The sequence below is a fragment of the Roseateles sp. GW823-FHT07B05 genome, assembly GCF_058794515.1.
The window spans coordinates 508,640-623,711 of the sequence record NZ_JBXAGX010000002.1 but is presented as its reverse complement, the minus strand read 5'-3'; the positions used below and the strand labels follow the sequence as shown (position 1 = coordinate 623,711).

The window sequence follows — 115,072 nt, the reverse complement described above, 5'->3', positions numbered from 1 at the left end:
CCAAGCTGAAGAGCTTCTCCGGCATGGCGGGCTCGCTGGCGCTGGCGCTGCTGGTCATCCCGGTCGTCATCCGCACGACCGAGAACATGCTGGCGCTGGTGCCCAACGCGCTGCGCGAAGCCGCCTACGCACTGGGCACGCCGAAGTGGAAGGTCATCCTGTCCATCACGCTGAAGGCGGCCCGCGCCGGCGTCATCACCGGCATCCTGCTGGCGCTGGCCCGCGTGTCCGGCGAGACCGCACCGCTGCTGTTCACCGCGCTGTCCAACCAGTTCTGGACCAGTGACCTCGGCGCCCCGATGGCCAGCCTGCCGGTCACCATCTTCAAGTTCGCGATGAGCCCCTACGAGAACTGGCAGAAGCTGGCCTGGGCCGGCGTCTTCCTGATCACCGTGGGTGTGCTGCTGCTGAACATCCTCGCCCGCGTGCTCTTCAAGAACAAACATTAAGGAATCAACCATGGACGCCAAGATCGAAACGCCCGTGGGGGAGCGCGCCAAGCTGTCGGTGCGCAACCTGAACTTCTTCTACGGCGGCTTCCACGCGCTGAAGAACATCAACCTGGACATTCCCGAGAAGAAGGTCACCGCCTTCATCGGCCCGTCGGGCTGCGGCAAGTCCACGCTGCTGCGCACGCTGAACCGCATGTTCGAGCTCTACCCCGAGCAGCGCGCCGAAGGCGAGATCCTGCTGGACGGCGAGAACATCCTGCAGAGCAAGGACGACGTCTCGCTGATCCGCGCCAAGGTCGGCATGGTCTTCCAGAAGCCCACGCCGTTCCCCATGTCCATCTACGACAACATCGCGTTCGGCGTGAAGCTGTTCGAGACGCTGCCGCGCGTGGAGATGGACGAGCGCGTCGAGTGGGCGCTGAAGAAGGCGGCGCTCTGGACCGAAGTGAAGGACAAGCTCAACCAGAGCGGCGCCGGCCTCTCCGGCGGCCAGCAGCAGCGCCTGTGCATCGCCCGCGGCATCGCCATCAAGCCTGAAGTCCTGCTGCTGGACGAACCCTGCTCGGCGCTGGACCCGATCTCCACCGGCAAGATCGAGGAGCTCATCCACGAGCTCAAGAGCGACTACACCGTCGCCATCGTGACGCACAACATGCAGCAGGCCGCGCGCTGCTCCGACTACACGGCCTACATGTACCTGGGTGACCTGATCGAGTTCGGCCCGACGGCCGAGCTGTTCATGAAGCCCAAGCGCAAGGACACCGAGGACTACATCACCGGCCGCTTCGGCTGATACGGGAGCCAAGAATGGTCGACAAACATCTCTCCACCCAGTTCGACGCCGAGCTCAGCGGCATCTCCACCCGCGTGCTCGAAATGGGCGGCCTCGTCGAGGCCCAGGTCGCGCAGGCCGTGCAGGCGCTGGGCGATTTCAGCGCCGAATCCGCCGACGAAGTGCTGTCCCGCGAAGGCCGCGTGAACTCGATGGAAATCGAGATCGATCGCGATCTCTCCACCATCATTGCCCGCCGCCAGCCCACGGCCCGCGACCTGCGCCTGCTGATCGCGATCAGCAAGAGCATCGCCAACCTCGAGCGCGTCGGCGACGAAGCCGCACGCATCGCCCGCACGGTGCAGCGCCTGGTGTCGGGCGGCGTCTCCAGCCGCCTGCGCGTGCCGATGTCCGACCTGGCCTACGAGGCCGAGCTGGCCACAGCCCAGCTGCGCAAGGCGCTGGACGCCTTTGCCCGCCTGGACGTTGAGCGCGCGCTGGACGTGCTCAAGCACGACGACGAGATCGACAAGGAGTTCGACGGTCTGCTGCGCAAGCTCATCACCTACATGATGGAAGACCCGCGCACCATCTCGTCGTCCATCGACCTGGTGTTCGTCGCCAAGGCCATCGAGCGCGTGGGCGACCACGCCAAGAACCTGGCCGAAGTCGTCATCTACGTCGTCAAGGGCCAGGACGTCCGTCACAACACGCCCGAGGCTGTTGAGACCATGGTCCGTTGAAGGGAGCGAACGAATGAGTCGAATCCTTGTGGTGGAAGACGAATCGGCGATTGCCGAGCTGATCTCCATCAACCTGCGCCACGCTGGCTTCGAGGTCACCATCGCCGGCAGCGCCACGCAGGCGCAGTACGAGGTGGACCGTGTGCTGCCCGACCTCGTCGTGCTGGACTGGATGCTGCCCGGCCAGTCGGGCGTGGCACTGGCCCGCCAGTGGCGCGGCGCCGCCCGCACCAAGGAGCTGCCCGTCATCATGCTGACGGCGCGCGCCGAGGAGGGCGACAAGATCGCCGGCCTGGACGCTGGTGCCGACGACTACGTCACCAAGCCGTTCTCCACCAACGAACTGCTGGCCCGCATCCGCGCCGTGCTGCGCCGCAAGGCGCCCGAGGCGCTGGACAGCGCGGTCGAGGTGGGCCCGCTGCTGCTGGACCCGGGCACGCGCCGCGTCAGCCGCGACGGCACCGAGGTCAAGCTGGGCCCGACCGAGTTCCGCCTGCTGCATTTCCTCATGACGCACCCCGAGCGTGTGCACAGCCGCTCGCAGCTGCTGGACCGCGTCTGGGGCGACCACGTCTTCATCGAGGAGCGCACCATCGACGTCCACGTCAAGCGGCTGCGCGAGGCGCTGGAGCGCGTGCAGTGCGCCCGCATGATCGAGACCGTGCGCGGCGCGGGCTACCGACTCACCCAGCAGAGCAGCGCGCTGTCCGCTTGAGCTTCACCCGCCGTACATGACCTGGTTGTTGCCGCGATTGTTGATGGCCCTGGTGGCCGCGCTGCTGGGTTTCGCCATCGGCGTCGCGGTCCGCAAGGCCACCGGCGTCGACAGCCTGGGCCTGGGCGTTGGCGTCGTCAGCGGCGTCGTGCTGATGATGCTGGTGGACGCCGTCCGCGGCCACCGGCTGCTGAGCTGGCTGCGCGGCAACCAGTTCGAGAACGCACCGCGCGACACGGGGCTGTGGGGCGAGGTGGGCTACCGCATCGAGCGCGCCGTGCGCGACCGCGACCGCGCCGTCACGCGCGGGCAGCTGGAGCTGGAGCAGTTCCTGTCCGCCATCGAGGCCTCGCCCAACGGCGTGCTGATGCTGGACGCACAGGAGCAGATCGTCTGGTGCAACCGCGTCGCGGCCGACCATTTCTCGCTGGACCCGCAGCGTGACCTGCGCCAGCGCATCACCAACCTCGTGCGCGCGCCGGCCTTCGTCGCCCACCTGCAGGCCGGCCGCTATGCCGAGCCGTTGGTGCTGGGCAACGGCCGCGGCCCCGGCACGCTGTCCATCGTCGTGCGCGAGTACGGCGAGGGCATGCGGCTGGTGCTGTCGCTGGACATCACCGAGCGGTTGCGCAACGAGGCCATGCGGCGCGACTTCGTCGCCAACGTGTCGCACGAGATCCGCACGCCGCTGACCGTGCTGTCCGGCTTCATCGAGACCATGCATTCGCTGCCGCTCACCCCGGTGGAGCGCGAGCGCGTGCTGGTGCTGATGACGCAGCAGACCCAGCGCATGCAGACGCTGGTGGCCGACCTGCTGGCGCTGTCGCAGCTGGAAGGCAGCCCGCGGCCGGCGCCCGACCGCTGGGTGGGCCTGGACGGCCTGCTGCAACGCATCGCGGCCGATGCCGAGGCGCTGTCCGCCGGCCGGCATGGCCTGCGCCTCAAGCCGGCGACGAACGTCGAACTGGCGGGTATCGAGAGCGAACTGCTCAGCGCCATCGCCAACCTCGTCACCAACGCCGTGCGCTACACGCCCGACGGCGGCGAGGTGGAGGTGACTTGGCGGCTGCTGGAAGACGCCAGCGGCGAGCTGGCCGTCGTCGACACGGGCCCGGGCATCGCGCGCGAGCACATTCCGCGCCTGACCGAGCGCTTCTACCGCGTGGACGGCAGCCGCTCGCGCGAGACCGGCGGCACCGGGCTGGGGCTGTCCATCGTCAAGCACGTCATGCAGCGCCATGGCGGCGAGCTGATGGTGCAGAGCGAGGTCGGCAAGGGCTCGCGCTTCCGCCTGGTCTTCCCGGCGGCGCGCGTGCGCCAGGCCAGCGATTCCGCGCTGGGCGACGAGGCGGCGTTCAACGCCGCACTGTCAGAGCACTGACCGCAGCGCTGCGCCTCACTCGCGCCGCAGGCCCGAATCAATCGCGCTTCAGCAGCACCAGCCCCGCGCTGCCGCTGCGGTCCGTCGGGCGCTTCACCTGCGCCACGGCCAACCAGCCCTGGGGCACGGCCTGGCCGGCGGCGATGACAGCATGGCTGCAGGCCGTGCGTGCCAGCGAGGCGCGCCCCTCCACCCGCCAGCCGCCGTGCCATTCCAGCGCGGCCAGCGTCGGCAGGCCCTGGCCCGGTGCGGCCAGGCAGGTGGCGTCGGCCGGCATGCGGGCCTTCAGCCGCGCCACCAGCGGCGCCAGGCTGCGGGCGTAGTCCAGCGGCGGCAGCAGCAGGCTCATCACCAGCAGCCAACCCAGCGCGACGCCGCCGGCCGGCAGCGCCAGGCTCTTCCACAGCGCGTGGCGGTGGCGGGCCGTGCGCCAGCGCACCAGCGCCAGCCAGGCGACCGTGGCCGCCAGCGCGAACAGCAACGCCAGCACGCTGAAGCGCGGCTCGAAGCCCTCGGCCAGCCGGCGCAGGTTGGCCAGCGGCCGGGCCGGCCAGCCGGTGTGCATGGACAGGTAGTACAGCCAGAAGAACAGCGCCGCCGCGCTGAAGAAGAACACCGAGAACCAGTCCACCGCAGCCGCGAAGCCGCGGCTCAGCGTCGGCAGCGCGAACGCTGCCAGGATGGCCAGCGACGGCAGCGCCAGCAGCAGCGCGCGCTCGGAGCCGTTCATCGTGATGCAGGCCAGCAGCGGCACCAGCAGCGCGATGGCCGGCACCGTGATGTGACGGCGCAGGCCGTGGCGGCGCCAGCGCCACAGCGTCCACAGCGCCAGCGGCCCGGCCGGCCAGCAGAACCAGGCCAGCAGGCTGAGCAGCGACGCGACGTCGGTGTCCGGCCGCATGCGCCAGGCCCAGCCGTTGAACGCCCAGGCGGCCAGCACGGTCAGCGTCAGCGCGGCCAGCAGCCACACGCGCTGGCGCTTGGCCTCTTCGTAGCTGGAGCGGTGGTTCAGCAGCAGCCCCAGCAGGCCCAGGGCGCAGGCCACCGTCGGCGCGTCGCTGGCGGCCAGCACGGGCAGTGCGGTCAGCACAGCCACGCGAGACTGCCAGCGGCGGAACGGCGCCGCCGCCAGCCCGTAGAGATAGACCGATACCGCCAGCAACTGCAGCAGCTCCGGCGACGTCTCGTGTCCCAGTTGCAGCAGGCCCAGCGACGCCATCAGCGCCAGCAGCGCGCCGTCGGCCAGCGCGCGGGCGTAGTCCACCGCCTGCGCCTCGCCGCCGAAGGCGAACGCCACCGGCTGGGCCGCGTCGGTGCGCGCCAGGTGGAAGCAGGCGTACCAGACCGCGACGAACACGCCCGCCAGCACCAGCGCGTAGGGCAGCCGGGCGGCCGTGGGCGCGTCCAGGAAGGGCAGGGCCTTGATTGCCAGCGCACCCAGCCAGTAGGGCAGCGGGCCCCCCTCGGCGGGAATGCCCGCGATGGCCGGCTGCCACCAGGGGGCATGGCCCTGCGCGATGCTGGCCATGAAGCCGAACGCCGTCAGGTCCGCATTGCGCCACGGCTCGCGGCCGAAGATGCCGGGCAGCAGGTAGGCCGCGCACAGCAGCATCAGCGCCAGCCGCGGCAGGCGCTCGACGCCGCGCTCGGCAACGATGGCGGGGGTGGGAAGGTTCACTCGTGCAGCTTCAATCGGATCGGCCGGCGGCATGATGCCGCAGAAATGACAAAGGGCAGCCAAAGCTGCCCTTGCGTCCTGAAGCGGTGCAGGCACCGCGTCGACGGATTACTTCTTGAGGTGCGCGAACTTGTTGCGGAACTTCTCGACGCGGCCGCCCAGGCTGTCCACGCTCTTCTGCGTGCCCGTGTAGAAGGGGTGCGTTTCGCTGGTGGTTTCCAGCTTCACCAGCGGCATGGTCTTGCCGTCGAGTTCGATGGTTTCCTTGGTCTGGACGGTCGAGCGCGTCACGAACTGGAAGCCATTGGACAGGTCGACGAAGACGACGTCGCGGTAGTTGGGGTGAATGCCTTCTTTCATGGGAACCTCTTGGCTTAGGTCGGGAGCCACGTCGACCGACATCGGTGGACGCACTTTCCGGGGTGTCAGGGCGGAAAACCGGCGATTGTAGCCGGCTTCCCTGCAGTTTGGCTAGTTTCGGCTGGAAGGTCAGCCGCCGCGCCGCATCATGTCGAAGAAGTCCAGGTTGTTCTTCGACGCCTTCATCTTGTCGAGGATGAACTCCATCGCCTCGATCTCGTCCATGTTGTAGAGCAGCTTGCGCAGGATCCAGCTCTTTTGCAGGATTTCCGGCTTCAGCAGCAGCTCTTCACGGCGCGTGCCGGACTTGTTGATCAGGATGGACGGGTAGACGCGCTTCTCGGCCATGCGGCGATCCAGATGGATTTCGCAGTTGCCGGTGCCCTTGAACTCTTCGTAGATCACCTCGTCCATCTTGGAGCCGGTGTCGATGAGCGCCGTGCCGATGATGGTCAGCGAGCCGCCTTCCTCGATGTTGCGCGCGGCGCCGAAGAAGCGCTTGGGGCGCTGCAGCGCGTTGGCGTCCACACCACCGGTCAGCACCTTGCCGGAGCTGGGCAGCACGTTGTTGTACGCGCGGGCCAGGCGGGTGATCGAGTCCAGCAGGATGACCACGTCCTTCTTCAGCTCCACCAGGCGCTTGGCGCGCTCGATGACCATTTCCGCGACCTGCACATGGCGGGCGGCGGGCTCGTCGAAGGTGGAGCTGATGACCTCGCCGCGCACGGTGCGCAGCATTTCGGTCACTTCCTCGGGGCGCTCGTCGACGAGCAGCACGATGAGGTGGCAGTCCGGGTGGTTGGCGACCATCGCGTGCGCGATGCTCTTCATCATCTCGGTCTTGCCGGTCTTGGGCTGGGCGACGATCAGCGCGCGCTGGCCTTTGCCGATGGGAGACGTCAGGTCGATGATGCGACCGGTGATGTTCTCCTCGCCCTTGTAGCCTTCACGCTCGAGCTTGAACTGCTCCTTGGGGAACAAGGGCGTCAGGTTCTCGAACATGATCTTGTTCTTGCTCTCCTCGGGCGTCTGGCCGTTCACGCGGTCGACCTTCACGAGCGCGAAGTAGCGCTCGCCGTCCTTGGGCACGCGCACCTCGCCTTCCACCAGGTCACCGGTGTGCAGGTTGAAGCGGCGGATCTGGCTGGGCGACAGGTAGATGTCGTCGGTCGACGCCATGTAGCTGGCCTCGATGGAGCGCAGGAAGCCGAAGCCGTCCGGCAGCACCTCGAGGACGCCATCGCCGAAGACCTGCTCGCCAGCCTTGGCGCGCTTCTTCATGATGGCGAACATCAGCTCCTGCTTGCGCAGGCGGGTGACGTTGTCGATCTCCAGCTCCTCGCCCATCTTGATGAGGGCGGAGACGTGAAGCGCTTTCAGTTCGGAAAGATGCATGGGTGGATACCCGTCAGGGGCCGCAGCGCCAGCCCAGGCGCAACGGCGATTCCACGGCTGCCCCAGGAAAGGACCGGAAGGGCCAACGCTCAAACAGCGAGCGAAGCGGATTCAGGAGTGGGGGAGGGGGAGCCGAGGCCACGCTGGCTGGACTCCTGTTCAGAGCCCGGGGCGTGTTGGCTTTGGCTGCTGCGGCGTGGCGCCGTGGGCGCCGGGAACACCGCAGCAGTTGGCGCGATTATAGGTTCGCGTCGAGGAAGGCGGTCAACTGGGCCTTGGACAAGGCACCGACCTTGGTGGCGGCGAGCTGGCCGTCCTTGAACAGCATCAGCGTCGGGATGCCGCGGATGCCGAACTTGGCCGGCACTTCACGGTTCTCGTCCACGTTCATCTTGGCGACCTGCAGCTTGTCGCCGTAGCCGCTGGCGACCTCGTCCAGGATGGGCGCGATCATCTTGCAGGGGCCGCACCATTCGGCCCAGTAGTCCACCAGCACCGGCTTGCCGGACTGGATGACGTCGGCGTCGAACGACGCGTCGGAAACATGCTTGATCAATTCGCTGCTCATGGGAGGGTTCCTTGGCCTCAAAGGGGTGACGGTCGCCGCGTTGCGCCGTCCGAATAGGCAAAAATGATTATGACATCGCCACTTTTGCCCAGACGGTCAGCGGGGTGACCGCAGCAGTGGCGGACTTGAGGGCAGGAGGGCTCATTGCAAGCCATGAATCTGGGTCTGGTGCCCGGGGAAGACATTGCCGGTTTCTGGCGCCGGGTGGCCGCCAGCTGCGCCGACTGGCTGGACGCGCAGCGCGTGCCGCTGCGCGACGCCGTGCTGCTGCTGCCGTTTGCGCAGCAGATCGGGCCCGCGCGGCGTGCGTTCGCGGCGCGCGGCGGCTGGGCGCCGCTGATCACGACCACCAACAGCCTGGCCTCGTCGCTGGGCCCCAGCCGGCTGGCCGCGCCGGGACAGATCAGCCAGGACGCCGCCATCGACGCCTTCACTGCCGAGGAGCTGCTGGTCGAGCAGAGCTGGGCGCAGGCGCTGCGCGCGCGTGACGAGAAGGCGTACGTGGCCGCCCGCGCGCGGCTCGTCGAGACGGCCCATGCGCTGGCCCGGGGCGTGGCGCAGCGGCCGCCCGAAGCGCGCGCCGGCTTTTTCGACACCGCGCGCGAGCGGCTGCAGCTGCAGGCCGGCGGCCCGGGCGACCTGGAGCGGGCGCTGGGCCTCGTCGCCGTGGCGTGGGTGGAGGCCGATGACCGCCGGCCCGCCACCGATGCGCTGTTCCTGCGGCACCCCGGCGCCTGGCTGGTGCTGCAGGTGGGCGGGCCCGACCCGCTGGCGCAGGCGCTGCTGAGCCAGGGGCAGCCCTCGCTGTGCCTGCAGGCCGACGTGGACCTGGACACCGCCTCGGCGACCGGCGTGGACCTGCGCCTGGCTGCCAGTGCCGACTTCGAGACGCTGGCCGAACAGGCCGCCACGGCTGTGCTGCAGCACCTCAACGCCGGCCGCGCGCCGGTGGCGCTGCTGGCGCAGGACCGCGTTGTCGTGCGCCGCGTGCGCACGCTGCTGATGCGCCAGCGCGTGCCGGTGCAGGACGAGACCGGCTGGACGTTGGCGACGACGCCGGCCGCCGCGGCGCTGATGGCGCTGCTGCGCGCGATGCTGGCCCAGCCGACGCTGGACGACTGGTTGGCCTGGCTGAAGTCGCCGCTGGGCGCCGTCTGGGACGTCGCCGCGCTGCGCGAGCTGGAGGCGCTGTGCCGCCGCAAGGGCTGGCGCTCCACCGGCCCGCTGGACGCGCTGGGCCTGCCGCTGTGGCGCGAAGCCCGCGAGGCCGCGGCGCCGCTGGCCGGCGGCGCGCGCAAGCTGGGCGGCTGGCTGGCCGACCTGGGCCGCGTGCTGCGCCGCCTGGGGCCGCTGACGGGCGTGGAGGGCGGCGAGGAGCTGCTGAACGCGCTGTGGATCAGCCGCAACCCCTGGGAGGGCAGCGCGCACGAGCAGGTCATCGGCGCGACGAAGCTGCGGCCCGACGAGTTCCTCGCCTGGGTGGACGCGACGCTGGAAGGCGCGCAGTTCAGCCCGCAGGAGGACGCGCAGGCAGCGGTCAGCATCACGCCGATGGCGCGCGCGCTGCTGCGGCCCTTCGGCGCCGCCGTGCTGCCCGGCGTGGACGCGGCGACGCTGGCTGCCTCGCCACCGCGCAACGGCGTGCTGTCGGATGCCGACGCGCAGGCGCTGGGCCTGCCGCACCTGGCCGCGCAGCGCGAGGCGCAGGCCTGGGCGTTCGCGCAGCTGCTGCGGCTGCCGGCCGTCACGCTGCTGCGCTGCAGCCATGCCGGTGCCGAGCCGCTGCCGCCCAGCCCGCTGCTGGAGCGTCTGGAGGCGGCCTGGGGCCACGCGCTGCCGGCCTGGCAGGACGAGCGCGCGGCGGCCGCGCTGGCCCACACGCCGGCGTCGCGCCGTGCTGCCGTCCCGGCCTGCCTGCCGGCCGCGTTGAGCGCCAGCAGCATCGAGGCGCTGCGCAACTGCCCCTACCAGTTCTTCAGCCGCAGCCTGCTGGGCCTGCGCGAGCCCGACGAGCTGGAGGTGGAACTGGACAAGCGCGACTACGGCACCTGGCTGCACGACGTGCTGAAGCGCTTTCACGACCACCGCAGCGGCGACGATCTGGCTGATTTGCGCGCCGCGGCCGACATCGAGGGCGAGCGCCTGGACGCGGCCGACTTCCTGCCCTACCGCGCCGCCTTCGAGCGTGTGCTGCCGCGCTACGTCAGCTGGCTGTCTGAGACCGAGGGCGCGGGCCAGCGCTTCGAGGCCGGCGAAGTGGACAAGCGCTGCCAGCCCTTCGACGGCCCGCTGGCCGGGCTGACGCTGCAGGGCCGCCTCGACCGTATCGACACGACGCCGGCAGGCACGCTGCTGCTGGACTACAAGACCGGCAAGGCCGCGGAGCTGCGGGACAAGCTGAAGGCGCCGCTGGAAGACACGCAGCTGGCCGTCTACGCGCTGCTGATGGGCGCCGACCCGGCGCTGCAGGCCGCCTACCTGGCGCTGGACGAGCCCGACGCGCTGAAGCTGGTGCCGCACGAGGCCGTCAGCGACACGGCGCTGGTGCTGCGCGATGGCCTGCAGGCCGACCTGGCCGCGGTGCTGGGCGGTGCCGCGCTGCCGGCACTGGGCGAGGGCCGCGTCTGCGACTACTGCGAAGCCCGCGGCCTGTGCCGCAAGGATGACTGGGCATGACGGTGCCCCTCGCCCATCCTCGCGTCGCTGAACGCGAGCGAGTCTGGTCTGGGACCGCGTTGCGGCTTGCGCCGCAACGCTTCGGCAGGCACAAGGCGTCCACCGGACGCCTTGTGTCCGGCCTCAGCCCCCGCGGGGACGGCGATGCTTGCGGCATTGAGCCGCAAGCACATCGCCAGGACGGGCCGGCTTGGGAGCGGCCCGGCGCTCGGCCCGTGAATGCGAAGCCGGATGAACAACTGATATGAGCACCTTCGCCTACTACGCCGACGGCCGGCTGATCCCCCGCGAGCGTTTCTATGCCATCGCCTGCGACCCGGCGCGCAGCAGCATCGTCGAAGCCTGCGCCGGTGCCGGCAAGACGTGGATGCTGGTGTCGCGCATCCTGCGTGCGCTGCTGGCCGGCGCAGAGCCGCAGCAGATCGTCGCCATCACGTTCACGCGCAAGGCCGCTGGCGAGATGCGCGAGCGGCTGTCCGAATGGCTGGCCGGCTTTGCGGCCGCCGACGAGGCAACGCAGCGCCAGGCGCTGATCGACCGCGGCCTTGATGCCGCCGAGTCCGCGCGACTGCGGCCGCGGCTGGCCCAGCTGCACGGCGAGCTGCTGCGCGGCGGTCGCGGCGTGGAGGTGCGCACCTTCCACGGCTGGTTCTCGCAGCTGCTGCGCGCGGCGCCGATGAGCCTGCTGGCCGAGCTGGGCATCTCGCCGGAGCTGCAGCTCATCGAGGACGAGGCCGAGCTGATGCCGCCGCTGTGGCGGCGCTTCCATGGCGTCGTGCTGAGCGACGCGGAGCTGCTGGCCGACTTCCAGGCGCTGACGCTGGCGCGCGGCCGGCACAACCTGCGCGAGTGGTTGCTGGCCGCTTTTTCCAAGCGCGTGGAACTGGGGCTGGCCGATGCGACCGGCGTGCTGGAAGCCAGCCTGCTGCCGCCCCGGCACGACCCGGCCGAGCGCTTCGAACTGCTGGCGCCGTCGCTGGTGACCGTGGCCCGCGAGCTGGGGCAGGGCGGCGCCAAGGCCCAGACGGCCGCGGCGGCACTGGTGGACGCGGGCAGCTTCGACGAGGTCTGGGCCGCGCTGTTCACCGCGGCCGGCACGCCGCGCAAGCTGGACAAGGCCAGCGATGCGCTGCCGTCGCTGCGCGCCGCGCTCGTCGAGCTCGAAAGCCTGCGCGCCGACTTCGACCAACTGGCCGCTGCCGAGCAGCATGCCCGCATGACGCGGCTGGCCCGTGTGCTGGTGGCGGAGTTCGACGCGCTCAAGCGCGGCCGCGGCCTCGTCGACATGAACGACCTGGAGCGCGGCGCGCTGGCGCTGCTGGCCCGGCCAGAGCTGGCCGGGTGGGTGCAGCAGCGGCTGGATGCGCAGGTGCGCCATCTGCTCATCGACGAGTTTCAGGACACCAGCCCGCTGCAGTGGCAGGCGCTGCACGGCTGGCTGCAGGCCTATGCCGGCGCGGGCGGCGGCGCGCAGATCAGCGTCTTCATCGTCGGCGACCCCAAGCAGAGCATCTACCGCTTCCGCCGTGCCGAGCCGCGCGTGTTCATCGCCGCGCGCGAGTTCGTGCTGGGCGGCCTGGGCGGTGTCAGCCTGGCCTGCGACCACACGCGGCGCAACGCGCCCGAGGTGCTGGCCGCGGTGAATGGTGCGCTGGACGGCGTGCTGGACGGCTTTCGCCCGCACACCACCGAGGGCGCGCCGGGCACGGACGCGCTGGCGGGCCTGTGGCTGCTGGACGGCCCGCCCGGCGAGAAGGCCGAGCGCGAGACCGACCCGCTGGCCTGGCGCCCCAGCCTGACCGAGCCGCGCCACGAGCCCGAGTTCGAACGCCGTGCCGCCGAGGCGCGGCGCGTGGCCGCGTGCATCGCCGGCCTGCTGGCGGCGCGGCCCGACCTGGGGCCGGAGGACATCTTCGTGCTGGCGCGCAAGCGCGAGCCGCTGCGTCAGCTCAGCGTCGCGCTGACGACGGCCGGCATCCCGCATGCCGCGCCGGAGGAAACGCCGCTGGCCGACGCGCCGGCCGTGCGCGACCTGCTGGCGCTGCTGGACGTGCTGGCGTCGCCCGGCCACGACCATTCGCTGGCCCAGGCGCTGGCCAGCCCGCTCTTCGGCATCGTCGACGACGAGCTGCTGCGCATCGCCCGCGCGGCCGGCCGCGTCGCCTATCTGGACGCGCCCGCGGCCGAACAGCCGCAGCCCTGGTGGGCAGCGGTGCAGACGCTGGCCGACCCCAGCCCGGCACTGGCCCGCGCCTGTGGCCTGCTGGCCGGCTGGCGCGAGGCCGCCGCGCTCAGCACGCCGCACGAGCTGCTGGACCGCATCGTCCACGAGGGCGAGCTGCTGCCGCGCGTGCTGGCCGCCAGCCCGCCCACCGAGGCGGCGGCCCGCGTGCAGAGCGTGCAGGCGCTGCTGCGCGCCGCGCTGGACCTGGACGGTGGCCGCTACGCGCAGCTCTACGGCTTCGTGCGCGCGCTGCGCAGCCGGCCGCTGACCTGGGCCGCAACCGCGGGCGGGGTGGGCGTGCAGTTGCTGACCATCCACGGCGCCAAGGGGCTGGAGGCCGAGGTCGTGCTGCTGCTGGACACCGATGCCGCGCCGCCGAAGGCCGAGACCTACGGCCTGTTGCTGGACTGGCCGGTGGACCAGCCGGCGCCGCAGCAGGCGGCCTTCTTCGGCTCCGAGGCCAAGCCGCCGCCGTCGCTGGCCGGGCTGGTCGCGCAGGAGCAGGCCGCCCGCGAGCGCGAGGAGTTCAACGCGCTCTACGTGGCGCTGACGCGGGCGCGCCGCACGCTGATCGTCAGCCGCACGCCGGCCAAGCGGCCGCAGGCCAGCTGGTGGGCGCGCCTCTCGCCGCTGGGCCAGCCCTGGCCTCTGCCGCTGCAGGACGAGGCCGCGGGCGAGGCGCCGGCGCTGCGCTGGTGGCCGCTGCCGGCCTGGCAGGGCCAGCGCGTGCCGCTGCAGGAACGTGCGGCCGACAACGCCCGCGCGGCGCAGGTGGGCGAGGCGCTGCACCGCGCGCTGGAGTGGGTCAGCCAGCCGGGGCAGACGCAGCCGCTGGCCGTGCTGCTGGCCGGCAGCAGCCAGGCCTTCGGGCTGGACGCGGCCGGGCGCAAGCAGCTGGAGGCCGCGGTGCGCGCCATCCTCGCCAGCGCCGAGGCCGGGCCGTTCTTCGACCCGGCCGAGCTGCTGTGGGCCGGCAACGAGGTGGCTGTCACGCTGCCGGGCGGGGAAGGGCGCATCGACCGCCTCGTGCAGCGCCGCGATGGCTGCTGGTGGGTGCTGGACTACAAGCTGGGCCTGACGCCCGAGGCCCAGCAGGCCTATCACGAGCAGCTGCGCGGCTACGTGGCGGCGGTGCAGGCACTGCAGCCCGGAGAGCCCGTGAAGGCTGCTTTGATCAGCGGCGAGGGGCGGGTCATTTCTGTCAGCTAGAATCATGGGCTTGATCGGGGCGTAGCGCAGCCTGGTAGCGCATCTGCTTTGGGAGCAGAGGGTCGCGAGTTCGAATCCCGCCGCCCCGACCAAACCTTTTCAACAACCCGCCGCTGGCCTTGTGCCACCGGCGGGTTTGTCTTTTTAGAAGCCCCGCATCCACGGGGCCTCGCTCCTGGGGCATCCCCCAAAGTCCGACCGAACGGTCGGCCATGACAATCCGCCGCATTGCTGCAACCCCCGGCAAGGCCACGAGCCGCGCCCGAGATCCCATGGCACTCCAACACCTGACCGACGAGCAGATCGCCACCTGGACCCGCGCCCAAAAGGACGAGTGGTGGTTCAAGAACATCTTCCGCGGCGACATGGCCCAGCTGACGCTGCGCTCGGGCTTCACCGGCTTCCTGCTGGGCGGCATCCTGTCGGCCACGGGGCTGTACATCGGCGCCAAGACCGGCATCGCCATCGGCGTGGGCCTGACCTCGGTGATCCTCGCGTTCGCGCTGTTCCGTGCGCTGCATGCCAGCGGCTTCGCGCAGGACTACACCATCCTCGAGAACAACTGCACCCAGTCCATCGCGACGGCGGCGGGCTACGTCATCACGCCGCTGTTCTCCAGCTTGGCGGCCTACATGCTGGTCACCGGCGTCATCCCGGCGTGGTGGCAGCTGATGATCTGGATCTTCGTCGTTGCCCTCATAGGCGTGCTGCTGGCCTTTCCGCTGAAGCGCCGCTTCATCAACGAAGACCAGGCGCCGTTCCCTGAAGGCCGCGCCTGCGGCGTGGTGCTGGACTCGCTGTACCACGGCGCCGGTGACGAAGGCATCTTCAAGGCCAAGCTGCTTGGCGTCGTGGGCGGCTTCACGGCCATCTACCAGGCGCTGGTCAGCGATGGCTGGATGAAGCTCATCCAGTTCAAGATCCTGATGCTGGACAAGTGGGCCGGCCTGAAGGAACCCTGGCACCTGCATGAGCGGCTGGACCAGTACTACTACGCCTGGGCCGGCAAGACCACGGCGCTCATCCCCACCATCCTCGGCACCGACATCCGCCAGCTGGGCCTGCGCTTCACGCTGGACGCTGCCATGCTGGGCGTCGGCGGCCTGATGGGCATCGCCGTGGCGACGAGCTGCTTCCTGGGTGCCTTCATCAACTTCGTCGTGCTGGCGCCGCTGATGATCCAGGCGGGCGACATCGCGCCGCGCCTCGGTGCCAACGGCGTGCTGGTGCCGCTGAACCGCGCCGAGATCGTCAACCAGTGGTCGCTGTGGTGGGGCGTGACGATGATGGTCGTCGGCGCGCTGGTGGGCCTGCTGGCCAAGCCCGAGATCTTCAAGAGCGCCTTCAAGCGCAAGGCGCCGGCCGCCCAGGGTGGCGGCAGCGACCTGCTGAAGGACATCGAGGTGCCGCTGTGGATCAGCTATATCGGCGTGCCGGTGTTCAGCGTGCTGGGCAGCTATGTGACGCACGTGTTCTTCGACGTGCCGTTCTGGCTGGCGCTGGTGTCGCTGCCGCTGATCTTCGTGCTGACCATCATCTGCACGAACTCCATGGCGCTGACGTCCTGGACGCCTACCGGCTCGCTGTCCAAGATCACGCAGTTCACGATGGGCGCCATCGACCGCAGCAACCCCGGCTCCAACCTGCTGCCGGCCGGCATGACCAGCGAGATCGCGTCCAACGCGGCCAACCTGCTGTCGGACATCAAGCCCGGCTACATGCTGGGCGGCAAGCCGCGCCACCAGGCCGTCGGCCACATCATCGGCAACCTGGCCGGCGTGCTGTTCTGCGTGCCGCTGTTCTTCCTGCTGTTCCTGACGCCCGACGCCAACGGCGTGCGCAGCGTCTCGACGCTGGTGTCCGACCAGTTCGCGATGCCCGCCGCGCTGCAGTGGAAGGGCGTGGCCGACATCATCGCCAAGGGCCTGAAGGGCCTGCCGACGTCGGCGCTGATCTCCATGGGCGTGGCCGCGCTGGCCGCTGTCGCGATGGAAGTGGCGCGCATCAAGACCAAGGGCCGCTTCCAGCTGTCCGCCGTGGCCACGGGCCTGGGCGTCGTGCTGCCGCCGGAATCGGTGCTGGCCATGTTCATCGGCGCCGTCGTGTTCTTCCTGATGGGCCGCAAGCACAAGACCAAGGGCACCCAGGGCTGGCGTGTCTGGGTCGACGGCATGGAGCCCATCTGCGCCGGCCTGATCTCCGGCGCCGCACTGATGGGCATCGGCAACGCGATCATCAACGTGCTGATCTGATAATCACGTGTTCTGTCTGTCCGTAGCTCAACTGGATAGAGCAGCTGCCTTCTAAGCAGCAGGTCGGGGGTTCGAGTCCCTCCGGACAGGCCACCCCATCCCAGGCGCCCGGGTTCTCGCGAACCCGGGCGTTTTTCATTCGTTACAAGTTTCCGGCGCTGCTGTGTAAACCGGCCGCTCTGCGGTAGCGTTGGCGGTGTTCCATCCCCCAGCGAGGCCGCCGTGAAGCCCATCGTCCGTGCCCTGATCGTGACTGCCCTGGTGGCGGGCCAAGGCCTTGCCAGCGCCGGCCCGCGTTACTACGACCGCTATGACCACCATCACCACCACCACCGTGGTTCGTCCGCTGGTGCCGTGGTGCTGGGCCTGGCGCTGGCCGTGCCGCTGATCGCGCTGGCCAGCCGCGCGGACCGCGCGCCGGACGTCGTCTACGCGCCGCCTCCGCCCCCGCCGCCGGTGCAGACGGTCTATGTGCCGGCCCCCGTCGTCAGCGTGGCGCCCAGCCGGCCGGCGCCGGTCATCTACCCGCGCAACGGCCAGGGCGCCGAGCAGCTGGAGATGGACCACCGCGACTGCAACCGCTGGGCGACGACGCAGCAGGCCGCCATGGCCGACGGCAGCGTGTTCAACCGGGCCGTCGAGGCCTGCATGGACGGCCGCGGCTACACGTTGCGCTGAGCTTCTTCACGCCCGGCGTCAACGCCTGCGCCGCCCGCCGGCCCGGGCGTTTTTCGTGGGCGCTCAGGCGTTCAGCCCGCGCCCGACGAGGCGCAGCGTCTGCCGGAACTCGTCTTTCAGCCGGTACAGCTGGGCCGGCCGGTGCGGGCCTTCGGCGCGCTTGGCCCCCGGCACCGGTTCGAGGATGGCGAGCTCGTCCATCTTGCGGCGAAAGCTCACCGGGTTGATGGCCTCGCCCAGCAGCGTCTCGTAGATGCCGTGCAGCTGCGGCAGCGTGAACGGCTCGGGGCACAGGTGCACGGGCAGCGACGAGTACTGGCTCTTGTTGCGCACGCGTTCGGCGGCCGCCGCGACGATGCGGCCGTGGTCGAACGGCAGCTGCGGCAGGCGGTCCACCGGCAGCCAGTGCTGGCCGGGCAGGGCGGGCTCGGGCGCCGGTACCAGCGCCATGTAGGCCACCGACACGCTCCAGCCACGCGGGTCGCGGGCCGGGCCGCTGAAGCTGGCCAGCTGCTCCAGGTAGGGGCTCTGCAGCCCGGCCTTGTTCAGCAGCACGCGCTGCGCGGCGTCCTCGCAGTCCTGGTCTTCGCTGGCGTGCACGTAGCCGCCCGGCAGCGCCAGCGCACCGGCGAAGGGCTCGCGGTCGCGCTTGAGCAGCATCACCTGCAGCTGCCCGGCGCGCAGCGTCAGCAGCACGATGTCCACCGTGCAGATCAGCCGGTGGTCGGGCAGGGAGTTCGTTGAATCGTTCACCGAAGCGAGGATAAGCGGTCGGCTGGCTGGTAGATCCTTCACAACCACTTAGTTGCATTGTTAATTTAAGTCGGGTTATCATGGCGCCACACCACGACAGGACCTGCACATGACGACACATCTGCTGTTGATCGACCCGCAGAACGACTTCTGCGATCTGCCCGAGGACTGGCTGCCGCGCTCGCCGGTGAACGGTGAGCTGCTGCGCCCCGCGCTGCCGGTGGCCGGCGCTCACGCCGACCTGCAGCGCGCCGCGCAACTGGTGCAGCGGCTGGGTGGCGGCCTGGACGCCATCACCGTGACGCTGGACTCCCACCACCGCATCGACATCGCCCACCCCGGTTTCTGGGTGGCCGCCGCCACGGGCCGCGCGCCGGGGCCGTTCACGCCCATCACGGCCGCGCAGGTGCGGGCCGGCGACTACCGGCCGCGCGACGCCGCCGTGCTGGGCCGCGTGCTGGCCTACCTGGACGCGCTGGAGGCCACCGGCCGCTACACGCTGATGGTCTGGCCCGTGCACTGCCAGATGGGCAGCTGGGGCCACGGCGTGCATGCCGGCCTGCAGGCCGCGCTGGATGCCTGGGCCGACAGCGCCGGTCGTTCGGTGGAGATCGTCACCAAGGGCGAGAACCCCTGGACCGAGCACTACAGCGCGCTGCAGGCCGAGGTGCCCGACCCGGCCGACGATGGCACGGCGCTGAACCGTGCGCTGCTGGCGGCGCTGGACCGCTTCGACCGCGTGCTCATCGCCGGCGAGGCCGGCAGCCACTGCGTGCGCGCCACGGTGGAGCACCTGGCCGCCCACCTGCCGTCCCGGCAGCTCGACAAGCTGGTGCTGCTGACCGACTGCATCAGCCCCGTGGCAGGCTTCGAGGCCCAGCAGGCCGAATTCCTGGCAGCCATGCGCGCCGCCGGCCTGCAGCTGGCCCTCAGCACGGAGATTTGAGGAACCGCATGAACACCCCCGTCATCACCAGCCTGCTGGATACCGACCTCTACAAGTTCACGATGTGGCAGACGCTGCTGCATCGCCACCCGCAGACGCAGAGCGAGTACCGCTTCGTCTGCCGCAACCGGCCCGGCTACCCGCTGGCCGAGCTGAAGGCCGACGTCGAGCGTGAGCTGGACGCGCTGTGCGCCCTGAGCTTCCGCGAGGACGAGCTGGCCTACATGCAGGGCCTGCGCTTCATCAAGAGCGACTTCGTCGACTTCCTGCGCATCTTCCGCTTCCAGCGCGCGTTCATCGACGTGAGCACCGACGGCGAGCAGCTGCACATCGTCGCCCGCGGGCCGCAGGTGCACGTGATGGGCTTCGAGATCCCGGTGCTGGCCATCGTCAACGAGCTGTACTTCCGCCGCCTGGACACGCCCGAGGTGAGGGCGGAAGGCCAGCGCCGGCTCAGCGCCAAGATCGCCGCGCTGCAGGCCTTCGCCGCCGAGCCGCGCCCGCAGCGCCACCCGTTCGACCTGTTCGACTTCGGCCTGCGCCGCCGCTTCTCGGGCCCCTGGCAGCGCGAGGTGGTGCGGCAGCTGCGCGATGCGCTGCCCCAGCACTTCAAGGGCAGCTCCAACGTGCTGCTGGCCAAGGAGCTGGGCCTGGTGCCCATCGGCACGATGGCCCACGAGTACCTGCAGACCTACCAGGCGCTGGGCACCGTGCGGCTGCGCGACCACCAGAAGGCCGCGCTGGAAGACTGGGTGCAGGAGTACCGCGGCGACCTGGGCACGGCGCTGACCGACGTGGTGGGCATGGACGCCTTCCTGGCCGACTTCGACCTCTACTTCGCCAAGCTGTTCGACGGCCTGCGCCACGACAGCGGCGACCCGGTCGTGTGGGGCGAGAAGGCGCTGGCCCACTACGCCAAGCTGCGCATCGACACCCACACCAAGCGCCTCGTGTTCAGCGACGGTCTCACCGTCACGAAGGCCATCGAGCTGTACCGCCACTTCGCCGACCGCGTGCAGCTGGGCTTCGGCATCGGCACCCACCTCAGCAACGATCTGGGCCTCACGCCGCTGAACATCGTCATGAAGCTCACGCATGCCAACGGCCAGCCCGTGGCCAAGCTCAGCGACAGCCCCGGCAAGACGCTGTGCGAGGACGAGACCTTCCTGGCCTATCTGCGCCAGGTCTTCGGCATCAAGTCATGATCAAGCTCACCCTCGCCCAGCTGAACCTCACCGTCGGTGACGTGGCGGGCAATGTGCAGCGCATGGTGGCTGCCGCGCGGCAGGCGGCCTGGGCGGGTTCGCAGCTGGTCGTCTTCCCCGAACTGGCCGTCAGCGGCTACTACCCCGGCGACCTGCTGGACGAACCGGCCTTCCTGCGCCAGGTCGAGGCCGGCCTGCAGTCGCTGCGCCAGGCTTCGCGCGAGCTGCCCGACCTGACCTGGGTGTTCGGCGCGCCGCTGCTGCGCGACGGCCCGGGCAAGCCGCTGGAGAACGGCCTGCTGGTGCTGCAACGCGGCGAGTTGCTGCTGCGCTATGCCAAGCAGCTGCTGCCCACCTACAACATCTTCGACGAGCGCCGCCACTTCGAGCCCGGGCCCGACGTCGCCAAGGTGCTGCGCGTCGGATCGGCCCAGGTGGGCCTGCTGATCTGCGAGGACGGTTGGAACGACGACGGTGCCGACTACGGCGTGAACCCTTTCGAGCGCCTGCGCGACGCCGCGCCCGACCTCGTCGTCAGCATCAACGCCAGCCCCAGCCACATCGGCAAACGCGAGCAGCGCCACCAGGTGTTCACGGCGGCGGCCCGGCGCAACGGCCTGCCCATCCTCTACGTCAACCATGTCGGCGGGCATGACCAGCTCGTCTACGACGGCGCCAGCTTTGCCGTCGAGCCCGAGGCCGGCGTCGTCTTCGAGGCCGAGCGCTTCGTCGAGTCCGTCCGCACACTGGGCTTCGAGGACGGCCGCTTCGTCGAGCTGGACGGCCACCGTCCCGCGCGGCCCGACCCGGTGGGGATGAGCGCGATGGCTTTCTACCGTGCGCAGATCGTGCTGGGCCTGCGCGACTACGCGCGCCGCTGCGGCTTCACGCAGGCCGTCGTCGGCTGCTCCGGCGGCATCGACAGCGCGCTGACGCTGGCGCTGGCCGCCGAGGCGCTGGGCGCGGACAACGTCGTCGGCATCACGATGCCGTCCAGCTTCTCGTCTGCCGGCTCGGTGACGGACTCCGAGGCGCTGTGCCGCAACCTCGGCATCCCGCTGCTGAACCATCCCATCCACGGTGCCGTCGATGCGCTGAAGGCGCAGTTCGCCGACAGCATCGGCACGCCGATGCAGGGCCTGACGCTGGAGAACCTGCAGGCCCGCGTGCGCGGCACCATCCTGATGGCGTATTCCAACGCGCACGGCCACCTGCTGCTGACCACCGGCAACAAGAGCGAGGTGTCGGTGGGCTACTGCACGCTGTACGGCGACACCAACGGCGGCCTGGGACTGATCGGCGATCTCTACAAGACCGAGGTCTTCGCGCTGAGCCGCCACCTCAATGACGTGGCAGGGCGCGAGCTGATCCCGCAGGCCATCATCGAGAAAGAGCCGTCCGCCGAACTGGCGCCGGGCCAGCGCGACAGCGACAGCCTGCCGCCATACCCCGTGCTGGACGACCTGCTCAAGCTGCTCGTCGAGGGCCACCGCCTGGCCGCCGGCGAACGCGAGCCCGCCGAGGCCCGCCTGGCCGCGCTGCGCGAGACGGCCGAGGGCCGCGCGCTCATCGAGCGCGTCGCCCGCCTGATCCAGCGCAGCGAATACAAACGCCGCCAGGCGCCGCCGTTGATCCGCCTGCGCGCCCGAGCCTTCGGCCAGGGGCGGCAGATGCCGATCGCGGCGGTCTATCCGGGAGCTTTGTCATGACCTCAACCGCCGTCCTCATCGGCCGTTTCCAGCCCGTCCACAACGGTCACGTCGCGCTGCTGCGCGCGGCGCTGGCCGAGGCGCCGCGCGTCATCGTGCTGCTGGGTTCGGCCCACCAGGCGCGCTCGCCGCGCCATCCGTTCAGCTGGACGGAGCGCGCCGAGATGCTGCGCCTGGCGCTCACCGACGCCGAGCGCGAGCGCGTGGAGATCGTGCCGCTGCGCGACCTCTACGACGAGGCCCGCTGGGTGCAGGCCGTGCGCGACGCCGTGCAGCAGCGCGTGGGCAACGGCGACGTCACGCTGGTGGGCCACTTCAAGGACGCCACCAGCGACTACCTGCGCCGCTTCTCGCCGTGGAAGCTGCTCAGCCTGCCGCGCCAGCACCGAGTGGACGCGACCCGCCTGCGCGCGGCGCTGTTCGAGGCCGCGCCGGACGACCTGGACGGCGTGCTGGCCAGCTGGGTGGACCAGGTGCCGCCGGGCACGCGCAGCTTCATGCAGGCCTGGGCACGGTTGCCGTACCTCACCGCGCTGCGGCGCGAGTGGGCCATGTTGAAGGCCTATCGCCAGGCCTGGGCGGCGGCGCCCTACGCGCCGGTGTTCGTGACCGTAGACCTGGTGCTTCAGTGCGCCGGCCATGTGCTGCTGATCCAGCGCGCCAAGGACCCCGGCCAGGGCCTGTGGGCGCTGCCGGGCGGCTTCGTCGAGCCGCGCGACACGCTGCACCAGTCGGCCGTGCGCGAGCTGGAGGAGGAGACCGGCCTGCGCCTGCTGCCCGACGTGCTGCAGCGGGCGTTGCGCGGCGTGGCCGTGTTCGACCACCCCGACCGCAGCCAGCGTGGCCGCACCATCACGCATGCCCATCACTTCGACCTGGGCGACCGTGAACTGCCCGAGGTGCAGGGCGCCGACGACGCGGCCCTGGCGCGCTGGGTGCCGGTGGGCGAGCTGGCGGCGATGGAGTCGCAGTTCTACGACGACCACTTCCACATGCTGGACCGATTTCTCGGCCTGCTCGGAGCGAGCGGCGGCGGGGCGGCTTAGCCGTAGGCGAGCCGGGCCAGCATGGTGGCCTCGGCCGCGCGGCCCCAGGCCAGCGGGTACAGGCTGCGTGCCGTGGCCATCAGCTCCGGCTGGCCGCCCCAGCGCGCGATCTGATCGCGCACGTCGGCGAGGTCGATGCTCATCAGCACCGCGGGCGCGTTGACGCGCGGGTTGTGGCGCTCCACGGTGCGTGGCACCAGGCCGAGGCAGCGCCGGTAGAAACCGACATGACGCGGGTTCACCTCGATGATGAGCCGGTGGCAGCCGGCGCGCCGGTGGGCATGTAAATAGCCCAGGTGGAAGATCTGCGCCAGCACGCGCTTGGCCTCGTGGGAGTGCTTGTCCACGGCCAGGCCGCCGAACTCGCAGAGTTTGAGGCCTTCGGCACGCCACTCGTCCAGCTCCGCGCCGAACAGCAGGTCGGCATGCAGCCCACCCGCACCGTCGAAGCGCACAGACAGCGTGCCGACGACGCGGCCCTCGGTGCGCGCGGTGCAGACGATGTCGCCGTCCTGATCGCGGCAGCTGTAGCGCTCCGGGCCGATGTTCAGCCCGCGGTCGCCGTAGCGGCGCTCGACCAGGCCCAGCGCCTCGCCGTCCAGCCCGCCGAAGCCGCTGTCCAGTTGCAGCGTCGCCTCCCCGTGGGGGTGCTGCTGCGGGCAGTGACGTGCTTCACGGGACGGGACCATCAACGACTTTCCTTCTGGCGCAAGGCTTGGGCGAGCCGAAGTCTAGGGACGCGAGGCGGGTCATGGTGGCGATCTCACAGACCGATACACCGCATGCAAATTGGTCATGACATTTCGCACAGGCACGCCCGGCGATGCACGCGATCCCATGCGGCCACACGCGGCCTTGTCCTACGCACTGCGCCGCAGCGTGGCGTTAGGCTGAGCCTGCCTGCTTCTCCCTCCCTGAGCAGGCGCCCGCCGGTCAAGCGCGGGTATTGTTGCCCCGGCCTCGTGCCGGGGTTCTTTTTTTGCGGCTGCGCGCTTGGCGTCCCCCGGGCACGACGGCCTGTCGTCCTACGGCGGCGCCGCGGCGGCCGCGCTACATTGGCAGCGGGCCACGGCCCCCTGCTGTTCCTCCCTGAGCAGGCGTCTCGTCGTGACAGCGGCAGACGGTTTCAACCCCGGTCCGGTGGGCCGGGGTTTCTTTTGTCAGCCCGCCGCCCACGCGCCCGGCGCCAGGCCGGTCCAGCGCTTGAAGGAGCGGCGGAAGTTGGCGCCGTCGAAATAGCCCAGTGCCTGCGCCACCGTGTCGCGGCCCTGGCCGCGCGGGCCCAGCAGGTAGACGGCGACATGCGCGCGCAGCCGGTCCACCTCGGCCTGGTAGTGCGTGCCGTGGCGGGCCAGCCGGCGCTTGAAGGTGGCCGGGCTCTGGCCGTAGCCGGCGGCCAGCACCTCCAGGCTGGGCGGCTGGGCCGGGTCGCGCAGCAGGCGGTCGGCCACGTCCGCCAGCAGGCCGCGGCGCAGCGCCTGCGGGTCGGCCTGGCGGGCCAGCGCGGCGGCGGCCAGGCCCGGCGCGGCGGGCCTGGCCTGTTGCGCGTCGGCCAGCGGCAGGCGCATCGCGTCCACCTGGCAGCCGAAGTGCAGCGCCGTGCCCAGGTGCACGGCGTGCTGGGCGCGGTCGCGCGGCGCGGTGCGGTCGAAGCTGAAGCGCCACGGCAGCCGCCGCCCGGCGCGCCATGCGCACAGGCTGGTGACGGCGCTCATGTGCAGGTCCACGACGAAGCCGCGCAGCCCCGGCGGCAGGCCGCAGGCGTCGGTCCAGACGAGGATGAGTTCCTGCTCGTCCACCAGCAGCCGCGGCGTCAGCAGCGGCGTGAGCCGGCCGGCATAACGGGTGAGGCCCTGCAGCATGTCGACGAGGCTGCCGGCCTGCAGCAGCGCCTGGCTGGCCAGGCCGTAGTGGCCGGGCAGCAGCAGCTGGCCCAGCGCGAAGGCGCTGTCGGCGCCGGCGTCACGCAGCGGCGTCAGCAGCGCCAGCAGTTCGCGCGGCGAGATCAGCGGCTGCGCCGGCCAGGCCAGCGGCACGCCGCGGTGGTGTGCGAACTCGGCCAGCAGCGCGGCATGGTCGGTGGCCGGCAGGCAGGCGGTGTCGAGCTCGTAGGGCGGCAGGCCGGCCGCCTCGGCGGGCCGCAGCATCGCGAGCTGGGCGGGCAGCGTCATAGCGCTTGCAGCAGGTCCAGCAGCAGTTGCTCGGGCGGCTGCGTGTCGGTGGTGGCGCGCAGCGCGGCCTGCACCGGCAGGCGTTGGCGCCGGCCGTCGGGGCCGTTGAAGCTCAGCGCGGCCAGCGCGGCCGTCAGCTCGCCAGCCAGGCGCTCGCCGTCGGCGGTGCTGCAGCCCGGCAGCAGCACGACGAAGCGGTCGCCGGCGTAGCGGCACAGCAGGTCGGCGGGGCGCAGGTTCAGCAGCAGCGTCAGGCTGGCGGCTTCCAGCGCATGGTCGGCGCCGCGCAGCCCCTGTTCGCGGGCCAGCTCGCCGAAGCCGTCGAAGCCCAGCATCAGCACGCAGCCGGGCCGGTCCAGCGCACGTTCGAGCTCGATCTGCTGGGCCATGTAGCCGGCATCGGCCAGTTGCGTGACGCGGTCCACGGCGCGGTGGTCGCGCAGGAAGCGCTCGCGCTGCGCGAGCTGCCGGCCCAGCACGCGTTGCTCCTGGCGCCAGTGGTGCAGGCCCACGGTCAGCAGCAGCATGCCCACGGGTGTCAGGCCTTCCAGCGCGTTGTCCCACAGCATGGCCTTGGGCAGGCGCCAGACCTCGTCCAGCGCGTCCACCCACTCGCCCACCAGCATGGCCGCCAGGCCCAGCACCAGCCAGGTCGTCACGCGGCCGGCGGGGCGGCTGCCGCGCACGTACACCAGCCACACGCCCACCATCAGCGCCATGCCGCCTTCGCTGACGACGTCGGTCCAGTGCCACTGCGCCACCGGCTTGAGCTCGCCCAGCGTCGCGAAGGCCAGCGTGAGGCCGGCCAGCAGCAGCACCAGCAGCGGGTAGAACAGTTCGCGGGCCAGCAGGCGCAGGGGCTGGCCGGTGAGCGGGGCGGGCAGGGCGAGGCGGGTCATGCGGCCATCGTATGAACGGCGTGTGACAGCGTTGGGAAGCGGCAGCGGGGGAGTCGGATCGGCTCACCGCGGGGGCCGCCGCTGCGCCAACCGGCTTTTGTGACGGTGGATTCAAACGCGCGCCATGGCGGCTCGCGAGCATCGCGGCCATTCCCAATCAGGCCTCCGCCATGCATCACAAGCACCTTCCCCGCCCCAGCCTGCTGGCCCTGTCGCTGGGCCTGGCCTTCTCGGCCCAGGCGCAAACGCAGACGACAGCGCCGCAGCAGCTGGACACCATCGTCGTCACCGGCCAGCGCGCCAGCCTGCAGTCCGCGCTGGACAAGCAGCGCGCCGCGCAGGGCGTGCTCAGCGTCGTGCATGCCGACGGCATCGGCCAACTGCCCGACGACAACGCCGCCGAGGCGCTGGCCCGGCTGCCGGGCGTGACCGTGGAGCGCGACCAGGGCGAGGGCCGCTTCGTGCGCGTGCGCGGCCTGGGGTCGGACTACAACACCGTCAGCATCAACGGCGCCACCGTGCCCGCCTCCGAGGCCGGCCGCCGCGCGCCGGGGCTGGACGTGGTGCCGGCCGGGCTGATCCGCTCGCTCGAAGTGAACAAGACGCTGACGCCCGACGTCGACGCCAGCAGCCTGGGCGGCAGCGTGCGCGTCAACACGCTGACGGCCTTCGACGTGAAAGGCCGGCTGCTCAGCGCGGAGCTGGGCGCCAACCACGACACCAACCTGGGCCGCACCCGCCCGCGCGCCGGCCTGACGTTTGCCGACCGCTTTGCCGACGGCACGCTGGGCTTGGCGGTGGCGCTGTCCAGCGACCAGCGCCGCTTCGCCAGCGACAACGTCGAGACCGGCGGCGCGTGGGACGCGGGCAAGCTCGAATCGTTCGAGCTGCGCCGCTACACGATCCTGCGTTCGCGCGTCGGCGCTGCGGCCAGCCTGGACTGGCGGCCCGCGGCCGGCCGGCAGCTCTACCTGCGCGGCTTCAGCAGCCGCTTCACGGACGAGGAGACGCGCCAGTCGATGAAGGTGGCGTTCTCGGCGCCGCAGGCGGCCGGCAGCACGGGCGGCGGCACGGTGTCGCGCGGGCTCAAGGACCGCCGCGAGGTGGCCCGCACCCACTCGCTGGCGCTGGGCGGCGAGCTGGATGTGGCCGGCTGGCAGGCCAGCGCCGAGACCGGCGTGGGCCGCGCCGGGGAGAGCACGCCCAACGCGCTGGCCTCCGCGGCCTTCGACGCGAAGTTCACGGGCCTGGGCTTCACCGACGGCGAGCGTCCCGTGCTGCAAGGCCCGGCCACGCTGCAGGACGCCACGCTCTACAAGCTCAACAACTTCAAGATCGGCGACAGCGAGGCGCGCGACCGCGTCGAGCACCTGAAGCTGGACGTGAAGCGCGGCGTCGAGCTGGGCGGCGGAGACGAACTGGAATTCAAGCTGGGCGCCAAGGCCACACGCCGCCACAAGGACAACCAGCAGGAAACCTGGAAGCTCAAGGGCAAGACGATTGGCACGCCGACGTTCTCGGCCATCTCCGGCAACGACGCGGTGGACTACCCGTGGAGCGCCATCGGCCCGGCCGGCGACGCCGGCAAGGCGCGCGCGCTGTGGCAGGGCGTGGACCTGGCTGGCTCGCGCGACGCGGCCGACTCGGTCACCGGCGACTTCGACATGAAGGAAGACGTCGACGCCGCCTACGCCCAGGCCACCTGGGAGCGCGGCGGCCTGCAGCTGCTGGGCGGCGTGCGCGTGGAGCGCATCGGCTTCCACGCCCGCGGCATGGCGCTGAAGGACGGCGCGCCGTCGCCCGTGGCCGTGGACACGCGCAGCACGCACTGGCTGCCGGCGCTGCTGCTGCGCCAGGACCTGGGCGGCCAGCTGCTGGCGCGCGCCGCGTTCACGAACTCGCTGGTGCGGCCCAGCTTCGAGCAGCTGTCGCCCGGCATGGTGGTGGACGGCGACGAGGCCGAGCTGGGCAACCCGCGCCTGAAGCCGCTGCGCTCGCGCAACGTCGATGTCGGCATCGAGCAGGGCCTGGGTCGCGACGGCACGCTGTCGGCCTATGTCTTCGCCAAGCGCATCCGCGACTTCGCGTTCCAGACCGACCTGGCCGGCAGCGCCGGCTGGGAGAGCTTCGGCCAGGTCAACACCTTTGCCAACGGCAGCAGCGCGAAGCTTCACGGCATGGAGCTGGCCTACGCGCAGGCGCTGCGCAGCCTGCCGGCACCGTTCAACGGCCTCATCGTCGGCGCCAACGCCACGTTCGTGAGCTCGAAGGCCCGCATCGGCGGTTACGACGGCGGCGTGTGGAAGAGCCGCGAGATCAGCCTGCCCAGCCAGTCGGACCGCAGCGTCAACCTCAGCCTGGGTTGGGAGGGCCACGGCGTCAACACGCGGCTGGCGCTGAACCAGCAGTCGTCCTACCTGATCGAGGTGGGCAGCGTGTTCGACCCCGCCCGTGACCTGCGCGTGGACGGCCAGAAGCGGCTGGACTTCTCGTTCAAATACGCCGTCAGCCAGCAGCTGGAGATCGCCGTCGACGCCGCCAACCTTACCAACCAGGCTTACTACGTCTACCAGGCCACGCCGGCACAGAACGCGCAGTACGAGCGGTACGGCCGCAGCGTCAAGCTCGGCCTGAAGTGGAGCCTGAACTGATGCGCGGCCTGTTGCTGACCCTGGCCCTCGCGGCCGCCGCCGCCGGCGCGCATGCCGGGCGCTTTGCGCTGGCCAAGACGGCGCTGGAGCTGCACGACGACGCCGGCCGCACGCTGGCGCGGCACGCCCTCCGCGCCAAGCACATGGACCAGCGCGCGGACGATGGCGTGTTTGCCGTGCTTCAGGACGCCGACAGCGGCCAGATCCAGCTGTGGCGCGCCGACGGTGGCAAGCTCGCGCGCACGGCCGCCTGGCCCGCACCGGCGGTGGACGTCGCGCAGCTGTGCCTCTACCGCGACCCGCAAGGGCTGCTGCAGCTGTTTCTGCTCGGCAAGGAAGGGTTGTCGGAGCAATGGCTGATCCACGCCGACAAGGCCTTGCCGGTGCAGCGCCTGGCCACGCCGCTGGACCCCAGCGCCTGCCGCGCGCGCGACACCGAGGGCCTGCTGTACGTGGCCGAGCCGGACGTGGGGCTGTGGGCGCTGTCCGCCAACGCCGAGCGCGTGGGCCGCCAGCTGCTGCTGGCCGATGCCGCCTCGGGCAGCAGGGCGCTGACGGCTCGGCTGGACGCCTGGCTGGCGGAGCACCCGGCGGCTGCGCCGGCAGCACGGCCCGCCGTCGTGTTGCCGACCGGCCAGACGCAGCCGGTGCGCGAAGCCGGAGACGCGGCCGACGACCCGGCCATCTGGGTGCACCCGGGGCAGGGCGCGCGCAGCCTCATCCTGGCCACCGACAAGAAGCGCGGCCTGGCCGTCTACGGCCTGGACGGCCGCGAGCGCCAGTTCCTGCCCGTGGGCCGCATCAACAACGTGGACCTGCGGCAAGGCCTGATCTACGGCGGGCGCAAGCTGGACCTCGTCGTGGCCACGCAGCGCGACGAGGCCGGGCTGGTGCTGTTCGCCGTCTCGCCGGCCGGCCAGGTCAGCGAGCTGGCGCGGCTGAAGACGACGCTGGACGACATCTACGGCCTCTGCGTGGGCCGCAACGCCGACGGCGGGCTGGACGTCTTCCCCAACGACAAGGACGGCCGCGTGCAGCAGCTGCGCCTGCGGCTGGTCGGCAAGGCCTGGCGTGTCGACGCGGTGGACGAGTTCCGCCTGGCCAGCCAGCCCGAGGGCTGCGTCGTCGATGAGGCGAACCGGGCGCTGTTCGTCGGCGAGGAGAAGCGCGGCATCTGGCGCCGCGACCTGGCCACGCCGGGCAGCGCGCCGCAGCTGGTCATCGAGGCCAGCCCGGGTCTGACGCCCGACGTCGAAGGCCTGGCCATCCACCCGGGCCGCGGCTGGCTGGTGGTGTCGTCGCAGGGCAGCGATTCCTACGCCGTCTACGACATCAAGCCGCCGTTCGCGCAGCGCGGCACGTTTGCCATCGGCACCAACGCGGCGCTGGGCATCGACGGCGTGTCGGAGACCGACGGGCTGGACCTGACGCCGGCCAACATGGGCGGGCCGTACGCGCAGGGCGTGCTCGTCGTGCAGGACGGCCACAAGCGCCTGCCGCACGGGCCGCAGAACTTCAAGCTGGTGCCGTGGAGCGCCGTGGAGAAGGTGGTGCCGGCCCGCTGACCGGCGGCGCGGCCCGGCACCGCGGGTGAGGAACCCGCCCGGTCGGGCCGCCGCCGCGGTGCAGGCTTCTAAGATGCCCGCATGACCCGCTTGCTGTCCACCAACGTCCTGCCCCTGCTGATCTGCGCCGCGCTGGGCGCCTGCGCCTCGCCCCACTGGGTCAACCCCAAGACCCCGAGTGCCGACCTCCAGGCCGATCTGGCCGCCTGCGAGAAGGACGTGATGCGCACGGCGCGTCTGGAGCAGCGCATGGCGCTGCCCGGTGGCTGCGCCGGCGCGCACTGCGCGGCCCTGGAGGAGCAACAGCGCCTGCAGGCCACAGCCGGCGCCGTGGCGGCGCAGAAGCGCTGCATGGCGCAGCGCGGCTGGCGCCAGGACTGAACGCTGGCAGCCCGGCGCCGACCCTGCTAGTCTGCCGCCCGCCACTGATGGCGGAACGGGAGCAGCGGGCATGGCGGAGTTGACGGTCAACGGCAAGCGGTTGCAGTACGAGGCGGAGGCCGACACGCCACTGCTGTGGGTGCTGCGTGAGCAGCTCAGCCTCACGGGCACCAAGTACGGCTGCGGCGTCGCGCAGTGCGGCGCCTGCACGGTGCACATCGACGGTGAGGCCATGCGCAGCTGCGTGATGCCCGCGTCGGCGCTGACGCCGGCGCAGAAGATCACCACCATCGAGGGCCTGTCCCCCAACGCCAGCCACCCGCTGCAGAAGGCCTGGGACGCGCTGGACGTGCCCCAGTGCGGCTTCTGCCAGAGCGGCATGCTGATGGCCGCGGCGGCGCTGCTGAAGGCCAAGCCCAAGCCGACCGACGCCGACATCGACGCGGCCATGACCAACATCTGCCGCTGCGGCACCTACAACCGTGTGCGCGCGGCCATCCACCTGGCGGCCGGCCAGGTGCAGCGCAAGCAGATCCCCATCGTCATCGAAGGAGGCCAGGCATGAGCGCCGTTCTGTCACGCCGGGCCTTTTTGCATACGACCAGCGCCGCGGCCGGCGGCCTGATGGTGGGCTTCCATGTGCCAGGTCTTGCCGAGGGCGACGCACCCGCCGAGTTGAACGCCTGGGTGCAGGTGCTGCCGGACGAGACCACCGTCATCCGCATCGCCCGCTCGGAGATGGGGCAGGGCACGCTGACCGGCCTGGCCCAGCTCGTCGCCGAGGAGCTGGAGTGCGACTGGGCCAAGGTGAAGACCGAGTACCCCACGCCGGGCCAGAACCTCGCGCGCAACCGCGCCTGGGGCAGCATGAGCACCGGCGGCAGCCGCGGCGTGCGTGAGTCGCACGAGTACGTGCGCAAGGGCGGCGCGCTGGCGCGTGCGCTGCTGATCCAGGCGGCGGCCAACCAGTGGAACGTGTCGGTCGTGGAATGCAAGACGGCGTCCGGCTGGGTGCTGCATGCCGGCAAGAAGCTCAGCTACGGCTCGCTGGCCGCCGAGGCCGCCAAGCTGGCCGCGCCGGCCGACATCCAGCTCAAGCCCGCCAAGGACTGGACGCTGGCCGGCAAGCCGGTCAAGCGGCTGGACACGCGGGCCAAGCTCGACGGCTCGCAGGTCTACGGCATGGACCTGCAGCTGCCAGGCATGCTGAACGCGGCCATCAAGGACTGCCCGGTGTTCGGCGGCAAGCTCAAGAGCTTCGATGCCGCGGCCATCGAGGGTCGGCCGGGCGTGAAGAAGGTCGTCAAGGTCGGCGATTCGGCCGTGGCCGTCGTGGCCGACACCTGGTGGCGGGCGAAGACGGCGCTGGAGGCGCTGCCCATCGTCTGGGACGAGGGCGCCAACGTGTCGCAGAACAGCGCCGACACCGCCGCCACGCTGAAGGCCGGGCTGGACGCGGACACTGCCGCCGTCGGCAGCAGCCAGGGCGACGTGAAGGGCGCGCTGGCCGGCGCGGCGCGCAGGGTCGAGGCCGTCTACAGCTACCCGCACCAGAACCACGCGACGATGGAGGTGATGAACGCGACGGCCAAGTGGACACCCGAGCGCTGCGAGGTCTGGACGCCGACGCAGAACGGCGAGGCCGCGCTGGCCGCGGCGTCCGAGGCGTCCGGCCTTCCGCCGGCGGCCTGCGAGGTCTACAAGCTGCACCTGGGCGGCGGCTTCGGCCGGCGCGGCGCGGTGCATGACTGGGTGCGCCAGGCCGTGGCCATCGCGAAGGAGCTGCCCGGCACGCCGGTCAAGCTGATCTGGAGCCGCGAGGAGGACATGACGCACGGCCGCTACCACCCCGTCACACAGTGCAAGCTGACGGCGGGGCTGGACGAGGCCGGCAAGCTCACCGCGCTGCACATGCGCATCTCGGGTCAGAGCATCGTCGCGGGCATCTTTCCGCAGAACATCCGCGATGGCAAAGACCCGGCCGTGTTCCAGGGCCTGAACGCCGGCGGCGCCGAGGGCGCGCTGGGCTATGCGGTGCCGCACCTGCTCATCGACCACGCGATGCGCAACCCGACGGTGCCGCCGGGCTTCTGGCGCGGCGTGAACCTGAACCAGAACGCGGTCTACCTGGAGTGCTTCATCGACGAGGTGGCCCACGCCGCCAAGCGCGACCCGCTGGCGTTGCGCCGCGAGCTGCTGGCCGGCTCGCCCAAACACCTGGCCGTGCTGAACGCAGTGGCAGCTAAGGCCGGCTGGGGCAAGCCCCGCGCGAAGGGGCGGCACCTGGGCCTGGCGCAGATCATGGGCTTCGGCAGCTATGTCGCGGCCTGCGCCGAGGTGTCGGTGAGCAAAAAGGGCGAGCTCAAGATCCACCGCATCGTTGCCGCCACCGACCCCGGCCATGCCGTCAACCCGCAGCAGATCGCCGCGCAGGTGGAGGGCAGCTTCGTCTACGGGCTGTCGGCCGCGCTGTTCGGCGAGATCACGGTGAAGGACGGCCGCGTCGAGCAGCAGAACTTCAACACCTACCCGGTGCTGAAGATGGAGCACATGCCGGCGGTCGAGACCCTCGTCATGCCGTCCGGCGGCTTCTGGGGCGGCGTGGGCGAGCCCACCATCGCGGTGGCGGCGCCGGCCGTGCTGAACGCGATCTTCGCGGCGACGGGCAAGCGCATCCGCGACCTGCCGCTGAGCAAGCACAGCCTCGTGTGATGTGTTGGCCCCTCGCCCAGCCTGACCTCGCTGAACGCGGGTCTGTCCGGTCGATCCCCCGAGGGGATGGCGATGCTTGCCGGCTCGACCGGCAAGCACATCGCCAGACGGGCCGGCTTGGGGCGGCCCGGCGCTCGGCCCGCGCTTCAAAGACTCACGGCCGGTGATGAGGGCGTTCCTGCTTGCCTGTCTGATGGTGGCGTGCTCCCGCGCTGAGTCGGGGGACATCGAGCGCGGCCGTGCGCTGGTGGCCGACCGCACGCAGAGCCTGTGCCTGCTGTGCCATGCGCTGACCGCCGCCGGCGACCCCAACCACGGCAACCTGGCGCCGCCGCTGGATGCGGCCGCCGCGCGGTTGTCTGCGCCGGCGCTGCGGGAGCGCATCGCCGACATGCGCCGCTTCAACCCGGCCACCGTGATGCCGCCGTTCCGCTCGACCGACGGCCTGCGCGACGTGGCGCCCGCCTGGGCCGGCCGGCCGGCGCTGACCGAGCAGCAGCTGGACGACCTCGTGGCCTACCTGGGCACGCTGTCGAAATGAAGCGGCGCGAGTTCACGCTCGCCGCGGCTGCGTTCGCGCTGCTGCCCACCGCGCAGGCCAGCGATGACGCGATGCGCGCCGCCATCCGTGCCTGGGCCGGGCGAGACCCCGCGTCCGGCGCGCTGCAGATCGACATCGCCGCGCTGGTGGAGAACGGCAACGCGGTGCCGGTGCGCGTCGCCGCGGCCGAGCCGGTGGTGGGGCTGGCGCTGTTCACGCCGCTGAACCCGGAGCCCGATGTCGTGCACGTCGCGTTTGGCGCGGCCGCCGTGGCAGCCGTGAGGCCCGAGTTCAGCACCCGCATGCGGCTGGCGCGCAGCCAGCGCATCGTGGCCGTGGCCAAGGCGGCGGACGGCCGCTGCTGGCAGGCGGGCGTGGACGTCGTCGTCACGCTCGCGGCCTGCGTGGATCCCTGATCATGAAGCCCCCACGCTCGCTTCGCTCACGCCCCCCCGAGGGGGTGCCAGCGCCCTTGGGGCGGCCCGGCGGCCGCTGATGGCGACCCGCGCCGTCATCACGCTGCCGCCCGCCATCAAGGCCGGCGAGCCCTTCGAGGTGCGCGCCACGGTGGCCCACGCGATGGAGACCGGCTACCGCACCGGCGACGACGGCGCGCGCCTGCCGCGCGATCTCGTGCGCCGCTTCGAGTGCCGGCTGGACGGCGAACTCGTCGTCGGCGTGGACCTGTTCGCCGCCGTGTCGGCCAACCCCTACCTCGCGTTCTGGATGCAGGCGACCAAGGCCGGCGAGCTGAGCTTCGTCTGGCGCGGCGACCAGGGCTTCGAGCACCGCGAGGTGCGCCCGCTGACGCTGGCATGAAGCGCGCCTGGCTGCTGCTGCTCGTGGCGTGCATGGCGCACGCCGACGACCGCCGCTCGGGGCGCGACACGATGAGCTCCGCGCTGCGTGCGCTGCAGGCCGACGACGCGCAGCACCCCGCCCAGCTGGCGGTGGCGCTGGGCCGCGAGCTGTGGGGGCAGGGCGCGCGTTCCTGCGCCAGCTGCCACGGCGAGCCGCAGACGCTGCGCGGCGCCGCCACGCGCTACCCGGCGTTCGACGAGGGCCTGCTGGACCTGCCCGGCCGCATCCAACGCTGCCGCGTGCGCCACCAGCAGCAGCCCGCGTGGGCGCCCGAGGCCGAGCCGCTGCTGGCGCTGACGGCGCTGGTGTCGCAGCAGTCACGCGGCCTGCCGCTGGCGCCGCCCCGCGGCCCCGAGCTGGACCGCGCCGCCGCGCAGGGCCAGCGCCTGTACTCGACGCGCATCGGTGCGCTGAACCTGTCCTGCACGCAATGCCACGACGAGCGCGCCGGGCTGCGGCTGGGCGGCAGCCTGATCCCGCAGGGGCATGTCGACGACTACCCGGTCTTCCGGCTGGAGTGGCAGTCGCTCGGCAGCCTGCAGCGCCGCCTGCGCGGCTGCTTCAGCGGCGTGCGGGCCCAGGTGCCGGCGTGGGACGGCGAGGCGCTGATGGCGCTGCAGGTCTACCTGTCGCGCCGCTCCGCCGGGCTGGTGATGCAGCCGCCGGGCGTCAGGCCCTAAGCTCGGGGCCGACAAGACCTGGGAGGGCCTATGCGACTGCGCGGATGCTGGTGGTTGGTCGTGGCTTTGCTGGCGGCGCTGCCCGCGCGGGCCGACGAGCGTGGCGACGAGGCCGAGCTGACCTTGAACCAGCGCAAGCTCGTGACGCTGCGCGCCACGCTGAAGGGCGAGTCGCCCGCCGAGCGCGTGGAGGCGGCGCGCGAGGCGCTGTCGGCCGCGCTGGCGGCGTCCGGACCGGACCGCGTCGAGCGCCAGGCGCTGCCCGGCGACGTGCCCGCCGTGCGGCTGCAGGCGAATGGCATCACGGTGCTGCACCTGGTGCCAGACGACCTGGGCGGCACGCAGGCCGGCTCGCTGCTGGACGTCGCAGCGCTGGACGCCGAGCGCCGCTTGAAGCAGGCGCTGGCCGAGGCCCGCGAGGCGCGCGACCCCAAGGCCTGGGCCGTGGGCCTGGTGTTCGCGCTGCTGGCCACGGGGCTGGCGCTGGGCCTGCTGTGGGCGCTGGCGGCGCTGCGGCGGCGGCTGTTGCGCCACGCGGTGCGGCAGCTGGGCGCGGGCGACGCGCGCGCGGTGCGGCCGTGGTGGCAGGTGTCCGGCGAGCATGCCATCGCGCTGCTGCGCGGCCTGGCCGGGCTGGCGGGCTGGGTGGTGGCGCTGGTGGTGCTGGACGTGTGGGCCAGCGTGGTGCTGCGCCAGTTCGCGGCCACGCGGGTCTGGGGCGAGCGCGCGGGCGACTGGCTGGTCTCGCAGCTGCTGGCGCTGGGCGGTGCGGCGCTGGGCGCGGTGCCGGGGCTGCTGACTGCGGTGCTGATCTTCCTGGCCGCGCGTGGCGTGCTGCGACTGGTGCAGGGCGTGCTGGAGCGCGTGCAGCGCGGCGAGCTGAGCATCGCCGGCCTGGACGCCGACACCGTCGGGCCCACGCAGCGCCTGGCCGCGCTGGTGGTGTGGCTGTTCGCGCTCGCCATGGCCTACCCCTACCTGCCCGGCGCCAGCACCGAGGCGTTCAAGGGCGTCACGGTGCTGGCCGGGTTGATGGTGTCGCTGGGGGCCTCCGGCGTGGTGGGGCAGCTGATGGCCGGGCTGTCGCTGATGTACTCGCGGGCGTTGCGCGTGGGCGAGTACGTGCGCATCGGCGACGTGGAGGGCACCGTGACGGCGCTGGGCATGTTCGCCACGCAGCTGCATACCGGGCTGGGGGAGCAGGTCAGCCTGCCCAACGCGGTGGTGTTCGGCCAGCCGGTGCGCAACTTCTCGCGGCTGGCACCGGACGGACAGTTCGTGCTGAGCACGGCCGTCACCATCGGCTACGCCACGCCGTGGCGCCAGGTGCACGCGCTGCTGATGCAGGCGGCGCAGCGCACGCCCGGCGTGCTGCAGCAGCCCGCGCCGTACGTGGTGCAGACGGCGCTGAGCGACTTCTACGTGGAGTACCGGCTGTGCGCGCAGGCCAGCCGCACGGCGCCGCAGCGCCGCGCCGAGGCCATGAGCCAGCTGCACGCCAACATCCAGGATGTGTTCAACGAGAACGGCGTGCAGATCATGTCACCGCACTACCGGGCCGACCCCGCGCAGCCCCAGGTCGTGCCCGAGGGCCCGTGGTTCGCGCCCGGGTCCGGGCCGCTCGAGCCGCCGCGCTGACGCGGCCAAGTCAAGGGGAATAGACCTGTCACCTGCATCGGTTTCTTCCGATTGAGGACGCCCGCGCCCGCGTCCCTAACACGCAGGATGACCGCCCCGAGAGCCCCTTCCTAGGATGGCTCCGCCCTGGCGTCGATCAGGGCAGGAGACAGGTGTGAACCAGCCCCGGCGAGGCCTTTGATGGCTCACTACGCAGCGATCCGCGCCGTGGGCGAGAGCGTGCTGGCGCTGATGCGCGAGGCCTGCCCGGCGGCGGACCTGCAGCTCGGCGCGTCCCCCGCCTTCCAGCTCGCGTCGCTGGGCAGCCTGACCGACGGCCAGACGCCGCCGGCCGAAGGCTTCTACCTCGTGCTGTGGCGCGTGGGCATCGGCGGCTCGCCGCGCAACCTGCCGCCGCGGCGGGCGCGCGACGGGCGGCTGTACAAGCCCTCGCTGCCGGTGGACCTGTACTTCCTGATGCTGCCGGTGGCCGGCGCGGCCGACAAGCAGACGCAGATGCTGGGCTGGGCGCTGGCCTTCCTGCACCAGCTGCCCACGCTCAGCGGCGAGGTCATCAACCGCTACACCCAGGGCAGCCCGGCCGTCTTCCAGCCCGAGGAAACGGTGGAGCTGATCGCCGACCCGCTGTCGATGGCGGACTACCTGTCGCTGTGGGACCGCGTGAAGAGCGGCTTCCAGGCCGGCATGACCTATGTGGCCCGCATGGTGCTGCTGGACATCGACCAGCCCGAGCCCACCGGCGCGCCCGTCACCGAGCGGCGCTTCGGCGTCGGCACGCCCGGAGGGCTGGCCTGATGGTGGCGACGCTGCTGGCCCCGCCGCGCGACGAGCTGGTGCTGCCCGCCGGCGACGGGCTGCTGTTCGTCGACACGGCCACCGGCGAGGTCGTCACCGGCGGCCTGCGCTGCCGCCTGGTGCAGCGCCGCGACGGCCGGCTGCTGGGCCTGGCGCGCAGCACACCCGGTGGCGCCCACCACTGGCCCGACCTGGCCGACCGCTGGCGCACCGCGCCGGCCGCCCCGGTGCAGGCGGATGTCGTCGTGAGCGACGAGCTGCAGCGCTTCCTGCCGCTGAGCCTGCCCTGGCCGCTGCCGGGCGCGCCGGCGGGGCAGGTCGTGGCTGGCACTCTGTTGCAGGGGCGGCGGTTGCTGCGCGTGAACCTGCTGTCCGCGCCGGGCCGGCCCGCGCCGCCCGGGCTGGCCAGCGTGTACGGGCTGCTGGCTTGGCAGCTGGACGGCGCGCCGGCCGCCTGGGCGCGCGTGAGCTGCCTCACCGGCGACGGCCGCGTCGTCGACGGCGCCACCGATGCCGACGGCCGGCTGGCACTGCACCTGCCACGCCCGCGGCCCGACCGCCCCGGCTCGCCGCCCGGCCCGGCCGCGCAGCTGCGCGTGTTTGCCGACCGCGCGCTGGCCGCCGCGTCCGCCGCGCTGGCTGCGCCCGACGTGCTGGCCTTCGCGGCCCAGCCCGAGGTGAGTGCGCTGGCCGACGTGGGCGCCGCGGCGGCCTACGCGCCCCCTGCGTTCATCACCGGCGAGCCGCTGATCCTCGCCTCCCTCGGCCTGCCCCCCGCCCAGCGCGAACTGCGGCTGGTGCCGATCTAAGCCCCGTCCCACGAAGGAGACCGTCATGCCCGAATATCTTGCGCCCGGTGTGTTCGTCGAGGAGGTGTCCTTCCGATCGAAATCCATCGAAGGCGTCAGCACCACGACGACGGGCTTCATCGGCCCCTGCCGCTACGGCCCGGTGACGGAGGAGCCCGACATCCTCACCAGCCTGACGGAGTTCGAGCGCCGCCATGGCGACGGCAACCTGCTGGGCTTCGGCAACGACGGCACCACCACCGCCACCAACTACCTGTGGCAGGCCGCGCGCAGCTTCTTCGAGGAGGGCGGCAAGCGGCTGTACGTGAGCCGCGTGTTCCGCCCGCGCAGCGGTGCCTACCCCACCGACCTGGCCGCCACCTTCGGCGCCGCGCCGTATGCCGACGGCCACGGCCGGTTGCTCGTGGGCACGAGCGACCAGTTCCGCATCGTCGCCCGCTACCCCGGCGCCTTCGGCAACCTGCAGGTGCGCTTCACCGTGAAGCTGGGCGCCAACGTGCTGGGCGCCTTGCCCGACCCCGGCGGCGGCCCCACGCTGACACCCACGCTGGCCAACCTGGCCGACGGTGATGTCGTCTGGATCTCCACCGCCGCCGCTGCGCTGAGCGCGCCGGCCGGCGGGCCCAACCCGCCGGCGGCGGTGCGCGCCATCGCGGACCTGCCGCTGTACGTGGCGCGCCGCAGCGTAGCGGGTGTCTGGACCTTCACCGCCGGCGTGGCGCCGGCCGGTGTGCCGGGCGGCACGACGACGTTCTCGCTGGCCGACTTCGCGCTGACGCTGACGCCCGGCACCGGTGACGCCATCCGGCCTGTCGGACTGAGCCTGGAGGTGCTGACGCCCGACGGCCGGTCGCTGGGCGCCTGGAGCGGCCTGCCGCTGGAGCCGGCGCACAAGACCGCCGGCGTGCCCGACGGGCTGTTCGACCTCTTCAGCGTCAGCGGCCCAGGCAGCGCGGGCCTGCCCATCGTGCTGCTCAACGGCAGCGCGCCGGCCACCAACCTCATTGACAACGGCAGCGACCTGCTGAAGGCGCTGGACGCGTTGAGCACCGGGCTGGACCTGAAGATCACGCAGATCGAATGGGACGACGCCGCGCAGACCGAGCTGGCCGCGCTGCGCAAGAAGTTCGAGCGCGGCCTGACTGCCACCGCCTGGCTGGCGGGCGGCAACGACGGCCTGCTGCCCGGCCGCACCGAGTACGAGGGCCGCGCCGACCCGACGCAGGACTACACCACCGGCTTCAAGCAGTTCGAGTCGCTGGAGGACATCTCCATCGTCGCGGCCCCGGGCTCCACCTGGCGCGCCAGCACGCGGCCCGATGACGTGGCGGCCATCACCAATCTGCTGATCGCGCACGCCGAGAAGATGCGCTACCGCATCGCCGTGCTGGACTCGCACGAGGGCCAGAAGATCGCCGACGTGCGCAAGCTCAAGGCCAAGCTGGACAGCAAGTACGCCGCGCTCTACTACCCCTGGGTGACGGTGTTCGACCCGGTCACCCGCCAGCCGCTGAACCTGCCGCCGTCGGGCTTCGTCGCCGGCATCTACGCGCGCAACGACACCGAGCGCGCCGTCTACAAGGCGCCGGCCAACGAGGTGGTGCGCGGCGCCATCGGCTTCGAGACGCCCATCAACACGGCGCAGCAGGAGGTGCTCAACCCCGAGGGCATCAATGCCTTCCGCTTCTTCGAAGGGCGCGGCAACCGGCTCTGGGGCGCGCGCACCATCAGCTCCGACTCCGAGTGGAAGTACGTCAACCTGCGGCGCTACTTCGCCTACCTGGAGCGCTCCATCGACAAGGGCACGCAGTGGGCCGTGTTCGAGCCCAACGGCGAGGCGCTGTGGGCCAACGTGCGCGCCACCGTGCGCGACTTCCTCGTCAACGAGTGGGCCAACGGCGCGCTGCTGGGCGACAAGCCCGAGAAGGCCTTCTTCGTGCGCTGCGACCGCTCCACGATGACGCAGAACGACCTCGACAACGGGCGCCTCGTGTGCCTGGTGGGCGTGGCGCCGCTGCGGCCCGCCGAGTTCGTCATCTTCCGCATTGGCCAGTGGACGGCCGACCAAAAGTCCTGAGCTAGGAGACCACCATGGCCGTCGTTCGTGATCGCCCCTACGTCCAGTTCAACTTCCACGTCAACCTCGGCGACGGGGTGACCAACACGCCCCAGGCCGGCTTCCAGGAGATCAGCGGCATCGGCATGGAAGTCACCATCACCGAGTACCGCCCGGGCAACTACGCGTTCAACAACGTCATCAAGACGGCGGGCCTGAACAAGGCCACCGACGTGACGATGAAGCGCGGCGTCATCGGCTCGCTGGACCTCTACAAATGGCTGGACGACGTGCGCAATGGCGCCAACTCCGGCCTGCGCACCGTCACCGTCGAGCTCAAGAGCGAGGACCGCACGCAGACCGTGCAGACCTGGCGGCTCATCAACGCCCGCATCATGAAGCACGTGTCCGGCCCCTTCAACGCGAAGGGCACGGACGTGGCGATGGAAGAGTTGACGCTGTCCTACGAACGCCTCGAGATGGAATGAGGTGAGGCATGGCCGTTGGCGTTCGCATCGTCGATGACACCCCGCCCGGCGGCGACGGCATGCCGGTGATGGACGTGCCGGTGTTCGTCGGCTTCGCGGCGCGCGGGCCGCTGCACCGGCCCGTGGCGCTGGACAGCGCAACGGCCTACGGCGCGGTGTTCGGCGGCGAGGTGGACCTGGTGCAGGCGGGCGACGAGGCGACCGAGCGCCTGGTGGCCCACCTGCCGGCGGCCGTGGCTGCGTTCTTCGCGGGCGGCGGCCGGCGCTGCCACGTCATCCGCGTTGCGGCGGCATCGGCGTCCGCGGTGGAGTTCACCGTGCCGGGCCTGCGGCTGGCGCGCCGTGCCGGCGCCCAGTGGCAGCTGACCGACGTGATGCTGCGCGCCGACAGCCCCGGCACTTGGGCGGACCGCCTCGCGCTGTCGGCCCGCGTGCGCAGCCAGGCGCTGCACGAGGGCGACCCGCTGCGGCCCGGTGACCTGCTGCGCGCGCAGCGGCCCGACGACCCGGGCGTGGTCGCGTGGCGGCGCGTGTCGGCGGCGGCGCTGCTGCAACCGTCGATGGCGCAGCAATGGCTGGTGCCCGAGCTGCCACCCGGCCGCGAGCCGCTGGCGCGGGACGAGCCCATCGCCCCCGCCAGCTGGCTCATCGAGCGGGTGCAGCTGGACCTCGCCTTGCGCGAGCCCGGCCAGCCCACGCAGACGCTGGACAGCTGCGGCCTGGCGCCTGGCGCCGCGCAGTTGCCGTGGTGGCGGCTCGATGTCGATGCGCGCTACGACGCCGGCCTGGACCTGGGCGGCTGGCCGCTCGCCGGTGTGGCCGCCGGCCCGCCGGCCGGCAGCTGGATGCTGCTGCCGCTGGGCCTGGGCGGCGACTTCACGCACTGGGCGCCGGCCCGCCCGGACGGCCGCGACGCCATCGCCCGCCTGGGGCTGGACGCATTCGGCCCGCAGCTCTTCGTCGACCCGGCCTGGACGCCCGGGCTGCGCGGCCGCGCGCTGCTGGACTGGGCAGATGAGGTGCGCTTCTTCGGCAGCCAGCCGCGGCGGCTGAAGGGCCTGCACGGCGCGCTGGGCCGCGACGACGCCTGCGCCGACGAGGCCAGCTGGGTGCTGGTGCCTGATGCCGTCCACCCCGGCTGGCGGCGTACCGGCCTGCCGCCGGTGCGCGATGTGCTCGTCACGACGACGCCCGACCCGGCCTGCAGCTACCCACCCACGACGTTCGACGACTGCGCGCCGCCGCCGCCCGTGCCACCGCAGCCACCGCGCTTCTCGTTCAACCTGGCCACGGCCACGCTGCCCGCCGTGCTGGCCGCCGACGAGGCCTTCCACCTGCGGCTGCGTGCGGATGGCGAGGATCACGGCGCCGTGCAGCTGCTGGAGGTGCAGCGCGCCGGCCAGCCGGACTTCTCGGATGCGATCCGCCTCGTGCAGGCCGCGCCGGCGCAGGACGTCGAGCTGCGCCTGGCGGCGGGCACCTGGTGGCTGCGGGCCCGCGCGCACCGCGACGGCCTGACGGGCTGCTGGAGCGAGGCCGTGGAACTGGACGTGCAGGCAACGGCCTGGCGCGCCCGTCAGGGCACGCCCGCCGACCCGGCCGTGGACGCCGCGACACCCGTCAACACGGCGCTGCTGGCGCTGTGCGCCGCGTCGCGCGAGCACTTCGCGCTGCTGGCCGTGCCGCAGCGCTGGGGGCAGCCGGCCATCGCCGCCCATGTCGATGCGCTGCGCCGCGAGGCGGCCCTGGTGGACACCACCCAGTCCGCCAGCGCCGCCAGCTTCGCGGCCATTCACCACCCCTGGCTGCTGCAGCGCGACGCCGATGACCGCCTGCGCAGCCACCCGCCCGGAGGCGCGCTGATGGGCCTGCTGGCCCGGCGCAGCCGCCAGCATGGCGCCTGGGGCGCGCCGGGGGCCGACCCGCTGCCGGCCGCGCTGGCGCTGTCGGGCGAAATGCAGGGCGCCGAGGTGCTGGAAGCGCTGGGGCTGAACCCGCTGGCGCTGCGTGCCGACGGCATTGCCGCCGTGCGCAGCCAGACGCTGTCGCTGGACGCCGACTGGAGCGCTCTCGGCGTGCGCCGCCTCTTCATCCTGCTGCGCCGGCTGTGCCGCCGCGAGGGCCAGCGCTTCGTCTTCGAGCCCAACGACCTGACGCTGCGCCGCGGCCTGGAGCGCAGTTTCGACGCGCTGCTGCACCGCCTGATGCAGCGCGGCGCGTTCCGCGGCGTGGACGCCAAGTCGTCCTACCTGCTGAAGACGGCGGCCGGCGCCGACGCCGCGCGTGAGATCGAGCGCGGCGAATGCAGCCTGCTGATCCAGGTGGCGCCATCGCGGCCGCTGCGCTTCCTGACGCTGCACCTGCGCCGCAGCGGCGAACAACTCGTCATTGAGGAACGCTGATGCCGGAGCAGCAATGGCAACCCTTCCCGGCGCTGAACTTCGTCGTCGAGATCCTGCCCGACGGCGACAGCAAGCCGCTGGCCAACGCCGCGTTCTCCGACTGCGACGGGCTGGAGGTCAGCCAGGAGGTCAAGACGCTGAAGGAGGGCGGCAACCCCAACCGCGTGCACCGGCTGGCCGGGCCCGTGCAGTTCGGCCAGCTGACGCTCAAGCGCGGCGTCACGCGCGGTACCGACCTCTGGAAATGGTTCGACCGCAGCCTGGCCAACCCCGCGCTGCGCGCCGGCATCACGATCAGCGTGCTGCGCGCGGACAAGAGCGAGTGGGGCCGCTTCGTGCTGTCCCGCTGCCTGCCCATCAAGTTGAAGGCGCCGACGCTGAGCGCCAAGGACGGCAACGTGGCGGTTGAAGAAATCCAGGTTGCTTACGAAGCCTTCCGTTGGGAGGACAAGTCCGATGCCTGAACTCGAAATCCAGCACGCCAAGCTCATCGAGCTGAAGGACGACCTCAGTGACGTGATGCCGGGCGGCAAGTCGCTGACGGTGCAGTTCAACCCCGAGTCGCTGAAGCTGTCCTATGCCAACCAGGTCAAGGAGCAGCCGAACTCGTCCGGCGGGGGAGGAGGCGGCAACCAGAGCCAGGGCAGCGCCGCGCGCCAGTTTGTCGGCACCGGCACCACCAAGCTGGCGGTGCAGCTGTGGTTCGACGTGGCCGCGGCCACCAGCGCGCCCTTCATCGTCGACGACGTGCGCCGCATCACGGCCCAGGTGCTGTACTTCATCAAGCCCAAACCGGCCGCGGCGGGCGCGCGCGACACCTCTCAGCGCACGCCGCCGGGGCTGCGCTTCTCGTGGGGCAACTTCCTGTTCGACGGCATCGTCGAGAGCATGGAGGAGAGCATCGAGTTCTTCTCGCCCAAGGGCGAGGCGCTGCGCGCCAGCATCACGCTGAACATGATCCAGCAGGAGATCCTCGTGCCCGCCTTCAGCGGCGACGGCACGGTGACGGGCGCACGCCCGCTGTGGCCGGCCGGCGGCGGGCAGTCGCTGCAGGCGCTGCAGGACGCTGCCAAGGCCGCCGGCGCGGCACCAGCGTCGGGTGGTGGTGGTGGTGCGGCACAGCCCGGGTCTGGCGCCAGCCCCGGCGCCGGCGGAGGTGGTGGGCTGGGGGCTGGCCTGAGCGCCGGGATCGGCGCCGGCGCATCGGCGGGTGTGGGCCTGGGCTTGAGCACCGGCGCCGCCTTCCAGCGCGGCGGCTGGCAGGCGGTGGCGCTGGCCAACGGCATCGAGAACCCGCGCGCGATGCCGGCCGGCCAGCTCATCGACCTGTCGGCCACCAAGCCCCGCATCGTCAGCGGTTGAGCATCGAGGAGCCACCATGCCTGTCGAGATCCACGAGTTCGAAGTCAGCCCCGCACCGGCGCCGCCCGCCGCATCGGGCGGTGCTGGCCAGCCGGTAGCGGCGCCCGCTGCCGAGCCCGAGCTTGAAACGCTGGCCCAGGCCCGGCGCATGGCTGCCGCCGCACGCGAACTGCAACTGCGCACATTCGCCCACTAGAAATCATGAAGCCCCCACGCTCACTCCGTTCCCTGCCCCCCGAGGGGGCGTCAGCGCCTTCCGGGCGGCCGAGCAGGCGCTGATATGCCCGACGTCTCCATTCCCCTGAGCAGCGGCCGGCCCACGGTGGAGGTCGACGGCCAGGTCGCGTCCGACCTGGCCGCCGCGTTGACCGCGCTGGAGATCCGCGAGCGCATCGACGGTCTGGCGCAGGCGCAGCTGGCCTTCGGCAACTGGGGCACGCGGGACGACGCGCCGGGCTACACGCTGTTTCGCCGTGACCGCCTGGAGTTCGGCAAGCAACTGGCCATCAAGCTGGGCACGGACCTGCTGTTCAGCGGCCGCGTGATGGCGCTGCAGGCCCGCTTCCCCAAGGCCGGTGCGGGCGAGGCGCAACTGGTCGTGCAGGTGGAAGACCAGCTGCAGGACCTGCGCATGAAGCGCCGCAGCCGCAGCTTCGACCAGGCCTCGCTGGCCGACGCCGCCCAGCGCATCGCCAGCGACCACGGCCTGACGGCGCAGGTCGACGCCGAGTCGCCCACGCTGCCGCTGCTGGCCCAGGTCAACCAGAGCGACCTGGCCTTCCTGCGCGAGCAGGCACGCCGCTGCGAGGCCGAGGTGTGGCTGGAAGGCCGCACGCTGCACCTCGCCGCCCGCCGGCGCCGCGGTGGCGGGACGCTGTCGCTGGACTACGGCGGCAAGCTGATGGGTTTCGACGTGCGGGCCGACCTGGCGCTGCAGCGCACCGAGCTCAGCGTGGCTGGCTGGAGCGTGGCAGACAAGCAGGCCATCAAGGAAACCGCTCGCGCCGACAACGTGCTGAGCAGCGAGACCGGCGACGGCGAGGCCGGCGCGGCGCTGCTGCAGCAGAAGATCGGCGCGCGGCCCGACACGGTGGCCCACCTGCACCCGGGCTCGGCCGACGAAGCGCGACAGCTGGCCGAGGCCTGGCTGCGGCAGATCAACCGCCGCTTCGTCGTGGGCCACGGCCTGGCGCAGCCCGACGCACGGCTGCGCTGCGGCGCCAGCGTCGAACTGACGGGGCTGGGGCCGCTGTTCAGCGGCAAGTACGCGCTGGCCGAGGTGACGCACCGCTTCGACATGGCCGAGGGCCTGCGCACCGAGTTCGTGGCCGAGCGGCCGTGGATTGGAAGAGCAGCATGAGCTTGTTCGACGTCAGTCCTGCCGAGGCGTTGTATGCCGACCGCCACCCGCAGGGCTGGGGCGGCCGCTGGTACGGCTGCCACGTCGCCGAGGTTGTCGACATCGTCGATCCCGACGGACAGGGCCGCGCGAAGATCGCGCTGCCCTGGGCGCCCGACGCCGACGGCCAACGCTACGAGGCCTGGGCCCGCATGACCACGTTGTTCGCCGGCAACGACCGCGGCAGCTGGTTCATGCCCGAGGTGGGCGACGAGGTGCTCATCGTCTTCCAGGGCGGCGACCCGCGCTGGCCCTTCATCGTCGGCGGCCTGTGGAACGGCCAGGACAAGCCGCCCGAAGCGGCCAGCGCGCAGAACAACCACAAGGTCATCAAGAGCCGCAACGGCGTCGTCGTCACGCTGGACGACAGCCAAGGCCAGGAGCGGCTGCAGCTGGAGACACCGGGCGGCTGCAAGCTGACGCTGAAGGACGGCACCGGCACCGTGACGCTGGAGGACAGCAACGGCAACAGCATCAAGCTGGAGACGAGCGGCATCACCGTCACAGCGTCGGCGAAGGTCACCGTCAACGCCAGCCAGGTGGCGGTGTCGGCCGGCATGGTCACCGTCGACGCCGGCATGTCGCGCTTCTCGGGCGTCGTGCAGGCCGACACGGTCATCACCAACACCATCATCGCGGCGACCTACACGCCCGGGGCAGGGAACATCCTATGAGCGCGCAGCATGTTCTGCGGTGGGTGGGTGGCCAGAGCTTCGTGGCTGCGCCGGTGAACGCCGTCCCCACGCTGCTGCGCTTCGACAGCGACGACTTCATGGACCGGCTGCTGGTCCTGCTGGCCGATGCGCCGCAGACGCTGCCCAGCCTCGTCGCGCGGCCCGAGTCCTGGCAGCAGTTGGGTGAGCCCACACCCGCCCCGGCACTCGCCGCGCCAACCTCGGCGCCGGCGCGCGCGCTGGCCCGCCGGCGCGGCCTGCTGGGCTTCAAGCGCACCGTGCCCGCCCCAGCGCCCGCGCCCGTGCTGCCGCTGAAGCTCTTCCAGCCCGTGCACCAGCGCTTCTACGTCGCCGCGGCGCACCTCGTCTGCGAGCTGCCGGGCCTACCGACCCGCACCACGGCGGGCGGCGACAAGAGCGGCATGCTGCTGCGCCGGCTGCTGCCCAACGGCGGCGAGGCCGCCTTCGTGAAGACGCCCGGCCAGCCCGGCCGCTGGCATCCGGTCGCCACTGCCGGCCAGCCGCTGCCGGGCGAGGAATGGCTGCCGGTCTTCCCGCTCACCTACACCGCGCCCGACGGCCACCCGCGCAAGCTGCTGGCCGGCCTCGTGCCCGCGGCGCGGCACGACGACTTCCGCTTCGCGCCGCTGGCCCCGCCCACGCCGCCCACGCCGCCCGGGCCGGCGGACGGGCTGAAGGCGCTGGCCCGCATGAAGCTCATCGCGCCGTGGCAGGGGCTCATCGAGCGCGCCCGCGCCGCGCGCGACGCCACCGGCTCCATGCAGGTGGACAAGCCCTGGGACGACAAGCAGTCGGCCCGCGATGCCGATGCCGCCAAGGCGTTGCCCGCGCTGAACGACCAACTGCAGGAGTCCAGCTGGCGGCTGCTGCAGGACATGCAGGAATGGCTGGCCGCCACGCTGCCCGACGTGCATGCCGGGCTGTCCAGCGGCTCGGCGCCGGGCGCGAAGGCGCAGGCGCTGCTCAACCTGCTGGCCGCTGCGGTCTGGGACACGGCGGAGCGGGCCGCCGTGGACGCGGTGCTGTCGACCGACGTGAAGGCGATCTCGAAGACGGCAGCCGTCAATCTGCGCCAGGCGCTGCTGGCCATCGCCCAGCCCGGCGTGGGCCGTGACCTGGACGCCACCGAGCAGCCGTTCCCGCGCGGCCCCGGCTGGGCGCCGTTCAGCTTCCCGCTGGTGGTTGCCACCGCGCCGGACGATGCGACCCGGCCGCTGGCCGGGCCGTTCAACCCCTGGCCCGAGGTGGACCCGCCGCCGGGCTCCGCCCCCATGCCGCCGCAGGTGCCGCCCGCGGACGCCCGCGAACAGCAGCGCTGGCGCAGCGACCACGCGCAGCGCGAGCAGGAGCGGGCGCAGCGCCGGCTGGAGTCGCTGTACGTCGCCGTGGCCGCCGCCATCGACGAAGCCGTGGCCGCCGGCACCGTGGGCGCGGCCTCGGCCCAGGCGCCGGACGCCGCCCGCATGGCCGCGGAGCTGGAAGCCACGCTGAAGGCCGACGCCGGCACGCCACGCTACGTGCTGCGCTTCGTGCACCAGCGCTGCGACTGCGGGCCGCTGCATCCGGCCGTCATGTCCGACCCCAGCGAGGCCTTCGAGCTGGCCGGCTTCTTCGACACCGATGCGCCGCTGCGCCCCATTCGCATCGCGCTGCCGTTCGACACCTCGCCCGGCGGGCTGCGCAAGTACGGCAAGAACAGCGCCTTCATCATGAGCGACCTGCTGTGCGGCCAGATGAAGCGCGTGCGCCGGCTGGGCTTCGGCGACCTGGTGCTGTCGGTGCTGCCCTGGCCCTTCCACAAGGACCTGGACGTCGGCGAGATGGCGCCCTGCGCCAAGCCCGAGCCGGGCAGCAACTTCGGCACCATCTGCTCGCTGTCGATCCCGATCATCACCATCGTCGCGTTCATCCTGCTCATCGTCATCGCGACGCTGCTGGACCTGATCTTCCGCTGGCTGCCGTTCCTGATGGTGTGCTTTCCGGTGCCGGGGTTGAAGGGGAAGAAGCCATGAGGTCTGTGGTTTTGGCGATCAGTGATGCGTGCTCGGTACTCCTGGTTGGTGGCCCGTGCGGTGCCGGGAGTCCGCCCCGGCGGGCGGGTAACTTTCTTCTGCGGGGCCAGAAGAAAGTCACCAAAGAAGAGGCCCTGAACCGCACACGACCGCGACGCCGCCTGGAGCGGCGCGCGAAAACAGCCGTCGGGGATGGCTCGACGAAGCGAACCGCTGCGCTCTCGCGTCTGACTTGTGACGCTCGTCAGCCATCGCACCCGTGGCCCGTCCGACGCGCGGCTGCACGCCGTGCTCATCAAAACAGCCAAATGCAGCGCCGCTCGGGCGGCGCGGCAGAGCGGCACTTTCGGTGCCGTCGCCCCAGCGACGCGGCTGTTCCTGGTCAGCCCGGCGTGCAGCCGGCGTTAAGCGGCATGAAGGAGCGATGGATGGCGCTCGTCACAGGGACAGCAGCGAGAGCGAAGCGGGTCGCGTCTGCCCGGAGTGACCTTGTGCGTTTTCGCGCGCCGCTCTTGGCGTCGCGCCGCTCGTGTGCGGTTCAGGGCCTCTTCTTTGGTGACTTTCTTCTGGCCCCGCAGAAGAAAGTTACCCCGCCGCCGGGCGGGACTCCCGGCAATGCGGCGATCAGCAGCTTGCCCCGCAAGAGCAAGCAGACAACCCAGCAGGAACAAACCCCATGACCGACGAAGCCGCCCTCTACGGCCGCGGCGTGGCATTCCCGCTGCGCGTCACGCCCGAAGGCCGCCTCGCGTGGAGCGCGGGCGAGGCCAATGTGCGCGAATCCATCCGCATCCTGCTGCTGACCGCCCAGGGCGAACGCCTGCGCCGCCCCGGCTACGGCGCCGGGCTGGAGCGCTTCCTGTTCGAGCCCAACACGACGGCCACCTGGCGCGCCATCGAGGAAGTCATCCGCCGCCAGCTCGCCAGGTGGGAGCCGCGCGTGCAGGTCGAGGCCGTCAAGGTGCAGGCCGACCCGAGCGACCCCGAGGCGGCCATCGCCGAGCTCAGCTTCACCCTCGTCGCCACCGCGCAGGCGGGCCGCATGAGCCTCAGCATCCCGGTCCAGGGGAGGTAAACACGCCATGCCCATCCAGCTCCCCGCCATCGACGACCGCGACCACGCCGCGCTGGTGCGCGACACCCTCGCGTTGGCCGCCGTCCATGCGCCCGAGTGGACGCACACGGGCCCCAGCGACCCGGGCGTCACGCTCGTCGAGCTCTTCGCTTTCATGGCCGAGAGCCTGCTGTACCGCGCCAACCTCATCCCCGAGCGCAACCGGCTCAAGTTCCTGCAGCTGCTGGGCATCGGCCTGCGGCCCGCGCAGCCGGCGCGTGCGCTGGTGCAGTTCAGCCACGAGGGCGGTGATCGCCAGACGCTGCCGCTGCCTTCGGGCCTGCCGCTGCTGGCCGGCGCCGTGCCCTTCCTGACCGACACCGGCCTGGACCTGCCGCCGGTCACCGGCCTGGTCGTCTTCAAGCGCACCGTCGGCACGCCCGACCCCGCGCTGCTGGACTACTACCGCCAGCTCTACGAGGCCACCGGCCGCGACTTCGCCGGCAGCGACGCCGACGTGCAGCCCGTGCTGTACGACAGCGTGCAGCTGGCCGACCTGGCCCAGGCCCTGGACGTCGGCGCCGAGACGGTGGATGGTGCGTTGTGGATCGCGTTGCTGGCGCCGCCCAAGGCCACCGCGGCCGACAAGGCGCAGGCCCGCGAGCAGCTGGCCGGCCGCACGCTGTCCATCGGCCTGGTGCCGCAGCCGCCCGACACGCGCGGGCGCCTGCAGCCCGGCCTGCCGGCGCTGCCGCCGCCCGCGCTGAAGGCCTTCCTGCCCAAGGCCGATGACCAGGGTCGCGGCACGCCGGGCGAGTACGTGCGGCTGGACGCCATCGCGCCGGCCGGCTTCCCCGAGCAGGCCGGCATCCTGCAGGTCACGCTGCCGGTGGCGGCCAGCGCCATCGGCACCTGGGCCGAGGCCGAGCCGCTGGAAGCCGGCGTGGGCGAACTGCCGCCGCAGCTCACCGACGAGGCGCTGGCCGCGCGGCTCGTCACCTGGCTGCGCATCGACGGCCTGGCCACGGCCGGCGTGCGGCTGGCCTGGGCGGGCACGCACTGCGCCGTGGCGCGGCAGCGCAGCCGCGTCAGCCGCGAGCTGCTGGCCCCCGGTGACGGCTCGCCCGAGCAGCGTCGCCGCCTCAGCCACGGCCAGGTGCTGGCCGACGGCCTGCAGCTGTGGGTGGCCGGCCAGCCCTGGGCGCTGACCGACGAGCTGGAGGCCGCGCCCGCCGAAGGCCAGCCTGGCTCGGGCGCCTTCGCCCTGGATGCCGAGAGCGGCGAGATCCGCTTCGGCGACGGCGCACGCGGCGCGCGGCCCGCGGCGGGCGCCGAGATCGCGGTGCGTTTCGACTGGGCCTCGGGCGCGGCCGGCAACGTGGCTGCCGGCGTCATCAAGCTGGGCCCCACGCTGCCGGCCGGCGTGAAGGTTGCCAACCCGCGGCCGGCCGAAGGGGGCCTGGACGCCGAGAGCGCCGCGGACGGTGAGAAGCGCATCCCGCTGGTGCTGCGGCACCGCGACCGCGCCGTCAGCGCCGACGACTTCGACGCCATCGTCCGCGAGACACCGCAGGCCGACGTGGGCCGCGTGGACGTGCTGCCGGCCTGGCACCCCGAGCTGTCGCCGGGCCTGCCGGGCGACCAGCCGGGCGTCGTCACCTGCCTGGTGCTGCCGCGGCTGGACCCGCGCCGCCCCGACTACCCGCTGCCCAACGCTGACTTCATCGACGCCATCTGCAGCTATCTCGCGCCGCGCCGCCTCGTCACCTGCGAGGTGCTGCTGCGCGGGCCCGTCTACACGGGGCTGTGGATCAGTGTCGGCATCGAGCTGCACGCCGGCCAGGGCGTGGCCGAGGTGCGCGAGCGCGTGAAGACTGCGCTGAAGGCCTTCCTTGCACCGCTACCCGGCGCCGGCAGCGCCACCGGCTGGCCGCTGTTCAAGGCCGTGGCCGCGCTGGAGCTGGCCACCGTGGCGGCCCGCGTGGACGGCGTGCTGGGCGTGACGGGGCTGCTGCTGGGCGACGCCAACGGCGCGCAGCGCGACAGCGTGCCGCTGGCCGGCCTGCAGCTGCCGCTGATCGCCGGGCTGTCGGTGTCGCTCGGCGACCCGGTGCCGCTGTCCGACCTGATGGGGCAGGGCACCGGCAGCAGCGGCGGTGACGACGGCGCCGGCGTGCCGCCGGCCATCCGCCTGCCTGTGCCGCGCGTGCCGGAGAACTGCTGATGGACGCCAACGGCAGCCGCTTCCACGCCCTCGTCACGCGGGCGGACTGGACCGCGCGCGCCACGCCGGACGCGCACTGGGACTGGCTGCCCGACGATGCAGCGCAGGCCGACGCGCTGGGCCAACTGGTGCTCAAGCCGCTGCTGTTCGAGTTCAAGGCCGGCACGGCGCAGGCGCTGGACGAGCCCACGTCGCGCGCCGGCGGCGCCTTCGATGCCTACGGCAACCTCTACTCGCTGAGCGCCGACGGCACGGCCATCCGCGTGTGGTCCAGCGGCAGCGGCACGCTGACCGATTTCTGGCCGCTGCCCGAGCCGACACTTGCCCCGCCCGACCCCGGCGCCTTCGGCCCCTGCGCGCCCGCCGCGCCGCCGGCGCCGTGGGTGCTGGACGCGCTGACGGTGACGACCGGCCACTACCTCGTCGTCGCCAGCCGGGCCGCCGGCGGGCTGTTGATCTTCGACCTGCACGGCGGTGGCCCGCCGCTGCCGCAGCCCTGGGCCGACATGCCCGAGCCGCGCGCGCTGCTGGCGCTGGCGGACGGTGGCGTCGCGCTGTTCGACGCGGACCGCGCGTTGCACCGCCTGGGCCCCGACCTGCGCCCCTGCGTGCCGCGCGTCGTCAGCCCGTCGGCGTTCCGGCCCGAGCCCGAGGCCGAGGTGGAACCGCCGCCGCCCCCGTGCCGGCTCGCGCTGGGGGCGGACGCCACCGCCGTCGCGGCGCTGCCCGGCGATCGTTTCCTCGTGCTGCGCGACCGCGGTGACCGCCGCCACCTGGCCGTCGTCGACTGGCACGGTGTGGCCGGCAACGAGGTGGGGCCGCTGGAGGCGCAGATCCGCGACGCGACGGCCGGCGGCGTGCTGCCGCAGCTGTCCCGGCGCACGCTGGCCGTCGAGTGGCCGGCGGACCCCGATGCCAGCGGCTTCAGCGTGCTGCTGCTGGCCGCCAGCGGCGATCAGGCCTTTCGCTTCCGGGCGGTCGCGCCCGAGGCCGCGGGCGGCGAGTGGCGCTTCACGCTGCAACGCGACTTCATCCCGCTGCGCCGCTACGCGGCCGGGGGCTTCGCCAGCCTGGCGCCGGGCCAGGTGCTGCACCGCTTCCCGTCGGCGCGCGCCTTCTACTTCGGCGCCGACCGTTGGCTGCCGCTGCTGACGCTGCCGCGCCCGCGCTGCGAGCGCGACGGCGTGCTGGACGGCCCCGTGTGGGACAGCGCCACGCCCGGCTGCGTGTGGCACCGCGTCGCGCTGGACGCGCGCCGCCCGCCCGGCAGCTCGGTCGCGCTGCAAAGCCGCGCGGCCGACACGCCGGACGGCCTCGCGCTGCAGCCCTGGCGCGACGAGCCCGCGCTGCTGCCGCACCCGGGCGGCCCCGAGCTGCCGTGGCGCGAGCCGCCGCCCGGCGCCTGCAAGGAAGTGCAGACGCTGACCTGCCTGCTGCAGGCCGCCACCGGCCGCTACCTGCAGTTGCGCGTGCTGGCCGCCAGCGACGGCCAGCAAAGCCCCGGCCTGGCCGCGCTGCGAGCCTGGTACCCGCGCTTCAGCTACCTGCAGCACTACCTGCCGGCCGTCTACCGGGCGGACGCGGCCAGCAGCGCATTCACCGAGCGCTTCCTGGCCTTGTTCGAGGGCGAGCTGACGCGCTGGGAGGACCGCATCGCCGCCGCGCAGCTGCTGCTGGACGCGCGCACCGCGCCGCGCGAGACGCTGGAGTGGCTGGCCGGCTGGCTGGCCGTCGTGTTCGACGGCTCCACCGGCCCGGCGCGCCGGCGCGCGCTGCTGCGCCATGCGTTTGGCGTGCAGGCCCGCCGCGGCACCGTGCCGGGCCTGCTGCTGGCCGCCACGCTGGCCTGGGAGCCCGACGATGTCGACGCCGAACCCTGGCTGGCCGCGCCCGAGGCGCTGCCGGAACGGCTGCACGGCGTGCGGCTGCAGGAGTTGTTCGGCCTGGCGCCGCCGTTGCCGGCGGGTGCCTGGCGGCCTGCGCAGGGCCGGGCGGCGCTGCTGGAGCGATTGGGCGGTGACGACGGCCTGCTGGCCGACCCGGCGCGGCTGCAGCAGGCGCTGGGCTTCGTGCCACGCGCCGCGCGCGAGGAGGCGGCGCTGCTGGTGCCCGCGCGCCTGGCGGACGTGCCCGACGACGAGCCCCGCCCGCGCAGCGAGGACTTCGACGATTACCTCGCCGCCACCCAGCCCTGCGCACCGCTGCGCCAGCGCTGGCAGGACTACCTGGCCCGCCGCTGGCGCAGCATCTCGCTGCTGAACGCGGCCTGGGGCACCGGCTGGCGCGGCTTCGACCGCATCCCCAGCCCGCTGGCGCTGCCGGCGGGCTCGGTGGCGCTGGCCGACTGGTGGCGCTTCGAGGCGCAGATCGTGCGGGCGCTGACGCCCGCGCATCGCTTTCGCGTCGTGCTGCCGCTGCCGGCCGACACCGCGCGGCTGGACTTCGACGAACTGGCTCGCCGCCGCGCCGCCGTCGAGCGTGCCGTCGCGCGGGACAAGCCGGCCCACACGGTGGCCGAGATCCGCTTCGGCTTCGAGCTGTTCCGCGTCGGCGAGGCGCGGCTGGGCCACGACACGCGGCTGGAGCTGGGCCTGCTGCGCCGGCCCGAGCTGGCGGCGCTGACCACCGACTCCATCTGGCCCCCGTTCGTGCTCGGCGGGCGCGACCTGGGCGGCGGCCAGCTGACACATCCACGACCCCTGCCCCCACGCGACCGCGTGGGGCTGGACCGATAGGGAGACCGACATGGGTTGCTGCACAGGCTCCGCCTTCACCCCCGCGCCCGACGCGGCGCTGGACCCGCTCAAGCGCGTCAACTACACGTTCGGCATGGTGCTGGGCGTGGACGACTTCCGCCAGGAGCACGCCTACCTCGCCGCCCGCGACGAGCGCGCGCTGCGCGAGACCATCGGCTATGGCGTGCTGACCGGCCTGGGCGTCACCGCGCCCAAGCCGGCGCCCGGCGAAGGCCAGCAGGTGCGCGTGGTCGCCGGCCTGGCGCTGATGCCCGACGGCCACCTGGTGGGCGTTCCCACCGACCAGTGCGCCAACCTGCAGACCTGGCTGGACGCCGAGAAGGCGCGTGACGCCGACACCGCGCTCAACGAGACGGCCTATGTGCTGCTGCGCTTCGCCGAGGCCAGCGACTCGCCGGTGCCCATCCCCGGCGAGCCCTGCCGCGACGAGAGCGAGCTGAGTGCCGACGCGCGCGTCGTCGACAGCTTCGCGCTGGACTTCGCCTGGGCGCCACCCAACGCCAGCGAAGACCTGGCGCTGCGCGCCGTCGTCGCGTGGATACGCGGCATCAAGGTGCGGCCCGCGGCGCCTACCGGGCAGACGCTGGCCAGCTTCCAGGCCGACGTGGACACGGGCCTGCGCGCCGCCATCGAGGCCGCCTGGGGCGACAACCTCGGCGCCACCGACGTGCCCCAGCCCGCCGCCGCCACGCCGGCGCTGCCCACGCCCAGCAGCGTGCCCGCGCTGCCGGCGCCGCCGCTGCAGCTGGTGATCCCGCGCGCCGAGCTGGCCGCCTACTACGCGGCCGCGTTCGAGGTCTGGACGCGGCTGCTGCGCAGCGACCTCATGGCCCACCACGGCCCGGTGCCCAAGGCCAAGCCCACCGCCGAGCGGGCCCTGCTGCTGGCCGCCATCGACGTGAAGCCCGGCGCTGACGGCACGCGCGCCGTGCGCATGCTGGGCCGGCCGCAGCTGCTGCACCTGCGCCTGCTGCAGGAATGGCTGCTGCGCGATGGCAGCCAGGACGCACCGCGCGAGGCCCACTACCTGCTGGGCAAGGGCGACCCCGAGCTTGACCACGCGCAGGACCTGCTGGCCGACTTCGCCGCGCGCAACCATGCGATGACGCGCATCGACATCGTGCCCGACACCACCGACGGCGGCAGCGGCAACAAGGCCAAGCTTGTGCCGGCCGTCAAGTGGCCGGGTGGCGGCAGCGGCGGCGGGCCCGACTACTACGGCCCCGGCATGACGCAGCCCATCCCCGTGGCCGACGGCGGCACCGGCCAGGCGGTGGGACCGCTGACCGGCCAGCTGCTGGTGGGCCGCGCCGCGGCGGGCCCGGCCGTGCCGGCGCGCTTCGAGCTGGGGCGGCTGGCGGGCGCGCCTGTGCCCAAGCCGCCCGGCACCACCACCAACATCGTCGTCGACGACAGCAGTGCCGCGCCGTCCATCCGGCTCGACACCATCCAGGACATCGGCCCCGGCGCCAGCCCCGTGTTCACCAGTCTCACGCTGACCGGCGACCTCAGCGTCGACGGCGACGTGCTGGTGAAGGACAGCCTCACCGTGGACGGCACGCTGACGCTCGGGGCGCCGCACAGCAGTCTGCTGGCCACCGACGACACGGGCGTCGTCGTCGCGGCGCGTGGCTGGGATGGCGACGAGAAGGCGCTGGCTGAGCAGTCCAGCCCGCCCTATGCCTACCTGCCCGGCCAGAAGGCGCCGGTGCGCATCGAGGACGGCGGCACCGGGCTGCAGCAGCGCCCGCGCCAGCTGCAGGTGCTGGTGGGCGTGGAGACCAAGGCGCAGGCACTGCGCAGCGAGGGCGGGGACTACGTGCTCGCGTCGCTGGTGGCGGGCAAGAACGTGTCGCTGGCGCTGACGCAGCAGCGCCCCACGGAGACCGGCCCGGGCGGCTGGCGGCTCACCGTCGACGCCAGCGGCGGCGGCGAGGCCACGCGCGTCGTCGCGGCCGGGGGCGCGGCCAGCCCCGCAAACCTGACGGCGGTGACGGACGGCAGCGTCGTCACCATCGACAGCGTGCAGCCGCTGCACACCGCCGCCGTGCCCACGTTCGCCTCGCTGGCGCTGACGCGGCCACCCAGCAGCGAGGCCCCCGACGCGATGCTGGGCTGGCGCAAGAAGGACGGTCAGCTGGTGCTGACGGCCGGCGCCGCCCCGGCCGCCGACGTGACCCGCTGGCCCATGCGCTATGTGCTCAAGCCCGACGAGCTGGTCTACCGCACGGGCGACATGGTGCTGGCCGTGCTCGTGGCCGGCGTGCTGGACCTGCCCGACCCGCGCAAGGACGAACTGGGCGACGGCCACATCCTGGTGCTCAGCAACGTGACGGCCGAGCGGCTGTCGGTGCGCGGCGTGACGGTGGGCACCGACGGCACCTCGCTCACCGTGGCGCGCGGGCAGAGCGTGACGCTGGTGTCGGCTGCCGGGCTGCCGGTGCCGGGCTGGCTGGTCATCGGCCGGAGCTGATGCCATGGCCACCGTGCTCAATGCCCGCCTCAACCAGGTCGTCGGCGTGGCCGGCGAGCCGCGCAGCTTCTTCTTCAACGGCCGCCTGCTCAGCGCCGAAGACCTGACCCGCGAGCAGGCCGCCCGCGACGACGCCGAGCGCCGCCTGGCCCGGCTGATGGGCTGCGGCGTGGCGGAGGGCCTGACCGTCTCGCGCGCCACCGGCAGCGGCAGCGTGCTGCGCATCGGCGCCGGGCTGGGCGTCACGCCGTCGGGCGCCGTCATCGCCATCGGCAACCTGGACCTGGACCTCAGCAGCGCCGGCCGCGGCGCGTCGTTCAGCGGCTTCGGCGGTTGCGCGGCCAGCCTGGCCGAGGGCCAGCCGCTGGCCGGCGTCTACCTGCTGACGCTGACGCCCGCCTGGAGCGGCCAGGGCCGCGCGCCCACGCTGCTGGGCGAGGTGGGGGCCTGCAACCGGCGCACGCAGCAGCCGGCCGTGCGCGTGCGGCTGGTGGAGGTGCAGGCGCCGCCGGGGCTGGGCGCGGCCTCGGCGCGCAACGAGCTGGCCGTGGCGCTGCTGTCGCCGGGCCAGGGGCTGGCCGCCGTGCCCGAGGGCAGCCGCGTGGGCTGGTGGATGCGCCAGCGCATCGGCAACAGCGCGGCGGCGCCGGGGCTGTCGGCCGACGAGCTGCCGCTGGCGCTGCTGCAGATCAACGCCAGCGCCGAGCCGCTGTGGATAGACACCGACAGCGCCCGCCGGCGCCTCAGCCCCCCGCCCGGCGGCACCGGCGACGCGATGTGGCCGCAGTCCTGGGCCGTGGAGATGCAGGCCTTCGCCGCGCAGCTGCTGGCCGAGCTGCAGGGCGGCGCCAAGCCCGGCGCCTTCGTGTGGCTGCCGCCCACGCTGCCGCTGACGCCCGCGCAGCTGGCGCTGCTGCATGCCGTGGTGCCGGCCGTGCCCATGTATGTGGACGAGGTGCTGAACCGCGCCCGCTTCGCGCGTGCGCTCATCGAGGGCTGGGAGGACCAGCCGGTACGCCCCGCCGAGGCCAGCTTCTACGTTGCCCAGCTGGAGGGCCACCCCGAGCAACTGCTGCTGCGCGCCGCCGTGCTGGACAACCGACGAGCGATGGCCGCGCCGGGCCTCGGCGAGCGCACGTCACCCAAGGTCGCGTCGGCCGCGGCGCGCATCCTCGCGGCCGGCCGCCGCGGCGGCGAGCGCGGGCCGGGCAAGGACGAGCTGGCCGTCGCCGCGTCGGCGCTGACGCAGGCGCCCGACAGGAAAAAGCGTTAGCCATGGTCGCCCGCCTCGCCATCCACCGCCTCAGCGCCTGCACACCTGCGCGTGCGCAACCGGTGGCGGCGCGGATGGCGCTGCAGGCGCTGGGCGCCGACCTCGAAGACGCCGTGCCCCGCAGCCTGCCGCCGCAGGCGCTGCTGTGGCTGCGCCGGCTGCGGCTGCAGGCGCCCGAGACGGCACTGCTGCGCCCCGCGCCGGGCGCCTGGCGGCAGGACTGGATTGCCGCCGGCCGCGAGCAGCTGGACGCCGCGCTGGCCCAGGCCGCCCGCCCGGCGCTGGGCCCGGTGCCGGACTCGGCCTCCGCCGTGCTGTTTGCCGACGCGGCCGAGATGCTGGCCTGCCTGGCGCTGGCCGCGCAGTGCGGGCAGCTGGACCGCTGGTGGTGGCGCGGCCTGCTGGGGCGGGCCTGGCCGCAGTGGCAGCCGGCCTGGGCCGCGCGGCCCGAGGCGCAGGCAGCGGCGCAGCGGCTGCTGGTGCGGGCGGGGCGGGGCAAGCCGGTCGGCGTGCCGGGGGATGAGCCTCAGCCGGCGCCCGCCGCGGCTGTGACGGTGCAGCCTCCGCAGCGTGCCGGTGACGTGCCCGTGGCGGCCCAACGCGCACCCGTCGTGCCGGCGGACGCGCGCCACGAACCGACGCAGCCGCTGCCGCCTGCACGCCCTGGCGCAGCGTCCGCCGCTTCCCGTGGTGCATTTGCTGTGACGCCTCGCGAGCCTCATGTGCCGGCCTTTGCGCCCTCCGCCGTCGTGGCAGGTGTTGAAGCGCTAGGGGCGTCACCCGAGGCCCCGCTGCAGCCCGGGCAGCGCGTGCGCGAGAGGCCGGCAGACCCACCAGCCCAAAAGCAGCCGCCGGCAACGTCTGCCGCGAACGCGAGTCAGCCAGAGGCAACCGCCGCGCCAGCATGGGCGCCGCCCGACGGACCGACGCCGGCCGCGGCGCCGCGTGCTGCCAGCACGCGCCGCCGCGCGCCCCCCGCTGCCCGCGTGGCCTCGGCCAGCATCGCACCGGAGGCCGCGCCGTCTCGGGCCGACGCGACCCCGTCGGCTCGGCGGGAGCCGCCACCCGCCGCAGTTCCCCGATCAGCCGTCGGAGCGTTCGCCAACGCGCGGCCCCTCGCCACGCCAGCACCGCTCGAGCCCGAGACTTCTGCCGAGCGGATCGACCCGCCAGCGCATGCCCCCCAACGGCCATCGCTGCCGCCGCAGCCCGCCGTCGGCACCGCCGCTCTTTGGCCCTGGCCGCAGGCCCTGACCAGCCACCAGGCCCCGCTGCTGTTCATCGTCAACGCGCTGCTGGAGGACGGCCTCTACCCCGACTTCACGCGCCCGCTGGACCCCGGCCTGCCGGTGCCGCCCTGGGCGCTGCTGGCCGCGCTGGCGCACGCCTGGCGGCTGCCTGGCGACCCGCTGCAGGCGGCGCTGCAGCAGCGCTGCACCGGCTGGGCGCCGCCCCGCGAGATGCCCGCCGCCCCCGGCGCGCCGGCCGGGCCGTGGCCGGCGTGGCTGGCGGCCTACGCGCGCGCGCTGCGCCGTCGCCTGTGCCGGCGGCTGGGTTGCCGGCCGGCCGCCTGGCCGCAAGCCCTGACCCTCGCGCGGCCGGCGCGGCTGTGGCTCAGCGAGGCCGAGTGGGTGGCGGAGTTCCGGCTGGACAGCCATGACGTCGCCTGGCGCCTGGCCGGGCTGGACCGCGACCCCGGCTGGCTGCCCGCGGCTGGCTGCTCGTTGCGCTTCGAGTTCGTCTGATGCGCGCCGACGCCGCCCCCGAGCTGTGGCCGCAGGCCGCCACGGCGCTGTGCAGCCTGCTGCTGGCAGCGGCTTGGCGCGTCGTGCAAAGCGCGCGCGGGTTGCTGGGTGACGACGAGCTGGCGCAGCGCTTCGGTTTTGCGCTGGACCACGAAGCCGCCTTCGAGGCGCTGGACGACGAACAGCCCGTGCACCCCGGCCTGGCCCGGCTGGCCGCGGGCTGGCCCGAGCAGGCGCTGGAGCTGTGGCTGGTGCATGGCCTGGTGGAGGAGGACCGGCGCTTTGCCTCGCTGTTCGAGGCGCTGAACCAGGCGCTTGGCGAGGAGGGCGCCCAGCCCGGTCCCGCCTGGCTGCAGCAGGGTTTCGGCAACCTGCCGGGGCAGGGCGTGCGGCCCGCGCTGCGCGCGCTTCTGCAGGCCGGCGTGCTGAGGCCCGAGTCGCCCGGGCAGCCGCGCGGCGCGCAGCGCTTCGAGGTGGACGAGGCCTGCTGGGCCGCGCTGCGTGGCGAGCCGTTCGCCGACCCAGCGCCGGGCGTGCGCCTGTGCGGCACCGAGAGTGCGCCGCCGCTGTCGGCGCTGCAGCTGACGGCCGACACGCGCGAGCGGCTGGCGCGCTGGCGGCCTGGCCAGCCGCTGCTGGTGCGCGGCCCCGAGCACAACGGTCGCGGCAGCCTGGTGGCCGCGCTTGCGCGCGAGCAGGGCCGGCCGGTGCTTGAGTGCCGGCTGCACGAGACGAGCCCCGCACCGCCCACGCTGGCGGCGCTGGCCGCGCTGTGTGGCGCGCTGCCGCTGCTGCGTGTGGACGTGGCGCCCGGCGAGGCGCTGCGCCTGCCGGCGCTGCCCGGCGACTTCGCCGTCGTGGCTGCCGAGGAGGACGGCCTGGAGGGGCTGCCCGCCGACGTGCTGAGCGTCTCGTTGCCGCTGCCCGCCTACGAGCAACGCCTGGCCCTCATCGAGCAGGCCCGCCCGGGGCTGCCCGACGCCGCCGGCCTGGCCGCGCGGCTGCACCTGGCCTGCGGCCACCTGCACCGCGCGCTGTCGCACACGGCCGCCAGCGACGAGGCCGCGCTGCGCGAGGCGGCACTGGCCGGCGGCGCGGCCGGCCTGGCGCGGCTGGCGCAGCGGCTAGACCCGGCGCACGCGCCGCCCGACGCGCTGGTGCTGGACGAGGCACTTCGCCGTGACCTCGCCGCGCTGGCCGCGCGCTGCCAGCAGCGCGACCGGCTGCGGGGGGCGCTGCCGGCCGCGTTCGCCGCGCGGCTGAATGCCGGCGTGCGCGCGTTGCTGGCGGGGCCGTCGGGCACCGGCAAGACGCTGGCAGCCCAAGTGCTGGCGCGCGAGCTGGGGCTGCCGCTGTACCGGCTGGACCTGTCGGCCGTCGTCAGCAAGTACATCGGCGAGACCGAGCGCAACCTGCACCGCCTGCTGTCCGCCGCGCAGGCGCTGGACGTGATGCTGCTGCTGGACGAGGGCGACGCGCTGCTGGCGCCGCGCACCGAGGTGGGCTCCAGCAACGACCGCTACGCGAACCTGGAAACCAACTTCCTGCTGCAGCGCCTGGAGAGCCACGCGGGGCTGGTGCTGGTGACGACCAACGTGCAGGCGCGCATCGATACCGCGTTCCTGCGGCGCTTCGATTTCGTCATCCCCTTCAAGGCGCCGGAGGTGGGCGAGCGGCTGCGGCTGTGGCGGGCGCACCTGCCGGTGACGCATGCGCTGAGCGACGCGCAACTGGGGGCGGTGGCAGAGGCCTGCACGCTGGCCGGCGGGCAGGTGAGGAACGTGGTGCTGGACGCGGTGTCGGCGGCGCTGTCGCGCGGTCGGGTGGTCGATGCCGAGCTGCTGTTCGAAGCGCTGCAGCGGGAATACCGGCGCGGTGGCGGGTTGTGCCCGTTGAAGGGGCTGTGACGTGTGGTTGGGTTCTTCTTTGGTTGCTTTGACGAGGTGTGTGGTTGCGTGGTGCATTGCCGGGAGTCCCGGCAATGCGTCGATGTGCAGCTCGCCTCGAACAGCCAACCCCGGACAAGCCGACTCGTCGGCGCCGCTAGGCCGCTGACATGCTCGCCCCCCGCACCTTCGCCCCCCGCGTCGCCAAGCCCAAGAGCGACCCCCGCCTGATCGCCGTCACCGACCAGGCCAAGGCCGGTGCTGCCAAGCTCAAGCAGCACCCCACGCCCGCCACCAAGGCCAGGCAGGCCAGCAAGTCCACCCGGCCGCCCGCCAACGAGCGGCTGGCCGGCGCCAAGGCCAAGGTGGTGGACGCCGTGAAGGAGGCGCCCGCCCCCAAGCCCCAGCCTTCTTCGTTCAAGGCCCTGCTGCGCGCCGAGATCGACAAGGCCATGCCCAAGACGCTGGGCGAGACCGAGAACTTCATGCAGGGCGGCGCGCAGGGTGAGATGAAGGCGGCCGGCAGCGGCGGTGTCGCACAGCAGAAGGAGGCCGCCACCGGCCCGGCCGACCAGGCCGTCAAGAAGCCGCCGGACCCCGGCGCCGTGCCCGAGCAGACGGCCACGCCGCTGCCTGCCGAGGCCACGCCCGGCGCGCCACCCATCGCCGGCGACCAGGCCATGCCGCCGCCGGCCTCGGCGCAGGAGGTGTCGCTGCAGGAGACCAAGAAGGACACCGACCAGGCGCTCAAGGACGAGAAGGTCAAGCCCGCGAGCCTGTCCAAGGCCAACGACCCGCGCTTCTCGGCCGTCGGCGAGGCCAAGGGCAAGGTCGCCGCGCAGGCCGACAAGGCGCCGGGCCAGTTCCGCGCCAAGGAGGCCGCCGTGCTGGCCAAGACCGGCGCGCAGGCCGCCGGCGCGGCGCGCACCGGCGCGTTGCTGATGGCGGGCCGCAAGTCCGGCGGCAATGCCAAGGTGCTGAGCCGCCAGCAGCAGCAGGCGGCCAAGGAGGAGGCCGAGCGCGCCAAGGTGGCCGCCACCATCGAGGGCATCTACGCGCGCACCAAGGCCAAGGTCGAGGCCAAGCTGGGCGGGCTGGACGGTGAGGTGTCGGCCATCTTCGACCCCGGCGTGGACGCCGCCATCGCGCAGATGAAGGCCTTCGTCGACGACAAGATCTTCGACTACAAGTTGCGCCGCTACCTGAGCATCCCGCTGGTGGGCCTGGCGCGCTGGCTGCGCGACGCGGCGCTGGGGCTGCCGGAAGAGGTCAACGTGTTCTACACGCAGGGCCGCGCGCTGTTCACCAAGTCCATGGACGCGCTGATCGACCGCGTCGCGGCGCTGGTGGAGCGGCGCCTGGCGGAGGCCAAGGCCGAGGTGGCGGCGGGGCAGGCGCAGATCAAGGCCTATGTGGCCTCGCTGCCGGCCAGCCTGCAGGCCGCCGGCAAGGCGGCCGAGACGGCGGTGGGCGACCGCTTCAAGGAGCTGGAAGACAGCATCGAGAGCAAGAAGAACGAGATCGCCGCGGGCCTGGCGCAGAAGTACAAGGAGGCCTTCGACAAGGCCGACGAGGCCTTGAAGCAGATGCAGGAGGAGAACAAGGGCCTGGTGGCCGGCTTCCTGGAAAAGCTGGGCGAGGTGGTCAAGGCGCTGATGGAGTTCAAGGCCAAGCTGCTGGGGCTGCTGAAGAAGGGCGCCGAGACCATCCAGCTCATCCTGGATGACCCCATTGGTTTCCTCGGCAACCTGATCGCCGCCGTGAAGGGGGGCTTCAACGCGTTCGTCGGCAACATCTGGGCGCACCTGAAGGCCGGCTTCTTCAAATGGCTGATGGGGCCGCTGGCGGCGGTGGGCGTGGCGCTGCCGGCGGACCTCAGCCCGATGTCCGTGTTCAAGCTGGTGCTGGACGTGCTGGGCATCACCTACCCCAAGCTGCGGGCCAAGGCCGTCAAGCTCGTCGGCGAGACGGCGGTGACCGTCATCGAGAAGCTGGCCGAGTACGTGCAGGCGCTGTTCACCGGCGGCGTGGCCAAGCTGTGGGAGCAGGTGCAGGCGGACCTGTCCAGCCTGAAGGACATGGTCATCGGCGCCATCCAGGACTGGCTCATCGAGACCGTCGTGAAGCAGGCCGTCACCAAGGTGGTGTCCATGTTCAACCCGGCCGGCGCCATCATCCAGGCCATCCTCGCGATCTACAACGTCGTGATGTTCGTCATCGAGAAGGCGCAGCAGATCATGGCGCTGGTGGAGGCGGTCATCAATTCCGTGCACGCCATCGCGACGGGCGCCATCGGCGGCGCGATCGCGTGGATCGAGAAGTCGCTGGCCTCGGCCATCCCCGTCGTCATCGGTTTTCTCGCGCGGCTGCTGGGGCTGTCGGGCATCACGGCGAAGATCCAGGGCTTCATCCGCAAGGTGCAGGCCAAGGTGGACGGCGCCATCGACAAGGTCATCGCCAAGATCGTCGGCGTCATCAAGAAGCTGTTCGGCAGGAACAAGAACGGAAACGACCCGGAGAAGCAGAAGAAGATCGACGCCGGCAAGGTGGCCATCGATGCGGCCGTGGCGAAGTACGCCGGCGGCGGCATCGACGAGAAGGCGTTGACGGCAGACCTGCAGGCGGTGAAGCGCCAGCACCCGGTCTTCAAGACCATCGGGTTGAAGGGCAAGGGCAAGAAGCTGTTCTGGTTCTACTCGGCCAGCCCCGTGGTGGAAGGACTCGCCGGCCCCGAAGGCGTGGAATGGGCGGTGGGCCTCCACAAGGTCGACCCGCCCGCGAACGCGAAGAAGACCAATGGCAAGGTGTCCGGCGAATCGCACCATGTGCCGCAGAAGATCCTGCTGGGGTCCATCGGCGAGTTCTTTGAAGCGGTGGCGGTGCCGTATGGCGCCGTCTCCAAGCCCCATGCCGATGCGGCGCGAACCTATGGGGCCGCCTGCATGAGCGGGCTCAAGTCCAGTGGTGCCGACCTCGCGGGCATCTGGCTGACCTCGCCGGCGCACAAGACGGCGCATGCGTCCGCGCCGCTGTCCAGCGTGATCGCCGAGGCGAAAGCACTGACGGCTGCCGACAAGGTGAGCACGCGGTCCGCCGGCATGGTCACGCTGCCCTCGGGCGGGTTGAGCGTGGCGCCGGGCCAGGCCGCACCCGCCGGCGTGGTGATCTCCGGCAAGGCGACCGACGGCAGCACATCGGTCGACATGGCCAACGTCCACGTGAACCGCAGTGCGCTGTTCGCCGGCCTGCAGCAGCGCATGCTGGGCACGTCCACCGGCAGTGGGCACACCACGGCCGATCAGCGCACCGCGCAGATCAAGAAGCTGGGGGCGGACCCCAAGACGGCGGCCGCGATCAACAAGCTCAACAAGAAGGCCATGGGCCTGTTCCGCGCGCAATGGAACGGCCTGCTCGCGGCAGGGCTGTCAGGCGTCCAGGCAGCCATCGGGCACGACCCGGACACGCGCTGGAAGTCCGAACTCACGACCCGTGCGAAGTCAAGCTGGGACGCCAAAGGCCACCTCAAAGGGCCGGCAGACGCGTGAGCGCCGACCGGGTCAGTGCTGCCGCAACTGCCGCTCCCCGAACAGCACCTCGCGCGCCTTGTCATCGGTCAGCGGCCGCCGTGCACCGGCCAGCACCTCCACGCCGCGCTGCACGGCCGGCCGCTTGGCGATCTCGTCGAACCAGCCCTTCAGGTGCGGGTAGTCGGCCATCTCCACGCCCTGGTTCTTCCACGAGCGCAGCCACGGAAACACGGCGATGTCGGCGATGGAATAGTCGGGCCCGCCGACATAGGTGGCGTGCGCCAGCCGCTTGTTGAGCACGCCGTACAGCCGCTTGGCTTCCTGGGTGTAGCGCTCGATCGCGTAGGGCAGCTTCTCGGGCGCGTAGATGCGGAAGTGGTGCGCCTGGCCCAGCATGGGCCCGACGCCGCCCATCTGGAACATCAGCCACTGCAGCACCTCGTACTTGCCCCGCGTGTCGGCGGGCAGCAGCCGGCCGGTCTTGCCGGCCAGGTACAGCAGGATGGCGCCGCTCTCGAACAACGAGATCGGCTGGCCGTCGGGGCCATCCGGGTCGGTGATGGCGGGAATCTTGTTGTTGGGGCTGATCGCCAGGAAGTCCGGCGCGAACTGCTCGCCGGCGCCGATGTCCACGGGATGCACCCGGTACGCAAGGCCACATTCCTCCAGCATGATGTGCACCTTGTGCCCGTTGGGGGTGGGCCATGAGTAGACTTCAATCATTCGTCGCCTCCGTCCAGTGCGCTCTAGGCAGACCCTAGCGGCCGGCCCCATTCTCAGACTTCCTCACGACTCATGGTGGTAAAGCAAGTCAAGCACTGGCTCGTGACCCGCGCCAACGCCGCGCGCTGGCGCGCGATCCAGGACTGGGCCGAGGCGCGTGGCGCCCAGTTCAACCAGACCCGCGACGGCCAGGGCTTTCTGATCGAGCAGCCCAAGGCCCAGCCGGGGCCGCTGCGCGTTGAGTGGGGCGTGTCGCAGCGCAGCTACCTGCCCGGCACCGAGCTGCGCATGCGCTGCGAGATGGGCCTGCACCCCGACCTGCAACTGATGGTGCTGTGCCGCGCGCTGATGGAGAACCTGGAGCGCGCCGTCTTCGAGGCCTACACCGACACGCTCAAGACCCGCGTCGACACCGACACGCCGGAGGAGATGCGCTGGCTGGTCATGTTCCCCAAGTTCAACCACGCCGCCTCGCAGATCGCCCGCCAGCGCTACGGCTTCGTGGGCGTCACCAAGGACCTGGCACGCGGCTGGGTGGACGGCGAACTGGGCGAGGCGCTGGCCCAGGCCAGCCAGGACCTTCTGCCCGAAGGCCATCCCTTCGTGCTGATGTGCATGCGCGGCAACCTCTACCTGCGCACCGAGATGGCCGAGGCCGACCTGCCGCGCGTGCAGGCTTTGGTGCGGCTGCTGGAGACCGCCGCCCGCGAGGCGCTGCGCGTGAACGCCCAGCTGTCCGACAGCGGCGCCTGGCCCACGACGACGTCCATCGCTTGGACGCCGTCCACGCGGCCCAGTGATATCAACTGATGTCAGCTGATGCCCCTCGTCCAGTCTCGCCGCGCTGAACGCGGCAAGACTGGCCGGTCTTGCAGACCGCGCAGCCGACAGGGCGGCTGCCCTTCGGCAGGCACGACAAGTCCTCAGGACTTGTCGAGTCCGGCCTCAGCCCCCGAGGGGACGGCGATGCTTGCGGCATCGAGCCGCAAGCACATCGCCCGACGCGGGCCGGCTTGGGGGCAGCCCGGCGCTCGGCCCGCAGCCTCAGCGCGGGGTCAAGCCCGTTGCGCGAAGCTCCAGGCCAGTTCCGACAGAGGCCGGGCGCTCTTGGCCGTCTCGCGCGCCTGCGCGCTGGAGGCCGTGCCATCGACGACGCGCTTGGCGATGCCCTGCACGATGGCCGCGATGCGGAACATGTTGTAGGCCATGTAGAAGTTCCAGTCCGCCATGACGGCGCCCGCATCGGCGCGGCCGGTGCGTTCGCAGTAGCGCTGCACGTAGTCACGCTCGCTAGGGATGCCCAACGCGGCCAGGTCCACGCCGCCCAGGCCGCGCGCGGCGCCCGAGGTCTGGATGTGCCAGCTCATGCAGTGGTAGCTGAAGTCCGCCAGCGGGTGGCCCAGCGTCGACAGCTCCCAGTCCAGCACGGCGATGATGCGCGGCTCGGTGGGGTGGAAGACGACGTTGTCCATGCGGTAGTCGCCGTGGACGATGCCGACCTCACGCTCGTCGCGCGCCGACGCGGGGATGTGTGCCGGCAGCCAGGCCAGCAGCGCGTCCATCGCCGGGTTGGGCTCGGTGACCGAGGCCAGGTACTGCTTGCTCCAGCGGCCGATCTGGCGCTCGAAGTAGTTGCCTGGCTTGCCGTAGGCCTCCAGCCCGCGGGCCTTGAAGTCGACCTGGTGCAGCGCCGCGATGACGCGGTTCATCTCGTCATAGTGCGCGGCGCGCTCGGCGTTGCCCATGCCGGGCAGGCTCTGGTCCCACAGCACGCGGCCGGGCATGAACTCCATGACGTAGAACGCGCGACCGATGACCGATTCGTCCTCGCACAGCGCGCGCATCGCCGGCACGGGCACGTCGGTGCCGGCGAGGGCCCCCATGACCTGGAACTCGCGCTCGATGGCGTGCGCCGACGGCAGCAGCTTGGCCACCGGCGCCGGCTTGCTGCGCATCACGTATTGCGCGGCCGGTGTCGTCAGCAGGTAGGTCGGGTTGGACTGACCGCCCTTGAACTGCTCGATCGCGAGCGGCCCCTTGAACCCGTCGACATGCGCAGCCAGCCAGGCTTCGAGCGCTGCCGTGTCCAGCGGCTGGGCAAGGGGACGGGTGCCGGTGAATGCTTCCATGGGGGTCGTTCGTCGAGACGTGAACTTTCCATTCTGCGAGCAGGGCACCGGCCCGCGTGTCTTCAGCGCGACGCTGCGGCCAGCAGCTTGTCGCGGCTCAGGACGACAAGCCGCGTGGGCTCCACGCGCACGGCGCCTTCGCGCTCGAAGGCCTTCAATTCCTGGTTGACGCGCTGGCGCGACGCGCCCAGCAGCTGGGCCAGGTCTTCCTGCGCCAGCTGCAGGCCGATGCGGATCTCCTCGCCTTCCTGCACGCCGTAGGAGCGCGCCAGCAGCAACACCTGCTTGGCCAACCGCGCGGCCAGCGGGCGGGTGTTGAGATCCTCGATCATGTCGAACATCAGCCGCAGGCGGCGGCAGTTCAGCCGCAGCAGCGCGTCGTACAGCTCGGAGTGGGCCTTCAGCAGCGCGTGAAAGTCGGCCTTGCGCACGCACAGCAGCGTGGTCTCGCCGTGCGCGTAGGCATCGTGCGTGCGTGGCAGGCCGTCGAACAGCGCGATGTCGCCGAACCAGGTGCCGGGCTCGACATAGGTCAGCGAGATCTGCTTGCCGGCCAGCGACACCGAGCTGACGCGCACGGCGCCCTTGGCCACCGCCGACCACTCCTCGGCCGGCTCGCCGCGGTGCGACAGCATGGTCTCGTCGGCCAGGCGGCGCACGAAGGCGCGCTGCAGGATGTCGGCGCGCAGGGGCTCGGACAACTTCGAGAACCAGGCGCCCTGGTCGATTTGTTGGCGTTCTGCGGGAGTGAGGCTGAGTGCGTTCATGTCGGGTGGCATTGTGCCCGGGCGACCCCATGCTAGAGTGACCCGACCTGTCCTTCCCCCTCGTTCAACCGCCTCGCTGACCCGCCCGCAGTCAATGCCCATCACGGCCCTGCGCCCGACGTTGCTGGGTGCCCTCACACCCGCCTTGGCCTTGCTGCTGGGCCTGTCGCCCCAGGGCGCTGCTGCGCTCGGCATGGGCCGGCCCGTCGTCCACTCCGCGCTGGGCAAGCCGCTGGACGTCAGCATCCCGCTGACGCTGGCCGAGGGCGAGCAATTGACCGATGCCTGTGTGCGCGCCGAGGTCTCGGCCGGCGAGGCCCGTGTGCCGGCGGGCCTGCTGCAGATGCGCGTCGAGGGCGAGCCCGGTGAGCGCCGCATCCGGCTGCAGAGCCTGGCGCGCATCGACGAGCCGGCGCTGCGCATCACGCTGGCGCTGGGTTGCCCGCTGCGGCTGACGCGCGAGTTCAACGCCTTCATCGACCCGCCGGCTGGTGCCGCCGCCGTGCCCGCACCGCCGCCACCTGTCTATGCACCGCCGCCGCCGCAGACGGCGCGCATCGTCGCCGAGGCGGTTCCCGCGCCTGCACCGGTGGCGCCGCGCCCGCGCGTGCGGGCCAAGCCCAGGACCGGCGGCCCGCGCCTGGTGCTGGAGCGGCCGGAGATCCTGGTCAGCCAGGCGCCGCAGCGCCCGTCGCCCGTGGCCAGCGCGCCCGAGGCCGATCTGCCGCCGGAACTCGAGGCGCAGATCGCGCAGCTCGAGGAGACCGTGGCCCAGCTGCGTGCCGAGCTGGAGGCCCGCCTGCAGGCCGAGGCGGCTGCGTCAGCGCCGCCACCGTCGCCGGCGCCCGAGCCGTTCGCTTCCGCCCCCACGCCTGCGCCGGCATCGGCGGCGCGCAACTCGCCTTACCGCGACCCCATGACCTGGCTGCTCACGCTGGGCCTGAGCCTGCTGGCCGGCGCCGCGGCGTTCTACGGCAGCCGCTGGCGCGAGGAGCGGGCCCGGCGCGAACGCGCCTACTGGCGCGCGCTGCACGCCGCCGAGGGCGCCGCCGACCCGCTGCCGCCCCCGCCGCCGCCTGGCATCGCGCCGCCCGTGCTGGCGCCGGCCGCCTTGCTGCCGGACGAAGGCCAGCACCAGGCCACGCGGCCCCAGCCTCGCCCCATGGCCTGGCCGCCGACGCCCATCGTGCCGCCGGCCCTGCAGGCGACGCAGGCCCTGCAGCTGCAGCCCACATCCATGCAGGCCACGCAGCCGCTGCCGGTGCAGCCCGCCGCGGCGCCGGCACTGGCGCAGGAGCTGAGCGTCGCCGACGAGTTGCTGGACCTGCAGCAGCAGGTGGACTTCCTGCAGCTGCTGGGCCAGCACGAGGCTGCCGCCGACCTGCTCGCCACGCGGCTGGCGCGCGGCAATGCCGGCGCCATGCCCTATCTGATGCTGATGGAGATCTGCCAGCAGCGCGGGGACCCCGAAGTGTTCGCGGAGCTGGCGCGGCAGTTCGAGCAGCGCTTCCGCACGCTGGCGCCCGCGTGGGCGCAGAGCCTGGCGCGCGGCCGCAGCCTGGATGCCAGCCCCAGCGTCATTGCGCACCTGCAGGTGGTGTGGTCCGACGCGGCTGCCGCGATGCAGATGCTGCGCGAGCTGCTGGCCCGCGGCGCCGGCCCTGGCGCGCCGCATTTCGACCTGCCGGCCTACCGTGACCTGCTGACGCTGTACAGCGTGTCCCGCGACCTGTTCGAGGCCGGCCTGCGCGGCGATGAGGTGGACCTCATGCTGCCGCTGGATTCCCGCTTCGACGGGTAGTTGGCGGGCTACAGGCCGAAGTCGTCGGCCTCGCCGCTCATCGCCTTCTCGATGAGCCGGCGCGACAGCCGCTCCGACAGCAGCTCGGCAAAGCTGTAGACGTAGTTGCGCAGGTAGGCGCCACGCTTGAAGGCGACGCGCGTCACGTTGCTGCCCAGCAGCGTGCCCAGCGGCCGGGCGACGAGTTCGCTGTTCGCCGGCTCCTCGCGCATCGCCATCTCGGCGACGATGCCCACGCCCATGCCCAGCCGCACATAGGTCTTGATGACGTCGGAGTCGATGGCTTCCAGCACGACGTTGGGCGTCAGGTGGCGCGCGGCGAAGGCCTTGTCGATGCGGGTGCGACCGGTGAAGCTGGGGTGGTAGGACACCAGCGGCTCGGCCGCCAGCTGCTCCAGGTTCACGCGCTCCACGTTGGCCAGCGGATGGTCGCGCGGCACCACCATCACGTGCTGCCACTCGTAGCAGGGCAGCGTGACGAGCTCCGGGTACTGCGCCAGCGACTCGGTGGCGAGGCCCAGGTCGGCGGTCTCGTCGATGAGCATGCGGGCGACCTGGTCGGGGCTGCCCTGGTGCAGGCTGACGCGCAGCTGCGGCAGCTGCTTGCGCAACTGCGCCACGGGTGCGGGCAGCACGTAGCGCGCCTGCGTGTGCGTGGTGGCGATGGAGAAGGTGCCGCTGTCCTGGCGCGAGTACTCCTCGCCGATGCGCTTCAGGTTGGCCACCTCGCGCAGGATGATCTCGATGCAGGCCAGCACCTGCTGGCCCGGCTCGGTGATGCGGCGCAGCCGCTTGCCGTGGCGCGAAAAGATGTCGACGCCCAGCTCCTCCTCCAGCTCCAGGATGGCCTTGGACACGCCGGGCTGCGACGTGAACAGCGCCTTGGCCGTCTCGGTCAGGTTGAGGTTGCGGCGGGCGGCTTCCTGGACGAAGCGGAATTGGTGCAGGTTCATGTCAGTGACGCGCGGCCGTTGCGGAGTCGCCGACGTGGCCCCCTCGGGAGGCAGTGAGCGGAGCGAGAGTGAGGGCGGTTCATTCGAGCGGTGCGAGGCAGGCTTGTGCGATGGCTTGCAGCACGGCGTCCTGGTCGCCCAGCGGGGCATGCAGCTGCCACTCGATGGCGTCGCCATGCACTTCGCGCAGGCGCTCCAGCAGCAACGGCACGTCGCGGCGCACATGGCCGCCGGTGCCGAGGAACAGCGGCATCACGTGCACGCGCGTGCAGCCGGCCGCGGCCAGCTGGGCGGCGGCGGCTTCCATGTCCGGTGTCATGAATTCGAGATAGGCCATGACGAGCGGCGTGCCGGGCCGTGCGGCGCGCAGGCGCTCGGTGACGATCTCGAACGGCCGCGCCCAGGCCGGGTCGCGGGCGCCGTGGGCGAAGAGCAGCAGGCCGTCCATCAGCGCACGCGCGGCCGCCCGCAGGGCGCTGAAGCCCCCTCGGGGGGCAGTGAATGAAGGGAGCGTGGGAGCGTCATGACGTCAGCGGTATCTCACAAGCCAGGTGAAGGCGGCCATCGACAGCCCCATGTAGATCAGGCTGGGCGTCGCCGCCACGGCCCAGGGGGTCCAGTTCTTCAGCAGGCCGACGTGGCCCGCCACGTTGTTCAGCAGCACGAAGCTGATGCCCAGCATGATGCCGCCGAACACCTTGATGCTGATGCCGCCCGAGCGGCCGTGCAGGTAGGCGAAGGGCAGGGCCAGCGCCACCATGACGAAGCAGGCGAACGGATAGAACGCCTTGCGCCAGAACTGGATGTTGTGCGCCTGGGCCGACTGCTCCTGCGCCGACAGATGGGCGGTGTAGCGGTACAGCTCCAGCGTCGACATGGACATGGCCGGCAGCACCGCCGCGGCGATGACGCCGGCGTGCAGCGAGCTCTGCCAGTCCAGCTTGTCGAGCTTCTGTTCGGTGACGACGACGTTGCCGACGGCCTTGCTGGCCGCGCCCGCGGGAGCAGGGTTCCAGGTCGTGCGCTTCACGGCCTGCAGGTGCCACAGGCCCTGGCCATCGACGTCCACCTTGTCGGCCTCGGTGCGGGACAGCAGCCGGCCCTCGGGGTCGAACTCGAAGATGCGCACGTCCTCCAGCTCGCCGCCGGACCCCACGCGGCCCACCTTCACGGAGTAGCTGCGCTCCTGGCCGTCGATGGTGCGGTGGTCCTTCAGCCAGGCGCCGCGCTTGGCGGGGCTGTTGTCGCGGCCGAAGCTCGCGCGCAGTTCGTCGCTGCTGCGCTCGACCTGCGGCGCCACGTAGTCGCCGACGACGAAGGTGAGCACCGCGAACACCGCGGCCAGCCCGGCCAGCAGGCCCAGCGCCCGCGCCGGGCCCAGGCCACCGGTGCGCAGGATGGTGAACTCGCTGCTCTGCGCCATGCGGGCCAGCGCGATGATGCCGCCGATCAGCACGGCGATGGGGAAGAGCTCGTAGAAGTTGCCGGGGATCTCCATCGCCGCCATCAGCGCCGCCTTGCCGGCGCCTGCGCCGATGCGCGCCATGCGGTCCAGTTCCTCGACGAAGTCGATGAAGAACACCAGCGACAGGAAGGCCAGCGTGACCAGTACGACCGAGCCGACGATGTCCTTGTAGAGCAGATGCCGGACCGTCCTCATGCTGCGGCCGCCTTGGTTTGCCGGCGCAGGCAGAAGCGGTTGCCGTTGTCGCGCAGCCAGATGATGGCCAGCGCGAGGAAGAGGGCGCCGCCGTGCAGCGCCACGAGCCCGTTGGGCAGCGCAACGCGGCCGTTGCCGACCCAGGACACGGTCAGGTTGATGAGGTTGAAGTAGACGACGAACACCAGCAGTGCGAACAGCAGGTTCCAGTTGCTGGCGCGGCGCGGGTTGGCGGCCGACAGGCCCACGCCCAGCAGCGCCATGTTGAAGCCGCCCAGGATCATGCCGAAGCGCCAGGCCAGCTCGCCCTGGTTCTTCTGCGTGGGGTTGCGCAGCAGGTCCAGCGTGGCCGTGGCCTTCGGGGGTAGCTGGCTGGCGTTGGCCAGCGTTTGGGGGTCGGTCATGATCTTGTACTGCTCGAAGCGCGCCAGGCTCTTCTCGCCCGTCTGGAGCTGCGTCTCGTTGCGCTGGCCGTGGTCCAGCACTAGGTAGCGGTCGTCGCCTTCCATCAGCAGCCGGCCGCGCGACGCGGTCGTCACGGACTCGCGCTCATGCTGGTTGGCCAGGATGAAGACGTTGCGGCCGGTGGCGGCGTTGTCGCCATCGCGCTCGATGAAGAACACGCGGCTGCCGTCGCGCGAGCTCTGGAACTGCCCCGGCGCGACGCGCGACAGGTCGCTGCGCTTCTGGTAGCGGTCGCGCAGCTCGGCGCTGTTCTGATTGCCCCAGGGCCAGATGACGAGCTCCAGCACGACGATGGCCAGCAGCACCGGCCAGGCCATGCGCAGCACCGGCCGCACGAAGCTGGACAGCGGGATGCCGCTGGCGAACCAGATCGTCATCTCCGACTCGCGGTAGAAGCGCCCCAGCGTCAGCACGACGGCGAGGAAGATGGACAGCGTGAGGATGGTGGCCAGGTGGGCGATGGTCGTGTAACCCATCAGCAGCACCACGTCCTGCGGCGCAACGTTGCCGCCGGCGGCCTGGCCCAGCGTCTTGATCAGCGTCAGCGTCAGCATGATGGTCAGGATGACCACCAGCGTGACGCCGAAGCTCTTGGCCAGCTCGGACCGCGTGGACGAATCGAATAACATCAAACGCACTTCTATCTACTTCCGGTCATTATGGACTTCAAGGTGCAAACCACTGAGCTGGACGCGCTTGCCACCGCAGGCGCCGACGCTCTCATCGTGGTGCTCGGTGGCGACACGCTGCCGCAAGGCCTGGACGCCGCCGTCGCCAAACAGGCGCAGGCTGCGATCAAGCTCGGTGACTTCGCCCTCAAGGCCGGCCAGGCCGTCGTGCTGACGCATGCCGAAGGCATCAAGGCCGCGCGCCTGGTGCTGGCCGCCAGCGGCAAGACGACGCTGGCCGCCGCGCGTGCCGCGCTGGCCGCGGCGCTGGCGCAGGTCAAGTCGCGTGGCGTGGCCAGCGCGGCCGTTGCCTTCGCGGGCTTCGACGCAGGCCTGACCGAGGCGCTGGCCGAGCAGGCCGCCGTAGCTGGCGCCGATGCCGTCTACGTCTACCGCCACACCAAGCCCAGCGCACCTGCGGCGCCCAAGCTGGCCAAGCTGGCGCTGCTGGTGCCCAAGGCCGACCTGAAGGCGGCCAAGGCCGGCCTGACGCGCGGCGAGGCCGTGGCCGCCGGCATCGACCTGGCGCGCGAATGTGCCAACCGCCCCGCCAACTACGCGACGCCCACCTACCTGGGCCAGGTCGTGCAGGAGCTGGGTAAGACGCACGGCTTCAAGGTCGAGGTGCTGGACAAGAAGGCCGTCGAGAAGCTGGGCATGGGCAGCTTTCTGGCCGTGGCCCAGGGCTCTGACGAGCCGCTGCGCTTCATCGTCGCCCGCTACGAAGGCGCGGCCAAGACTGTGGCGCCGGTCGTGCTGGTCGGCAAGGGCATCACGTTCGACACCGGCGGCATCTCGCTGAAGCCGGGCGCCGAGATGGACGAGATGAAGTTCGACATGGGTGGCGCGGCCAGCGTCATCGGCACGCTGCGCGCGGTGGCCGAACTGAAGCCCAAGCTGAACCTCGTCGTCATCGTCGCGGCCTGCGAGAACATGCCCAGCGGCCGCGCCGTCAAGCCGGGTGACGTCGTCACGTCCATGTCGGGCCAGACCATCGAGATCCTGAACACCGACGCCGAGGGCCGACTGATCCTCTGCGACGCGCTGACCTACGCCGAGCGCTTCAAGCCCGCTGTCGTCGTCGACGTGGCGACGCTGACCGGCGCCTGCGTCATCGCGCTGGGCGGTGTGCGCAGCGGCATGTACGCCAGCGACGACGAACTGGCCGCCGCACTGACGGCAGCCGGCGACACTGCGCTGGACCCGTGCTGGCGCATGCCGCTGGACGACGAGTACGCCGAAGGCCTGAAGAGCAACTTCGCCGACGTGCCCAACATCGCCGGCCGCGCCGGTGGTTCCATCACAGCGGCCAAGTTCCTGCAGCGCTTCGCCGGCAAGTACCGCTGGGGCCACCTGGACATCGCCGGCACGGCCTGGAAGGGCGGCGCCGCCAAGGGTGCCACCGGCCGGCCCGTCGGGCTGCTGACGCACTTCGTGCTGGGCCACGCCAAGTAAGCGTGCCGGTCCAGGTCAGCTTCTACAGCGACGCCGCCGAGCCGCTGCATTTCGCCTGCCGGCTCATCCGTCGCGCCCTCGCGTCGGGCAAGCCGGTCGGCGTGTGCGTGCCGGCGGCCCAGGCCGCGCGTCTCGACGAGTTGCTGTGGAGCTTCGAGCCGACGGAGTTCATCGCGCACAGGCGTTGGGACGGAGCCACGCCTGTGGTCTCCGGCGAGGTGCTGCTGGTGGATGATGCAAGCCGGCTGCCGCATCGCGGACTGCTGCTGAATCTCGCCGACACGATGCCCGCCGACGCGATCGATTTCGAGCGCGTGCTGGAGGTCATCGGGCGCGATGCCGATGTCGTCCAGGCGGGTCGGGCGCGTTATCGCGTCTACCAGCAGGCCGGTGCCAAGCTGGACCATTTTTCAGCGGCAGGTTGACCGTCCCGGGTCCACGCTTTCCCCGATGAGGGGGCTTTCGGATTTGGGATATGTTCAATTCGTTGAAAACTCAACAGTTCTGGTCTTTCTCCTTTTCTCTCCCTCTTCCAAACCGGAGTTGATCCATGCAAGTCAAAGTGAATGTGTTGGTGGGCGCAGTGGCCGCACTGCTGAGCGGCGTCGCGATGTCTCAGGAGCTGGTCGTCAAGATCGGCCACGTGGGCCCCACCAGCGGCGCCATCGCGCATCTGGGCAAGGACAACGAGCTGGGTGCGCGCCTGGCCATCGAGGAACTGAACGCCAAGGGCGTGACCATCGGCGGCAAGAAGGCCAAGTTCGAACTGCTGGCTGAAGACGACGGCGCCGATCCGAAGCAGGGCACCGCCGCGGCCTCCAAGCTGGTGGACTCCAAGGTCAACGGCGTGGTCGGTCACCTGAACTCCGGCACCTCCATCCCGGCCTCCAAGATCTACAGCGACGCCGGCATTCCGCAGATCAGCCCGTCGGCCACCGCCGTGGAATTCACCAGCCGCGGCCTGAAGAACACCTTCCGCGTCGTCGCCAACGACGGTCAGCTCGGTGGCACGCTGGGCCGCTACGCCGTCACCACGCTGAAGGCCAAGAAGGTCGCCGTCATCGACGACCGCACCGCCTACGGCCAGGGTGTCGCCAAGGAATTCGAGATGGCCGCCAAGAAGGCCGGCGCCCAGGTGGTGGGCCATGAGTACACGAACGACAAGGCCGTGGACTTCATGACCATCCTGACCACGTTCAAGGCCAAGAAGCCCGACGTCGTCTTCTTCGGCGGCATGGACGCCGTGGCCGGCCCGATGCTGCGCCAGATGAAGCAGTTGGGCATCGAAGCCAAGTTCATGGGCGGCGACGGCATCTGCACGGGCGAACTGCCCAAGCTGGCCGCCGGCACCATGGGTGACGGCCAGGTGGTCTGCGCCGAAGCCGGTGGCGTCGAGGGCGAAGCCAAGAAGTCGATGGACGACTTCCGTGCCAAGTTCAAGGCCAAGTTCAACGCCGACGTGCAGATCTACGCCCCCTACGTCTATGACGCCGTCAACGTGATGGTTGACGCCATGGTCCGCGCCAAGTCGGCCGAACCCGCCAAGTACCTGCCCGAGCTGGCCAAGACCTCCGGCTTCAAGGGCGTGACCGGCGTCATCGCCTTCGACCCCAAGGGCGACATCAAGAACGGCGCGCTGACGCTCTACACCTACAAGGGTGGCGCGCGCGAGCAGATCGCCGTCGTGCGCTGATCCAGCGTTGCCGACGTCGCACCCGCGCGACGCGGGTGCATCACCGAAACCCGCCTTCCGGCGGGTTTTTTCGTTGGGAGATGGTTTGTCAAACTGCGCCCCGGCCGGGACGACAAATCCACGCCCGCTGCGACAGATTGGGTGAAAAAAATCATGTGCTGCAGATTTTCCATATGCGTCGGAAATATTCATGTCCCAGGTTGATTTCCGACGGCCGCGGAGCCGGTGTGGGTTGAAAGCGAGGTTTCGCCAGATTTCAATGTGATGGCTGTGCGTTTCGCACGCTTTGCCGGCCAGTGCGCCGGCCTTTCATGGTGCTGTCGCCGGCTTTGCGGTCTACTGCCGGCGGCCGCGAAATGGTCTCCCGGAGGCCGCGGCGCGGTCGCTGCCGGGGGAGCCGGATTCAGGGGGCAACCACCCTCCAAACGGGGGGCTTTCAAGCCCTGAGGCCAGAGGCATGATGCCGGCGCGATCGAGGCTGGGTGGGCCACGTCTTTGCGGCGTCAGGCCGGTGTCGACTGGACCCGTCCTGACAGCCTCCGGGGCGGCAGGCGGGCGAGTGCCGCAGGCACTTTCGCGCCGAGGTGAATGGAATATCGAGAATTTCGAATTTCGCGGACCGTATGGCAGACGCAGAAGGCGCCCAGCAGAACTGATCGGGGATGTAGATGATTCGAATATTCAACCATTACCTGCACAAGCAGACCCTGCTCCAGGTCTTCTTCGATCTCGGTCTGATCGTTTTTGCAGTTATCGCCGTCGTGCTGAGCCAGGGCGAGGCTGCCCAGACGGTGCTGCCCTTTGCCGCATCTCATGGGCTGTCGCTGGCCGGTTGCATGTTCGTGATCAATTCGGCGACGGGCTTCTACCAACACGTGCACAACCGCTCCGTGACCGAGTCCTGCGCGCGTGCGCTGTTCGGGCTGCTGTTCGGTCTGCCGCTGGCCTACGCCATCTTCAGCCTGGTGCCTTCGAACACCAGCCACCGCGATCTGCTGACGCTGGTGGCGATGGCCGCCGTGGCGGCCGTGATGGTGCATCGTGTGTACGCCGCGCACTCCAGCACGCAGGCGCGCATGCGCAGTCGCATCCTGATCTTCGGTACCGGCCCGGCCGCCCGGGCAGTGGGCAACACGCTGCGTGCGTCGGACCCGCACGCGCAGATCGTCGGCTACTACGCCGGCCCGAACGAAGAGCAGCACGAAGTGCCGCAGGGCGAGATCATCAATGACGGCGCCAACCTGACCGAGGCGGCGCTGCGCCACAACGTCGACGAGATCGTCGTGGCCCTGAGCGAGCGCCGTGGCGGCAGCATGCCGCTGCGCCAGTTGCTCGACTGCAAGCTGTCCGGCGTGCGCGTGGTCGACATCGCGACGCATTTCGAGAAGACGTTGGCCCAGATCAACATCAAGCACGTCAACGCCGGCTGGCTGGTGTTCGGCGACGGCTTCAGCCAGGGCATGGTGCGGGCCGCGATCAAGCGGGTCTGCGACGTCATCTTTGCCGCGCTGATCCTGGTGGTGGCCTGGCCGGTCATGCTGGTCACCGCGCTGGCCATCCGCATCGAGTCGCGCGGCCCGGTGCTGTACCGCCAGGAGCGCGTGGGCCTGAACGGCGTGCCGTTCAAGGTCATCAAGTTCCGCAGCATGCGCACCGATGCCGAGAAGGACGGCAAGCCGCGCTGGGCCAGCAAGAACGACGACCGCGTGACCCGCGTGGGGCGCTTCATCCGCAAGGTGCGCATCGACGAGCTGCCGCAGCTCTTCAACGTGCTGTGGGGCGAGATGAGCATGGTTGGCCCGCGTCCGGAGCGCCAGTTCTTCGTCGACGAGCTGGTCAGCAAGATCCCGTACTACGCCGTTCGCCACAGCGTGAAGCCGGGCGTGACAGGCTGGGCCCAGGTGCGCTACGAGTACGGTTCGACGATCGAGGATTCGGTCGAGAAGCTGCAGTACGACCTTTACTACGTCAAGAACCACTCGCTGTTCCTGGACCTGCTGATCATGCTGGAGACGGTGGCGGTGGTGCTCACGGGCAAGGGCGCCCGCTGACGGCTTACCCCCTTGCCTCGGCGTCGGCCACGGTGCTGGCCGCCCGCGAGGCGTGCTTGAATCTCGCATGCCTCGCGCCGACCTCGCTGCTGCCCCTAACGACCTGATCGAAGCGCTTGCTCCGCTGGCTTCCCTGGGTAGCCTGGGTGATGCGATCTGCTGTGCGGCCTATGGGCTGCTGGCGCTGTATTTCGCGTTGCGACTGCTGCGTGGAAGCCTGCCGGTCAGCGGGCTTGCCCTGACCTTCCTTGCTGCCCTCGTGGCGAGCGCGGTGTGGTCCGGCTCGGCGCTGGTGGACGCCTTCAGGCATTGGTCGGACCGCTTGCCCACCTGGCTCGTGCCCAGCCTCGACCTGCTGCGCTTCGGGCTTTGGTATGCCTTCCTGCTGAAGCTGCTGCGGCCTGCGGACGGCGAGGGGCTGCGCTGGATGCGGCCGGTCGCCGTGCTGATATTGCTGGCTCAGCTGGCGTTGATCCTGGGGGCCGAGGCGCTGGCGCGTCTGCAGGCGTTCGGCGCGCTGGGGCTGGCCGTCTTCGGCTTGGTGCTTGTCGAGCAGATGCTGCGCAATGTCGGGGCCGATGCACGCTGGAACACCAAGCCCTTCTGCCTCGGGCTGGGCGGCATCTTCGTCTTCGACCTCTTCATCGGTTCGCAGGCGGCGCTGTTCCAGCGTTTTGATGGCGATGCCGTCAGCGTTCGCTCGCTGGTGCATGCGGCCGCCGTGCCCTTGCTGTATGTGGCCTCGCGTCGCCATGGCGACTGGCGTGGCAAGCTGCATGTGTCGCGCATGGCGGTGTTCCATTCGGCCGCGCTGCTGCTGGTAGGGGCCTATCTGTTGGTGGTGGCCGGTGTGGGCTACTACGTGCGCTACACCGGCGGCCAATGGGGGCGGGCACTGTCGGTGGCCCTGGTGTTCGTCGCCTTGGTCGCATTGGCGTTGCTCGTGGCGTCGGGCTCGATGCGATCGCGTTTGCGCGTCTACATCAGCAAGAACTTCTTCAGCTATCGCTACGACTACCGTGAGGAGTGGCTGCGCTTCACGCGGCTGCTCGCGAGCAGCGTCGAGCCGCAGCACACCGCCGAGACGGTCGTGCGCGCGCTGGCCAATTTGGTCGAGAGCCCGAGCGGCATGCTGTGGCTGCAGCGCTCGGCCGATGCGGAGTTCGTCCAGGCGGCCCGCTGGAACCTGCCGGCCCAGGCGGGCGGCGAGTCGCGCGATGGATCGCTCGCCACGTTCTGGCGGGACCGCGCGTGGATCATCGATGTGCAGGAGTGGCGCGAACGCCGCGAGGCTTACCCCGGGCTGGACCTGCCGTCATGGCTCAACGAGGAGCCGCGCTGTTGGCTGGTGGTGCCGCTGCTGGTGCGTGAGTCGCTGATCGGCTTCGTGGTGCTGGGCAAGCCGCGTGCGGTCGTTGAGCTGAACTGGGAGGTGCGCGACCTGCTGCGCACCGCGGCCAGCCAGGCGTCGGGCTACCTCGCGCATGCCCAGGCCATGGAGGCGCTGCTGGAGTCGCGCAAGTTCGACGCGTTCAATCGCATGTCCGCCTTCGTCGTGCATGACCTGAAGAACATCGTGACCCAGCTGTCGCTGATGATGAAGAACGCCAAGCGGCTGCGCGACAACCCGGAGTTCCAGCAGGACATGCTGGACACGGTCGAGAACTCGCTGGAGAAGATGCGGCAGCTGATGCTGCAACTGCGCCAGGGTGACAGGCCGCACGGCGTGACCAGCGGCGTCGACCTGGAGCAGATCGCCCGGCGTCTTGCGGCAGCTGCGGCCGGCAAGGGCAGGGTGCTTGAGCTGGAGTTGCAGCCCGGCGTCAGCACGCGAGGGCATGTCGAGCGCGTCGAGCGCGTGGTGGGCCATGTGGTGCAGAACGCGTTCGACGCGACGCCGGCCGGTGGGCAGGTGCGCCTGACGCTCGATGCGCATGGCAGTCAGGCGAGGGTCTGTGTCACCGACACAGGCTGCGGCATGACGGAGGAATTCATACAGAATCGACTCTTCAAGCCGTTCCAGACCACCAAGGCCAGCGGCATGGGTATTGGCGCCCACGAAAGCTATCAATACGTGCAGGAACTGGGAGGCAAGATCAGCGTGCAGAGTGAACTGAATCGGGGTACCTCCGTGACCCTGTTGCTGCCGTTGTTCCACGCGCAGGACGAGGCGCCGCTGGCGTCCATGGAGTTGCGATGAGTTCGCCCCGCCACGCGCCGTTGCTGATCGTCGAGGACGATCTTGCGCTGCAGAAGCAGTTGAAGTGGTCGCTGGACCGTTTCGAGTCCGTCACCGCCGACGATGTGGCCAGCGCGGTGCTGCAGTTCCGGCGGCACAGCCCCGCCGTCGTCACGATGGACCTGGGTCTGCCGCCGGATCGCGATTCGGTATCCGAGGGCTTCAAATGCCTGGAGAAGCTGCTGGAGCTCGATGCCAGCGTCAAGGTCATCGTCCTGACCGGGCAGAACGACCAGGCCAACGCGCTGCGCGCCATCCGCACCGGCGCCTACGACTTCCTGGCGAAGCCGGTCGACCCTGACGTGCTGAGCCTGACCGTCGAGCGCGCCTACCGGCTGTACGAGTTGCAGCAGGAGAACCGCCGCCTGCAGATGCAGCAGGGCAGCGATGTGCTCGCCGGGTTGGTCACGCGCGACCCTGGCATGCAGCGTGTCTCGCGCATGATCGAAAAGGTGGCGCCCAGCGACGCCACCGTGTTGCTGCTGGGCGAAAGCGGTACGGGCAAGGAGGTGCTGGCGCAGGGGCTGCATGACGCGTCCAAGCGCAAGGGGCGCTTTGTCGCCATCAACTGCGCTGCCATTCCCGAGACGCTGCTCGAGAGCGAGTTGTTCGGCTACGAGCGGGGCGCGTTCACCGGCGCCACCAAGTCGACGCTTGGCAAGATCGAGACGGCCAACGGCGGCACCCTGATGCTGGATGAGATCGGTGACCTGCCGATGCCGCTGCAGGCCAAGCTGCTGCGTTTCCTGCAGGAGCGGGTCATCGAGCGCGTTGGCGGGCGCCAGGAGATTCCCATCGACGTGCGCGTCGTGGGCGCCACCCACCAGGACCTGACGGCGCGCATCGCTGACGGCCGGTTCCGCGAGGACTTGTACTACCGCCTCGCCGAGATCGTCGTCGAGATCCCGCCGCTGCGCGACCGTGTGGGCGACCCGGTGCTGCTGGCCCACGCCTTCGCGCGGCGCTTCGCGACCGAGATGCGGCGGCCTGTCCCGACGCTTGCCGACGACGCCGTGCGTGCGCTGGAGGTGCACCGCTGGCCGGGGAACGTGCGTGAACTGCAGAACATGCTCAAGCGCGCGGTCATCATGGCGGATGATGACCGCATCACGGCCGCCGACCTGGGGCTGCGGCAGAGCGCGGCCGCACAGGATGAGCCCATACTTGATCTGCGCACGGTGCGCGAGGCCGCCGAACGCCAGGCGCTCATCACGGCGTTGGCGCGTACCGACGGCAACATCGTCAGGGCTGCTGAACTGCTTGGTATCAGCCGCCCGACGCTCTACGACATGATGAACCGCTTGCAGATAAAGTCCTGACGGGACGGTCAGCATGCATCTAGAACACACCAGCCGTCGTCGCCGTTCCTGATCGGGAGCGTGAAGACCGTCGATGGCGCAGGGAGAGGAAACAGCTTGATCACGACCACTTGCCGATACAGCCTGACCAGCATTGCCGTCGCACTGGCCCTGACGGCTTGCGGCGGGCAGGCGCCCGAGAAGTCCATCGCCGCGGCGAAGGCGTCGTTGGCCAAGGGGGACGACAAGGCCGCCGTCATCGAGCTCAAGGGCGTGCTGCAGAAGGAGCCTTCGCTCGCGGAAGCCCGCTTCCTGCTGGGCAGCGCCCTGATTGCCGGCGGCAACATGCGCGACGCCCTGATCGAGCTCAGCAAGGCGAAGGAGCTCGGCTACTCGCCCGCGGCGCTCGCGCCGAAGATGGCTCGGGCCATGGTGGGCCTGGGGCAGTTCGACAAGGTCATCGCCGAGTTCGCCACGACCCAGCTTGAGGCCCCGTCAGACAAGGCGGACCTGCAGATTTCCGTCGCCAGCGCCTATGCATCGCTGGGCAAGGGCAAGGAGGCGCAAGAGCGCATTGCCGCCGCGCTCGCGGCAGAGCCTGGCAACCTGCGGGCGGAGTTCGCCCGGGTGCGTTTTCTCGCCAGCTTCCAGAACCTGGCAGCCGCGCTCGCTGCCATCGACGAAGTGCTGGCCAAGTCGCCCCGCAGTGCCGAGGGCTGGCAGATCAAGGGTGACCTGCTGAACTACGGCGGCCAGCGCGACGAGGCCGTCACCGCTTTTCGCAAGTCCCTGGAGCTCGACAACACCAGCGTTGCCGCGCACACCGGCTTGTTGACGCAATTGCTGCTCAAGAAGGATCTGGCCGCCGCGGAGAAGGAGCTGGAGGCGCTCAAGAAGGTCAAGCCCGATGTGCTGGTGGCGCGCCGCTTCACGGCCGCGCTGGCGCTTGAGAAGGGGGATCTGAAGGCCGCGACGGAGAACATCCAGGAGGTGCTCAAGGTCACCCCCAACGACATCAACGTGCTCCACATGGCCGGTGCCATCGAGTTCAGGCGCAACAACCTGCGGCAGGCGGAGGCGCACCTGTCCAAGGCACTGTCCGAAGCCTCGTTCATTCCAGGCATCCGTTTGCTGCTGGCGCGCACCTATGCCCGCGGTGGGGATCGCGCCAAGGCGCTGCACACGCTCCAGCCCTTGCTCGACGATCCCGGCTCCAAGCTCGATGCCCTGGGCATCGCGGCGGAAGTCGCGCTGCAGCAGGGCGATGCCGAGCGCGCATCGGGCTATCTGCGCGAAGCGCTCAAGCTCAACCCCGGAGACAAGCGCAGCCAGACCGCCATGGCCTACGCGCAGGTTGGCAAGGGCAACGTCGAGCAGGGGCTGGCGGAGCTGAAACGCATCTCAGCCGAGAGCCCGGATTTCACGCTGCCTGACATGCTGCTGGTCACCACGTATCTGCAGCGGAACCGGCTCGACCAGGCGCTGGCAGCCGTCGATGTGCTGCAGAAGAAGACGCCCAAGGAGCCCATGGCGCCCAACCTGCGTGGCGTCATCGAACTCCGGCTGGGGCACTCGCCGGCGGCCCGCAAGGCCTTCGAAGCGGCCGTGGCCAACGACCCGGTCTACCTGCCGGCCGTGGCCAGCCTGGCCGCGCTGGATCGCAGCGAGGGCAACATCGAGTCGGCGATCGGGCGATACAAGGCGCTGCTGGCACTGCAGCCTGACAACATCGCCGCCAACATGGCGGTGCTGGCGCTGGAGGAGCAGCGCGGGACACCGGTTGCCGACCGTGCAGAACTGCTGAAGAAGCTCATCAAGCGCCTGCCGCAGGAAGTCCAGCCGCGCGTGGCGCTGGTGAAGCTGGAGCTGGAGCGCAACGAACCGAAGGCTGCATTGGCGGTGGCGCAGGATGCCGCCGCAGCGCTGCCGGACCGCGCCGAAGTGTGGACTGCACTCGGCCGGGCGCAGATGGGCGCGGGCGATTTCAACCAGGCCGTGAGTGCGTTCAACAAGGTGGCAGCCATGCAGCCGGGCTCGCCCGAGCCGATGCTGCGGCTGGCCGAGCTGTACCTGGGCAGGAAAGACAAGGCTTCGGCGGTACAGCATCTCAAGAAGGCGCTGAACATCCAGGAGGACTACCTGCCCGCCCAACTGGCCTTGGCCTCCATGCATCTGGAATCCAAGAACTATGCCGAGGGGCGCAGCTTGGCCAAGCTGGTTCAGAAGCAGCGGCCGAACGAAGCCGTCGGCGCGATGCTCGAGGGTGATGTTGAAAGCACCCAGAAGAACTGGGCGGCAGCCATCACCAGCTACCAGGCCGGTCTGGCCAGGTCCGGCGCGCCGGAACTGGCCATCAAGCTGCACAAGACGCTGCTGTCGGCGGGCAAGGCCGCCGAGGCGAAGAAGCTCCAGGATGACTGGTTGGCCAAGAATCCCAGCGACACGATGATGTTGTTCTACCTGGGCAATGCAGCCTCGCGCGCCCAGGACTACGACTTGGCAGAGAAGCACTACCAGGCGGTCGTGAAGATCCGGCCAGATCATGCGCAGGCCCTCAACAACCTGGGCTGGGTGACGCTGCAGTTGAAGAAACCGGGTGCGCTGCAGTATGCGGAGAAGGCCACTGCGCTGATGCCCAACGAGCCCGCCTACCTGGATACGCTGGCGGAAATCTACGCCAGCGAAGGCAAGCTCAACAAGGCGATCGAGATTCAGCGGCGTGCTGTCGCGCTGACGTCTCATACGCCGGCGCAGCGCCTGCATTTGGCGCGTCTGTACATCGACGCAGGCAACAAGGCGGCCGCGCGCGAAGAGTTGTCCAAGCTGGCCGAACTGGGCTTCCAGTTCGCACAGCAGGCCGAGGTGTCGAAGCTGCTTTCGGAGCTGTGACCGGCGGCTTGGGCGCAGTTTTTTAGCTGAGAACGAGCGAGCTTCCGTATGGCCACCATCAAGCGATCCAGCCTGCGCAAGAAGCTGCATGGCTACCTGCGGCGCGCGTTCGGCGTGCTGCCCAGCAGCCTCCGGTTCGCGATCTACCGCACCATGGTGGATTGCGATCCGGCGCCAGACAGTCGGCTTGAGCTGAAGATCGCCGACACGAAGGAAGAGCTGGAAGCCTGCTTCCGCATCCTGCATGACGCCTACGTCGCCAGCGGGTTCATGAAGCCGGACCCGTCAGGCATGCGTGTGACGCTGTACCACGCGCTGCCGACCACCACGACGCTGTGTGCAAAGTACGACGGGCGCGTGGTCGGCACCATCTCGATGATCCGGGAAGGCGTCTTCGGGTTCCCGTTGCAGTCGGTGTTCGAACTCGAGCATGTCCGTGCGAAGGGCGGCAACATCGCCGAAATTTCGGCGCTGGCGGTGCACCCGGACTTTCGCAAGACCGGCGGCGCGATCCTGTTTCCGTTGATGAAGTTCATGCACCAGTACTGCACGGAGTACTTTGATACCCGGCATATCGTGATTGCCGTGAACCCGGAGAAGGTGGAGCTGTATGAAGCGCTGCTGTTCTTCGGCCGCCTGCAGGAGAAGGTGGTCGACAACTACGACTTCGCCAACGGCGCTCCGGCCATCGGCGCCGAGTTGGACCTGAAGTACGCGGGCGAGATTTTCAAAGTCGGCTACCGCGGCCGGCCGGCGCGGAAGAACCTGCACCACTACTTCTTCCAGCATCAGCTGCCGAACATCAAGCTGCCGGCCAGGCGGTACTTCACCACCAACGACCCGGTGATGACGCCGGAACTGCTGGACTACTTCTTCAACGTCAAGACCAAGGTCTTCGACAGCATGGATGACCGCAAGAAGTCCCTGCTCTGGTCCATCTACAACACGTTGCCGGAATACCGCTCGGTGCTGCCGTTGCTGGAGAGTTCCGTCATCGAGGGTCACCCCTTGCGGCAACACCAGCGGTACTCCATCCGATGCCCGGCGTCCGTCAGTTTCGACACACCTGATGGCGGGCGCACGTTCGTGGTCAATGTGATCGAGCTGTCCTTGATGGGCTTCCAGGCTGAATCGGGTCTGGACCTGCCGTCTGGCGACGTCGTTGGACACGCCGTTGTAGATCTGGGCAAGGATGAGCGGTCTGTCGTCGAAGTGCGTGTCGCTCGCCGAAGGCAGACTGACCAAGGAACCTTCTTCGGTTTCAGGCTGGATGAGCCCGATCTCGCCTGGCGGCGTTGCGTGGCCGCGCTGGAAGTCGGGCGGACTTCCGGGGACCTTCTGCAGTAGGCGACTGTTCTCGAAATCGGGCTGAACGCTCTTTGGTGAGCCTCAGCCCATTTAGTTCTAGGTCGCCATGAGCACAGCTCAGCGAGTGGTTGTGGGGCACTGCTCTGATTTCATGCGGGAAGTGGAACTCGATACCACAGCGTGACTGCGGTATTGAGCCAGTTCGTTGTGTCGGAGCATTCCGCCCCATGTGGTCGCCCCCTCCCGTGCAATGAAGACGTCGGAGTTGGTGGCTGACACAGACGTAAAAAAGGGCCCCGAAGGGCCCTTTCTCTAACCAGCAGGAAACTGCCGATTACTTGGCAGCCTTGCTGCTGCGGCGGCGAACCAGGCCCAGGCCCAGGATCGCGGCGCCGACCAGGCCCAGCGACGCCGGTTCCGGCACGGTCACCACGTTGTCGAGGCGCAGGTCGACCGAGTTGGTCGAGCCGGCAACGTTCACCGTTGCGACGATGGCGTTGATCTTCGAGAAGTCAGCACCGCCACCACCCGTGGTCAGCGTTGCCGACGGGCAGACGTTCACGAGGAAGCAGACGAACGGGATCTGGAAGGTACCCGGGCCGAGGGCGGTCGTGCGGAACGACGAGAACTGCGTGGCCGAGGTGTAGACGTCGATCTGGAACGGGAAGCCGAGGTCGGCGGACACGACGGTCAGTTGGAACGCATTGGCGCCAACGGCCAGGTCCTGGTTGCCCAGGCCGGTGTTCTTGTTGACACCAGTGGACGCATCATTGATGCCGTCCCAGACGATCTTGCCGACCGCGTAGACGTCAGCTTCGGTGCTGAACGAGTAGATGCCTTGGGCGACCACGGCGCTCACGGTGCCGACGTCGTTGTTGTTCGCACCGGTCAGCTTCTCGATCGAGATATCGCGATAGCCGCCAAGGATGCTGCTGGAGAAGGAGGACGTACCCCAGATCTCGCCGGAGTTGTTGACGTCCGTCTGGATCTTGGTCTGCGCTTGGCTGAAGTCATCCAGCACGGCGCCGGCTTGGGCGGTGAAGCAGAGGGCTGCAGATGCTGCGGCGACTGCCAGTTTGAGAAGCTTGTTCATTTGATTCGCTCCAATGACACGTTGAAACACTGTTCGGTAGGGACCGAGGCCTAGTCGATGCATTTAAAGCAGAAGCCGTGCCAGATTGGAAAACTCTTTTATTATCAATGACTTGTGGTTTTTATCTGGGTGGCTGGGGTGCTGGGTGTAAAGCTTCCCGACAGTGCATTGGACCCCGGCGTCAACATCAGCTCATCCAGCGGGCGGCGGAGCGAACGCGCTGATGCGGCAGCCCCTTTGCCTACGCGGCCCATGAACACGGTGCGTTCGGCGACCGGGGCGCCGCCGAGCAATGTCGCTAACCGCGCCTCGATTTGCTGGGCGTAGCCCGCGGCGGCGGGCAGTTTGGAGAAGTGTCGCCGCTCGCGTGCGTATCTTGCGAAAACCAGCGGTGTGATCTCCGGCTGCAACTGGATGCCCAGTGATGTTGCCGTGAGCCAGAACCTCTGCATCGCCCGTCCGGCGGCGATGTAGTCATCGATGCCGCGCGGCGCTCGTTCTGCTTGGATGGCGAAGTGGCTCGCGCAGGCGAGGCCGGGGATGAAATCCAGTTGGATGCGTGGTGCGACCGTGCCGGCGAGGTAGCGATTCATGAAATCGATTCGTTCCCACGAGGTCATCGCGAACCGCATCAGCTTGGTGGTGACAGCGTCGGCCCCGAGCGCTTGATCCGGAACGCGGGTTTCGCTGTAGCGCGCGTTCCATTCGATGATGTCTCGATGTACCTCGTAAGCCTCGCGCATGATCAGCCGCAGCTTGGCCGAATGAAATAGCATGCGGGCCACGCGCAGTCGTGCAGAAAAGCTTTCCATCCACGCAACGCGGTGGTGCGGGCCGACCGAAGCCGCCAGCGCCGCCAGTTCTTCCGGCTGCAGCGGACGTGTGCTGAGTGGCCTGCGTTGGACGCTGCGATTCTGGATGGAGGCGGCCAGGTGGTCAGGCTGTACGTTTGTGGACGGGGAGAACCGGAGATCCACAAGAGGCCGATGCTCTGGTGTATCCGCTCGGCGGATGGCTTCAAGCGTCAAGCCCTGAGTGGATGCGGCGATCGCTGCCGTTTCGATCAAGGCGCCCATGGATATCTGGCTTGGATGGCCATCCAGGTCGTAGACACAATGCTCGCGGGTATCAAAGCCATGCACCACGACATGCCAAGGCCCTTCGATCTGGAAACGCCAGGGCTGCGTGTTGTCGCCGCTTGGTGCCCAGCGAGCAAGGTCAAGAATCTTGTGAATGTCAGGCGTCTGGCTCATGGTGCGTGGCCTTGCTTTTTGTGTGCGGCAGATTGTGGGTGAGCGTTACGGCCTGCCGACGGATTTGTGTCGACGCGGTGGGCTTGCGTGAGATCTTCGCTACAGGGATTCGGTGATGAATAACTCGACTTTCGACTACGGTGCGGCGTTTTCCCGCAACATCGGCTGGGTGACGCGTGATGAGCAAGCCCGCCTGCGGGGCGCGCGGGCTGCCATTGCAGGCCTGGGTGGGGTGGGTGGGGCCCATCTGTTGACGCTCGCGCGACTGGGCATCGGTGCCTTCAACATCGCTGACTTTGACAGTTTTGAAGTGCATAACTTCAACCGCCAAGTGGGTGCTGGCATGTCAAGCATTGGGCGCCCCAAGGCGGAGGTCATGGCCGAGATGGCCAAGGATATCAACCCTGAAGCGGACGTCAAAGTATTCGACGCCGGCATCAATGAGGGGAATGTCGATGCTTTCCTGGATGGTGTTCAGGTGTATGTTGATAGCCTGGATTTCTTTGTGCCCGAGGTGCGCCGGCTGATTTTTGGTGCTTGCGAGCGGCGAGGTATTCCGGCCTTGACGGCGGCGCCGTTGGGGATGGGGGTTTCGCTGCTGTATTTCAAGCCGGGGGGGGTGAGTTTCGAGGACTACTTCCGCGTGGCGGGTCAGCCGCGCCAGGAGCAGTACGCACGGTTCATTGCAGGTTTGTCGCCCGCCATGCTGCAGCGCGACTATCTGGTCGATCCGGAGGCGGTGAACTTTTCAGAGATGCGCGGGCCTTCGACGATGATGGCCTGCGATCTCTGTGCAGGCGTGATGGGGACTTCCGTGTTGAAAGTCCTGCTCGGTCGCGGAACTTTGCGGGCGGCGCCTTGGGCGCTGCAGTTCGATGCCTATCATCAGAAGCTGCGCTACACGTGGCGCCCCTTCGGTAATGCGAACCCGCTGCAGCGAATTCTGATGATGTTGATTCGGCCGGTGCTCAAGGGGCGTTGAAGCCCTTGCCATGGCAACGATGAAAGGTGGCCCTCAAATGCGTGACGTGTCAAATGTCCTGGATGTCGCCGCTGCTGGTTCTCGCGCGCCATTTGGTTCTGAACAGTACCGACGTGAATTTCGGGAGAGCGTGTCCGGTCGCCTCGATGGGCGCTGGTATGCGCTGTTGAATCTGGTGGTGCTTCTGGCAATCATCTGTGCGCTGTTCGTGAGCATGGGTGGGTTTGGTTTGCGCCATCTGGTGCTGTTGCCCGTCTTCTTCTTGGTTGCCAACGGTATCGAGTACTTTTTGCACCGGTACCCCATGCACCGCAAGATGCCCGGTCTGACGAGGTTGTACGAGCACGTCACGATCCATCACAACTTCTATGCGAACGAGAAATTCTATTTCGAAGAGCCGCGGGACTATTATGCGGCAATCCTGCCTGTGTATATATTTGTCGGTCTGGCGGTATTGATTGCGGCGTGCGCTGGAGTCGTCTACATGCTCTTTGGCCGGGACGATGCGCTGTTTTTTGCGCTGGTGGCCTATGGCTACTATCTGCTTTATGAGCTGCTGCACTTCACCTATCACGCTGGCGATACGGCGTTCGTGAGGTCGCTGCCCTGGCTGCGCGGCCTGTCGCGCAGTCACATCGAGCACCATCAGACCAGCAAGATGGCGCACTACAACTTCAATATCACTTTTCCGATCTTCGATCGGCTGATGGGGACGGCGCTGAAGTCGGATCGCCCCGCGCGTTGAGCTCGCCGTTGGGTGGGGTCGAGTTCGGGTATTTTTTCCGGCTGGCGGCGGCTCGTGAGTCGCGACAGTGCCTCGGGCCCGCGCAGGCGGGGCTCGGGTGCCAGTTTCGTCAGGGCCGGGCGAGCCGATGAGGGTGTGCGGCGACCGCTCCCAGCCCCTCAGATGCAGGCGGCGGTGCCGCTGCTGCTGTGGCATCATCCGCGTTTTTTGTGGCCGCCGTTGCGCGACGGCGTCGCCTTCGGGTCGCTTGCCTGCGACCATGGGTGATGACTGCCAACCAGGGCCTACAGGGGAACAGCTTTGAAATTCATTGCCGGCCGCGGAATGACCGCATTGCAGACGAATTCTCCTCGCGGTGTTTTTCTAGCCGCTCTGACGGCTTTGTTGGCGCTTTTCCTGGCAGGTTGTGCCACCGAAGGAAAATACCCGCGCGCGCCGGCTTCGGCGGCGGCGGATGACTACAGCTACATCATCGGCGCCGGTGACAACCTGAATATTCAGGTGTGGCGCAACCCGGAGCTGTCCATGTCGGTGCCCGTGCGGCCTGACGGAAAAATCTCGGCGCCGTTGGTGGATGAATTGATGGTCCAGGGCAAAACGTCGGTGCAAGTGGCGCGTGACGTCGAGAAGCAGCTCAGCAAATATGTGCGCGACCCGGTGGTGACGGTCATCGTCACCAGTTTCGTCGGTCCCTACAGCGAGCAGATCCGTGTCGTGGGTGAGGCGGCGCGCCCGCAGTTCCTGCCGTTCAAGCAGAAGATGACGCTGCTGGACGTGATGATCGCTGTGGGTGGTCTGACGGATTTCGCGGCCGGCAACAGTGCAACCATCCTTCGCACGGCCGAGGGCGGAAAGCAGTATTCCGTGCGCCTGAAGGATCTGATCAAGCGCGGAGATGTGTCGGCGAACGTGGAAATGCGGCCGGGCGACATCCTCATCATTCCGCAGAGCCTGTTCTGAATCTCCGGAGGCGGTGTGCCTGGCTCGTAGCCAAGCCCTTCCGCGCATCAGCTTTTAACGAGACCGTTGCAGATGGAAGTGTTGATTGCCCAGGTGTTGATCATCGTCCAGCGGATGTGGAAGTACCGCTGGATCGGCCTTGTGGTGGCCTGGGTGGCGGGCATCGTCGGCGCGGTGGTTGTCTTCGTGCTGCCTGACCGCTACGAAGCCAGCGCCCGCATCTACGTCGACACGCAGTCCATCCTGAAGCCGCTGATGGCGGGGCTGGCGGTGCAGCCCAATGTCGATCAACAGGTGTCGATGCTGAGCCGCACGCTGATCACCCGCCCCAACGTCGAAAAGCTGGTGCGCATGGCCGACCTGGATCTGAAAAACCAGTCCAAGGCGCAGCAGGAGGCGACCATCGACGCGGTGTCCAGCAACCTGTCCATCCAGAGTAGCGGTCGCGACAACCTGTACATCCTGGGATACCGGGACAGCAACCCAGAGACGGCGAAGCGCGTGGTGCAATCGCTGGTGTCCATCTTCGTGGAGTCCAGCCTGGGGGCGTCCCGAAAAGACACGTCGACGGCCACCACGTTCATCAACGAACAGATCAAGGCCTATGAGGCCAAGCTGGAGGAGGCCGAGACGCGGCTGAAGGAGTTCCGGCTGAAGAACCTGTCGATGGCCATGGATGGCAAGGATTCGGCGGGGCATATTGCCGAGGTAGGTACGCAGCTGGAGCGTGCGCGGCTGGAATACCGTGAGGCCATCAACGCGCGCGATGCGGCCAAGACGCAGCTGGAAGCGGAAAAGGCCCGGGGCGGGGCCCAGACTGCAACTCAGAGCCTGATCCAGGAAGCCGGTGCCAATGTCAGCACGCCCGAGCTGGATGGACGTCTGGCCGACCTGCGTCGCAATCTCGACGGTCTGCTGCAGCGCTACACGGACCAGCATCCCGACATCATCTCGACCCGCAAGCTCATCAAGGATCTGGAAGAGCAGCGCAAGCGCGAACTGGCCGAACTGCGCAAGGCGGCCATGAATGTGCCTGTTGTCAGCGCAGGGCAGACGGCCGGCAGCCCCGCCGTTCAGGAGATGGTGCGCCTGCTGGCGACCTCCGAGGTGCAGGTGGCCTCGCTGCGTGCGCGCGTGGACGAGTATTCCGCCCGGTACGCGCAAGCTATGGCGGCACTGAAGACGGCGCCACAGATCGAGGCAGAGCAGGCGCAGTTGAACCGCGACTACGCCATCCACAAGAAAAACTACGAAGACCTTGTCCAGCGGCGCGAGCAGGCGTCGATCTCGGGTGAACTGGACGTGGCCTCGGGCGTGGCGGACTTCCGCGTCATCGATCCGCCGCGCGCCAACCCCAAGCCGGTGGCGCCGAATCGGCTGCTGATGCTGGCCGGCGCCATGGCAGCCGCGCTGGGCGTCGGCGTGTTCACGACCTTCGCCGCCAGCCAACTGCGCCCGGTGTTCCACGATGCGAACGACCTGCGTGCGCGGGTGGAGCTGCCCATCCTGGGGGTGGTGACCCGCCTGGTGACGGATGCCGATCGGGCGCGCCAGCGCGTCGACCTGATCCGCTTTTCCGCGGGGGCTGGGGGATTGCTGGTGATGTTTGCCATCGCCTTGACGGTGCTGGCCGTCCAACTGAGTCGGCAGGTGGTTTGACATGACGAGCTTGATTGAACAGGCCGCCCAGCGGCTGGAGCAATTGCGCCAGGCTGGCGTGGTGCTGCCGGGGGATGAACAGGCTGCCCCTGCCGCTGAGCCCGTGGCTGCTGCACCGGTGATGGCGCCGGCCCCGGTGCCCGTGCCGGCCAAGCCCCAGGTGGGCATCTCGGTGGTGGACGACGGCACGCACCCGTCGTCCAAGCGCGTCGAGCTGGACGTGGTGGCGCTGGCTGCGCAGGGGTTCCTGATGCCGCACACGCCGCGTTCGCAGACCGGTGACCAGTACCGCGTCATCAAGCGCCCGCTGATCAAGAACGCCATGGGCAAAGGGGCGGCGACGATCAACCATGCCAACCTGCTGATGGTGACCAGTGCGCTGGCTGGTGAGGGCAAGAGCTTCACGTCCATCAACCTGGCACTCAGCATCGCGGCCGAGCTGGACAACACGGTCATGCTGGTCGATGCCGACGTGGCGCGGCCCTCGGTGCTGCGCATGCTGGGCCTGCCGCAGGGGCCGGGATTGCTGGACGTGCTGGAGGGGCGTGTCGACATGTCCGAGGTGCTGCTGCGCACCAACGTCGAGAAGCTGACCATCCTGCCCAGCGGCACGCCGCATGCGCGTGCCACCGAGCTGCTGGCCAGCGATTCGATGAGCCAACTGCTCGACGACATGGCCAAGCGCTACCCGGACCGCATCATCATCTTTGACTCGCCGCCGTTGCTGCTGACGACCGAGTCGCGCGTGCTGGCGTCTCACGTGGGCCAGATCATCATCGTCGTCCATGCTGAGAAGACGCCGCAGAGTGCGGTGCAGCAGGCGCTGGCGGCGATCGAGAACTGCCCGGTCAAGATGATGCTGCTCAACCAGGCCAGCCCCAACGCGGCCGGCGGGTACGGCTACGGCTACGGCTACGGGTATGGCTACGGATATGGCTACGGGTATGGCAGCAATGACTCGGCGCAAAGCTGAGCCCCGCCATCTCGCCATCGCACTCGTCGCCTGGGCCGCGCTTGCACAAGCACAGGATGGCGAGAAGGCGGGCGGGCGCGGGCTGTCGATCACGCCCCGTTTGACGGTGATGCAGAGCTGGACGGACAACCTGCAGTTGGCCGACCAGAACAAGGATGCGGCCCTGGTGACCACCGTGTCGCCGGGCTTGAGTGTCTCCAGCAACAACGGCATGTTGCGCGGCACGCTGGACTACTCGCTCAACGGCATTGCCTACGTGAAGACGGATCAGCCGTCACGCGTGCAAAACGCGCTGTCGGCCAGCGGCCAGGCGGAACTTGTCAGCCAGACCCTGTTCGTTGACGCCCGGGCCAGCATCGGTCAGCAGAGCGGTTCCGCCTTCGGCGTTCAGAGCATCCCGACGGCAGGCTCGCAGGGCTCCATTGCCAACCTCGCCAACCCGAACCAGCGCGAGACCATGGTGCTGTCCGTCTCGCCGTCGCTGCGCGGCAGGCTGGGGGGCTCGGCGCGCTACGAATTGCGTGGCGACTTCACGCAGACCGAAGTCCGGGGCTCCAGCCTGGGCGACAGCCGGGGCAATGGGGGCTCGCTGCGGATCGATCAGGTCACTGCTAGCGCGCTGGGCTGGTGGTTCAGCGCCAGCACCCAGCAGGTCACGGCGGCATCGACGCCGTCCAACCGCGCCACCTCGCTGCGATGGGGGCTGAACTACCGGCCTGATCCTGACTGGAACTTCTCCGCGAACGTTGGCCGCGAGCGGTCCAACTACCTGGGTACGACCAACAGCAGCGGCGCGACGACGGGTGCGCTGGCCGAATGGACGCCGACGGCGCGCACGCGGCTGTCCGCGGACTGGCAACGCCACGAATACGGCAACAGCCATGCGCTGACCGCAGAGCACCGACTGCAGCGGGCGGTGGTGCGCTACAGCGATTCGCAAAGCACGATGCTGGGCAACACCGGCGCGGCTGGCGGCGTGCGGACGAACTACGACCTGCTTTTCCTGCTCTACGCGTCGCGAGAGCCGGATCCGATCAAGCGGGACGTGCTGGTGCGCGGCGACCTGCAGCGGCTGGGCCTGTCGCCCGATGCCGTGGCCGCGGTGGGCTTCCTGTCGTCCGGGCCCAGCAAGCTGCGCAGCCAGCAACTGGGGATCACGCTGCAGGGCGTGCGCGCCACGTTGTCGGCGCAGCTGAGCCGGTCGCTGTCGGGCCGCCTGGGCAACAATGTGAACGGTGGCGACCTGAGCAGCACGTCCCGTGTCGAGCAGCGCTCGTACTCGTTGTCCGCCGGCTACCAGCTGACGCCCGCCTCGGGGTTGTCGCTGGTGGCTGCACGCCAGGAGTCCATGGGCGACCGGGACGGCCTGTCGACGCAGCTGACCAGCCTGTCGGCCAACTGGACGGCACGGCTGGGCGGACGGCTCGCTGTGCAGCTCGGCGCTCGCCACAGCCGTTTCGAAGGTGTCACGCCCTACACCGAGAATGCGGCCTACGCCAGCCTGACCCAGCAGTTCTGACCGAAACGATCCAGGCCCACCGACTATGTACGAAGCCTTCTACGGCCTGAGCAGCAAGCCCTTCCAGCTCAGCCCGGACCCGAACTTCTACTACGGCAGCAAGCAGCATCGCCGGGCCAAGGCCTACCTGGACTACGGCGTGCTGCGCAATGACGGCTTCATCGTCATCACCGGCGAGATCGGCGCCGGCAAGACCACGCTGCTGCGCGGCCTGCTGGACAGCCTGAACCGCAGCAACGTCGTCATCGGCAATGTCGTCACGACGCAGCTCGATGCCGAGGACACGCTGCGCATGGTCGGCGCCGCGTTCGGCGTGCGCGTGAAGGACGCGCCCAAGTCCGAGCTGCTGATGACGCTGGAAGCGTTCTTCGTCAACCAGGTCACGCAGGGCAAGCGCTGCCTGCTCATCGTCGACGAGGCGCAGAACCTGACCGCCCGCGCGGTCGAGGAGTTGCGCATGCTGTCCAACTTCCAGTTCGCCAACCAGTCGCTGCTGCAGACCTTCCTGGTCGGCCAGCCGGAGTTCCGCGGCATCCTGCAGAAGCCGGAGATGGAGCAGTTCCGCCAGCGCGTGGCGGCCACCTGCCACATCGGCCCGCTGGACGAGGACGAAACCCAGCGCTACATGGAGCACCGCCTAAAGTGCGCGGGATCCACCGGCAAGCCCACCTTCGACCACGATGCCTTCCCGGCCATCCACAAGGCCAGCAACGGTATTCCGCGCCGCATCAACCGACTGTGCGACCGCCTGCTGCTGCTGGGCTTCATGCAGGGCCGCACGCACCTGACGCTGGCCGACGTGAAGGAAGTGCTGCGCGACATCGCGCAGGAAAGCGAGACGCCGCGCCACAGCGACGCCAGTCCGCTGGACAGCGTGCCCGCCAAGCTGCCCGACAGCCGCCCGGCGGCACTGGACAGCGCACCCGGCGCGCTGGACGTGTCGCGCCTGAAGATCAGTGCGGCCGAGGTCGATGGGCTGTCCAGCGAGATCGCCGCGCTCAACGCCGACCACCACACCGACCGCCTGCAGCGCCTGGAGCGCAGCATGATGCGGCTGGAGCGCATCAACCTGCAGACGCTGGCGTTGCTGCAGAAGCTGGTCGACGCCGTCAAACAGCACTGAAATGAAGCCCCTCGCCCAGTCTCGCCCCGCTGAACGCGGGCAAGCCCGGTCGGTCCCCCGCGGGGACGGCGATGCTTGCGGCATCGGGCCGCAAGCACATCGCCTGCGGGCCGGCTTGGGGCGGCCCGGCGCCGTTCCGCTGCTTCATGCGCAACGCCCGGGACACTGACATGCTGATGCCCACCAAGAACCCCACCCCGCGCAATGCGATGAGCATCGACGTGGAGGACTACTTCCAGGTCTCCGCGTTCGCGCCCTACATCCGCCGCGAGGACTGGAACGGGCTGGAGTGCCGCGTCGAGCGCAACATCGCCAGCATCCTCGCGCTGCTGGCCGAGAAGGACGTCAAGGCCACCTTCTTCACGCTGGGCTGGATCGCCGAGCGCTACCCGCAGGTCGTCAAGGCCATCGTCGCCGGCGGCCACGAACTGGCCAGCCATGGCTACAGCCATGAGCGTGCCAGCGACCTGAGTCCCGCCGCCTTCCTCGAAGACATCGCCAGCGCCAAGAAGCTGCTGGAGGACCTGGGCGGCGTGCCCGTCGTCGGCTACCGCGCGCCCAGCTTCTCCATCGGCAAGGGCAACCTGTGGGCCTTCGACGTGTTGCGCGATGCCGGCTACCGCTACTCCAGCAGCGTCTACCCCATCGCCCACGACCACTACGGCATGCCCGACTCGCCGCGCTTTGCCTATCCGGTGCGCGAGGGCCTGCTGGAGATCCCGGTGACGACGCTGCGCATGGGTTCGAAGAACCTGCCCAGCAGCGGCGGCGGCTACTTCCGGCTGCTGCCGTATGCGCTGTCGCGCTGGATGATCCGCCGTGTCAACGAGGTCGACGGTCAGTCCGCGGTCTTCTACTTCCATCCGTGGGAGATCGACCCCGACCAGCCCCGCGTGCCCGGCATCGACGCCAAGACGCGCTTCCGCCATTACGTCAACATCGAGCGCACCCGCGGCCGCATCGCACGGCTGCTGGACGACTTCCGTTGGGGGCGCATGGACGAGATCTTCCTGGGCTGCGAGGCCAGCCCGGGCGCTGTCGAGCGCTCGCTGAGCCCGGCGTGATGAAGCCCCTCGTCCAGTTCCACGCCGCTGAACGCGGGTGTGCCCGGCCGGTCCCCCGAGGGGGCGGCGATGCATGCGGCGTTGAGCCGCATGCACATCGCCACGGCGGGCCGGCTCGGGAGCGGCCCAGCGCTCGGCCCGTATCAGTCAGCCGGTGTGCTGACGACATGAGCCACTGACATGACTGCTGCTCTTCGCATTGCGCGGCTGGCCGCGCAGGACAAAGCCTTGTCTGCGCGCTGGGACGCCTTCGTCTTCGCGCACCCGCAAGCCACCTTCTTCCACCGCAGCGGCTGGCTGCGCGTCATCGAATCGGTGTTCGGCCATCAGGGCTTCTTCCTGTATGTCGAACGTGATGGCGCCATCGAGGGTGTGCTGCCGCTGGTTGAGGTCAAGAGCCGGCTGTTCGGCCATTCCGTGTCCAGCCTGCCGTTTGCCGTCTACGGCGGCGTCGCCGCGCTGAACGACGAGGCGGCGGCGGCGCTGGAGGCCGAAGCCGAGAAGATCGCGCGAGGGCAGGGCGCCGAGCATCTGGAGTACCGCAACCTGGGTCCGGTCCGCCATGCCGACTGGCCGCGGCAGGATCTCTACGTGACGTTCCGCAAGGAGATCCTCGCGGAGGAAGAGGCCAACATGCTGGCCATCCCGCGCAAGCAGCGCGCGATGGTTCGCAAGGGCATCAAGAACGAGCTGCAGGCGGCCATTGATCCGAACGTCGACCGGTTCTTCGACCTGTACGCCGACAACGTGCACCGCCACGGCACGCCGGCGATGCCCAAGAAGTACTTCCAGGCGCTGCTGGACGAGTTCGGCGCCGATGCCGAGGTGCTGACCGTGACCGGCCCGGACGGCCGGCCGCTGTCGACGGTGCTGACCTTCTACTTCCGCGACGAGTGCCTGCCGTATTACGCCGGTGATGACGAGGCCGCGCGCGACCTCGCCGCCAACGACTTCAAGTACTGGGAGCTGATGCGCCGCGCCTGTGCCCGCGGCCTCAAGGTCTTCGACTACGGCCGCAGCAAGCAGGGCACCGGCCCCTACGCGTTCAAGAAGAACTGGGGCTTCGAGCCGCAGCCGCTGAGCTACGAATACCGGCTGTTCAAGCGCGACGCGATTCCGCAGAACAACCCAAACAACCCCAAGTACCAGCTGATGATCAAGGCGTGGCGCAAGCTGCCCATCGGCTTGGCGAACTGGCTGGGGCCCTTCATCGTCAAGAACCTTGGGTGAGGGCGGATGCATGGCGCCCCCACGCTCACCTTGTTCGTTGCCCCCCGAGGGAGCGCATCAGCGCCTTCGGGCGGCCGGGCGGCGCTGACATGAAGATCCTCTACCTCGTCCACCGCCTGCCTTACCCGCCCAACAAGGGCGACAAGGTGCGCTCGTACCACCTGCTCAAGCATCTGGCGGCACGGCACGAGGTGCATCTCGGCACCTTCGTCGACGATCCCGACGACGAGCAGCACCTGCCCACCGTGCGCGCGCTGTGCGCCGGCCTGCATGTCGCGCGGCTGAACCCGCGTTCGGCCAAGCTACTCAGCCTGCGCGGCCTGCTGACCGGCGAGGCGCTGAGCCTGCCGTACTACCGCGATGCCGGCCTGCAGGCCTGGGTGGATGAAACGGCGGCGCGCGTGGGCTTCGATGCCGTGGTCGTCTTCAGCGGCGCGATGGCGCAGTACACGGCGAAGCTGAGCGGCGTGAAAACGCTAGTGGACTTTGTCGACGTCGACTCCGCCAAGTGGCGCGACTACGCGCCCGAGCATGCCTGGCCCATGTCCTGGCTGTACCGGCGCGAGTTCGCCAAGCTGCTGGGCTTCGAGCAGCGCGTCGCCCGCGAGGCCGCCTGCAGCTTCTTCGTGACGGACCACGAGGTCGCGCTGTTCCGCGAGCTCAGCCCCGGCTTGACGTCAGACCTCGCCGCGCTGGGCAACGGCGTTGATGCCGACTTCTTCGCGCCCGACCCCGCGCGCGCCAGCCCGTTCGCGGCCGGCGAGCTGCCGCTGGTGTTCACCGGCGCGATGGACTACTGGCCCAACGTCGACGCCGTCGGCTGGTTCGTGCGCGACATGCTGCCGGCGCTGCGCGAGCGCTTCCCGGCGCTGCGCTTTCACATCGTCGGCCGCAGCCCCGCGCTGGCCGTGCAGGCGCTGGCCGGCGACGCGGTGAACGTCACGGGCACCGTGCCTGACGTGCGGCCCTATCTGCAGCATGCCGCCGCGGTCGTCGCGCCGCTGCGGCTGGCCCGCGGCATCCAGAACAAGGTGCTGGAGGCGATGGCGATGGCGCGGCCGGTTGTCGCGGCCGGCAGCTGCGTGCGCGCCATCACGGCGGCGGATCAGCCCGGCCTGCAGCCCGCCGAGGATGTGCCCGCCTACGTGGCCCGTCTCGGCGCGTTGCTGGCCGACCCGGCAGCGGCGGATGCCGCGGGCCGCGCCGCGCGCGAGTTCGTCGTCGGCGCCTACAGCTGGGACGCCCATCTGTCCCGGCTGGACCAGCACCTGGAGGCCGCATGCTGAAGCTCCCGCCGCCCTGGCGGCTGCCGCTGCTGGCGCTGGCGCTGGCCTGGGCGCTGCTCGCGGCGCTGTACTACGACACCGGCGCGGCGATGGTGTTCATCTGGAACCGCTCGGAGACCTTTGCGCACGCCTGGGTCGTACCGCCCATCTCCGCCTGGCTGGTGTGGCGGCTGCGGGCCGACCTCGCCGTCGTCACGCCGCGGCCGTCGCTGCGCTGGTTGTGGCTGACGCTGCCGCTGGGCCTGCTGTGGCTGCTGGGCGACGTGGCGGCGGCCAACGCGGCGACGCAGTTCGCGCTGGTGGGCCTGTTCGTGCTGACGGTGCCGCTGTTGCTGGGCACCGAGGTCGCGCGCCGCATCATGTTCCCGCTGGGCTTCCTGTTCTTCGCCGTGCCGTTCGGCGATTTCCTGACGCCCCTGCTGATGGAATACACGGCCGACTTCACGGTTCTCGCGGTGCGCGCCAGCGGCATCCCGGTGTTCCGCGAGGGGCTGCAGTTCGTCATCCCCTCGGGCAACTGGTCCGTCGTGCAGGCCTGCAGCGGCATCCGCTACCTGATGGCCTCGGTGATGGTGGGCACGCTGTTCGCGTTCCTGAACTACCGCTCGTACCAGCGCCGCTGGGCCTTCGTCGGCGTGGCCATCGTGACGCCGCTGGTGGCCAACTGGCTGCGCGCCTACATGATCGTCATGCTGGGCCACCTGTCCGGCAACACCATCGCCGTCGGCGTGGACCACCTCATCTACGGCTGGGTGTTCTTCGGCGTCATCATGCTGGCCATGTTCATGATCGGCGCGCGGTGGTCCGAGCCCGATCCTGCGCACGAGCCGGCGCCGGCCGGCGCTGTGCGCACCCCGGCGCCCCCCGCGCGCTGGGTGGCGGTCTGGCTGGTGGCGGCGCTGCTGCTGGCGGTGCCGCCGGTGGTGCGCCTGCAGACGCAGCGGGCCGGCGCGCATGGCGAACCGGTACTCGCGCCGCCGGCACTGTCCGGGTGGGCCTGGCAGGCCGAGCCGATCAGCAACTGGGCGCCCAATTTCGAGAACCCGGCGGCCAGCGTGCATGGCCGCTTCGTCCCCGCGTCGGGTGGCGCGCCCGTGGGGATGTACGTGGGGTACTACCGTGACCAGCACTACGGCCGGCAGCTCGTCACGTCGGTCAACCAGATCGTCAATGCCGAGGTCGCCAAGGACTGGGCGCAGACGTCGGCGGGCACCGGCCGCGTGGCGCTGCCGGACGGCGAGCTCGCCTGGCGCACCGCCGAGTTGCGTGGGCAGGCCCTGAGCCGTGTCAGCGGCGGTGGCAACGAGGCGCCGCGGCTGCGCGTGTGGCAGATCTACTGGGTCAACGGCCAGCCGCTGGCCAGCGACTGGCAGGCCAAGCTCCATGGCGCCTGGCAGAGCCTGCTGGGCCGCGGCGACGATGCCGCGGTGGTGATGATCTATGCCGACAAAGAGGCCGCCGGCCCGGACGATGCGCGGCTGAAGGATTTCATCCGCACGCATTGGGGCGCGCTGGACACCGCTTTGCGTGGGGTGCGAGACCGCGATTCGGCCCGCAAGCAGTGACAATCACGCGCCCCACTTCCCGTAACTCCAGCAACAAGAATCACCCATGAACACGCTTGCAGTCATCGGCCTCGGCTACGTGGGCCTGCCCCTGGTGGTGGAGTTCGGCAAGCAGATCCGCACCATCGGCTTCGACATCGCCAAGCACAAGGTCGAGGCCTGCCAGCGTGGCACCGACCCCAGCCGCGAACTGACCGACGAGGAAGTGCAGGCCGCCACGCTGGCCGTCTACACCGACGACCCCAAGATGCTGGCCGAGGCCGACGTCATCATCGTGGCCGTGCCCACGCCGGTGGACGATGCCCACATCCCCGACTTCCGCCCGCTGATCGGCTCCTCCACCAGCGTCGGCCGCCACATGAAGAAGGGCGCCATCGTCGTCTACGAGAGCACCGTCTACCCCGGCGCCACGGAAGAGGTCTGCATCCCGGTGCTGGAGAAGGAGTCCGGCATGAAATGGAAGCAGGACTTCTTCGTCGGCTACAGCCCCGAGCGCATCAACCCGGGCGACAAGGAACACACGCTGACCAAGATCCTGAAGATCGTCTCCGGCGACACGCCCGAGACGCTGGACAAGGTCGCGAAGGTCTACGAGAAGATCATCGTCCCCGGCGTGCACCGCGCGTCCAGCATCAAGGCGGCCGAGGCGGCCAAGGTCATCGAGAACACGCAGCGCGACCTCAACATCGCGCTGATGAACGAGCTGTCCATCATCTTCGACAAGCTCGGCATCGACACCACGGAGGTGCTGGAAGCCGCCGGCACGAAATGGAACTTCCTGAAGTTCAAGCCGGGTCTGGTGGGGGGGCACTGCATCGGTGTGGACCCGTACTACCTGACGCACAAGGCCGACATGCTGGGCTACCACCCGCAGGTCATCCTGGCCGGCCGGCGCATCAACGACGGCATGGGCAAGTTCATCGCCGAGCAGACCATCAAGCAGATGATCGCCAGCGGCAGCTACATCAAGGGCGCGCGTGTTAACGTGCTGGGCCTGACCTTCAAGGAGAACTGCGGCGACCTGCGCAACTCCAAGGTCATCGACATCATCAACGAGCTGAAGACCTACGGCGTCGAGGTCTTCGTGACCGATGCGCAGGCCGAGGCCGAGGAGGCCATGCACGAGTACGGCGTGCGGCTGATGCCCTTCGAAGACCTGCCGCGCGCGGACGCCATCGTCGCGGCCGTGTCGCACCGCGAGTACGCCGCCCTGTCGATCGACGACATCGGCCGCAAGCTCGTCAAGGGCGGGGCCTTCATCGACGTGAAGGCGGCGTTCGACAGCAAGGCGCTGCTCGGCGCCGGCTTCCGGCTCTGGCGCCTGTGATGCCGGCCACGCCCCAGGCCGCGCCGCCGGTGATCTCGGTCTGCATCCCGACCTACAACGGCGGCGAGCCGCTGCGGGCGGCCGTGCAGTCGGTGCTGGCGCAGACCTGGCGCGACTTCGAGCTGGTCGTCATCGACGACGGCTCCACCGACGCCACGCCCGCCATCGTGGCCAGCTTCAACGATCCGCGCGTGCGCTACCTGCGCAACGAGCGCAACCTGGGCCCGCAGGGCAACTGGAATCGCTGCCTGGCCGAGGCGCGTGGCCGCTACTTCAAGCTGCTGCCTCACGACGACGTGCTGCACCCCGAGTGCCTGGAGCGCCAGTTGCGCGTGCTGGAGGCCGATGCGGGCGAGCGCCTGGCCCTGGTGTTCAGCGGCCGTGACGTCATCGGCCCCGACGGCCGCGTGCTCACCCGGCGTGGCTATCCCGGCGCGCAGGAGGGCGTCATCCCGGCCCGCGACGTCATCGCCGGCTGCGTGCGCCGCGGCACCAACCTGCTCGGCGAGCCGGGCGCGTTGCTGATGCGCAAGTCGCTGGTCGATCGCGTCGGCCTGTTCGACGGCACCAACCCCTACGTCATCGACCTGGACTACTGGTTCCGGCTACTCGCGCACGGCGATGCCTACTACTGCGAGACGGTGTTGGCGAGCTTTCGCGTCTGGCCGCAGTCGTGGAGCGTCGAGATCGGCGGCAACCAGGGCCGCGAGTTCCGGCAGTTCATCGCCCGTGTCGAACCGGTGGTGCGCGCGTCCACGTCCTGGCTGGATCGTGCACTGGGTCAGTTCACGCCCGGGTTGAACAACCTGGCGCGGTTGGTGTTCTACCGGCTGTACGTGCACTGATCGCCATGGCCGTGTCCGCCCTGCGACCGCTGCTGCAACGGCCCTTCGTGCGCTTCCTGCTCGTGGGTTGCTTGAACACGGGCTTCGCCTACGGCATCTATGCGGCGCTGCTGTGGGCCGGTCTGCCGTACGCGTGGGCCAACCTGGGGTCGCTGCTCCTGGGCATCGTGTTCAGCTTCGCGACGCAGGGTCGGCTCGTGTTCGGCAACCGCGACAACCGGTTGCTGCCGCGATTCGCGCTGTGCTGGGTGATCCTGTACTTCATCAACATCGGACTGATCGCCGGCCTGATCCGTTTGGGCCTGGATGCCTACACGGCTGGCGCGCTGGCGCTGCTGCCCATGGCGGTCAGTTCGTTCTTCGTGCAGCGCTACGTGGTGTTCGGCGGCCGTGCAGCGCCGGCACCGTCCGAAGAACTTTCCCGGAAATGAGCATGACAACCCGTCTGGCCATCGTCGTCCCTTGCTACAACGAGGAAGAGGTCCTGCCGGAAACCAACCGCCGGCTGCTGGACCTGCTCACGCGCATGCAGGCCGCCGGCAGCATCACGGCCGACAGCGCTATCCATTACGTGGACGACGGCAGCCGCGACCGCACCTGGGCGCTGATCGAGTCCCTGGCCGCCGCCGACCCGCGCGTGCACGGCATCAAGCTGTCGCGCAATCGCGGCCACCAGGCGGCGTTGATGGCCGGCCTGCTGACGGTGCAGGGCGACGCGCTCGTCAGCATCGACGCCGACCTGCAGGACGACGTGAACGTCATCGAGAAGATGGTGGTCGAGTTCGCCGGCGGCGCCGAGGTGGTGTACGGCGTGCGCGACTCGCGCGAGAGCGACACGGTGTTCAAGCGCAACACGGCGCTGGCCTACTACGGGCTGATGCGCAAGATGGGCGTGGACTTGGTCCACAACCACGCGGACTTCCGGCTGCTGGGCCGGCGCGCCGTCGAGGCGCTGCGCGAGTACGGCGAGGTCAACATGTTCCTGCGCGGCATCGTGCCCATGATCGGCTACCGCGCCGCCACGGTGAAGTACGACCGCGCCGAGCGCTTCGCCGGCGTGTCCAAGTACCCGCTGCGAAAGATGCTGACCTTCGCGCTCGAAGGCGTGACCTCGCTCAGCGTCGTGCCGCTGCGGCTCATCACGCTGCTGGGCTTCCTGGTGTCGGTGTTCTCGTTCCTCATGATCCTGTTCGTCATCTACGGCACGCTGGTCATGAAGGCGGTGGTGCCCGGCTGGGCGTCGTCCGTCGTGCCGATCTACTTCCTGGGCGGCATCCAGCTGCTCTCCATGGGCATCATTGGCGAGTACGTTGCCAAGATCTACCTGGAGACCAAGCAGCGGCCGCGCTACTTCATCGAGAAGACGCTGTGACGGACGCGCCCGAGCGCCGCGCCTGGCAGCTGGCGCTGCTGGTCATGCTGGCGACGCTGCTGGGCGTCGCGCTGCTGGCCAAGGTCGAGTTCGGTGGCCGTGGCGACCTGCCCATGCAGCTGGACGAGCTGTACTTCGCCACCTGTGCGGCCCGCGGCCTGGCGTCGGGCGAGGTGCCGGTGTCCGGCTGCCACGACAACAAGGGGCCGCTGATCTTCCTGGTCTATCAGGCGATCATGGACCCGGCGCACCCCTACCGCCTGGCGACGATCAAGCTCGCCGGCTTCGCGCTGGGGGGCCTGGTGTGTCTGCTGGGCGCGCTGGTGTCGCACCGCATCGGCGGCCGTGTCGCAGCGGCCGTCACGCTGGCGCTGGCGCTGCAGACCAGCACGCTGGACCCGTGGTTCTTCTCGCTGCGGACCGAGTCCCTCGGGTTGGCCTGCATGCTGGGGGCCGCGCTGGTGCTGCTGCCGCGTGGCACCGCCGCGCTGGCCGGTTGGCGCGTGGCGCTGGCCGGCGGCCTGTGCGGCCTGGCGCTGCTGACGCGGCAGAACTTCCTGTTCCTGGTGCTGGGTATGGCGGGCTGGATCGCGGTGACCTCCTGGGCGGGGTGGGGCCGGCTGCTGCGGCTGGCGCTGCTGTTCAGCGCCGGTGTGCTCGCCCCCATGGCCGCCTTTGCGCTCGCGTTCCAGGTGCAGGGCACGCTGCCCGAGTACGGCGCCAGCCTCTTCATCTACCCCGCGCTCTACGGCAGCAATGCCGACGAGGGCGCGTTGCGGCGCCTGCTGCTGAAGCTGGCGTTGCTGGCCGAGTACGCGCAGCCGCTGTTCGCCTACGCTGCGCTGGGCCTCGTGGGCGCGATGGCACTCGCGCGCCGCGCCGTGCCGGTACCGGCCGCGGCTGCGCCCGCCGTGCGGCTGGTGCTCGTGCTGGCCGGCACGTCGGTGGTGTTCCTGGTGCTGGTGCCGGTGCTGCTGCGGCCGCACCTGTGGCCCAGCCTGCTGCTGGCTGCCGTGCTGGCAGGGCCCTGGCTCGCGCAGGGCCTGGCCCACCGCGAATGGCGCGCCCCGGTCGCGGCGCTGCTGTTCGCGCTCAGCCTGCTGGCCGTGCTGTGCGCCTGGGGCGGGCCGCAGGGCAATCCGCTGCGTGACCGCAAGAACCTGCAGGCGCCCAAGGTTGCCGAGGCCCAGGGCGGCTTTGCCTACGTGGTGGGCATGTGGCCCAAGCTGTACGTCGACAACGGCTGGACGCCCGCCAGTACGGTGATGTACCCCCTCGCGCTGCCCGATGCGCCGCAGACCTGGGCCTTCAAGCCGCCGCCGGCAGGCAGCTGGAAGGGAGACACGCTGGCCCAACTGCGCGCGCGCAACGAGCGCCGCCTGCTGGACGACTTCGCCCGCACGCCGCCGCGTGTCATCGTGACCATCGATCGCGACGCGCGCCGCGCCGGCAGCCAGGAGGCAACCGACATCCCCGTGCTGCGCGACTACATCGCCGCGCACTGCACGCCGGGCGGCCGGCTGGACGAGGACAGCTCGTACGCGTCGTCGCTGTTCATCTGCCATCGTTGAACCGCGGCGGCATGGCAGCGCACGGTACCGACTTCCGGCCCGACATCGAGGGCCTGCGCGCATGGGCGATCGTGCCGGTGGTGGTGTTCCACGCGTTTCCCCACTGCTTGCCGGGCGGCTTCCTGGGCGTGGACGTGTTCTTCGTGATCTCCGGCTACCTGATCACGAAGTTGCTGGCGCAGCGCATGGACGCCGGCACGTATTCGCTGGCCGGCTTCTACGCGGCACGCATCAAGCGCATCTTCCCGGCGCTGTTCGTCGCGCTGCTGGCTGCCGCAGCGCTGGCGTGGATGCTGCTGCCGGCGCCGGACCTGAAGGCCTTCGGGCGCAGCCTGGTGGCCGCCGTCGCGTTCCTGTCGAACCACGAGTTCCTGCGCACGTCTGACTACTTCGGCGGGGATGCCGACCTCAAGCCGCTGCTGCACACCTGGTCGTTGTCGGTCGAGGAGCAGTTCTACCTGCTGTTCCCGCCCATGCTGTGGCTGCTGAAACGCCAGTCGCGCGTGCCGCCGGCAGCAGCGGTGGCGGGGCTGGGGCTGGTCTCGCTGTTGTTGTCACAACTGCTGCTGACGCGGGATGCGTCCGCGGCGTTCTATCTGGCAGCCAGCCGGGCGTTCGAGCTCGTCGTCGGCGCGCTGTGCGCGCTGTCCGGCGCTGCCGTGGCAGCCCGTATGGGGCGTCCGTTGAGCCAGGCCCTGGCCGTCGCGGCCCTGTTGGCGCTGGCCGCCGGTTTCGTGGTGCTGACGCCGGCATCGCCGCTGCCCGGCGTGCTGGCGCTGTGGCCGTGCCTGGCGACGGCGGTGCTGATCGTCACCGGCGCCGAGGGGCGCGGTCTCGCCTGGCGGGTGCTGAGCCTGGCACCGCTGCGCTGGATCGGGCGCATCTCTTTCTCGCTGTACCTGTGGCACTGGATCGCGTTGGTGTTCCTGCGCTACCTGGTGCTGCGCGAGCCCACGGCCTGGGAAACCGGTGTCGCAGTGGCAGCGGCGATCCTGGCCGCGGCAGCCTCGCTGCGCTGGGTGGAGACGCCGTGCCGGCAGACGCGCCTGGCCACGCGGCCGGTGCTGGTGCTGGGCGTGGCGGCCATCGCCGTGGGGCTGGCGACGGGCCTGGCGCTGCAGGCCGGCTGGCGTGCCGAGCCGGCGCGTGTCCTGCAACTCGCCGGCGCCGTGGCGGATGTCAACCCGCGGCGCAGCAGCTGCCACGCGTCCGGCAACCGGGAGATCGCGTATGCCGACGCCTGCCTGTGGGGGCTGCCCGCAGCAGGGCGGCCGGTGCGCGAGTTCGCGGTGTGGGGGGACAGCCACGGTGCCGAGATCGCCGTCGCATTGGGCGAGGCGCTGGCACCGCGCGGCGGCCGGGTGCGGCAGCTGACGACGTCTTCCTGCCCGCCGGCACCCGGCCTGGCCGTGCCATGGCGCCAGCCCTGTCAGCGCATCAACGAGTCCACGCTGGCGGCCTTGAAGGCGGATGCGGGGCTTGACGGGGTCGTGCTCGTCGCGTTCTTCCCCGCCGGCCGCGATGCACGCCAGCCCGAGGCCTTTGACGCCGGCTACGCCCGTGCGGTGGACGAACTGCGCGCGGCGGGCAAGCGTGTCTGGCTGGTCACGCCGGTGCCGGACTACGACTTCCCGCTGCCCGCGGCACTGTCCGAGCGCGTGCGCCGCGGCGGCTCGGTCGATGACCAGGGCCAGCCGCTGGCCGACTACCAGGCGAGTCATGCCGATGAACTGCGCCTGCTGCACCGGCTGGCGAGCCGCCCCGGTGTCGAGCTGCTGGAGGTGTCCGCGGCGCTGTGCGCCTCCGGGCGCTGCGCGGTGGCGGACGCCGACGGCGCCTATTACTTCGACAAGCACCACCTCAGCCTGCGGGGGGCACGGCACCTCGCGGGCCCGTGGGCTGCACGCCTTCTGCCATGACCGCCCCAGCCTCCATCGACCGCCGGCCACTGATCGTGCACCTGCTGCACCGCTTCGACACCGGCGGGCTGGAGAACGGTGTCGTCAATCTCATCAACCACCTGCCGGCCTTCCGCCACACGGTGGTGGCGGTCACCGAGATCACCGCGTTCAAGGAGCGCGTGACGGCGCCCGGCACGCAGTTCATCGCGTTGAACAAGCCGCCAGGGCAGGGCCTGTGGCTGTACCCGCGCGTGTTCCGCATGCTGCGCGAGTTGCGGCCCGCCGTCGTGCACACGCGCAACCTCGGTGCGATGGAGTTCCTGCTGCCCGCCTGGGCGGCCGGCGTGCCGCTGCGCGTGCACAGCGAGCATGGCTGGGAGGTGGATGACCTGGGCGGTGTCAACCCTGCCAAACAGCGGCTGCGCCGCCTCTATGGCGTTGCCGCGCATCGCTTCGTGGCGCTGTCGCGGGCCATCGAAAGCTACCTGACCGGGCCGGTGCGTCTGGCGCCCGCGCGCGTGCAGCGCATCTGCAACGGCGTGGACACGCAGCGCTTCGCGCCGCCCACCACCGTGCCCGACGCCTGGCCGTACCGCCGCGGCGAGCAGATCGTCATCGGCGCGGTGGGTCGCATGCAGGCGGTGAAGGACCCGCTGAACCTCGTCGAGGCCTTCCTGCAGCTGCGCGCGCTGTGCCCGGCCGACTGGCCCCGTCTGCGCCTGGTCATGCTGGGCGGCGGCCCGCTGCTGGAGGCGGCACGGGAGCGCCTGGCCCAGGCCGGCGCGGCGGCGCAGGCGTGGCTGCCCGGCGACCGCAGCGACGTGGCGCAGTTGCTGCCGCATTTCGACATCTTTGCGTTGCCCTCGCAGGCCGAGGGCATCAGCAACACCCTGCTGGAGGCCATGGCCTGCGGCTGTGCGCCGGTGGCAACGGACGTGGGCGGCAACCCGGAGCTGGTCGAGCCGGGCGTGAATGGCCTGCTGGTACCGCCGCAGGATGCGCCGGCGCTGGCGGCGGCGCTGGCTGGCCTCGTCAACGAGCCCGGGCAGCGGCAGCGCCTGGCCGAGGCCTCGCTGGCGCGCGTGCGGAGCCAGTTCAGCCTCAGCGGCATGGTGGACGCGTACGCCTCGCTCTACGCCCGCCACCTCCCCCGGACAGGGGGATAGGGCGTGCCCGACGTCACGGGCGCAAGCGTCACCGCCGGGCGGCGTCACCAAGCTCGGTAAGAATCCGCATCTTCCGCGCAGCCCCCAGGGGCGGCGTGACCTTACTCATCGTTTTGGCTGAACCAGGTCCCAACCCATGTGCGGCATCACCGGACTCTTCGACACCCGCGGCCAGCGTCTGCCCGAGCGCGAGCGGCTGCACCGGATGAACGAGTCCCAGTACCACCGCGGCCCGGATGAGGGCGACCTGCACATCGAGCCCGGTGTCGGCTTCGGTCACCGGCGCCTGTCGGTCATCGACATTGCGACCGGCCAGCAGCCCATCTTCAATGACGACAGGACCGTGGCGCTGGTTTTCAACGGCGAGGTCTACAACTACCTCGAGCTGATGGACGAGCTGCGCGGCCACGGCTACGTGTTCCGCACCAAGAGCGACTCCGAGGCCATCGTGCGCGCGTGGGAGCACTGGGGCGAGGACTGCGTCCACCACCTGCGCGGCATGTTCGCGTTCATGATCCACGACCGCCGCCGCGACTGCCTGTTCATGGCGCGCGACCGCCTGGGCGTGAAGCCGCTGCACTACGCGATGACGGAGGACGGCTGGCTGCTGTTCGGCTCCGAGCTGAAGAGCCTGATGGCCCACGGCGGCCTGCGCCAGGAGATCGACCCGCGCGCCGTCGAGGCCTATTTCGCACTGGGCTATGTGCCCGACCCGTGGACCATCTACCGCCATGCCCAGAAGCTGGCGCCGGGGCATCGCCTGCTCGTCAAGCGCGGCCAGCCGCTGGGCGAACCGCAGCGCTACTGGGACGTCAAGTTCTCGCTGGACGCCAAGATCGGCGAGGAGGAGGCCGCGGAGGAGTTGCGCCGCCGCCTCACCGAGTCGGTCAAGCTGCGCCTGAAGGCCGAGGTGCCGCTGGGCGCCTTCCTGTCCGGCGGGGTCGATTCCAGCGCCGTCGTCGCCGCCATGGCGCAGCTGGACGACCAGCCCGTCAACACCTGCTCCATCGGCTTCGACGACCCCAAGTTCAACGAGACCGAGTTCGCGCAGATGGTGGCGGACCGCTACCGCACCAACCATCGCATCGAGACCGTCAGCAGCGACGACTTCGGCCTCGTCGATCTGCTGGCGCACCTCTACGACGAACCGTTTGCCGACTCGTCCGCCATCCCGACCTACCGCGTCTGCGAGCTGGCCCGCAAGCACGTGACCGTGGCGCTGAGCGGCGATGGTGGCGACGAGAGCCTGGGCGGCTACCGCCGCTACAAGATGCACATGATGGAAGAGCGCATGCGCAGCGCCTTCCCGCTGGCCCTGCGCCGCGGCGTGTTCGGGCCGCTGGCCCGGATCTACCCCAAGGCCGACTGGGCGCCGCGCGTGTTCCGCGCCAAGACGACCTTCCAGGCCATCGCCCGCAACTCGGTCGACGCCTACTTCAACACCATGGGCCTGGTGCGCGACCCCATGCGCAGCGAGCTCTTCAGCGACAGCTTCAAGCGCGACCTGCAGGGCTGGCATGCCAGCGAGGTGTTCCATCACCACGCCCGCCGCGCCGAGACGGACGATCCGCTCGCGCTGATCCAGTACCTGGACATCCACACCTACCTGCCCGGCGACATCAACACCAAGGTGGACCGCGCCAGCATGGCTCACAGCCTGGAGGTGCGTGAGCCGCTGATGGACCACAAGCTGGTCGAGTGGATCGCCACGCTGCCGTCCGCGCTGAAGCTGCGCGGCCAGGAGGGCAAGTACATCTTCAAGAAGGCGCTGGAGCCCATGCTGCCGCATGACGTGCTGTACCGGCCCAAGATGGGCTTCTCGGTGCCGCTGGCGCGCTGGCTGCGCGGCCCGCTGCGCCAGCAGGCCCGCGATGCGCTGCAGAACGGCGCGCTCGCGCAGACCGGCTGGTTCAACCCCGGCGTTGTCACGCGCCTGCTGGACCAGCACGAGCGCGGCCAGCTGGACCACGCCCAGCCGCTGTGGGTGCTGTTGATGTTCGACGCCTTCTTGCGCAACGCCGGTCTGGGTCAGGCCCGCGCGAGCGCGGCCGCATGAGAGTCCTGTACCACCACCGCACCGCGTCCAAGGACGGCCAGGCGGTCCACATCGAAGAGATGATCACGGCGCTGCGCGAGCAGGGCCACGAGGTCCGCGTCGTCGCCCCGGGTGGCGCCGACGACGCGCCGAGCGGCCAGATGGGCGCCGAGGTCGGCTGGGTCGCACGCCTGCGCGCCCGGCTTCCCAAGGCGGTCTACGAGCTGCTGGAGCTGGCCTACACGCTGGTGGCGTACCGCCGCCTGGCGGCCGCGGCCCGCGAGTTCAAGCCGGACGTCATCTACGAACGCTACAACCTGTTCCTGCTGGCTGGCGCCATGCTGAAGCGCCGCACCGGGCTGCCGCTGCTGCTGGAGGTGAATGCACCGCTGGCCGAGGAGCGTGGCAAGTTCGGTGGCCTGGGCCTGCCGTGGCTGGCGCGCTGGGCCGAGGCCCGGGCCTGGCGGGCGGCCGACTTCGTGCTGCCCGTGACCGACGTGCTGGCGGACCATGTGCGTGCCGTCGGCGTGCCCGAGGCGCGCATCGTCGTCGTGCCCAACGGCATCAACGAGGCCCACTTCGCCGCGGCGCCGACCCGGGCCGACGCCAAGGCTGCGCTGGGCTGGCCGGACGCGCTGGTGCTGGGCTTCACCGGCTTCGTGCGCGACTGGCACGGCATGGACCGCGTCATCCGCTGGATGGCCAGCCCGGCCGCGCCGTCCGCCGCGCGGCTGCTCATCGTCGGCGACGGCCCGGTCCGCGCCGAGCTGGAGCAGCTGGCGGCCGACCTGCAACTGGGCGAACGCGTGCGCTTCACCGGCGTCGTCCACCGTGACCGCGTGCCGGGCCTGGTGGCCGCGTTCGACGTGGCGCTTCAGCCCGCCGTCGTCGCCTACGCGTCGCCGCTCAAGCTCATCGAGTATCTGGCGCTGGGCAAGGCCATCGTGGCCCCCAACCAGCCCAACATCGCCGAGGTGCTGAGCGACGACGTCAACGCGCTGCTGTTCGAACCGGGGGATGCCGCCGGGCTGGAGCGGTCGCTGGCGCGCCTCGCGCACGAGCCGGCGCTGCGTGAGCGCCTCGGCACGGGGGCGCGCGACACGATCGAGCGCATGCAGCTCACCTGGGCGGGCAACGCCCGCAAGGCGGTGGGCCTGGCGGCGCGCGCGGGAGCCCGGCCTTGAGCAGTCGGCCGCTGCGCATCCTGACGTTCTCGACGCTGTTCCCCAGCAGCGTGCGGCCCACCCACGGCATCTTCGTCGAGACGCGGCTGCGCGAGCTGCTCAAGAGCGGCCGCGTCGAGGCCCGCGTCGTCGCACCGGTGCCGTGGTTCCCGTCCACCGACCCGCGCTGGGGCGACTACGCCAAGTTCGCGGCCACGCCGGCGCGTGAGCAGCGCAACGGTCTGGATGTGCTGCATCCGCGCTACCTGCTGGCGCCGAAGGTGGGCATGACCTCGGCGCCGCTGACGCTGGCGCTGGGCGCGC

90 protein-coding genes and 2 tRNA genes (2 of these 92 cut by a window edge) are annotated in these 115,072 nt (G+C 70.4%); 75 read left to right on the top strand and 17 right to left on the bottom strand.

Annotated features, from left to right (window positions below; genetic code table 11):
* The 5 genes in view from pstA to phoR are tightly spaced (at most 16 nt apart) and all read left to right on the top strand, a layout consistent with a single transcriptional unit that may run on beyond the window.
* Positions 1–449 carry the 3' portion of a phosphate ABC transporter permease PstA gene (gene pstA / locus AC1Q7O_RS06985; protein WP_492659841.1) on the top strand. Its footprint begins 415 nt before the window's first position, so the window shows 449 of its 864 coding nt (coding positions 416–864); its start codon lies off the left edge, out of view; its stop codon occupies positions 447–449.
* Positions 450–459: 10 nt separating this feature from the next.
* Positions 460–1,245, top strand: a complete 786-nt coding sequence (pstB, locus tag AC1Q7O_RS06980) for a phosphate ABC transporter ATP-binding protein PstB (RefSeq protein WP_492659842.1) — start codon at positions 460–462, stop codon at positions 1,243–1,245.
* A gap of 14 nt (positions 1,246–1,259) precedes the next feature.
* The gene (gene phoU / locus AC1Q7O_RS06975) at positions 1,260–1,967 is read left to right on the top strand and encodes a phosphate signaling complex protein PhoU (RefSeq protein WP_394511325.1); all 708 of its coding nucleotides are present in this window, start codon (positions 1,260–1,262) and stop codon (positions 1,965–1,967) included.
* Positions 1,968–1,980: 13 nt separating this feature from the next.
* Positions 1,981–2,682, top strand: coding sequence for a phosphate regulon transcriptional regulator PhoB (gene phoB / locus AC1Q7O_RS06970; protein WP_394511326.1), 702 nt, complete (start codon positions 1,981–1,983; stop codon positions 2,680–2,682).
* 16 nt (positions 2,683–2,698) lie between these two features.
* The gene (gene phoR / locus AC1Q7O_RS06965; RefSeq protein ID WP_492659843.1) at positions 2,699–4,063 is read left to right on the top strand and encodes a phosphate regulon sensor histidine kinase PhoR; all 1,365 of its coding nucleotides are present in this window, start codon (positions 2,699–2,701) and stop codon (positions 4,061–4,063) included.
* A gap of 37 nt (positions 4,064–4,100) precedes the next feature.
* Here phoR and AC1Q7O_RS06960 read toward each other — a convergent pair whose 3' ends face one another.
* The 4 genes from AC1Q7O_RS06960 to trxA all read right to left on the bottom strand — a co-directional run bounded on the left by AC1Q7O_RS06960 (position 4,101) and on the right by trxA (position 8,064).
* On the bottom strand, positions 4,101–5,741 hold the full coding sequence (locus tag AC1Q7O_RS06960) for a hypothetical protein (RefSeq protein ID WP_492659844.1): 1,641 nt from the start codon (positions 5,739–5,741) through the stop codon (positions 4,101–4,103).
* Positions 5,742–5,849: 108 nt separating this feature from the next.
* Positions 5,850–6,101: a type B 50S ribosomal protein L31 gene (locus AC1Q7O_RS06955; protein ID WP_492659845.1), complete on the bottom strand. Its 252-nt coding sequence runs from the start codon at positions 6,099–6,101 to the stop codon at positions 5,850–5,852.
* Between the two features lie 129 nt (positions 6,102–6,230).
* Entirely contained in the window at positions 6,231–7,496 is a 1,266-nt protein-coding gene (gene rho / locus AC1Q7O_RS06950; protein ID WP_492659846.1) for a transcription termination factor Rho, read from the bottom strand.
* Between the two features lie 238 nt (positions 7,497–7,734).
* A complete protein-coding gene (trxA, locus tag AC1Q7O_RS06945) occupies positions 7,735–8,064 on the bottom strand; it encodes a thioredoxin TrxA (RefSeq protein WP_492659847.1) in 330 nt (109 codons plus the stop codon).
* 153 nt (positions 8,065–8,217) lie between these two features.
* On the opposite strand from trxA, the gene AC1Q7O_RS06940 reads away from it, so the two are divergent.
* The 6 genes from AC1Q7O_RS06940 to AC1Q7O_RS06915 all read left to right on the top strand — a co-directional run bounded on the left by AC1Q7O_RS06940 (position 8,218) and on the right by AC1Q7O_RS06915 (position 17,103).
* The gene (locus tag AC1Q7O_RS06940) at positions 8,218–10,740 is read left to right on the top strand and encodes a PD-(D/E)XK nuclease family protein (RefSeq protein ID WP_492659848.1); all 2,523 of its coding nucleotides are present in this window, start codon (positions 8,218–8,220) and stop codon (positions 10,738–10,740) included.
* 244 nt (positions 10,741–10,984) lie between these two features.
* Positions 10,985–14,173: a UvrD-helicase domain-containing protein gene (locus AC1Q7O_RS06935; RefSeq protein ID WP_492659849.1), complete on the top strand. Its 3,189-nt coding sequence runs from the start codon at positions 10,985–10,987 to the stop codon at positions 14,171–14,173.
* Positions 14,174–14,188: 15 nt separating this feature from the next.
* Positions 14,189–14,265, top strand: a tRNA-Pro gene (locus AC1Q7O_RS06930).
* Positions 14,266–14,445: 180 nt separating this feature from the next.
* Positions 14,446–16,425 (top strand): OPT family oligopeptide transporter, encoded by a 1,980-nt coding sequence (locus tag AC1Q7O_RS06925; RefSeq protein WP_492659850.1) that lies wholly within the window; start codon positions 14,446–14,448, stop codon positions 16,423–16,425.
* 16 nt (positions 16,426–16,441) lie between these two features.
* A tRNA-Arg gene (locus tag AC1Q7O_RS06920) sits at positions 16,442–16,518 on the top strand.
* A 129-nt stretch (positions 16,519–16,647) separates the two neighbouring features.
* Positions 16,648–17,103, top strand: a complete 456-nt coding sequence (locus tag AC1Q7O_RS06915) for a hypothetical protein (RefSeq protein ID WP_492659851.1) — start codon at positions 16,648–16,650, stop codon at positions 17,101–17,103.
* A gap of 63 nt (positions 17,104–17,166) precedes the next feature.
* Here AC1Q7O_RS06915 and AC1Q7O_RS06910 read toward each other — a convergent pair whose 3' ends face one another.
* Positions 17,167–17,856, bottom strand: coding sequence for an NUDIX hydrolase (locus tag AC1Q7O_RS06910; RefSeq protein ID WP_394511333.1), 690 nt, complete (start codon positions 17,854–17,856; stop codon positions 17,167–17,169).
* Positions 17,857–17,959: 103 nt separating this feature from the next.
* Here AC1Q7O_RS06910 and AC1Q7O_RS06905 point away from each other — a divergent pair, with 103 nt between their 5' ends.
* Genes AC1Q7O_RS06905 through AC1Q7O_RS06890 form a run of 4 tightly spaced genes read left to right on the top strand, consistent with a single transcriptional unit; the run spans position 17,960 to position 22,762 of the window.
* Complete coding sequence (locus tag AC1Q7O_RS06905) at positions 17,960–18,802, top strand: cysteine hydrolase family protein (protein WP_492659858.1); 843 nt, start codon at positions 17,960–17,962, stop codon at positions 18,800–18,802.
* Between the two features lie 8 nt (positions 18,803–18,810).
* Positions 18,811–20,007, top strand: a complete 1,197-nt coding sequence (pncB, locus tag AC1Q7O_RS06900) for a nicotinate phosphoribosyltransferase (RefSeq protein ID WP_492659852.1) — start codon at positions 18,811–18,813, stop codon at positions 20,005–20,007.
* Entirely contained in the window at positions 20,004–21,716 is a 1,713-nt protein-coding gene (locus AC1Q7O_RS06895) for an NAD+ synthase (RefSeq protein WP_492659853.1), read from the top strand. The genes pncB and AC1Q7O_RS06895 overlap by 4 nt, the downstream gene beginning before the upstream one ends.
* Positions 21,713–22,762, top strand: coding sequence for a bifunctional nicotinamide-nucleotide adenylyltransferase/Nudix hydroxylase (locus tag AC1Q7O_RS06890; protein WP_492659854.1), 1,050 nt, complete (start codon positions 21,713–21,715; stop codon positions 22,760–22,762). Before AC1Q7O_RS06895 ends, AC1Q7O_RS06890 begins: the two co-directional genes overlap by 4 nt.
* Here the strand turns inward: AC1Q7O_RS06890 and AC1Q7O_RS06885 are convergent.
* The 3 genes from AC1Q7O_RS06885 to AC1Q7O_RS06875 all read right to left on the bottom strand — a co-directional run bounded on the left by AC1Q7O_RS06885 (position 22,759) and on the right by AC1Q7O_RS06875 (position 25,832).
* Positions 22,759–23,451 carry an N-acyl amino acid synthase FeeM domain-containing protein gene (locus AC1Q7O_RS06885; RefSeq protein WP_492659855.1) on the bottom strand — a complete coding sequence of 231 codons (693 nt, stop codon included), beginning with the start codon at positions 23,449–23,451 and terminating at the stop codon, positions 22,759–22,761. The two genes, AC1Q7O_RS06890 and AC1Q7O_RS06885, sit on opposite strands and share 4 nt — an antisense overlap.
* 471 nt (positions 23,452–23,922) lie before the next feature.
* Entirely contained in the window at positions 23,923–24,933 is a 1,011-nt protein-coding gene (locus tag AC1Q7O_RS06880; protein WP_492662678.1) for an AraC family transcriptional regulator ligand-binding domain-containing protein, read from the bottom strand.
* Positions 24,930–25,832 (bottom strand): GGDEF domain-containing protein, encoded by a 903-nt coding sequence (locus AC1Q7O_RS06875; protein ID WP_492662610.1) that lies wholly within the window; start codon positions 25,830–25,832, stop codon positions 24,930–24,932. The genes AC1Q7O_RS06880 and AC1Q7O_RS06875 overlap by 4 nt, the downstream gene beginning before the upstream one ends.
* 170 nt (positions 25,833–26,002) lie before the next feature.
* Between AC1Q7O_RS06875 and AC1Q7O_RS06870 the strand changes: the two genes are divergently transcribed.
* From AC1Q7O_RS06870 to AC1Q7O_RS06730, 29 genes are all read left to right on the top strand, one after another.
* Positions 26,003–28,483, top strand: a complete 2,481-nt coding sequence (locus AC1Q7O_RS06870; RefSeq protein ID WP_492662609.1) for a TonB-dependent receptor — start codon at positions 26,003–26,005, stop codon at positions 28,481–28,483.
* Entirely contained in the window at positions 28,483–30,048 is a 1,566-nt protein-coding gene (locus AC1Q7O_RS06865; protein ID WP_492662608.1) for a phytase, read from the top strand. Before AC1Q7O_RS06870 ends, AC1Q7O_RS06865 begins: the two co-directional genes overlap by 1 nt.
* An 81-nt stretch (positions 30,049–30,129) precedes the next feature.
* Positions 30,130–30,429: a hypothetical protein gene (locus tag AC1Q7O_RS06860; protein WP_492662607.1), complete on the top strand. Its 300-nt coding sequence runs from the start codon at positions 30,130–30,132 to the stop codon at positions 30,427–30,429.
* A 70-nt stretch (positions 30,430–30,499) separates the two neighbouring features.
* Positions 30,500–30,994: a (2Fe-2S)-binding protein gene (locus tag AC1Q7O_RS06855; RefSeq protein WP_492662606.1), complete on the top strand. Its 495-nt coding sequence runs from the start codon at positions 30,500–30,502 to the stop codon at positions 30,992–30,994.
* Entirely contained in the window at positions 30,991–33,141 is a 2,151-nt protein-coding gene (locus AC1Q7O_RS06850; RefSeq protein ID WP_492662605.1) for a xanthine dehydrogenase family protein molybdopterin-binding subunit, read from the top strand. Before AC1Q7O_RS06855 ends, AC1Q7O_RS06850 begins: the two co-directional genes overlap by 4 nt.
* Positions 33,142–33,334: 193 nt before the next feature.
* On the top strand, positions 33,335–33,682 hold the full coding sequence (gene soxX, locus AC1Q7O_RS06845; RefSeq protein WP_492662604.1) for a sulfur oxidation c-type cytochrome SoxX: 348 nt from the start codon (positions 33,335–33,337) through the stop codon (positions 33,680–33,682).
* The gene (locus AC1Q7O_RS06840; RefSeq protein ID WP_492662603.1) at positions 33,679–34,098 is read left to right on the top strand and encodes a thiosulfate oxidation carrier protein SoxY; all 420 of its coding nucleotides are present in this window, start codon (positions 33,679–33,681) and stop codon (positions 34,096–34,098) included. Before soxX ends, AC1Q7O_RS06840 begins: the two co-directional genes overlap by 4 nt.
* A 79-nt stretch (positions 34,099–34,177) precedes the next feature.
* Positions 34,178–34,501, top strand: a complete 324-nt coding sequence (locus AC1Q7O_RS06835) for a thiosulfate oxidation carrier complex protein SoxZ (protein WP_394514523.1) — start codon at positions 34,178–34,180, stop codon at positions 34,499–34,501.
* Positions 34,498–35,223 carry a sulfur oxidation c-type cytochrome SoxA gene (gene soxA / locus AC1Q7O_RS06830; protein ID WP_394514521.1) on the top strand — a complete coding sequence of 242 codons (726 nt, stop codon included), beginning with the start codon at positions 34,498–34,500 and terminating at the stop codon, positions 35,221–35,223. Before AC1Q7O_RS06835 ends, soxA begins: the two co-directional genes overlap by 4 nt.
* A gap of 30 nt (positions 35,224–35,253) precedes the next feature.
* Positions 35,254–36,861 (top strand): mechanosensitive ion channel family protein, encoded by a 1,608-nt coding sequence (locus tag AC1Q7O_RS06825; RefSeq protein ID WP_492662602.1) that lies wholly within the window; start codon positions 35,254–35,256, stop codon positions 36,859–36,861.
* Positions 36,862–37,041: 180 nt separating this feature from the next.
* Positions 37,042–37,656, top strand: coding sequence for a Pvc16 family protein (locus AC1Q7O_RS06820; RefSeq protein ID WP_492662601.1), 615 nt, complete (start codon positions 37,042–37,044; stop codon positions 37,654–37,656).
* Positions 37,656–38,465: a hypothetical protein gene (locus AC1Q7O_RS06815; RefSeq protein ID WP_492662677.1), complete on the top strand. Its 810-nt coding sequence runs from the start codon at positions 37,656–37,658 to the stop codon at positions 38,463–38,465. The genes AC1Q7O_RS06820 and AC1Q7O_RS06815 overlap by 1 nt, the downstream gene beginning before the upstream one ends.
* 25 nt (positions 38,466–38,490) lie before the next feature.
* Positions 38,491–40,542: a phage tail sheath family protein gene (locus tag AC1Q7O_RS06810; RefSeq protein ID WP_492662515.1), complete on the top strand. Its 2,052-nt coding sequence runs from the start codon at positions 38,491–38,493 to the stop codon at positions 40,540–40,542.
* 14 nt (positions 40,543–40,556) lie between these two features.
* The gene (locus tag AC1Q7O_RS06805) at positions 40,557–41,009 is read left to right on the top strand and encodes a phage tail protein (protein ID WP_492662516.1); all 453 of its coding nucleotides are present in this window, start codon (positions 40,557–40,559) and stop codon (positions 41,007–41,009) included.
* A gap of 8 nt (positions 41,010–41,017) precedes the next feature.
* Complete coding sequence (locus AC1Q7O_RS06800) at positions 41,018–43,411, top strand: hypothetical protein (RefSeq protein ID WP_492662517.1); 2,394 nt, start codon at positions 41,018–41,020, stop codon at positions 43,409–43,411.
* Positions 43,411–43,875, top strand: coding sequence for a phage tail protein (locus AC1Q7O_RS06795; RefSeq protein ID WP_492662518.1), 465 nt, complete (start codon positions 43,411–43,413; stop codon positions 43,873–43,875). Before AC1Q7O_RS06800 ends, AC1Q7O_RS06795 begins: the two co-directional genes overlap by 1 nt.
* Entirely contained in the window at positions 43,868–44,773 is a 906-nt protein-coding gene (locus AC1Q7O_RS06790) for a CIS tube protein (RefSeq protein ID WP_492662519.1), read from the top strand. The genes AC1Q7O_RS06795 and AC1Q7O_RS06790 overlap by 8 nt, the downstream gene beginning before the upstream one ends.
* Positions 44,774–44,789: 16 nt before the next feature.
* Entirely contained in the window at positions 44,790–44,969 is a 180-nt protein-coding gene (locus AC1Q7O_RS06785) for a hypothetical protein (protein WP_492662520.1), read from the top strand.
* 84 nt (positions 44,970–45,053) lie between these two features.
* Complete coding sequence (locus AC1Q7O_RS06780; RefSeq protein WP_492662521.1) at positions 45,054–46,133, top strand: phage late control D family protein; 1,080 nt, start codon at positions 45,054–45,056, stop codon at positions 46,131–46,133.
* Entirely contained in the window at positions 46,130–46,846 is a 717-nt protein-coding gene (locus AC1Q7O_RS06775; RefSeq protein ID WP_492662522.1) for a phage baseplate assembly protein V, read from the top strand. The genes AC1Q7O_RS06780 and AC1Q7O_RS06775 overlap by 4 nt, the downstream gene beginning before the upstream one ends.
* A 53-nt stretch (positions 46,847–46,899) precedes the next feature.
* Positions 46,900–48,879 carry a hypothetical protein gene (locus AC1Q7O_RS06770; RefSeq protein WP_492662523.1) on the top strand — a complete coding sequence of 660 codons (1,980 nt, stop codon included), beginning with the start codon at positions 46,900–46,902 and terminating at the stop codon, positions 48,877–48,879.
* 676 nt (positions 48,880–49,555) lie between these two features.
* Entirely contained in the window at positions 49,556–49,954 is a 399-nt protein-coding gene (locus tag AC1Q7O_RS06765; RefSeq protein WP_492662524.1) for a GPW/gp25 family protein, read from the top strand.
* Positions 49,955–49,961: 7 nt separating this feature from the next.
* A complete protein-coding gene (locus tag AC1Q7O_RS06760; protein WP_492662525.1) occupies positions 49,962–52,157 on the top strand; it encodes a baseplate J/gp47 family protein in 2,196 nt (731 codons plus the stop codon).
* Complete coding sequence (locus tag AC1Q7O_RS06755) at positions 52,157–54,892, top strand: phage tail protein (protein ID WP_492662526.1); 2,736 nt, start codon at positions 52,157–52,159, stop codon at positions 54,890–54,892. The genes AC1Q7O_RS06760 and AC1Q7O_RS06755 overlap by 1 nt, the downstream gene beginning before the upstream one ends.
* A 10-nt stretch (positions 54,893–54,902) precedes the next feature.
* Positions 54,903–57,386: a hypothetical protein gene (locus AC1Q7O_RS06750; protein ID WP_492662527.1), complete on the top strand. Its 2,484-nt coding sequence runs from the start codon at positions 54,903–54,905 to the stop codon at positions 57,384–57,386.
* A gap of 4 nt (positions 57,387–57,390) precedes the next feature.
* Positions 57,391–58,659, top strand: coding sequence for a hypothetical protein (locus AC1Q7O_RS06745; RefSeq protein ID WP_492662528.1), 1,269 nt, complete (start codon positions 57,391–57,393; stop codon positions 58,657–58,659).
* A gap of 2 nt (positions 58,660–58,661) precedes the next feature.
* Complete coding sequence (locus AC1Q7O_RS06740) at positions 58,662–60,404, top strand: hypothetical protein (protein WP_492662676.1); 1,743 nt, start codon at positions 58,662–58,664, stop codon at positions 60,402–60,404.
* Positions 60,404–62,311 (top strand): ATP-binding protein, encoded by a 1,908-nt coding sequence (locus AC1Q7O_RS06735; RefSeq protein WP_492660040.1) that lies wholly within the window; start codon positions 60,404–60,406, stop codon positions 62,309–62,311. Before AC1Q7O_RS06740 ends, AC1Q7O_RS06735 begins: the two co-directional genes overlap by 1 nt.
* A gap of 149 nt (positions 62,312–62,460) precedes the next feature.
* Positions 62,461–65,835, top strand: coding sequence for a phage tail protein (locus AC1Q7O_RS06730; RefSeq protein ID WP_492660041.1), 3,375 nt, complete (start codon positions 62,461–62,463; stop codon positions 65,833–65,835).
* A 12-nt stretch (positions 65,836–65,847) separates the two neighbouring features.
* Here AC1Q7O_RS06730 and AC1Q7O_RS06725 read toward each other — a convergent pair whose 3' ends face one another.
* Complete coding sequence (locus AC1Q7O_RS06725; protein WP_492660042.1) at positions 65,848–66,540, bottom strand: glutathione S-transferase C-terminal domain-containing protein; 693 nt, start codon at positions 66,538–66,540, stop codon at positions 65,848–65,850.
* Between the two features lie 72 nt (positions 66,541–66,612).
* Between AC1Q7O_RS06725 and AC1Q7O_RS06720 the strand changes: the two genes are divergently transcribed.
* On the top strand, positions 66,613–67,350 hold the full coding sequence (locus AC1Q7O_RS06720) for a hypothetical protein (protein WP_492660043.1): 738 nt from the start codon (positions 66,613–66,615) through the stop codon (positions 67,348–67,350).
* 245 nt (positions 67,351–67,595) lie between these two features.
* Here AC1Q7O_RS06720 and AC1Q7O_RS06715 read toward each other — a convergent pair whose 3' ends face one another.
* Both AC1Q7O_RS06715 and AC1Q7O_RS06710 read right to left on the bottom strand, forming a co-directional pair.
* Entirely contained in the window at positions 67,596–68,669 is a 1,074-nt protein-coding gene (locus AC1Q7O_RS06715) for a phosphotransferase (protein WP_492660044.1), read from the bottom strand.
* Between the two features lie 62 nt (positions 68,670–68,731).
* Complete coding sequence (locus tag AC1Q7O_RS06710; protein ID WP_492660045.1) at positions 68,732–69,436, bottom strand: Crp/Fnr family transcriptional regulator; 705 nt, start codon at positions 69,434–69,436, stop codon at positions 68,732–68,734.
* Positions 69,437–69,530: 94 nt separating this feature from the next.
* On the opposite strand from AC1Q7O_RS06710, the gene AC1Q7O_RS06705 reads away from it, so the two are divergent.
* Positions 69,531–71,237, top strand: a complete 1,707-nt coding sequence (locus AC1Q7O_RS06705; protein WP_492660046.1) for a type IV pilus assembly protein FimV — start codon at positions 69,531–69,533, stop codon at positions 71,235–71,237.
* Positions 71,238–71,245: 8 nt separating this feature from the next.
* Here AC1Q7O_RS06705 and AC1Q7O_RS06700 read toward each other — a convergent pair whose 3' ends face one another.
* The 4 genes from AC1Q7O_RS06700 to lptF all read right to left on the bottom strand — a co-directional run bounded on the left by AC1Q7O_RS06700 (position 71,246) and on the right by lptF (position 74,944).
* The gene (locus AC1Q7O_RS06700) at positions 71,246–72,190 is read right to left on the bottom strand and encodes a CysB family HTH-type transcriptional regulator (RefSeq protein WP_492660047.1); all 945 of its coding nucleotides are present in this window, start codon (positions 72,188–72,190) and stop codon (positions 71,246–71,248) included.
* Between the two features lie 79 nt (positions 72,191–72,269).
* Positions 72,270–72,638: a sirohydrochlorin chelatase gene (locus AC1Q7O_RS06695; protein ID WP_492660048.1), complete on the bottom strand. Its 369-nt coding sequence runs from the start codon at positions 72,636–72,638 to the stop codon at positions 72,270–72,272.
* 81 nt (positions 72,639–72,719) lie between these two features.
* Positions 72,720–73,850, bottom strand: coding sequence for an LPS export ABC transporter permease LptG (gene lptG, locus AC1Q7O_RS06690; RefSeq protein ID WP_492660049.1), 1,131 nt, complete (start codon positions 73,848–73,850; stop codon positions 72,720–72,722).
* Positions 73,847–74,944, bottom strand: coding sequence for an LPS export ABC transporter permease LptF (lptF, locus tag AC1Q7O_RS06685; RefSeq protein ID WP_492660050.1), 1,098 nt, complete (start codon positions 74,942–74,944; stop codon positions 73,847–73,849). The genes lptG and lptF overlap by 4 nt, the downstream gene beginning before the upstream one ends.
* 30 nt (positions 74,945–74,974) lie before the next feature.
* Here lptF and AC1Q7O_RS06680 point away from each other — a divergent pair, with 30 nt between their 5' ends.
* The 8 genes from AC1Q7O_RS06680 (at position 74,975) to AC1Q7O_RS06645 (ending at position 87,955) form a co-directional block, all read left to right on the top strand.
* Positions 74,975–76,438 carry a leucyl aminopeptidase gene (locus AC1Q7O_RS06680; protein WP_492660051.1) on the top strand — a complete coding sequence of 488 codons (1,464 nt, stop codon included), beginning with the start codon at positions 74,975–74,977 and terminating at the stop codon, positions 76,436–76,438.
* A 2-nt stretch (positions 76,439–76,440) separates the two neighbouring features.
* A complete protein-coding gene (locus AC1Q7O_RS06675; protein WP_492660052.1) occupies positions 76,441–76,863 on the top strand; it encodes a DNA polymerase III subunit chi in 423 nt (140 codons plus the stop codon).
* Positions 76,864–76,988: 125 nt separating this feature from the next.
* Positions 76,989–78,131, top strand: coding sequence for a branched-chain amino acid ABC transporter substrate-binding protein (locus AC1Q7O_RS06670; protein ID WP_492660053.1), 1,143 nt, complete (start codon positions 76,989–76,991; stop codon positions 78,129–78,131).
* 668 nt (positions 78,132–78,799) lie between these two features.
* Positions 78,800–80,182 carry a TIGR03013 family XrtA/PEP-CTERM system glycosyltransferase gene (locus AC1Q7O_RS06665; protein WP_492660054.1) on the top strand — a complete coding sequence of 461 codons (1,383 nt, stop codon included), beginning with the start codon at positions 78,800–78,802 and terminating at the stop codon, positions 80,180–80,182.
* Between the two features lie 67 nt (positions 80,183–80,249).
* Complete coding sequence (gene prsK, locus AC1Q7O_RS06660) at positions 80,250–82,382, top strand: XrtA/PEP-CTERM system histidine kinase PrsK (RefSeq protein ID WP_492660055.1); 2,133 nt, start codon at positions 80,250–80,252, stop codon at positions 82,380–82,382.
* Positions 82,379–83,740, top strand: a complete 1,362-nt coding sequence (gene prsR / locus AC1Q7O_RS06655) for a PEP-CTERM-box response regulator transcription factor (protein ID WP_492660056.1) — start codon at positions 82,379–82,381, stop codon at positions 83,738–83,740. Before prsK ends, prsR begins: the two co-directional genes overlap by 4 nt.
* Positions 83,741–83,836: 96 nt before the next feature.
* Positions 83,837–86,608 (top strand): XrtA/PEP-CTERM system TPR-repeat protein PrsT, encoded by a 2,772-nt coding sequence (gene prsT / locus AC1Q7O_RS06650; RefSeq protein ID WP_492660057.1) that lies wholly within the window; start codon positions 83,837–83,839, stop codon positions 86,606–86,608.
* Positions 86,609–86,656: 48 nt separating this feature from the next.
* Entirely contained in the window at positions 86,657–87,955 is a 1,299-nt protein-coding gene (locus AC1Q7O_RS06645; protein ID WP_492660058.1) for a GNAT family N-acetyltransferase, read from the top strand.
* 295 nt (positions 87,956–88,250) lie between these two features.
* Here the strand turns inward: AC1Q7O_RS06645 and AC1Q7O_RS06640 are convergent, their stop codons facing one another.
* Positions 88,251–89,009, bottom strand: a complete 759-nt coding sequence (locus tag AC1Q7O_RS06640; protein ID WP_492660059.1) for a PEP-CTERM sorting domain-containing protein — start codon at positions 89,007–89,009, stop codon at positions 88,251–88,253.
* Positions 89,010–89,113: 104 nt separating this feature from the next.
* Positions 89,114–90,262, bottom strand: coding sequence for a nitroreductase family protein (locus tag AC1Q7O_RS06635; RefSeq protein ID WP_492660060.1), 1,149 nt, complete (start codon positions 90,260–90,262; stop codon positions 89,114–89,116).
* A gap of 115 nt (positions 90,263–90,377) precedes the next feature.
* Here AC1Q7O_RS06635 and AC1Q7O_RS06630 point away from each other — a divergent pair, with 115 nt between their 5' ends.
* From AC1Q7O_RS06630 to AC1Q7O_RS06530, 21 genes are all read left to right on the top strand, one after another.
* Positions 90,378–91,244, top strand: coding sequence for a ThiF family adenylyltransferase (locus AC1Q7O_RS06630; protein WP_492660061.1), 867 nt, complete (start codon positions 90,378–90,380; stop codon positions 91,242–91,244).
* A 10-nt stretch (positions 91,245–91,254) separates the two neighbouring features.
* Positions 91,255–91,989: a sterol desaturase family protein gene (locus AC1Q7O_RS06625; protein WP_492660062.1), complete on the top strand. Its 735-nt coding sequence runs from the start codon at positions 91,255–91,257 to the stop codon at positions 91,987–91,989.
* Between the two features lie 300 nt (positions 91,990–92,289).
* Positions 92,290–92,949 (top strand): XrtA/PEP-CTERM system exopolysaccharide export protein, encoded by a 660-nt coding sequence (locus tag AC1Q7O_RS06620; protein ID WP_492660063.1) that lies wholly within the window; start codon positions 92,290–92,292, stop codon positions 92,947–92,949.
* A gap of 72 nt (positions 92,950–93,021) precedes the next feature.
* The gene (locus AC1Q7O_RS06615; RefSeq protein WP_492660064.1) at positions 93,022–94,608 is read left to right on the top strand and encodes an XrtA system polysaccharide chain length determinant; all 1,587 of its coding nucleotides are present in this window, start codon (positions 93,022–93,024) and stop codon (positions 94,606–94,608) included.
* 1 nt (position 94,609) lies between these two features.
* Positions 94,610–95,581: an XrtA-associated tyrosine autokinase gene (locus tag AC1Q7O_RS06610; protein WP_492660065.1), complete on the top strand. Its 972-nt coding sequence runs from the start codon at positions 94,610–94,612 to the stop codon at positions 95,579–95,581.
* The gene (locus AC1Q7O_RS06605; protein ID WP_492662675.1) at positions 95,529–97,100 is read left to right on the top strand and encodes a TIGR03016 family PEP-CTERM system-associated outer membrane protein; all 1,572 of its coding nucleotides are present in this window, start codon (positions 95,529–95,531) and stop codon (positions 97,098–97,100) included. The genes AC1Q7O_RS06610 and AC1Q7O_RS06605 overlap by 53 nt, the downstream gene beginning before the upstream one ends.
* A 25-nt stretch (positions 97,101–97,125) precedes the next feature.
* Positions 97,126–98,223, top strand: a complete 1,098-nt coding sequence (locus AC1Q7O_RS06600; RefSeq protein WP_394514429.1) for an XrtA/PEP-CTERM system-associated ATPase — start codon at positions 97,126–97,128, stop codon at positions 98,221–98,223.
* Between the two features lie 170 nt (positions 98,224–98,393).
* Positions 98,394–99,287, top strand: coding sequence for an XrtA system polysaccharide deacetylase (locus AC1Q7O_RS06595; RefSeq protein ID WP_492660067.1), 894 nt, complete (start codon positions 98,394–98,396; stop codon positions 99,285–99,287).
* Between the two features lie 180 nt (positions 99,288–99,467).
* On the top strand, positions 99,468–100,517 hold the full coding sequence (locus AC1Q7O_RS06590) for a FemAB family XrtA/PEP-CTERM system-associated protein (RefSeq protein ID WP_492660068.1): 1,050 nt from the start codon (positions 99,468–99,470) through the stop codon (positions 100,515–100,517).
* A gap of 89 nt (positions 100,518–100,606) precedes the next feature.
* Positions 100,607–101,803: a TIGR03087 family PEP-CTERM/XrtA system glycosyltransferase gene (locus tag AC1Q7O_RS06585; protein WP_492660069.1), complete on the top strand. Its 1,197-nt coding sequence runs from the start codon at positions 100,607–100,609 to the stop codon at positions 101,801–101,803.
* A complete protein-coding gene (gene xrtA / locus AC1Q7O_RS06580) occupies positions 101,797–103,368 on the top strand; it encodes an exosortase A (protein WP_492660070.1) in 1,572 nt (523 codons plus the stop codon). The genes AC1Q7O_RS06585 and xrtA overlap by 7 nt, the downstream gene beginning before the upstream one ends.
* Positions 103,369–103,414: 46 nt before the next feature.
* A complete protein-coding gene (locus tag AC1Q7O_RS06575; protein ID WP_492660071.1) occupies positions 103,415–104,695 on the top strand; it encodes a nucleotide sugar dehydrogenase in 1,281 nt (426 codons plus the stop codon).
* The gene (locus AC1Q7O_RS06570; protein WP_492660072.1) at positions 104,695–105,540 is read left to right on the top strand and encodes a glycosyltransferase family 2 protein; all 846 of its coding nucleotides are present in this window, start codon (positions 104,695–104,697) and stop codon (positions 105,538–105,540) included. The genes AC1Q7O_RS06575 and AC1Q7O_RS06570 overlap by 1 nt, the downstream gene beginning before the upstream one ends.
* Before the next feature lie 5 nt (positions 105,541–105,545).
* Positions 105,546–105,971 (top strand): GtrA family protein, encoded by a 426-nt coding sequence (locus AC1Q7O_RS06565; protein WP_492660073.1) that lies wholly within the window; start codon positions 105,546–105,548, stop codon positions 105,969–105,971.
* A 2-nt stretch (positions 105,972–105,973) separates the two neighbouring features.
* A complete protein-coding gene (locus tag AC1Q7O_RS06560; protein ID WP_492660074.1) occupies positions 105,974–106,912 on the top strand; it encodes a glycosyltransferase family 2 protein in 939 nt (312 codons plus the stop codon).
* Positions 106,909–108,483 carry a glycosyltransferase family protein gene (locus AC1Q7O_RS06555; RefSeq protein WP_492660075.1) on the top strand — a complete coding sequence of 525 codons (1,575 nt, stop codon included), beginning with the start codon at positions 106,909–106,911 and terminating at the stop codon, positions 108,481–108,483. The genes AC1Q7O_RS06560 and AC1Q7O_RS06555 overlap by 4 nt, the downstream gene beginning before the upstream one ends.
* Before the next feature lie 11 nt (positions 108,484–108,494).
* Positions 108,495–110,402, top strand: a complete 1,908-nt coding sequence (locus AC1Q7O_RS06550) for an acyltransferase family protein (RefSeq protein WP_492660076.1) — start codon at positions 108,495–108,497, stop codon at positions 110,400–110,402.
* Entirely contained in the window at positions 110,399–111,550 is a 1,152-nt protein-coding gene (locus AC1Q7O_RS06545; RefSeq protein WP_492660077.1) for a TIGR03088 family PEP-CTERM/XrtA system glycosyltransferase, read from the top strand. Before AC1Q7O_RS06550 ends, AC1Q7O_RS06545 begins: the two co-directional genes overlap by 4 nt.
* 136 nt (positions 111,551–111,686) lie before the next feature.
* Positions 111,687–113,606: an XrtA/PEP-CTERM system amidotransferase gene (locus AC1Q7O_RS06540; protein ID WP_492660078.1), complete on the top strand. Its 1,920-nt coding sequence runs from the start codon at positions 111,687–111,689 to the stop codon at positions 113,604–113,606.
* The gene (locus AC1Q7O_RS06535; RefSeq protein WP_492660079.1) at positions 113,603–114,769 is read left to right on the top strand and encodes a glycosyltransferase family 4 protein; all 1,167 of its coding nucleotides are present in this window, start codon (positions 113,603–113,605) and stop codon (positions 114,767–114,769) included. Before AC1Q7O_RS06540 ends, AC1Q7O_RS06535 begins: the two co-directional genes overlap by 4 nt.
* A gap of 11 nt (positions 114,770–114,780) precedes the next feature.
* Positions 114,781–115,072, top strand: partial view of a glycosyltransferase family 4 protein gene (locus AC1Q7O_RS06530; RefSeq protein ID WP_492660180.1) — the 5' end (the start) only. 905 nt of this gene lie beyond the right edge of the window; only the first 292 of its 1,197 coding nucleotides appear in the window; it begins with the start codon at positions 114,781–114,783; its stop codon lies off the right edge, out of view.

What these genes read in the sequence shown, in the direction of transcription:
- AC1Q7O_RS06705 (WP_492660046.1), top strand. Translation starts at nt 69,531, where the DNA reads ATGCCCATCACGGCCCTGCGCCCGACGTTGCTGGGTGCCCTCACACCC.
- AC1Q7O_RS06890 (WP_492659854.1), top strand. Translation starts at nt 21,713, where the DNA reads ATGACCTCAACCGCCGTCCTCATCGGCCGTTTCCAGCCCGTCCACAAC.
- AC1Q7O_RS06740 (WP_492662676.1), top strand. Translation starts at nt 58,662, where the DNA reads ATGGTCGCCCGCCTCGCCATCCACCGCCTCAGCGCCTGCACACCTGCG.
- AC1Q7O_RS06780 (WP_492662521.1), top strand. Translation starts at nt 45,054, where the DNA reads ATGCCCGACGTCTCCATTCCCCTGAGCAGCGGCCGGCCCACGGTGGAG.
- AC1Q7O_RS06585 (WP_492660069.1), top strand. Translation starts at nt 100,607, where the DNA reads ATGAAGATCCTCTACCTCGTCCACCGCCTGCCTTACCCGCCCAACAAG.
- AC1Q7O_RS06575 (WP_492660071.1), top strand. Translation starts at nt 103,415, where the DNA reads ATGAACACGCTTGCAGTCATCGGCCTCGGCTACGTGGGCCTGCCCCTG.
- AC1Q7O_RS06615 (WP_492660064.1), top strand. Translation starts at nt 93,022, where the DNA reads ATGGAAGTGTTGATTGCCCAGGTGTTGATCATCGTCCAGCGGATGTGG.
- AC1Q7O_RS06695 (WP_492660048.1), bottom strand. Translation starts at nt 72,638, where the DNA reads ATGGACGGCCTGCTGCTCTTCGCCCACGGCGCCCGCGACCCGGCCTGG.
- phoR (WP_492659843.1), top strand. Translation starts at nt 2,699, where the DNA reads ATGACCTGGTTGTTGCCGCGATTGTTGATGGCCCTGGTGGCCGCGCTG.
- AC1Q7O_RS06700 (WP_492660047.1), bottom strand. Translation starts at nt 72,190, where the DNA reads ATGAACCTGCACCAATTCCGCTTCGTCCAGGAAGCCGCCCGCCGCAAC.
- AC1Q7O_RS06895 (WP_492659853.1), top strand. Translation starts at nt 20,004, where the DNA reads ATGATCAAGCTCACCCTCGCCCAGCTGAACCTCACCGTCGGTGACGTG.
- AC1Q7O_RS06540 (WP_492660078.1), top strand. Translation starts at nt 111,687, where the DNA reads ATGTGCGGCATCACCGGACTCTTCGACACCCGCGGCCAGCGTCTGCCC.
- AC1Q7O_RS06940 (WP_492659848.1), top strand. Translation starts at nt 8,218, where the DNA reads ATGAATCTGGGTCTGGTGCCCGGGGAAGACATTGCCGGTTTCTGGCGC.
- soxX (WP_492662604.1), top strand. Translation starts at nt 33,335, where the DNA reads ATGGTGGCGTGCTCCCGCGCTGAGTCGGGGGACATCGAGCGCGGCCGT.
- AC1Q7O_RS06600 (WP_394514429.1), top strand. Translation starts at nt 97,126, where the DNA reads ATGTACGAAGCCTTCTACGGCCTGAGCAGCAAGCCCTTCCAGCTCAGC.
- AC1Q7O_RS06730 (WP_492660041.1), top strand. Translation starts at nt 62,461, where the DNA reads ATGCTCGCCCCCCGCACCTTCGCCCCCCGCGTCGCCAAGCCCAAGAGC.
- AC1Q7O_RS06725 (WP_492660042.1), bottom strand. Translation starts at nt 66,540, where the DNA reads ATGATTGAAGTCTACTCATGGCCCACCCCCAACGGGCACAAGGTGCAC.
- AC1Q7O_RS06840 (WP_492662603.1), top strand. Translation starts at nt 33,679, where the DNA reads ATGAAGCGGCGCGAGTTCACGCTCGCCGCGGCTGCGTTCGCGCTGCTG.
- AC1Q7O_RS06590 (WP_492660068.1), top strand. Translation starts at nt 99,468, where the DNA reads ATGACTGCTGCTCTTCGCATTGCGCGGCTGGCCGCGCAGGACAAAGCC.
- prsR (WP_492660056.1), top strand. Translation starts at nt 82,379, where the DNA reads ATGAGTTCGCCCCGCCACGCGCCGTTGCTGATCGTCGAGGACGATCTT.
- AC1Q7O_RS06880 (WP_492662678.1), bottom strand. Translation starts at nt 24,933, where the DNA reads ATGACGCTGCCCGCCCAGCTCGCGATGCTGCGGCCCGCCGAGGCGGCC.
- rho (WP_492659846.1), bottom strand. Translation starts at nt 7,496, where the DNA reads ATGCATCTTTCCGAACTGAAAGCGCTTCACGTCTCCGCCCTCATCAAG.
- AC1Q7O_RS06745 (WP_492662528.1), top strand. Translation starts at nt 57,391, where the DNA reads ATGGCCACCGTGCTCAATGCCCGCCTCAACCAGGTCGTCGGCGTGGCC.
- AC1Q7O_RS06765 (WP_492662524.1), top strand. Translation starts at nt 49,556, where the DNA reads ATGACCGACGAAGCCGCCCTCTACGGCCGCGGCGTGGCATTCCCGCTG.
- AC1Q7O_RS06665 (WP_492660054.1), top strand. Translation starts at nt 78,800, where the DNA reads ATGATTCGAATATTCAACCATTACCTGCACAAGCAGACCCTGCTCCAG.
- lptF (WP_492660050.1), bottom strand. Translation starts at nt 74,944, where the DNA reads ATGTTATTCGATTCGTCCACGCGGTCCGAGCTGGCCAAGAGCTTCGGC.
- AC1Q7O_RS06670 (WP_492660053.1), top strand. Translation starts at nt 76,989, where the DNA reads ATGCAAGTCAAAGTGAATGTGTTGGTGGGCGCAGTGGCCGCACTGCTG.
- AC1Q7O_RS06570 (WP_492660072.1), top strand. Translation starts at nt 104,695, where the DNA reads ATGCCGGCCACGCCCCAGGCCGCGCCGCCGGTGATCTCGGTCTGCATC.
- AC1Q7O_RS06595 (WP_492660067.1), top strand. Translation starts at nt 98,394, where the DNA reads ATGCTGATGCCCACCAAGAACCCCACCCCGCGCAATGCGATGAGCATC.
- AC1Q7O_RS06605 (WP_492662675.1), top strand. Translation starts at nt 95,529, where the DNA reads ATGGCTACGGATATGGCTACGGGTATGGCAGCAATGACTCGGCGCAAA.
- AC1Q7O_RS06955 (WP_492659845.1), bottom strand. Translation starts at nt 6,101, where the DNA reads ATGAAAGAAGGCATTCACCCCAACTACCGCGACGTCGTCTTCGTCGAC.
- AC1Q7O_RS06755 (WP_492662526.1), top strand. Translation starts at nt 52,157, where the DNA reads ATGGACGCCAACGGCAGCCGCTTCCACGCCCTCGTCACGCGGGCGGAC.
- AC1Q7O_RS06860 (WP_492662607.1), top strand. Translation starts at nt 30,130, where the DNA reads ATGACCCGCTTGCTGTCCACCAACGTCCTGCCCCTGCTGATCTGCGCC.
- AC1Q7O_RS06885 (WP_492659855.1), bottom strand. Translation starts at nt 23,451, where the DNA reads ATGGTCCCGTCCCGTGAAGCACGTCACTGCCCGCAGCAGCACCCCCAC.
- AC1Q7O_RS06630 (WP_492660061.1), top strand. Translation starts at nt 90,378, where the DNA reads ATGAATAACTCGACTTTCGACTACGGTGCGGCGTTTTCCCGCAACATC.
- AC1Q7O_RS06850 (WP_492662605.1), top strand. Translation starts at nt 30,991, where the DNA reads ATGAGCGCCGTTCTGTCACGCCGGGCCTTTTTGCATACGACCAGCGCC.
- AC1Q7O_RS06565 (WP_492660073.1), top strand. Translation starts at nt 105,546, where the DNA reads ATGGCCGTGTCCGCCCTGCGACCGCTGCTGCAACGGCCCTTCGTGCGC.
- AC1Q7O_RS06875 (WP_492662610.1), bottom strand. Translation starts at nt 25,832, where the DNA reads ATGACCCGCCTCGCCCTGCCCGCCCCGCTCACCGGCCAGCCCCTGCGC.
- AC1Q7O_RS06545 (WP_492660077.1), top strand. Translation starts at nt 110,399, where the DNA reads ATGACCGCCCCAGCCTCCATCGACCGCCGGCCACTGATCGTGCACCTG.
- AC1Q7O_RS06925 (WP_492659850.1), top strand. Translation starts at nt 14,446, where the DNA reads ATGGCACTCCAACACCTGACCGACGAGCAGATCGCCACCTGGACCCGC.
- AC1Q7O_RS06560 (WP_492660074.1), top strand. Translation starts at nt 105,974, where the DNA reads ATGACAACCCGTCTGGCCATCGTCGTCCCTTGCTACAACGAGGAAGAG.
- soxA (WP_394514521.1), top strand. Translation starts at nt 34,498, where the DNA reads ATGAAGCGCGCCTGGCTGCTGCTGCTCGTGGCGTGCATGGCGCACGCC.
- AC1Q7O_RS06710 (WP_492660045.1), bottom strand. Translation starts at nt 69,436, where the DNA reads ATGAACGCACTCAGCCTCACTCCCGCAGAACGCCAACAAATCGACCAG.
- AC1Q7O_RS06735 (WP_492660040.1), top strand. Translation starts at nt 60,404, where the DNA reads ATGCGCGCCGACGCCGCCCCCGAGCTGTGGCCGCAGGCCGCCACGGCG.
- trxA (WP_492659847.1), bottom strand. Translation starts at nt 8,064, where the DNA reads ATGAGCAGCGAATTGATCAAGCATGTTTCCGACGCGTCGTTCGACGCC.
- AC1Q7O_RS06760 (WP_492662525.1), top strand. Translation starts at nt 49,962, where the DNA reads ATGCCCATCCAGCTCCCCGCCATCGACGACCGCGACCACGCCGCGCTG.
- phoU (WP_394511325.1), top strand. Translation starts at nt 1,260, where the DNA reads ATGGTCGACAAACATCTCTCCACCCAGTTCGACGCCGAGCTCAGCGGC.
- AC1Q7O_RS06775 (WP_492662522.1), top strand. Translation starts at nt 46,130, where the DNA reads ATGAGCTTGTTCGACGTCAGTCCTGCCGAGGCGTTGTATGCCGACCGC.
- AC1Q7O_RS06820 (WP_492662601.1), top strand. Translation starts at nt 37,042, where the DNA reads ATGGCTCACTACGCAGCGATCCGCGCCGTGGGCGAGAGCGTGCTGGCG.
- AC1Q7O_RS06825 (WP_492662602.1), top strand. Translation starts at nt 35,254, where the DNA reads ATGCGACTGCGCGGATGCTGGTGGTTGGTCGTGGCTTTGCTGGCGGCG.
- AC1Q7O_RS06635 (WP_492660060.1), bottom strand. Translation starts at nt 90,262, where the DNA reads ATGAGCCAGACGCCTGACATTCACAAGATTCTTGACCTTGCTCGCTGG.
- pncB (WP_492659852.1), top strand. Translation starts at nt 18,811, where the DNA reads ATGAACACCCCCGTCATCACCAGCCTGCTGGATACCGACCTCTACAAG.
- xrtA (WP_492660070.1), top strand. Translation starts at nt 101,797, where the DNA reads ATGCTGAAGCTCCCGCCGCCCTGGCGGCTGCCGCTGCTGGCGCTGGCG.
- AC1Q7O_RS06810 (WP_492662515.1), top strand. Translation starts at nt 38,491, where the DNA reads ATGCCCGAATATCTTGCGCCCGGTGTGTTCGTCGAGGAGGTGTCCTTC.
- phoB (WP_394511326.1), top strand. Translation starts at nt 1,981, where the DNA reads ATGAGTCGAATCCTTGTGGTGGAAGACGAATCGGCGATTGCCGAGCTG.
- AC1Q7O_RS06800 (WP_492662517.1), top strand. Translation starts at nt 41,018, where the DNA reads ATGGCCGTTGGCGTTCGCATCGTCGATGACACCCCGCCCGGCGGCGAC.
- AC1Q7O_RS06645 (WP_492660058.1), top strand. Translation starts at nt 86,657, where the DNA reads ATGGCCACCATCAAGCGATCCAGCCTGCGCAAGAAGCTGCATGGCTAC.
- AC1Q7O_RS06640 (WP_492660059.1), bottom strand. Translation starts at nt 89,009, where the DNA reads ATGAACAAGCTTCTCAAACTGGCAGTCGCCGCAGCATCTGCAGCCCTC.
- AC1Q7O_RS06720 (WP_492660043.1), top strand. Translation starts at nt 66,613, where the DNA reads ATGGTGGTAAAGCAAGTCAAGCACTGGCTCGTGACCCGCGCCAACGCC.
- AC1Q7O_RS06870 (WP_492662609.1), top strand. Translation starts at nt 26,003, where the DNA reads ATGCATCACAAGCACCTTCCCCGCCCCAGCCTGCTGGCCCTGTCGCTG.
- AC1Q7O_RS06550 (WP_492660076.1), top strand. Translation starts at nt 108,495, where the DNA reads ATGGCAGCGCACGGTACCGACTTCCGGCCCGACATCGAGGGCCTGCGC.
- AC1Q7O_RS06935 (WP_492659849.1), top strand. Translation starts at nt 10,985, where the DNA reads ATGAGCACCTTCGCCTACTACGCCGACGGCCGGCTGATCCCCCGCGAG.
- AC1Q7O_RS06750 (WP_492662527.1), top strand. Translation starts at nt 54,903, where the DNA reads ATGGGTTGCTGCACAGGCTCCGCCTTCACCCCCGCGCCCGACGCGGCG.
- AC1Q7O_RS06805 (WP_492662516.1), top strand. Translation starts at nt 40,557, where the DNA reads ATGGCCGTCGTTCGTGATCGCCCCTACGTCCAGTTCAACTTCCACGTC.
- AC1Q7O_RS06835 (WP_394514523.1), top strand. Translation starts at nt 34,178, where the DNA reads ATGGCGACCCGCGCCGTCATCACGCTGCCGCCCGCCATCAAGGCCGGC.
- AC1Q7O_RS06855 (WP_492662606.1), top strand. Translation starts at nt 30,500, where the DNA reads ATGGCGGAGTTGACGGTCAACGGCAAGCGGTTGCAGTACGAGGCGGAG.
- AC1Q7O_RS06865 (WP_492662608.1), top strand. Translation starts at nt 28,483, where the DNA reads ATGCGCGGCCTGTTGCTGACCCTGGCCCTCGCGGCCGCCGCCGCCGGC.
- pstB (WP_492659842.1), top strand. Translation starts at nt 460, where the DNA reads ATGGACGCCAAGATCGAAACGCCCGTGGGGGAGCGCGCCAAGCTGTCG.
- AC1Q7O_RS06795 (WP_492662518.1), top strand. Translation starts at nt 43,411, where the DNA reads ATGCCGGAGCAGCAATGGCAACCCTTCCCGGCGCTGAACTTCGTCGTC.
- AC1Q7O_RS06680 (WP_492660051.1), top strand. Translation starts at nt 74,975, where the DNA reads ATGGACTTCAAGGTGCAAACCACTGAGCTGGACGCGCTTGCCACCGCA.
- AC1Q7O_RS06790 (WP_492662519.1), top strand. Translation starts at nt 43,868, where the DNA reads ATGCCTGAACTCGAAATCCAGCACGCCAAGCTCATCGAGCTGAAGGAC.
- prsK (WP_492660055.1), top strand. Translation starts at nt 80,250, where the DNA reads ATGCCTCGCGCCGACCTCGCTGCTGCCCCTAACGACCTGATCGAAGCG.
- AC1Q7O_RS06815 (WP_492662677.1), top strand. Translation starts at nt 37,656, where the DNA reads ATGGTGGCGACGCTGCTGGCCCCGCCGCGCGACGAGCTGGTGCTGCCC.
- AC1Q7O_RS06610 (WP_492660065.1), top strand. Translation starts at nt 94,610, where the DNA reads ATGACGAGCTTGATTGAACAGGCCGCCCAGCGGCTGGAGCAATTGCGC.
- AC1Q7O_RS06625 (WP_492660062.1), top strand. Translation starts at nt 91,255, where the DNA reads ATGGCAACGATGAAAGGTGGCCCTCAAATGCGTGACGTGTCAAATGTC.
- lptG (WP_492660049.1), bottom strand. Translation starts at nt 73,850, where the DNA reads ATGAGGACGGTCCGGCATCTGCTCTACAAGGACATCGTCGGCTCGGTC.
- AC1Q7O_RS06715 (WP_492660044.1), bottom strand. Translation starts at nt 68,669, where the DNA reads ATGGAAGCATTCACCGGCACCCGTCCCCTTGCCCAGCCGCTGGACACG.
- AC1Q7O_RS06535 (WP_492660079.1), top strand. Translation starts at nt 113,603, where the DNA reads ATGAGAGTCCTGTACCACCACCGCACCGCGTCCAAGGACGGCCAGGCG.
- AC1Q7O_RS06785 (WP_492662520.1), top strand. Translation starts at nt 44,790, where the DNA reads ATGCCTGTCGAGATCCACGAGTTCGAAGTCAGCCCCGCACCGGCGCCG.